Source organism: Cupriavidus taiwanensis (genome assembly GCF_900249755.1).
GTDB classification, from domain to species: Bacteria; Pseudomonadota; Gammaproteobacteria; order Burkholderiales; family Burkholderiaceae; genus Cupriavidus; species Cupriavidus taiwanensis_D.
Window position 1 is genome coordinate 1503253 of record NZ_LT976853.1, and the last position, 111860, is coordinate 1615112.

102 protein-coding genes, 3 tRNA genes and 2 pseudogenes are annotated in these 111860 nt (G+C 67.2%); 69 read left to right on the plus strand and 38 right to left on the minus strand.

Features of this window, described 5'->3' with window-relative positions; translation table 11 throughout:
- Nucleotides 1–10: 10 nt before the first annotated feature.
- Nucleotides 11–253: a hypothetical protein gene (locus CBM2594_RS26805; protein WP_092313758.1), complete on the minus strand. Its 243-nt coding sequence runs from the start codon at nucleotides 251–253 to the stop codon at nucleotides 11–13.
- A 198-nt stretch (nucleotides 254–451) separates the two neighbouring features.
- A complete protein-coding gene (locus CBM2594_RS06915; RefSeq protein ID WP_198048106.1) occupies nucleotides 452–1657 on the minus strand; it encodes a cupin domain-containing protein in 1206 nt (401 codons plus the stop codon).
- A gap of 11 nt (nucleotides 1658–1668) precedes the next feature.
- On the opposite strand from CBM2594_RS06915, the gene CBM2594_RS06920 reads away from it, so the two are divergent.
- Nucleotides 1669–2196: an FKBP-type peptidyl-prolyl cis-trans isomerase gene (locus tag CBM2594_RS06920; protein WP_112775382.1), complete on the plus strand. Its 528-nt coding sequence runs from the start codon at nucleotides 1669–1671 to the stop codon at nucleotides 2194–2196.
- Between the two features lie 66 nt (nucleotides 2197–2262).
- Here the strand turns inward: CBM2594_RS06920 and CBM2594_RS06925 are convergent, their stop codons facing one another.
- The 6 genes from CBM2594_RS06925 to CBM2594_RS06950 all read right to left on the minus strand — a co-directional run bounded on the left by CBM2594_RS06925 (nucleotide 2263) and on the right by CBM2594_RS06950 (nucleotide 9097).
- Nucleotides 2263–3303, minus strand: coding sequence for a hypothetical protein (locus CBM2594_RS06925; RefSeq protein ID WP_116356190.1), 1041 nt, complete (start codon nucleotides 3301–3303; stop codon nucleotides 2263–2265).
- Complete coding sequence (gene mutS / locus CBM2594_RS06930; RefSeq protein ID WP_232346627.1) at nucleotides 3300–5999, minus strand: DNA mismatch repair protein MutS; 2700 nt, start codon at nucleotides 5997–5999, stop codon at nucleotides 3300–3302. The genes CBM2594_RS06925 and mutS overlap by 4 nt, the downstream gene beginning before the upstream one ends.
- A gap of 230 nt (nucleotides 6000–6229) precedes the next feature.
- Nucleotides 6230–6664: a universal stress protein gene (locus CBM2594_RS06935; protein WP_116356192.1), complete on the minus strand. Its 435-nt coding sequence runs from the start codon at nucleotides 6662–6664 to the stop codon at nucleotides 6230–6232.
- 55 nt (nucleotides 6665–6719) lie between these two features.
- Nucleotides 6720–7829 carry a polyphosphate kinase 2 gene (gene ppk2, locus CBM2594_RS06940; RefSeq protein WP_116356193.1) on the minus strand — a complete coding sequence of 370 codons (1110 nt, stop codon included), beginning with the start codon at nucleotides 7827–7829 and terminating at the stop codon, nucleotides 6720–6722.
- 13 nt (nucleotides 7830–7842) lie between these two features.
- A complete protein-coding gene (locus tag CBM2594_RS06945) occupies nucleotides 7843–8058 on the minus strand; it encodes a YdcH family protein (protein ID WP_116356194.1) in 216 nt (71 codons plus the stop codon).
- A 217-nt stretch (nucleotides 8059–8275) separates the two neighbouring features.
- Nucleotides 8276–9097: an inositol monophosphatase family protein gene (locus CBM2594_RS06950; protein WP_116356195.1), complete on the minus strand. Its 822-nt coding sequence runs from the start codon at nucleotides 9095–9097 to the stop codon at nucleotides 8276–8278.
- Between the two features lie 212 nt (nucleotides 9098–9309).
- Here CBM2594_RS06950 and CBM2594_RS06955 point away from each other — a divergent pair, with 212 nt between their 5' ends.
- Both CBM2594_RS06955 and cysE read left to right on the plus strand, forming a co-directional pair.
- The gene (locus CBM2594_RS06955) at nucleotides 9310–10152 is read left to right on the plus strand and encodes a TrmJ/YjtD family RNA methyltransferase (protein ID WP_116357720.1); all 843 of its coding nucleotides are present in this window, start codon (nucleotides 9310–9312) and stop codon (nucleotides 10150–10152) included.
- A 305-nt stretch (nucleotides 10153–10457) separates the two neighbouring features.
- Entirely contained in the window at nucleotides 10458–11201 is a 744-nt protein-coding gene (gene cysE, locus CBM2594_RS06960) for a serine O-acetyltransferase (protein ID WP_116357721.1), read from the plus strand.
- 25 nt (nucleotides 11202–11226) lie between these two features.
- Here the strand turns inward: cysE and CBM2594_RS06965 are convergent, their stop codons facing one another.
- From CBM2594_RS06965 to CBM2594_RS06980, 4 genes are all read right to left on the minus strand, one after another.
- Nucleotides 11227–12024 (minus strand): UDP-2,3-diacylglucosamine diphosphatase, encoded by a 798-nt coding sequence (locus CBM2594_RS06965; RefSeq protein ID WP_116356196.1) that lies wholly within the window; start codon nucleotides 12022–12024, stop codon nucleotides 11227–11229.
- A gap of 66 nt (nucleotides 12025–12090) precedes the next feature.
- Nucleotides 12091–12591 (minus strand): peptidylprolyl isomerase, encoded by a 501-nt coding sequence (locus CBM2594_RS06970; RefSeq protein ID WP_116356197.1) that lies wholly within the window; start codon nucleotides 12589–12591, stop codon nucleotides 12091–12093.
- A 22-nt stretch (nucleotides 12592–12613) separates the two neighbouring features.
- Nucleotides 12614–13198: a peptidylprolyl isomerase gene (locus CBM2594_RS06975; RefSeq protein WP_116356198.1), complete on the minus strand. Its 585-nt coding sequence runs from the start codon at nucleotides 13196–13198 to the stop codon at nucleotides 12614–12616.
- A gap of 72 nt (nucleotides 13199–13270) precedes the next feature.
- Nucleotides 13271–14026 (minus strand): tetratricopeptide repeat protein, encoded by a 756-nt coding sequence (locus CBM2594_RS06980; RefSeq protein WP_232346574.1) that lies wholly within the window; start codon nucleotides 14024–14026, stop codon nucleotides 13271–13273.
- 282 nt (nucleotides 14027–14308) lie between these two features.
- On the opposite strand from CBM2594_RS06980, the gene cysS reads away from it, so the two are divergent.
- From cysS to CBM2594_RS07015, 7 genes are all read left to right on the plus strand, one after another.
- Nucleotides 14309–15694, plus strand: coding sequence for a cysteine--tRNA ligase (gene cysS / locus CBM2594_RS06985; protein ID WP_116356199.1), 1386 nt, complete (start codon nucleotides 14309–14311; stop codon nucleotides 15692–15694).
- Nucleotides 15691–16554: a DNA-3-methyladenine glycosylase family protein gene (locus CBM2594_RS06990; RefSeq protein WP_198048107.1), complete on the plus strand. Its 864-nt coding sequence runs from the start codon at nucleotides 15691–15693 to the stop codon at nucleotides 16552–16554. The genes cysS and CBM2594_RS06990 overlap by 4 nt, the downstream gene beginning before the upstream one ends.
- Nucleotides 16555–16669: 115 nt before the next feature.
- A complete protein-coding gene (locus CBM2594_RS06995; RefSeq protein WP_025582220.1) occupies nucleotides 16670–17641 on the plus strand; it encodes an acetyl-CoA carboxylase carboxyltransferase subunit alpha in 972 nt (323 codons plus the stop codon).
- Complete coding sequence (gene tilS, locus CBM2594_RS07000) at nucleotides 17607–19052, plus strand: tRNA lysidine(34) synthetase TilS (protein WP_373457569.1); 1446 nt, start codon at nucleotides 17607–17609, stop codon at nucleotides 19050–19052. Before CBM2594_RS06995 ends, tilS begins: the two co-directional genes overlap by 35 nt.
- A 144-nt stretch (nucleotides 19053–19196) precedes the next feature.
- Nucleotides 19197–20450 carry an aspartate kinase gene (locus CBM2594_RS07005; RefSeq protein ID WP_092313717.1) on the plus strand — a complete coding sequence of 418 codons (1254 nt, stop codon included), beginning with the start codon at nucleotides 19197–19199 and terminating at the stop codon, nucleotides 20448–20450.
- 129 nt (nucleotides 20451–20579) lie between these two features.
- Nucleotides 20580–20673, plus strand: a tRNA-Ser gene (locus CBM2594_RS07010).
- A gap of 110 nt (nucleotides 20674–20783) precedes the next feature.
- Nucleotides 20784–21989, plus strand: a complete 1206-nt coding sequence (locus CBM2594_RS07015; RefSeq protein WP_147310413.1) for a DUF6538 domain-containing protein — start codon at nucleotides 20784–20786, stop codon at nucleotides 21987–21989.
- A gap of 76 nt (nucleotides 21990–22065) precedes the next feature.
- Here CBM2594_RS07015 and CBM2594_RS07020 read toward each other — a convergent pair whose 3' ends face one another.
- Nucleotides 22066–24285: an AAA family ATPase gene (locus CBM2594_RS07020; protein ID WP_116356202.1), complete on the minus strand. Its 2220-nt coding sequence runs from the start codon at nucleotides 24283–24285 to the stop codon at nucleotides 22066–22068.
- A gap of 557 nt (nucleotides 24286–24842) precedes the next feature.
- Between CBM2594_RS07020 and CBM2594_RS07025 the strand changes: the two genes are divergently transcribed.
- The 4 genes from CBM2594_RS07025 (at nucleotide 24843) to CBM2594_RS07040 (ending at nucleotide 29133) form a co-directional block, all read left to right on the plus strand.
- A complete protein-coding gene (locus CBM2594_RS07025) occupies nucleotides 24843–25472 on the plus strand; it encodes a recombinase family protein (protein WP_116356203.1) in 630 nt (209 codons plus the stop codon).
- A 561-nt stretch (nucleotides 25473–26033) separates the two neighbouring features.
- Nucleotides 26034–26498: a hypothetical protein gene (locus CBM2594_RS07030; RefSeq protein WP_116356204.1), complete on the plus strand. Its 465-nt coding sequence runs from the start codon at nucleotides 26034–26036 to the stop codon at nucleotides 26496–26498.
- Nucleotides 26499–26586: 88 nt separating this feature from the next.
- Nucleotides 26587–27288 (plus strand): hypothetical protein, encoded by a 702-nt coding sequence (locus CBM2594_RS07035; protein ID WP_116356205.1) that lies wholly within the window; start codon nucleotides 26587–26589, stop codon nucleotides 27286–27288.
- Nucleotides 27289–27429: 141 nt separating this feature from the next.
- Nucleotides 27430–29133 (plus strand): hypothetical protein, encoded by a 1704-nt coding sequence (locus CBM2594_RS07040; protein ID WP_147310414.1) that lies wholly within the window; start codon nucleotides 27430–27432, stop codon nucleotides 29131–29133.
- A 62-nt stretch (nucleotides 29134–29195) separates the two neighbouring features.
- On the opposite strand, the gene CBM2594_RS07045 is transcribed toward CBM2594_RS07040, so the two are convergent.
- Nucleotides 29196–29642, minus strand: a complete 447-nt coding sequence (locus CBM2594_RS07045; protein WP_147310415.1) for a hypothetical protein — start codon at nucleotides 29640–29642, stop codon at nucleotides 29196–29198.
- A gap of 62 nt (nucleotides 29643–29704) precedes the next feature.
- Nucleotides 29705–30856, minus strand: coding sequence for an RNA-binding domain-containing protein (locus CBM2594_RS07050; protein WP_116356208.1), 1152 nt, complete (start codon nucleotides 30854–30856; stop codon nucleotides 29705–29707).
- Between the two features lie 433 nt (nucleotides 30857–31289).
- On the opposite strand from CBM2594_RS07050, the pseudogene CBM2594_RS26985 reads away from it, so the two are divergent.
- Nucleotides 31290–31868: pseudogene (locus tag CBM2594_RS26985) on the plus strand (restriction endonuclease); the annotation flags it as partial.
- A gap of 45 nt (nucleotides 31869–31913) precedes the next feature.
- Nucleotides 31914–32063, plus strand: a complete 150-nt coding sequence (locus CBM2594_RS26990) for a topoisomerase DNA-binding C4 zinc finger domain-containing protein (protein ID WP_290367796.1) — start codon at nucleotides 31914–31916, stop codon at nucleotides 32061–32063.
- Nucleotides 32064–32071: 8 nt separating this feature from the next.
- Here the strand turns inward: CBM2594_RS26990 and CBM2594_RS07060 are convergent, their stop codons facing one another.
- Complete coding sequence (locus CBM2594_RS07060) at nucleotides 32072–33136, minus strand: integrase (RefSeq protein ID WP_198048108.1); 1065 nt, start codon at nucleotides 33134–33136, stop codon at nucleotides 32072–32074.
- A 719-nt stretch (nucleotides 33137–33855) separates the two neighbouring features.
- Here CBM2594_RS07060 and CBM2594_RS07065 point away from each other — a divergent pair.
- From CBM2594_RS07065 to CBM2594_RS07075, 3 genes are all read left to right on the plus strand, one after another.
- Nucleotides 33856–37359 carry a pyruvate carboxylase gene (locus CBM2594_RS07065; protein WP_116356210.1) on the plus strand — a complete coding sequence of 1168 codons (3504 nt, stop codon included), beginning with the start codon at nucleotides 33856–33858 and terminating at the stop codon, nucleotides 37357–37359.
- A gap of 168 nt (nucleotides 37360–37527) precedes the next feature.
- Nucleotides 37528–38103 (plus strand): acyloxyacyl hydrolase, encoded by a 576-nt coding sequence (locus CBM2594_RS07070; protein WP_116356211.1) that lies wholly within the window; start codon nucleotides 37528–37530, stop codon nucleotides 38101–38103.
- Between the two features lie 156 nt (nucleotides 38104–38259).
- Nucleotides 38260–39135, plus strand: a complete 876-nt coding sequence (locus tag CBM2594_RS07075) for a pirin family protein (RefSeq protein WP_116356212.1) — start codon at nucleotides 38260–38262, stop codon at nucleotides 39133–39135.
- A 61-nt stretch (nucleotides 39136–39196) separates the two neighbouring features.
- Here CBM2594_RS07075 and CBM2594_RS07080 read toward each other — a convergent pair whose 3' ends face one another.
- On the minus strand, nucleotides 39197–39595 hold the full coding sequence (locus CBM2594_RS07080; RefSeq protein ID WP_116356213.1) for a Zn-ribbon domain-containing OB-fold protein: 399 nt from the start codon (nucleotides 39593–39595) through the stop codon (nucleotides 39197–39199).
- Between the two features lie 17 nt (nucleotides 39596–39612).
- On the minus strand, nucleotides 39613–40779 hold the full coding sequence (locus CBM2594_RS07085; protein ID WP_116356214.1) for a thiolase domain-containing protein: 1167 nt from the start codon (nucleotides 40777–40779) through the stop codon (nucleotides 39613–39615).
- Nucleotides 40780–41022: 243 nt separating this feature from the next.
- On the opposite strand from CBM2594_RS07085, the gene CBM2594_RS07090 reads away from it, so the two are divergent.
- The 8 genes and pseudogenes from CBM2594_RS07090 (at nucleotide 41023) to CBM2594_RS07125 (ending at nucleotide 49633) form a co-directional block, all read left to right on the plus strand.
- Nucleotides 41023–41781, plus strand: a complete 759-nt coding sequence (locus CBM2594_RS07090) for an IclR family transcriptional regulator (protein ID WP_116356215.1) — start codon at nucleotides 41023–41025, stop codon at nucleotides 41779–41781.
- 184 nt (nucleotides 41782–41965) lie between these two features.
- Nucleotides 41966–43593: pseudogene (locus tag CBM2594_RS07095) on the plus strand (ABC transporter substrate-binding protein).
- Between the two features lie 45 nt (nucleotides 43594–43638).
- Nucleotides 43639–44610 (plus strand): ABC transporter permease, encoded by a 972-nt coding sequence (locus tag CBM2594_RS07100; RefSeq protein WP_116356216.1) that lies wholly within the window; start codon nucleotides 43639–43641, stop codon nucleotides 44608–44610.
- A gap of 78 nt (nucleotides 44611–44688) precedes the next feature.
- Nucleotides 44689–45636, plus strand: a complete 948-nt coding sequence (locus tag CBM2594_RS07105) for an ABC transporter permease (RefSeq protein WP_116356217.1) — start codon at nucleotides 44689–44691, stop codon at nucleotides 45634–45636.
- A 10-nt stretch (nucleotides 45637–45646) separates the two neighbouring features.
- Nucleotides 45647–46609 carry an ABC transporter ATP-binding protein gene (locus CBM2594_RS07110; protein WP_116356218.1) on the plus strand — a complete coding sequence of 321 codons (963 nt, stop codon included), beginning with the start codon at nucleotides 45647–45649 and terminating at the stop codon, nucleotides 46607–46609.
- Entirely contained in the window at nucleotides 46606–47565 is a 960-nt protein-coding gene (locus tag CBM2594_RS07115; protein ID WP_116356219.1) for an ABC transporter ATP-binding protein, read from the plus strand. Before CBM2594_RS07110 ends, CBM2594_RS07115 begins: the two co-directional genes overlap by 4 nt.
- A gap of 164 nt (nucleotides 47566–47729) precedes the next feature.
- Nucleotides 47730–48767, plus strand: a complete 1038-nt coding sequence (locus CBM2594_RS07120; RefSeq protein ID WP_116356220.1) for a porin — start codon at nucleotides 47730–47732, stop codon at nucleotides 48765–48767.
- A 2-nt stretch (nucleotides 48768–48769) separates the two neighbouring features.
- Nucleotides 48770–49633 (plus strand): N-formylglutamate amidohydrolase, encoded by an 864-nt coding sequence (locus CBM2594_RS07125; RefSeq protein WP_116356221.1) that lies wholly within the window; start codon nucleotides 48770–48772, stop codon nucleotides 49631–49633.
- 13 nt (nucleotides 49634–49646) lie between these two features.
- Here the strand turns inward: CBM2594_RS07125 and CBM2594_RS07130 are convergent, their stop codons facing one another.
- Genes CBM2594_RS07130 through wrbA form a run of 3 tightly spaced genes read right to left on the minus strand, consistent with a single transcriptional unit; the run spans nucleotide 49647 to nucleotide 52091 of the window.
- Nucleotides 49647–51065: an FAD-binding oxidoreductase gene (locus tag CBM2594_RS07130; protein ID WP_116356222.1), complete on the minus strand. Its 1419-nt coding sequence runs from the start codon at nucleotides 51063–51065 to the stop codon at nucleotides 49647–49649.
- Between the two features lie 19 nt (nucleotides 51066–51084).
- On the minus strand, nucleotides 51085–51492 hold the full coding sequence (locus CBM2594_RS07135) for a DUF2069 domain-containing protein (RefSeq protein ID WP_116356223.1): 408 nt from the start codon (nucleotides 51490–51492) through the stop codon (nucleotides 51085–51087).
- Entirely contained in the window at nucleotides 51489–52091 is a 603-nt protein-coding gene (gene wrbA, locus CBM2594_RS07140) for an NAD(P)H:quinone oxidoreductase (protein WP_116356224.1), read from the minus strand. The genes CBM2594_RS07135 and wrbA overlap by 4 nt, the downstream gene beginning before the upstream one ends.
- 172 nt (nucleotides 52092–52263) lie before the next feature.
- Here wrbA and CBM2594_RS07145 point away from each other — a divergent pair, with 172 nt between their 5' ends.
- Nucleotides 52264–53604: a YihY family inner membrane protein gene (locus CBM2594_RS07145; protein WP_116356225.1), complete on the plus strand. Its 1341-nt coding sequence runs from the start codon at nucleotides 52264–52266 to the stop codon at nucleotides 53602–53604.
- Between the two features lie 192 nt (nucleotides 53605–53796).
- On the opposite strand, the gene CBM2594_RS07150 is transcribed toward CBM2594_RS07145, so the two are convergent.
- From CBM2594_RS07150 to CBM2594_RS07160, 3 genes are all read right to left on the minus strand, one after another.
- Nucleotides 53797–54114, minus strand: coding sequence for an Mpo1-like protein (locus tag CBM2594_RS07150; protein ID WP_116356226.1), 318 nt, complete (start codon nucleotides 54112–54114; stop codon nucleotides 53797–53799).
- A gap of 99 nt (nucleotides 54115–54213) precedes the next feature.
- Nucleotides 54214–55038: an alpha/beta fold hydrolase gene (locus CBM2594_RS07155; protein WP_116356227.1), complete on the minus strand. Its 825-nt coding sequence runs from the start codon at nucleotides 55036–55038 to the stop codon at nucleotides 54214–54216.
- Nucleotides 55038–56348, minus strand: coding sequence for an O-acetylhomoserine aminocarboxypropyltransferase (locus tag CBM2594_RS07160; protein ID WP_116356228.1), 1311 nt, complete (start codon nucleotides 56346–56348; stop codon nucleotides 55038–55040). Before CBM2594_RS07160 ends, CBM2594_RS07155 begins: the two co-directional genes overlap by 1 nt.
- Before the next feature lie 245 nt (nucleotides 56349–56593).
- Here CBM2594_RS07160 and CBM2594_RS07165 point away from each other — a divergent pair, with 245 nt between their 5' ends.
- From CBM2594_RS07165 to CBM2594_RS07185, 5 genes are all read left to right on the plus strand, one after another.
- Nucleotides 56594–57040, plus strand: a complete 447-nt coding sequence (locus CBM2594_RS07165) for a CBS domain-containing protein (protein ID WP_012352517.1) — start codon at nucleotides 56594–56596, stop codon at nucleotides 57038–57040.
- A gap of 152 nt (nucleotides 57041–57192) precedes the next feature.
- Nucleotides 57193–59091: an MFS transporter gene (locus tag CBM2594_RS07170; protein WP_116356229.1), complete on the plus strand. Its 1899-nt coding sequence runs from the start codon at nucleotides 57193–57195 to the stop codon at nucleotides 59089–59091.
- A gap of 33 nt (nucleotides 59092–59124) precedes the next feature.
- Nucleotides 59125–59859 (plus strand): glutathione S-transferase C-terminal domain-containing protein, encoded by a 735-nt coding sequence (locus tag CBM2594_RS07175; RefSeq protein ID WP_116356230.1) that lies wholly within the window; start codon nucleotides 59125–59127, stop codon nucleotides 59857–59859.
- 85 nt (nucleotides 59860–59944) lie between these two features.
- Nucleotides 59945–61054: a chorismate synthase gene (aroC, locus tag CBM2594_RS07180; RefSeq protein ID WP_116356231.1), complete on the plus strand. Its 1110-nt coding sequence runs from the start codon at nucleotides 59945–59947 to the stop codon at nucleotides 61052–61054.
- 1 nt (nucleotide 61055) lies between these two features.
- On the plus strand, nucleotides 61056–62252 hold the full coding sequence (locus CBM2594_RS07185) for an MFS transporter (RefSeq protein WP_116356232.1): 1197 nt from the start codon (nucleotides 61056–61058) through the stop codon (nucleotides 62250–62252).
- 12 nt (nucleotides 62253–62264) lie between these two features.
- On the opposite strand, the gene CBM2594_RS07190 is transcribed toward CBM2594_RS07185, so the two are convergent.
- Nucleotides 62265–63311: a porin gene (locus tag CBM2594_RS07190; protein WP_116356233.1), complete on the minus strand. Its 1047-nt coding sequence runs from the start codon at nucleotides 63309–63311 to the stop codon at nucleotides 62265–62267.
- 85 nt (nucleotides 63312–63396) lie between these two features.
- The gene (locus CBM2594_RS07195; protein ID WP_116356234.1) at nucleotides 63397–64830 is read right to left on the minus strand and encodes an aldehyde dehydrogenase family protein; all 1434 of its coding nucleotides are present in this window, start codon (nucleotides 64828–64830) and stop codon (nucleotides 63397–63399) included.
- Nucleotides 64831–64902: 72 nt separating this feature from the next.
- On the opposite strand from CBM2594_RS07195, the gene CBM2594_RS07200 reads away from it, so the two are divergent.
- The 7 genes from CBM2594_RS07200 to CBM2594_RS07230 all read left to right on the plus strand — a co-directional run bounded on the left by CBM2594_RS07200 (nucleotide 64903) and on the right by CBM2594_RS07230 (nucleotide 72107).
- Complete coding sequence (locus tag CBM2594_RS07200) at nucleotides 64903–65559, plus strand: GntR family transcriptional regulator (protein WP_116356235.1); 657 nt, start codon at nucleotides 64903–64905, stop codon at nucleotides 65557–65559.
- Nucleotides 65560–65620: 61 nt separating this feature from the next.
- Nucleotides 65621–66607, plus strand: coding sequence for a tripartite tricarboxylate transporter substrate binding protein (locus CBM2594_RS07205; RefSeq protein ID WP_116356236.1), 987 nt, complete (start codon nucleotides 65621–65623; stop codon nucleotides 66605–66607).
- A gap of 12 nt (nucleotides 66608–66619) precedes the next feature.
- The gene (locus tag CBM2594_RS07210; protein ID WP_116356237.1) at nucleotides 66620–67807 is read left to right on the plus strand and encodes a mandelate racemase/muconate lactonizing enzyme family protein; all 1188 of its coding nucleotides are present in this window, start codon (nucleotides 66620–66622) and stop codon (nucleotides 67805–67807) included.
- Nucleotides 67808–67822: 15 nt separating this feature from the next.
- Entirely contained in the window at nucleotides 67823–68548 is a 726-nt protein-coding gene (locus CBM2594_RS07215; RefSeq protein WP_116356238.1) for a ribonuclease activity regulator RraA, read from the plus strand.
- Nucleotides 68541–69362 (plus strand): NAD-dependent epimerase/dehydratase family protein, encoded by an 822-nt coding sequence (locus tag CBM2594_RS07220; RefSeq protein WP_174076933.1) that lies wholly within the window; start codon nucleotides 68541–68543, stop codon nucleotides 69360–69362. Before CBM2594_RS07215 ends, CBM2594_RS07220 begins: the two co-directional genes overlap by 8 nt.
- Complete coding sequence (locus CBM2594_RS07225) at nucleotides 69331–70257, plus strand: SMP-30/gluconolactonase/LRE family protein (RefSeq protein ID WP_198048109.1); 927 nt, start codon at nucleotides 69331–69333, stop codon at nucleotides 70255–70257. Before CBM2594_RS07220 ends, CBM2594_RS07225 begins: the two co-directional genes overlap by 32 nt.
- Nucleotides 70258–70367: 110 nt before the next feature.
- Nucleotides 70368–72107: a hypothetical protein gene (locus tag CBM2594_RS07230; protein ID WP_116356241.1), complete on the plus strand. Its 1740-nt coding sequence runs from the start codon at nucleotides 70368–70370 to the stop codon at nucleotides 72105–72107.
- An 85-nt stretch (nucleotides 72108–72192) separates the two neighbouring features.
- Here CBM2594_RS07230 and CBM2594_RS07235 read toward each other — a convergent pair whose 3' ends face one another.
- Entirely contained in the window at nucleotides 72193–73299 is a 1107-nt protein-coding gene (locus CBM2594_RS07235; RefSeq protein WP_116357724.1) for an NAD(P)/FAD-dependent oxidoreductase, read from the minus strand.
- A gap of 37 nt (nucleotides 73300–73336) precedes the next feature.
- Complete coding sequence (locus CBM2594_RS07240) at nucleotides 73337–74053, minus strand: FadR/GntR family transcriptional regulator (protein WP_116356242.1); 717 nt, start codon at nucleotides 74051–74053, stop codon at nucleotides 73337–73339.
- Between the two features lie 243 nt (nucleotides 74054–74296).
- On the opposite strand from CBM2594_RS07240, the gene CBM2594_RS07245 reads away from it, so the two are divergent.
- The 3 genes from CBM2594_RS07245 (at nucleotide 74297) to CBM2594_RS07255 (ending at nucleotide 77470) form a co-directional block, all read left to right on the plus strand.
- Complete coding sequence (locus CBM2594_RS07245) at nucleotides 74297–75220, plus strand: flagellar brake domain-containing protein (protein WP_116356243.1); 924 nt, start codon at nucleotides 74297–74299, stop codon at nucleotides 75218–75220.
- 125 nt (nucleotides 75221–75345) lie between these two features.
- Nucleotides 75346–76437 carry an esterase/lipase family protein gene (locus CBM2594_RS07250; protein ID WP_232346575.1) on the plus strand — a complete coding sequence of 364 codons (1092 nt, stop codon included), beginning with the start codon at nucleotides 75346–75348 and terminating at the stop codon, nucleotides 76435–76437.
- Entirely contained in the window at nucleotides 76424–77470 is a 1047-nt protein-coding gene (locus CBM2594_RS07255) for a lipase secretion chaperone (RefSeq protein ID WP_116356245.1), read from the plus strand. Before CBM2594_RS07250 ends, CBM2594_RS07255 begins: the two co-directional genes overlap by 14 nt.
- Before the next feature lie 74 nt (nucleotides 77471–77544).
- Here the strand turns inward: CBM2594_RS07255 and CBM2594_RS07260 are convergent, their stop codons facing one another.
- Nucleotides 77545–79233, minus strand: a complete 1689-nt coding sequence (locus CBM2594_RS07260; protein ID WP_116356246.1) for an electron transfer flavoprotein-ubiquinone oxidoreductase — start codon at nucleotides 79231–79233, stop codon at nucleotides 77545–77547.
- A 368-nt stretch (nucleotides 79234–79601) separates the two neighbouring features.
- Here CBM2594_RS07260 and CBM2594_RS07265 point away from each other — a divergent pair, with 368 nt between their 5' ends.
- The 5 genes from CBM2594_RS07265 (at nucleotide 79602) to CBM2594_RS07285 (ending at nucleotide 84106) form a co-directional block, all read left to right on the plus strand.
- Nucleotides 79602–80387, plus strand: coding sequence for an SDR family oxidoreductase (locus CBM2594_RS07265; RefSeq protein WP_018006823.1), 786 nt, complete (start codon nucleotides 79602–79604; stop codon nucleotides 80385–80387).
- A 269-nt stretch (nucleotides 80388–80656) separates the two neighbouring features.
- Nucleotides 80657–81259, plus strand: coding sequence for a TRAP transporter small permease (locus tag CBM2594_RS07270; RefSeq protein WP_116356247.1), 603 nt, complete (start codon nucleotides 80657–80659; stop codon nucleotides 81257–81259).
- A complete protein-coding gene (locus CBM2594_RS07275) occupies nucleotides 81256–82560 on the plus strand; it encodes a TRAP transporter large permease (RefSeq protein ID WP_198048110.1) in 1305 nt (434 codons plus the stop codon). Before CBM2594_RS07270 ends, CBM2594_RS07275 begins: the two co-directional genes overlap by 4 nt.
- 63 nt (nucleotides 82561–82623) lie before the next feature.
- Nucleotides 82624–83652, plus strand: coding sequence for a DctP family TRAP transporter solute-binding subunit (locus CBM2594_RS07280; RefSeq protein WP_116356248.1), 1029 nt, complete (start codon nucleotides 82624–82626; stop codon nucleotides 83650–83652).
- A 52-nt stretch (nucleotides 83653–83704) separates the two neighbouring features.
- Nucleotides 83705–84106: an acyl-CoA thioesterase gene (locus CBM2594_RS07285; RefSeq protein ID WP_115662429.1), complete on the plus strand. Its 402-nt coding sequence runs from the start codon at nucleotides 83705–83707 to the stop codon at nucleotides 84104–84106.
- Nucleotides 84107–84359: 253 nt separating this feature from the next.
- Here CBM2594_RS07285 and CBM2594_RS07290 read toward each other — a convergent pair whose 3' ends face one another.
- On the minus strand, nucleotides 84360–84905 hold the full coding sequence (locus tag CBM2594_RS07290; RefSeq protein ID WP_116356249.1) for a PAS and helix-turn-helix domain-containing protein: 546 nt from the start codon (nucleotides 84903–84905) through the stop codon (nucleotides 84360–84362).
- Between the two features lie 181 nt (nucleotides 84906–85086).
- Here CBM2594_RS07290 and CBM2594_RS07295 point away from each other — a divergent pair, with 181 nt between their 5' ends.
- From CBM2594_RS07295 to CBM2594_RS07305, 3 genes are all read left to right on the plus strand, one after another.
- Nucleotides 85087–85788, plus strand: coding sequence for a CoA transferase subunit A (locus CBM2594_RS07295; RefSeq protein WP_116356250.1), 702 nt, complete (start codon nucleotides 85087–85089; stop codon nucleotides 85786–85788).
- Nucleotides 85789–85799: 11 nt separating this feature from the next.
- Nucleotides 85800–86438, plus strand: a complete 639-nt coding sequence (locus CBM2594_RS07300) for a CoA transferase subunit B (protein ID WP_116356251.1) — start codon at nucleotides 85800–85802, stop codon at nucleotides 86436–86438.
- Between the two features lie 203 nt (nucleotides 86439–86641).
- Nucleotides 86642–87022, plus strand: a complete 381-nt coding sequence (locus CBM2594_RS07305; protein ID WP_116356252.1) for a putative zinc-binding protein — start codon at nucleotides 86642–86644, stop codon at nucleotides 87020–87022.
- 42 nt (nucleotides 87023–87064) lie between these two features.
- Here the strand turns inward: CBM2594_RS07305 and CBM2594_RS07310 are convergent, their stop codons facing one another.
- Both CBM2594_RS07310 and CBM2594_RS07315 read right to left on the minus strand, forming a co-directional pair.
- Nucleotides 87065–87556, minus strand: coding sequence for a DUF411 domain-containing protein (locus tag CBM2594_RS07310; RefSeq protein WP_116356253.1), 492 nt, complete (start codon nucleotides 87554–87556; stop codon nucleotides 87065–87067).
- 34 nt (nucleotides 87557–87590) lie between these two features.
- Complete coding sequence (locus tag CBM2594_RS07315; protein ID WP_116356254.1) at nucleotides 87591–88367, minus strand: 3-hydroxybutyrate dehydrogenase; 777 nt, start codon at nucleotides 88365–88367, stop codon at nucleotides 87591–87593.
- A gap of 204 nt (nucleotides 88368–88571) precedes the next feature.
- Here CBM2594_RS07315 and CBM2594_RS07320 point away from each other — a divergent pair, with 204 nt between their 5' ends.
- The 14 genes from CBM2594_RS07320 (at nucleotide 88572) to CBM2594_RS07385 (ending at nucleotide 101099) form a co-directional block, all read left to right on the plus strand.
- Nucleotides 88572–89453, plus strand: a complete 882-nt coding sequence (locus CBM2594_RS07320) for an alpha/beta fold hydrolase (RefSeq protein ID WP_116356255.1) — start codon at nucleotides 88572–88574, stop codon at nucleotides 89451–89453.
- 39 nt (nucleotides 89454–89492) lie between these two features.
- The gene (locus CBM2594_RS07325) at nucleotides 89493–89855 is read left to right on the plus strand and encodes a RidA family protein (RefSeq protein ID WP_012352549.1); all 363 of its coding nucleotides are present in this window, start codon (nucleotides 89493–89495) and stop codon (nucleotides 89853–89855) included.
- 15 nt (nucleotides 89856–89870) lie between these two features.
- Nucleotides 89871–92099: a RelA/SpoT family protein gene (locus tag CBM2594_RS07330; RefSeq protein ID WP_116356256.1), complete on the plus strand. Its 2229-nt coding sequence runs from the start codon at nucleotides 89871–89873 to the stop codon at nucleotides 92097–92099.
- A gap of 21 nt (nucleotides 92100–92120) precedes the next feature.
- Nucleotides 92121–92197, plus strand: a tRNA-Val gene (locus tag CBM2594_RS07335).
- A gap of 372 nt (nucleotides 92198–92569) precedes the next feature.
- A complete protein-coding gene (thrS, locus tag CBM2594_RS07340; protein WP_116356257.1) occupies nucleotides 92570–94477 on the plus strand; it encodes a threonine--tRNA ligase in 1908 nt (635 codons plus the stop codon).
- A gap of 47 nt (nucleotides 94478–94524) precedes the next feature.
- Nucleotides 94525–95046 carry a translation initiation factor IF-3 gene (gene infC / locus CBM2594_RS07345; protein WP_081479471.1) on the plus strand — a complete coding sequence of 174 codons (522 nt, stop codon included), beginning with the start codon at nucleotides 94525–94527 and terminating at the stop codon, nucleotides 95044–95046.
- 167 nt (nucleotides 95047–95213) lie between these two features.
- Nucleotides 95214–95411: a 50S ribosomal protein L35 gene (rpmI, locus tag CBM2594_RS07350; RefSeq protein ID WP_006575466.1), complete on the plus strand. Its 198-nt coding sequence runs from the start codon at nucleotides 95214–95216 to the stop codon at nucleotides 95409–95411.
- Between the two features lie 28 nt (nucleotides 95412–95439).
- On the plus strand, nucleotides 95440–95796 hold the full coding sequence (rplT, locus tag CBM2594_RS07355; RefSeq protein WP_008650487.1) for a 50S ribosomal protein L20: 357 nt from the start codon (nucleotides 95440–95442) through the stop codon (nucleotides 95794–95796).
- 251 nt (nucleotides 95797–96047) lie between these two features.
- Nucleotides 96048–97091, plus strand: a complete 1044-nt coding sequence (gene pheS, locus CBM2594_RS07360; RefSeq protein ID WP_116356258.1) for a phenylalanine--tRNA ligase subunit alpha — start codon at nucleotides 96048–96050, stop codon at nucleotides 97089–97091.
- A gap of 59 nt (nucleotides 97092–97150) precedes the next feature.
- Nucleotides 97151–99598 carry a phenylalanine--tRNA ligase subunit beta gene (pheT, locus tag CBM2594_RS07365; protein ID WP_116356259.1) on the plus strand — a complete coding sequence of 816 codons (2448 nt, stop codon included), beginning with the start codon at nucleotides 97151–97153 and terminating at the stop codon, nucleotides 99596–99598.
- Nucleotides 99599–99686: 88 nt separating this feature from the next.
- A complete protein-coding gene (locus tag CBM2594_RS07370; protein ID WP_116356260.1) occupies nucleotides 99687–100097 on the plus strand; it encodes an integration host factor subunit alpha in 411 nt (136 codons plus the stop codon).
- Nucleotides 100098–100213: 116 nt separating this feature from the next.
- Nucleotides 100214–100639 (plus strand): MerR family transcriptional regulator, encoded by a 426-nt coding sequence (locus tag CBM2594_RS07375; protein ID WP_116356261.1) that lies wholly within the window; start codon nucleotides 100214–100216, stop codon nucleotides 100637–100639.
- Between the two features lie 55 nt (nucleotides 100640–100694).
- Nucleotides 100695–100771: transfer RNA gene (locus CBM2594_RS07380), tRNA-Pro, on the plus strand.
- A 187-nt stretch (nucleotides 100772–100958) separates the two neighbouring features.
- Nucleotides 100959–101099: a hypothetical protein gene (locus CBM2594_RS07385; protein WP_174076916.1), complete on the plus strand. Its 141-nt coding sequence runs from the start codon at nucleotides 100959–100961 to the stop codon at nucleotides 101097–101099.
- 15 nt (nucleotides 101100–101114) lie between these two features.
- Here the strand turns inward: CBM2594_RS07385 and CBM2594_RS07390 are convergent, their stop codons facing one another.
- The 3 genes from CBM2594_RS07390 to CBM2594_RS07400 all read right to left on the minus strand — a co-directional run bounded on the left by CBM2594_RS07390 (nucleotide 101115) and on the right by CBM2594_RS07400 (nucleotide 102421).
- A complete protein-coding gene (locus CBM2594_RS07390; protein WP_092313567.1) occupies nucleotides 101115–101339 on the minus strand; it encodes a DUF2188 domain-containing protein in 225 nt (74 codons plus the stop codon).
- Nucleotides 101340–101611: 272 nt separating this feature from the next.
- A complete protein-coding gene (locus CBM2594_RS07395; protein WP_116356262.1) occupies nucleotides 101612–102118 on the minus strand; it encodes a cupin domain-containing protein in 507 nt (168 codons plus the stop codon).
- A gap of 42 nt (nucleotides 102119–102160) precedes the next feature.
- A complete protein-coding gene (locus CBM2594_RS07400) occupies nucleotides 102161–102421 on the minus strand; it encodes a hypothetical protein (RefSeq protein ID WP_116356263.1) in 261 nt (86 codons plus the stop codon).
- A 178-nt stretch (nucleotides 102422–102599) separates the two neighbouring features.
- On the opposite strand from CBM2594_RS07400, the gene CBM2594_RS07405 reads away from it, so the two are divergent.
- From CBM2594_RS07405 to CBM2594_RS07415, 3 genes are all read left to right on the plus strand, one after another.
- A complete protein-coding gene (locus tag CBM2594_RS07405; RefSeq protein ID WP_116356264.1) occupies nucleotides 102600–102995 on the plus strand; it encodes a hypothetical protein in 396 nt (131 codons plus the stop codon).
- Between the two features lie 118 nt (nucleotides 102996–103113).
- Nucleotides 103114–103410, plus strand: a complete 297-nt coding sequence (locus CBM2594_RS07410; RefSeq protein ID WP_116356265.1) for a hypothetical protein — start codon at nucleotides 103114–103116, stop codon at nucleotides 103408–103410.
- Nucleotides 103411–103516: 106 nt separating this feature from the next.
- A complete protein-coding gene (locus tag CBM2594_RS07415; RefSeq protein WP_116356266.1) occupies nucleotides 103517–103870 on the plus strand; it encodes a hypothetical protein in 354 nt (117 codons plus the stop codon).
- Nucleotides 103871–103896: 26 nt separating this feature from the next.
- Here CBM2594_RS07415 and CBM2594_RS07420 read toward each other — a convergent pair whose 3' ends face one another.
- Nucleotides 103897–108750: an NAD-glutamate dehydrogenase gene (locus CBM2594_RS07420; protein WP_116356267.1), complete on the minus strand. Its 4854-nt coding sequence runs from the start codon at nucleotides 108748–108750 to the stop codon at nucleotides 103897–103899.
- A gap of 167 nt (nucleotides 108751–108917) precedes the next feature.
- On the minus strand, nucleotides 108918–109469 hold the full coding sequence (locus tag CBM2594_RS07425; RefSeq protein WP_116356268.1) for a MarR family transcriptional regulator: 552 nt from the start codon (nucleotides 109467–109469) through the stop codon (nucleotides 108918–108920).
- 394 nt (nucleotides 109470–109863) lie between these two features.
- Here CBM2594_RS07425 and CBM2594_RS07430 point away from each other — a divergent pair, with 394 nt between their 5' ends.
- Nucleotides 109864–111381 (plus strand): acetyl-CoA hydrolase/transferase family protein, encoded by a 1518-nt coding sequence (locus CBM2594_RS07430; RefSeq protein WP_116356269.1) that lies wholly within the window; start codon nucleotides 109864–109866, stop codon nucleotides 111379–111381.
- Nucleotides 111382–111448: 67 nt separating this feature from the next.
- Here CBM2594_RS07430 and CBM2594_RS07435 read toward each other — a convergent pair whose 3' ends face one another.
- Entirely contained in the window at nucleotides 111449–111808 is a 360-nt protein-coding gene (locus CBM2594_RS07435; protein ID WP_116356270.1) for a hypothetical protein, read from the minus strand.
- Nucleotides 111809–111860: the final 52 nt, after the last annotated feature.

Genomic DNA, 111860 nt, shown 5'->3' on the forward strand with positions numbered 1-111860 from the left:
GAAGAACCGATTACTGCTTGGCGGCCGGAGCCGAAGCGTCAGCAGCCGGAGCCGAGGCGTCAGCAGCCGGGGCCGAAGCGTCAGCAGCCGGAGCGACCGGGGCTTCAGCAGCCGGAGCCGAAGCTTCAGCAGCAGGAGCGGTGGCAGCCGGAGCAGCCGTGTCAGCGGCCGGAGCGGCAGCTTCTTCCTTCTTGCCGCAAGCAGCGAGAGCAACAGCGGCCAGCAGCGATGCGATCAGGAGAGACTTCTTCATTGTTCGTCCTTTAACTTGTAATAACGAAAAACAGGCGATGAATAATTACCGGTAATTATCGCTCTTGAACTGCAAAATTAGGCCCTCCCGGGTGCCGACATATGCAGTGGTCCACAGTACTAGCCAGCCAACGATTATATCCGCGTTTTCCCGGCTTGTGTAGCGCCGAAATTTGCTGATTCGCAATGTTACGCATTATTACAGCCGCGGCCCCAATTGCAACCATCCTTCCAGGGTCCAGTGATGGAAGGTTTCCATCAGATCGGGCAGATCGGCACAGGTCTCGACCTCCTGCGCGCTAAGCTGCCGATTATCGGCCAACTTCTTCAGCCACGGCATCAATTCAGCCGGCGGCTCGTAGGCTTCTCCATTCAGGAAGAAATTGGCCCGGTCGTAAAGCGCAATCGATGCCGGGGCCAGTACCACCCCATGCCGGGACGCCAGTGTCGCATAACGGCGCAACGGCATGTCAGCGATCTCTGCAAATTCAACGCCAGGCTTGGGTTCGGACAGATGGCTGCCCAGGAATTCCGACACCATCTGGCTGTTCCATTGCAATGCCTTGAGCCGTTCCGCCACCGCCTTGGCCATGCCGGCCGGCAATTGCGCGGGACGCGTCGCGGCGCGCTCGCCGGCATCGGCATAACGGCCGCCGAGTTCTTCGTTGTCCTCCACCGTTTCCGACAGCCACGCCAGGAAGTGCCCGGCCAATTCACGATAGGCGGGCGCACGGAAACCGATCGAGCAGGTCATGCATTCGCCCTCGGCAATACCATCGTGCGCATATTGCGGCGGCAGGTACAGCATGTCGCCCGGTTCCAGCACCCATTCCTGTTCGGCGCTGAAGTCGGCAAGAATCTTCAGCGGCATGTCGGGAATCAGTTCGAGGCTGGTCTGCGACGAAATGCGCCAGCGGCGCCGGCCCGAGACTTGCAGCAGGAATACGTCATAGGAATCGAAGTGCGGGCCCACGCCGCCGCCGTCGGTGGCGTAGCTGATCATCACGTCGTCGAGGCGGGCATCGGGCACGAAGCGGAAGCGGCCCATCAGTTCCGCCGCGGCGGCATCGTGCAGGTTGACGCCCTGCACCAGCAGGGTCCACTGGCGGGTCTTGACGCCGGGCAGGTTTTCGCGCGCAAATGGACCGTGCGCGAGCTTCCAGCGGTTGCGGAAGTGCGTCACCAGGCGCGATTCGACATCGTCGCGATCGGCGAGATCGAAAAGCGCATCGCGCGACACCGGCGGCACAATTCCCGGCACCGCCTGTCGAATGAGCAAGGGCTTGCGATGCCAGACATCCCGCATGAATGCAGCAGGCGTCATGCCACCAAGCAGGTCGAGCGGAGTGTCTGGATCGACGGGGCCAGGGGGCAGGGCCTGCGCGTATAATGCGGAATCGTTCATGGAGTCAAGAATTGAAAATCGCTAAGAACACGGTGGTGTCCGTGATGTACAAGCTATCGGACGCGCAAGGCAATCTGATCGAGGAGTCAGATGAAGCCATGGTCTATTTGCACGGCGGGTATGATGGCACGTTCCCCAAGATCGAGGAAGCGCTCGACGGCCATGACACCGGCTTCGAGACCCAGCTGCAGCTGGAGCCGGAAGACGCGTTCGGCGACTACGATGCCGACCTGGTGAAGGTGGAGCCGCGCAACCGCTTCCCCGAGCCGCTCGAAGTCGGCATGCAGTTCGAAGGCATGCCCGAGGACGGCGACGAAGAAGACTCCATTATCTACACCGTGACCGACGTGGCCGAAGACAAGGTCGTGCTGGACGGCAACCATCCGCTGGCCGGCATGGCGCTGCGCTTCTGGCTGAAGGTGTCGGAAGTGCGCGAAGCCACCGCCGAGGAAGTCGAGCATGGCCACGCCCACGGCGCCTCGGGCGTTGAAGTGGTGGACGAGGACGAGGACGACGATACCCCGCGCACGCTGCACTGAGCTTGCGCTTGCAGTGGTGTCACCAGGAAGCCGGCCGTTGCCGGCTTCTTTGCTTTGGGTGCGCGGTCAGTTCGGCGCCGGGGCGTCCTTCAGTACCACCGCGAACGGCGACGCCGCGGCCGGCGTGATCACCAGCTCGGCCCATTGCGAGACCGTGCTGGTCGGCAGCGACACGCGCGTGAAGTTCTGCATCACCTTGCCGGCCGTATCGCGCAGCGGCTTGTCGATGCCGAAGCCGGCGTCGGCGCCGCTGCCGGCCGCGTGCACCAGCAGAACCTGGCCGTTGAAACGCGCGCTCAGGTCGCGCAGCTGCCGCTTGAATTCCAGATAGCCATCCCGCGTGCGATGGCGCATGAAGCCATCGAGCAGCGTGGGCCGTCCCTTCTTCTCCCAGCCGTTGGCGAAATGCGGGTCGGCGTGCGCCACCACGACGATGCCATTCAGGTCGCGCTGGCGCGCCACCGAGAACGCCCGCGCCAGCCACTGCCGGTTGGCTTCGCGCCGGTCCTCGAATTCGCCGTTGCGGCCGCCCTCGTCGCGGTAGTGGTTGTTGTCGCCCGGCACGTTCAGGCCGACGATCAGCACGTCGCCGATGCTGATGCGCATGTTCTCGCGGAAGCTGCGGAACAGCGCCTGGTCCGATTGCCGCACCAGCGGCCGCGGCTGGCGTCCGAGCGTGGCGTCTTCCGGAAAGAACAGTTCGCGCAGCCGGTTCAGCCGCTCGACCGGGTCGAAGCTGCCGTTGACCGGCAGCCGGCACTCGGACCAGTCGGTTTCGCCCGGCACATAGACCAGCGGCAGCGGCGACTGGTTCAGCAACTGCTGGCGGCTGCCGAGCACGGCGTCGCTGCACGATTCGGTATCGCCCTTGATGCCGCCGGCATGGATGACGAGGTTCAGCTTGCGCTCGGCGAAGTGGTCGAGCAGCGCCGTCATATTGGCCTCGGCGGCGGGCCATTGCGGCAGGTCTGCGATCAGCGCGACGCGCACCACCTGCGGCTTGGCCGGTGCCCGCGCCGCCAGCGCCTGCGGCGCGGCAGCCGCGATGGCAGCCAGGCACAGCCAGGGCAGCAGCAGGGTCGGCAGGGCCCGGCGCAGCGCGTTCATACCCTATCGACCGCCTCGCCCGCCAGCGCCTTGAGCCGGTACAGCGCCTCCAGTGCCGCGCGCGGCGTCAGGGCGTCCGGGTCCAGGTTGTCCAGCGCGTCGATCACGGCAGCCTGCTCCGGCGCCAGCGCGGCGGGGAGGGTATCGGCAGCCGTGCTGGCGTCGCCATCGTCGTAAGGATCGTCGTCGTCGGGCGTCGGCGGCGCGGCGAACAGGTCCAGCTGCGGCGTCGGCGTGGCGTCGGCGGATTGCTGCTCCAGCCAGGCCAGGTGCTTGCGCGCGGCGCGGATCACCGGCTGCGGCACGCCGGCCAGTTGCGCCACCTGCAGGCCGTAGCTCTGGCTGGCCGGGCCATCCTGCACCGCATGCAGGAACACGATGCCGTCGCCATGCTCGACCGCCGACAGGTGCACGTTGGCCGCCTGCGGGAACTCCTGCGGCAGCTGCGTCAGTTCGAAGTAATGCGTGGCGAACAGGGTATGGCTGCGGTTGTGCGACAGCAGGTGGCGCGCGATCGCCCAGGCCAGCGCCAGGCCGTCGAAGGTCGAGGTGCCGCGGCCGATCTCGTCCATCAGCACCAGCGATGCCGGGGTGGCGTGGTGCAGGATGCCGGCGGCCTCGGTCATCTCGACCATGAAGGTCGAGCGTCCGCCAGCCAGGTCATCGGCGGCGCCGATGCGGGTGAAGATGCGGTCGATCGGCCCGATCACTGCGCGCCGCGCCGGCACATAGGCGCCGACGCAGGCCAGCAGCACGATCAGCGCGGTCTGGCGCATGAAGGTCGATTTACCGCCCATGTTGGGGCCGGTGATCAGCAACAGCTTGCGCGCCTCGTTGAGCTGGCAGTCGTTGGCGATAAACGCGACCGACTCCGCCGCGAGCTGGCCCTCGACCACCGGGTGCCGCCCCTGCACGATATCGACCACGTTCTCGGCAACGCGCTCCGGCGCCGACCAGTCCAGCGTCTGCGCGCGCTCGGCCAGCGCGGCCAGCACGTCCAGCCGCGCCAGCGCGCCGGCGACGCGCTGCAGCTCGCCGATATGCGGCAGCAGCGCCTGCAGCAGGCCGTCGTAGAGCTGCTTCTCGCGCGCCAGCGCGCGGTCCTGCGCCGACAGCGCCTTGTCTTCGAAGGCCTTCAGCTCGGGCGTGATGTAGCGCTCGGCGTTCTTCAGGGTCTGGCGGCGGCGGTAGTCGTCGGGCACCTTGTCGGCCTGGCCGTTGGTGACCTCGATATAGAAGCCATGCACGCGGTTGAACTCGACGCGCAGGTTGGCAATGCCGGTGCGGGCGCGCTCGCGCGCTTCCAGGTCGATCAGGAACTGGCCGCAGTTTTCGGAGATATCGCGCAGCTCGTCGAGCTCGGCATCGAAGCCGCGCGCGATCACGCCGCCGTCGCGCACCACGGTCGCCGGCTCTTCGGCCACGGCGCGCACCAGCAGGTCCAGGCAGTCCTGCGGCACGGCCAGGTCCTGCACGGTCTGCGCCAGCAGCACGCTGCCCTGGTCGTCGCGCAGGCAGGCCTGCACCTCGGGCAGCGCGCGCAGCGTGTCGCGCAGCGACGACAGGTCGCGCGGGCGCGCGTTGAGCAGCGCCAGCCGCGAGGTGATGCGCTCGACGTCGGCGAGCCGGCGCAGCGCCGCGCGCAGCGCGTCGGTGCCCTGGTCGATCAGCACGCCGATGGCCTGCTGGCGCGCCTGCGGCACCGCCGGGTCGTGCAGCGGGTGGTGCAGCCAGTGGCGCAGCGCGCGGCTGCCCATCGCGGTGCAGCAGGTGTCCAGCAGCGAGAACAGCGTCGGCGACTCGCCGCCGCGCAGCGTTTCGGTCAGTTCCAGGTTGCGCCGCGTGGCGGAATCCAGCCCGACGTACTCCGATTCGCGCTCGACCTTGACGCCCTGCACATGGCGCAGCGACTGGCCCTGCGTGGTGGCGGCGTAGTTCAGCAGCGCGCCGGCCGCGCCCAGCGCGGCGCCCAGCCCGGCACAGCCGAACGGGTCCAGGCTGGCCACGCCCAGCTGCTCGCGCAGGCGGCGCGTGCCGGCGTCCTGGTCGAAATGCCATTCCGGCAGGCGCGTGCGCGCGCACGCCAGCGCCGGCAGTTCGATGCCATCGGCATACAGCAGCTCGGCCGGGCGGATGCGCTCCAGCTCGCGGCCCAGCAGCGCCGCTTCGCATTCCATCAGGCGCAGCTCGCCGCTGGCCAGGTTCAGCCACGCCAGGCCGGTCTTGCTGACGCCGCGGCGCGTGGTCTGCTGGTGCACGGCCATCAGGAACGTGTCGGCCTTGTCGGGCAGCAGCGCGGCGTCGGTCAGCGTGCCGGGGGTGACGATGCGCACCACCTTGCGCTCCACCGGGCCCTTGCTGGTGGCGGGGTCGCCGATCTGCTCGCAGATCGCCACCGACTCGCCCAGCTTCACCAGCCGCGCCAGGTACTGGTCCGCCGAATGGAAGGGGATGCCGGCCATGCGGATCGGCACGCCATTCGACGCGCCGCGCGCGGTCAGCGTGATGTCGAGCAGGCGCGCGGCCTTCTCGGCGTCGTCATGAAAGAGTTCGTAGAAGTCACCCATGCGGTAGAACAGCAGGGTGTCGGGGTGGTCCGCCTTGATGCGCAGGTATTGCTGCATCATGGGCGTGTGGCGGCTGCCTGCGGCGTCTGCCTGTGCCTGTTCAGGGTCGGTTTTCTTCTGCAATCCCATTGCCATTTAGCCTGTCTGGCGGTGGGCCTGCGTCGTGCCGCCCGAACCGCGCCGAGCGCACCTTGCATGCCGCGGAAAAGCGCGTCCGCGGGGGCGGGCCGGGCGCTGCTCCGGCGGCCTGTGGCCGCGGCACGAAGGGGCGTTTTCGAGTATGGGCGATATGGTACAGCACGGTGGTGCCGCCGAAGGGGCGGCGCTGTGTCGGATCGATGCGCCGGATCGATGCCGGATCAGCGGAATACCAGCACCGGGATGTCGCTATGGGACAGCACCTTCTGCGTCTCGCTGCCGAGCAGCAGCCCGCTGAGTCCGCGGCGGCCGTGCGAGGCCATGAAGATGACATCGCAGCCCAGGTCCGTGGCGGCATGGATGATGCCTTGATACGGTGCCGAAGCGCTGGAGACGTGGCCGCTGCATGGCACGCCGGCCAGCGCGGCCGCGGCCTCGACCCGGGCCAGTTCCCGGCGTGCCTCCGCTTCCACGCGCTGCTGGTAGGCGTCGCGCTTTTCGTGCGAGCTGTCGCTGGTCAGCACATAGGGATAGCTCTCGACGCACATGTACGGCGTGAGCCGTGCCGCCGCGGTGCGGGCGAACTGGATGGCGGCGGAGACGGCCTGGTGCGACAGCTCCGAGCCGTCGACGGGGAGCAGGATGTGCTTGAACATGCGGTCCTTTTTCTGTTGTGCGAGGCGAATGGCGTGCGGCGTTGCCGCGCCACGCTCAGTTGGCCAGCGCGCGGCCGACGATCAGCGGGTCCGGCTGGCCGATGGCGGTGGTGTCGCGGTTGGCATAGGGAAAGCGCGACAGGATGTAGCGCAGCGCATTGAGCCGCGCGCGCTTCTTGCAATCCGAGCGGATCACGGTCCAGGGCGCATCGGCGGTATCGGTATGCGCGAACATGGCTTCCTTGGCGCGGGTGTAGTCGTCCCATTTGTCGAGCGAGGCGACGTCGACCGGGCTGAGCTTCCATTGCTTGAGCGGATGGATCTCGCGCTCGCGGAAGCGCCGGCGCTGCTCGTTCTGGCTGACCGAGAACCAGAACTTGAACAGGTGGATGCCGCTGCGCACCAGGTGCCGCTCGAAATCCGGCGCCTGCTGCAGGAAGTCCTGGTATTCGCGCGTCGAGCAAAAGCCCATCACGTGCTCGACGCCGGCGCGGTTGTACCAGGAACGGTCGAACAGCACGATCTCGCCCGCGGACGGCAGGTGTTGCACGTAGCGCTGGAAGTACCATTGCCCGCGTTCGGCTTCAGTGGGTTTTTCCAGTGCCACCACGCGGGCGCCGCGCGGGTTCATGTGTTCCATGAAGCGTTTGATGGTGCCGCCCTTGCCGGCGGCGTCGCGGCCTTCGAACAGGATCACCACGCGCTCGCCGCTCTCGCGCACCCAGGCCTGGAACTTGAGCAGTTCGACCTGCAGGCGGTACTTCTGTTTCTCGTAGTTGCGGCGCGACATCAGGTTCTGGTACGGGTAGGCGCCTTCGCGCCAGCCCGCGGACAGCTCGTCGTCCGGGTGGCGCTGGCGACCGGCCTGCCAGGCGGCCGGGTCGCCCTCGAGGATCAGGCTGCGCAGTTGCGCGGCCTCGTCCGGCGCCAGGCCGTCGAGCAGCGTGCGGAGGGCGCCCAGCATGCCGGTGCCGTCGCCGGCCTTGCTGGCCAGGATGTCCCGCATGCCGCTGGCCGCCACTTGCACCGCGGCTTCGATGGAGTTGTCGACCTCATTGCGCTGGGCCGACAGCGCCGAACGGGTGGGCAGCACATCGCCGCGGGAGGTGGCGCGGGGCCGGGCTGCGGTGGGGATGCGGGGCGGCTCGATGTCGTGATCGGTCATCTGCGCGCCTCCGTCAGGCGGTGGTGTGGCGCAGGATTTCGTAGAGCTGGTCCTTGAGCAGCAGCTTTTCTTTCTTCAGCCGCTCGATCTCGAAGTGGGACGCCGGTACCAGGCCCGCTTCCATGTTGTGGATTTCCTGGTCGAGCGAATTGTGCCGGTGGAACAGCCGCGCAAAGCGGGCGTCGTGCGTCTTGAGGGCGGTGATCTGGTCGCGGTACTCGGGAAACATGCTGGCTCTCCTGTGGCTGGATCCGTGCGCACGTTGCGTGGCGCATGGATTCATTCTGGTGAGCGCAGGGCGGCGCGGCCTTGACCAGGATCATGGCTCGCCGGGGAATGAGACGAGGCCCCGAACGCGGGGCGCACCGGCGGCGATCCCATAAAAACAAACGCCCGCCGGAATGCGGCGGGCGTGCTGGCATGGCCGCTCAGGCCATCTGCCGCGGTCAGGCGGCGCTGGGCTTGACGTTATCCAGCGAGTACGGCGACAGCAGGCGCACCATCTGCGCGAACGCCTTGGGGTTGCCGGCCAGCACTTCGCCCTGTTCCATCTGGCGCGGCTCGCCGGCGTAGTTGCCGACCAGGCCGCCCGATTCGGTGATCAGCAGCATGCCGGCGGCCATGTCCCACGGCTGCAGCCCGCGCTCGAAGAAGCCGTCGAGGCGGCCGCAGGCGACGTAGGCCAGGTCCAGCGCCGCGGCGCCGGGGCGGCGCAGGCCGGCGCAGCTGCGCGTCATCAGCGAGAAGATCTCCAGGTACTCGTCCACGCCTTCCAGGTCGCGGTACGGGAAGCCCGTGCCGATCAGGCAGTCGGCCAGCTTGTCGCGGCGGGTGACGCGGATGCGGCGGTTGTTGAGGAAGGCGCCGGCACCCTTGGTGGCGGTGAACAGTTCGTCGCGGGTGGGATCGTAGACTACCGCCTGCACCGGCGTGCCGCGGTGCAGCTGGGCGATCGAGACCGCGTACTGCGGGAAGCCGTGGATGAAGTTGGTGGTGCCGTCGAGCGGGTCGATGACCCAGGTGTATTCGTGGCTGTCTTCGCCCTCGGCCCAGGACTGGCCGGACTCTTCCGCTAGAATGCCGTGTTCCGGGTAGGCCGTGCGCAGGACCTCGATGATCGCGGCTTCGGCGGCGCGGTCCACCTCGGTAACGAAATCGTTGTGTTGCTTGCGCGAGACGCGCACCAGATCGACGTCGAGCGACGCGCGGTTGATGATGGATCCCGCCTTGCGGGCCGCCTTGATGGCGATATTGAGCATCGGATGCATGAATCTCTCCAGGCCGGCCACGACCGCGCGGCGGGGCGCCAAAGCGCCGCACGCCCGCTCATGGGCAGCTGACAACACAACGGATTGTAGAAGAACGTGGGGCGTCGCCTGGCCGATTGGCCTTGCTGCAAGACGCTTCGCAAAAGTGTCGCGAACGTCTCGCGGGCATGCATAAACCTGGCGCCGCGCCAAAGAAGAACCCCGAATTGTATATGAACCCGGCAATTGATACGAGCCAGCCCGCCATCCCCGGCTCCGGCTCCGGCGCCGACGCTGACGCAGACGCCTTCGGCCGCGTGCGCTTCGTGCTGGTGGAAACCAGCCATCCCGGCAACGTCGGCTCGGTGGCGCGGGCGATCAAGACCATGGGCTTCGGCAGCCTGGTGCTGGTCTCGCCGCGCGAACCCGACGTGCTGCGGCACCCCGATGCGGTGGCCATGGCCAGCGGCGCCGACGACGTGCTCGCCGCCGCGGTGATCGTCGACCAGGTCGACGCCGCGCTGGCCGGGTCCGCGCTGACCGTGGCCATGACCGCGCGCCAGCGCGAGTTCGGCCCGCCGCGGCTGCTGCCGCGCGCCGCCGCCGCGCGTGCGCGCCAGACGCTGGGCGGCAGCGCCGAGGTCGCCTTCGTATTCGGCAACGAGCGCTATGGCCTGCCCAACGAGGTGGTGGAGCGCTGCAACGCCGTGACCCATATCCCCGCCAATCCCGCCTACGCCTCGCTGAACCTGGCGCAGGCGGTGCAGCTGATCGCCTACGAAATGCGGCTGGCGCTGCTGGAGGCGGCCCCGGACGCGGGCGCCAATATCGGCTATGCTGGCGAGCCGGCCACGGCCGAGCAGGTCGAGGCCATGTTCGGCCACCTGCAGACCGGGCTGGAGGCAATCGGATTCCTCGATCCGGCCCATCCCCGCAAGCTGATGACCCGGCTGCGCCGGCTGCTGGCGCGCAGCGGCCTCGAGCGCGAGGAAGTGAACATCCTGCGCGGCATCGCCAAGCACATGCTGATCGCCGCGCAGAACCAGAACCAGCCTGGTCCGCAAGCGGACCGGTGACAGGAGCAAAGGACTGTGGCAGCAACCCGTGCTGATGCGATCAGGAACCAGGCCAGCGCATGCCGATGCGGCGCGGCCGGGTGTCCTGCCGCCGCGGGTGGACGCATGCCCGGTCGATGTTGATCGCAGCATCCAAGCAATGTCCCTGGCGGATCAGGGGCCAAACGCCGGCGCCGCAAGGCGGGCCGGTAAATCACTTACACTCCTGATCCTGTCTTCACCGGCCCCCGACCGCGCCGGCGACCCCGCCCCGGGCCCTGGCCCGCGTGGCGCGGCGCACCGCGCGGCACCACGACACGACCAAGATGTTCTCTCGCCTGAAGGAAGATATCGACACGATCATGCTGCGCGATCCCGCCGCGCGCAGCCGCCTGGAAGTGCTGACCTGCTATCCGGGCCTGCACGCCGTGCTGCTGCACCGGCTCGCGCACACGTGCTGGCGCGCGGGCTGGCACTGGCTGGGCCGCTGGATTTCGCACTGGTCGCGCTTTTTCACCGGCATCGAGATCCATCCGGCGGCGACGCTGGGCCGGCGCGTGTTCATCGACCACGGCATGGGCGTGGTGATCGGCGAGACCGCGCAGATCGGCGACGATTGCACCATCTACCAGGGCGTGACGCTGGGCGGCACGTCGCTGTACAAGGGCCAGAAGCGGCATCCGACGCTCGGCGTCGGCGTGGTGGTCAGCGCCGGCGCCAAGGTGCTGGGCGGATTCGTGGTAGGCGACGGTGCGCGCGTGGGCTCCAACGCGGTGGTGCTCAAGCCGGTGCCGCCGGGCGCGACCGCGGTCGGCATTCCGGCCCGCATCATCCTGCCGGATGCGCCGTCGGTGCAGCAGGGCGCCAGGCAGGAGTTCTCGGCCTATGGCATCACGCCCAACGCGGATGACCCGGTGTCCTTGGCGCTGAAGAGCCTGATCGACAATGCCGCGCTCCAGCATGACCGCATCGAGGCGGTGCTGGCGGCGCTCGACCGGCTGGGCGAACACCTGGAAAACACGCCGAACGACCCGTTCGATGCCAGCGAGCTGCGCAAGCTGATGAAGTAAGGGCGCGAGCGACGGCTGGAGGCGTTCAGTCGGTCTGCGGCAGCAGCCGGAAGCCGTCGCGGTCCAGTTGCAGCAACGCGGCGCGCGGATGCGCGCCATCCAGGTCCCAGTCGGTCAGTACCCAGCGCACGCCCGCGGCGTCTTCATGGCGGGCAGGGCGATGGGTATGGCCATGGACCAGCAGCCGCGAGCCGGCAGCACCGAGCAACTCGGCCGCCGCGGCGGGCGCGACATCCCCATAGACCATCGGTACCGCCGTGCCGGCACTGCGTTGCCTGGCGCGGTTGCCTTCGCTGTCCGCGCGCAGCTTGCGCGCGACCGCCAGGCGCGCGCGCAGCGGCAGCGCCAGGAACACGCGCTGCACCCAGCGCTTGCGGGTCCAGCGGCGAAAGCGGTTGTAGCGTTCGTCGTCGATGCACAGCATGTCGCCGTGGCTCAGCACCACGCGCTCGCCGGCGCAATCGATCACGGTGGGGTCGGGCAGCAGCGTGGCGCCGGCGGCGCCGGCAAAGCGCGTGCCCAGCAGGAAGTCGCGGTTGCCGTGCATCAGGTACACCGCCACGCCGCGCGCGGCGAGCGCGCGCAGCGCGAGCGCCACGCGTTGCGCGAACGGCGTATCGGTTTCTTCGTCGCCGACCCAGAATTCAAAGAAGTCGCCCAGGATGAAAAGCGTGCGCGCGTGCGCGGCGGCGCGCTCGAGCGTGCGCTCGAAGGCCGCCAGCGTGCGCGGCATGCCGGGCGTCAGATGCAGGTCTGAAATGAACCACGCCGGCGCCTGTACCTCGAGGGGACCGGCCACCGGCGTGTGGGAGATTGCGGTCATGCGTGGTGTCGGGAGGGAAAGGCCGGCACGCGGGCGCGCACGGCACCGCAATCGGCAGGCACAGGCTTATTCGACGACGACGGCTTTCTCGATCACCACGTCTTCGAGCGGCACGTCCTGGTGGAAGCCCGAGCTGCCGGTGCGCACGCCCTTGATCTGCTCGACCACGTCGGTGCCGTCGACGACCTTGCCGAACACGGCATAGCCGAAGCCCTGCGGGGTCGGCGACGAGAAGTTGAGGAAGTCGTTGTCGACCACGTTGATGAAGAACTGCGCGGTGGCCGAGTGCGGCGCATTGGTGCGCGCCATCGCCACGGTGTAGCGGTCGTTCTTCAGGCCGTTGCCGGCTTCGTTCTCGATCGGGGCATCGGTGTCCTTTTGCTTCATGCCGGGCTCGAAGCCGCCGCCCTGGATCATGAAGTTCTTGATCACGCGGTGGAAAACGGTGTTGTCGTAGTGGCCCTTGCGGACATACGACAGGAAGTTCTCAACCGTTTTCGGGGCCTTCTCGGCGTCGAGTTCCAGGGTGATCACACCCTTGTTGGTCTGGAGCTGTACCTTGGACATGGCGGTTTCCTCTGTTCGGTAATTATTTGACGACGGTGGCCGACTCGATCACGATCGGCGCGGCCGGCACGTTGCGCATCGGGCCGTAGGCGGTGGTCGGCACGGTCTTGATCTTGTCGATCGTGTCCATGCCTTCCACCACCTTGCCGAACACGGCATAGCCGTTACCGTCCGGCTGCGGGTAGTCGAGATTCGGATTATCCACCACATTGACGAAGAACTGCGCGGTGGCCGAATCCGGGTTGCTGGTGCGCGCCATGGCAACCGTGCCGGCCTTGTTCTTCAGGCCGCTGCGGGCTTCCAGCGGGATCGGCGCGCGCGTGGGCTTTTCCTTCATGTCGCGGTCGAAGCCGCCGCCCTGCACCATGAAGCCGTTGATCACGCGGTGGAAGATGGTGCCACTGTAGAAGCCGCTCTTCACATATTCCAGGAAGTTCGCGACGGTCTTGGGCGCGGCCTCGGGATAGAGCTCGACCGTGAACTTGCCGGCACTGGTGACGAACTGGACGCGCTCGGCGGCCTTCTGCTGGGCCAGCGCGCTGAACGAAGACAGCGCCAGCGCGCCGGCGGCCACGCCGGCCAGGAGGATGCGACGGGAACGGATCATGGATGGAACTCCGGTAAGTCGGGATGGACAGGGCCCGGCGCTTAGGCGCCGGACCGTTGCGGATGGATGCTGTCAGTTCGCAGCGGGCGCGCTGGCGGGAGCCTGGCGCCCGGCCGGCGCCGGCTTGCGGCCGGTGGCCGCGGCTGGCTTCGGCGGCACGGTCACGGCGGAGGCCGGGGCCAGCTGGCGCAGCGCGGCACTGGCGCGGGCATCGCCCGGATTGCGGCGCAGGGCCTCGGTGTAGGCCTGCTCGGCCAGGCGGCGGTAGACGTCGCCCAGGTTGGTGTAGCCCACGGCGAAGTTGGGCTTGGCCTCGGTGGCCAGCAGCAGCTCGGCTTCGGCGCGCTTGAGGTCGCCGCGCTTGGCATAGAGCAGCGCCAGGTTGTTGTGCGGCTCGGGCAGCTCGGGAAAGTCCTGAGCCATCTCGCTGAAGGCCTGGATCGCTTCATCCTCGCGGCCGGCCTGGGCCAGCGCCCAGGCGCGCTGGAAGCGGGCCTGCGCATTGCGCGGGTTGGCGGCCAGCACGCGGTCGAAACCCTTGATGGCGTCTTCATAGCGGCGCGCGTTGGCGGCCTGCTGGGCCTCGCCCATGCCCGGGTCGGTCGACTGGACGCCGCCCACCGGCGAGGTCGGCACCGCCAGCGACAGCGGGCCGTTCTGCGCGGACGCGGGGCCTGCCAGCGCCGCGGCCAGGGCCAGCAGCGGCAGGACGGTGCGGGATCCGCGCCGGCGCGCGCGTGCAGCGCAGGCGGCGGAGGCAGCGGGGGCAGCGGAGGCAGCGGAGGCAGCGGAGGCAGCGGAAAGCGGGGAGGGCAGCGGCAGGCTCATTGAGGACGGGTCCGTTATACTCCGCGGCATTCTAGCAAAGCGGCAAGTGCGGCACGAAGGCGCGGCACGAAGGCGATGCCGCGGCCGCCACGGTGCGGCGTCCATGCGCGGCTTTGCGCGCGCGCAAGCTGGCCGGGCCGCGTGCCCGACTCGCGCACCGCCTTCCGGTAAGATATGGGGCGCGACGGCATTGCGCCAGTGGCGGCGCTTGCGCCCGCGGCCGCGGCCCGCGCTGCCTGCCGTGCCAACCCGGCAGACTCCTCTCACCACTCACTTCGTTTCATGCAGCCCCTGAACATCTACAACACGCTCGCGCGTGAGAAACAGCCATTCGTGCCAATCGAACCCGGCAAGGTCCGCATGTATGTGTGCGGCATGACCGTGTACGACTATTGCCACGTCGGCCACGCGCGCGTGATGGTGGTGTTCGACATGGTGCACCGGTGGCTGCGCGCCGCCGGCTACGAGGTGACGTATGTGCAGAACATCACCGACATCGACGACAAGATCATCCGCCGCGCGGTCGAGAACGGCGAGACCATCGGCGAGCTGACCACGCGCTTCATCCAGTACATGCACGAGGATGCCGCGGCGCTGGGCGTGATCCGTCCCGACCACGAGCCGCGCGCCACCGACTACGTGCCGCAGATGCTCGACATGATCGGCAAGCTCGAGGCCAAGGGGCTGGCCTACCAGGCCAGCGACGGCGACGTGAACTACTCGGTGCGCAAGTTCGGCGGCTACGGCAAGCTGTCGGGCAAGTCGCTGGAAGACCTGCGCGCGGGCGAGCGCGTCAGCGCCAACGATGCCAAGCAGGATCCGCTCGACTTCGTGCTGTGGAAGTCCGCCAAGGCCAGCGAACCGCCCGAGAGCAAGTGGGACTCGAAGTGGGGCGCCGGCCGTCCGGGCTGGCACATTGAATGCTCTGCGATGAGCTGCGCGCTGCTGGGCGAGCATTTCGACATCCATGGCGGCGGGGCCGACCTGCAGTTCCCGCACCACGAGAACGAGATCGCGCAGTCCGAGGGCGCCAGCGGCAAGCCCTTCGTCAACCTGTGGATGCACAACGGCTTCGTGCGCATCAACGACGAGAAAATGTCCAAGTCGCTTGGCAATTTTTTCACCATCCGCGAGGTGCTGAAGGCGTACGACGCCGAGGTCGTGCGCTTCTTCATCCTGCGCGCGCACTACCGCAGCCCGCTGAACTACAGCGACGCGCACCTGGATGACGCGCGCCACGCGCTGACGCGCCTGTACACGGCGCTCAAGGACAGCCAGCCCGGCGGCTGCGCGGTGGACTGGGACGAGCCCCACGCGAAGCGCTTTGCCGAAGCCATGGGCGACGACTTCAACACGCCGATCGCGATGTCGGTGCTGTTCGACCTGGCCAGCGAAATCAACCGCACCGGCTCTACCGCGGCCGCGCGCCAGCTCAAGGGGCTGGCCGGCACGCTGGGCCTGCTCGAGCGCGATCCGCATACCTTCCTGCAGGGCAGGCCCGACCACGGCCCGGCGCCTGACGAGATCGAGAAGCAGATCGCGGCGCGCAAGGCCGCCAAGGCCGAGCGCAACTTTGCCGAGGCGGACCGCATCCGCGCCCAGCTGCTGGAAGCGGGCATCGTGCTGGAAGACAAGCCGGGCGGTGCCACCGAGTGGAGGCGTGCTTGAACGCTGCCGCGCGCAAGCCCGCCACCGCCGCGCCGCCCGCCACCGCGGGCCGGGTGAAGGCGGCCGGCCCGCGCCCGGGCAAGGCCGGTGCCAAAGAGGCGCCGCTGCCGGACGGCAAGGACACCAGCAAGGACGCAGGCAAGGAGCCTTCGCGCCCTGCGGGCAAGACCGCGCGCAACGCCAGGGCCGTGCTGCCCGAGGCGCAGGCGGTGCCGCTGCCGGTCGAGACCGTGGTCGACGCAGTGCGCCCCGCCTACTGGGACGAGGCCTGCGCCGACCTGATGAAGCGCGACCGCATCCTGCGCAAGATGATCCCGACCTACGGCCCCGCGCACCTGGTGTCGCGCGGCGACCCGTTCGTCACGCTGGCGCGCGCGGTGGTGGGCCAGCAGATCTCGGTCAAGGCGGCGCAGTCGGTGTGGGAGCGCCTGCACGCGGTCTGCCCCAGGCTGGCGCCGGCGCAATTCCTGCGCGCCGGTCCCGAGAAGCTGGCCGGCTGCGGCGTGTCCAAGCGCAAGGCCGAATACCTGATCGACCTGGCCGAGCACTTCAAGGCCGGCACCGTGCACGTCGCGCAGTGGGCGCAGATGGACGACGAGGCGGTCATCGCCGAACTGACGCAGATCCGCGGCATCGGCCGCTGGACCGCCGAGATGTTCCTGATGTTCAACCTGATGCGGCCCAACGTGCTGCCGCTCGACGATGTCGGCCTGATCAACGCGATCTCGGCCAATTACTTCAGCGGCGAACCGGTCACGCGCAGCGAGGCGCGCGAGGTCGCCGCCAACTGGGAACCCTGGCGCACCGTGGCGACGTGGTATATGTGGCGCAGCCTCGACCCGTTGCCTGTGACGTATTGAGCATCACAACCACAAAATTTAACGGCGGGTGCATTGCGCGCTATCCGGCAGGCGCTAAGATAGCGGCCAAATTCCGGTAGAATGCGCCCCTTCACAGACAGGTACGTGTGATTTTATGAAAACCACCTTCCTGGATTTTGAGCAGCCCATTGCCGAACTCGAGGCAAAGATCGAAGAACTGCGTTTTGTGCAGGACGATTCGGCTGTCGATATTTCCGAAGAGATTTCGCGGTTGGCCGGCAAGAGCCAGCAACTGACCAAGGACATCTATGCCAACCTGACCCCGTGGCAGGTTGCGCAAATCGCCCGCCACCCCCAGCGCCCCTATACGCTGGACTACGTGCGCGAGATCTTTACCGATTTCCACGAACTGCACGGCGACCGCACCTTTGCCGACGATCTTTCGATCATCGGCGGCCTGGCGCGCTTCAACGGCCAGTCGTGCATGGTGATCGGGCACCAGAAGGGCCGCGACACGAAAGAGCGCGCCATGCGCAATTTCGGCATGCCCAAGCCCGAGGGCTACCGCAAGGCCAAGCGCCTGATGGAGCTGGCCGACAAGTTCGGGCTGCCGATCTTCACCTTCGTCGATACCCCGGGCGCATTCCCCGGCATCGATGCCGAAGAGCGCGGCCAGTCCGAGGCCATCGGCCACAACCTGTACGTGATGGCCGGCCTGAAGGTGCCGCTGATCGCCACCATCATCGGTGAAGGCGGTTCAGGCGGCGCGCTGGCGATTGCCGTGGGCGACGTGGTGCAGATGCTGCAGTTCGCCACCTACGCGGTGATCTCGCCGGAAGGCTGCGCCTCGATCCTGTGGAAGACCGCCGAGAAGGCGCCCGAAGCCGCCGAGGCGCTGGGCCTGACCGCGCACCGGCTGAAGGCGCTGGGCCTGATCGACAAGATCGTGAGCGAGCCGCTGGGCGGCGCGCACCGCGACTACAAGGGCATGGCGGCGCTGCTCAAGCGCTCGCTGGCCGAATCGCTGCGCCAGTTCCAGGGCATGAGCGTGAAGGAGTTGCAGGCGCGCCGCTACGAGCGCCTGCTGGCCTATGGCAAGTTCAAGGAAACCGGCGCCCAGGACTGACCCGTCCGCCCGGCTGACCGACAAGGTCGCACAGGCCCTGCAGGCCGGTGCGGCCTTTGTTGTTTCTGGCGGCGCCACGGCGGCGCCGACGGTCGCGGTGGCGTTGTCGGGCGGGCGCGACTCGGTCGCGCTGCTGCACGCGGTGCGCGCGGCGCTTGCACGTGCGGGCGAAGGCGCGCGCGTGGTGGCGCTGCACGTCCACCACGGCCTGCAAGCCGAGGCCGATGGCTGGGACCGCTTCTGCGCCGCGCTGTGCGCGCAGTGGCAGGTGGGTTATTTCGTGCGGCGCGTGTCGGTGCAGCCGGCGGCGGGCGAGGGCGTTGAAGCCGCCGCCCGGCGCGCGCGCTATGCCGCGCTGGCGGCGATGTGCGCCGACAGCGGCGCGCGCCTGCTGCTGTTTGCCCACCACCAGGACGACCAGGTCGAGACCGTGCTGCTGCGGCTGTTCCGCGGCGCCGGCGTCGCCGGCATGGCGGGCATGCCGGCGCTGCGCCCGCTGGATCACGGCAGCGGCGTGATGCTGCTGCGCCCGTGGCTGGACGTGCCGCGCGCCGAGATCGAGGCCTACTGCGCGGCCAACGCGCTGCAGTGGGTCGATGACCCCTCCAACGCCGACGGCCGCTATGCGCGCAACGCGTTGCGCGCGCAACTGCCGGCACTGCAGGCGGCGTTTCCGGCGCTGGCGGTGAATGTGGTGCAGGCAGCCGCGCATTTTGCCCAGGCCGGCGCGCTGATCGACCAGCTGGCCGCCACCGCGCTGGCCAGCGTGGCGCGCGCCGGCCGCGACGCCGACACGCTGTCCGAGCTCGACCTGCCCGGCCTGCGCGCGTTGCCCGCGGCGCAGGCCGATGCGGTGCTGCGCCTGTGGCTGCGCGACCTCGGCGTGCGCGCCCCGTCCACCGCGCGGCTGGCGGCGATGCGCGAGCAACTGGTCGCGCACGCCGGCGGCGAGCCCGCCATTGCGCACGAGGGCCTGGTGCTGCGCCGCTTCCGCGACCGCGTACTGGCCTGCGTGCCGCCGCCGGCGGCGGCGCCGGAACCCGTGACGCTCGACTGGCGCGGCGAAGCCCGCATTGTCGTGCCCGCGTGGCGCGGCGAACTCCATTTCTTCCGCGACGACACTTTCGGCGTGCCCGAAGCCGTGCTGCGGCAGCCGTTGCGGCTGGCCGCGCGCCGCGGCGGCGAGCGCATCGTGCTGCGCCCCGGCGGCCCCGCCCGGGCGCTCAAGCAGGCCTGCCAGGAAGCCGGCATCCCGGCCTGGCGCCGGGCCTGGCTGCCGCTGCTGTGGGCGGGCGATACGCTGGTGCTGGCCGCCGGCCTGGGCATGCATCGCCGCTGGCCCGACGCCGCGCCGGCGCCGCGATGGCGCGTGGCATGGCACCCGCAGGCGCCGGCGCTGCCGCCGCGCTGACCTTGCCGAAGCACGGTCCAAGGCCGTGCGATAGCCGCCGGCATCACATCCGATCTGCCATCCTCGGGCCCCATGTGCCTTGCCTGACCGGGCCGGTTCGTGTATTTTCAAAGGCTTTGCACAATCGCTGGCGTCGACAAGAAGATGGCTCTCATCGTTCACAAATACGGCGGCACTTCGATGGGTTCCACGGAACGCATCAAGAATGTCGCCAAGCGCGTGGCCAAGTGGCACCGCGCCGGTCACCGCGTAGTCGTGGTGCCTTCGGCCATGTCGGGCGAGACCAATCGCCTGCTGGGACTCGCCAAGGAAATTTCGCCCCAGCCCAATCCGCGTGAACTGGACATGCTCGCCTCCACCGGCGAACAGGCCAGCGTGGCGCTGCTGGCGATCGCGCTGCACGGCGAGGACATCGACGCCGTCAGCTACACCGGCTGGCAGGTCCCGGTGAAGACCGATTCGTCCTACACCAAGGCGCGCATCGAGTCGATCGACGACGAGCGCATCCTGGCCGACCTCGACGCCGGCCGCGTGGTCGTGATCACCGGCTTCCAGGGCATCGACGACGACGGCAACATCACCACGCTGGGCCGCGGCGGCTCGGACACCTCGGCCGTGGCCATCGCCGCCGCGATCGAGGCCGACGAGTGCCTGATCTACACCGACGTCGACGGCGTCTACACCACCGACCCGCGCGTGGTCGAGGACGCCCGCCGCCTGGACCAGATCACCTTCGAGGAAATGCTGGAAATGGCCAGCCTCGGTTCCAAGGTGCTGCAGATCCGCTCGGTGGAGTTCGCCGGCAAGTACCGCGTCAAGACCCGCGTGCTGTCGTCGCTGACCGACCCGCTTATGCCGCTCGAGCAGGAAATGCACTCGGGCACGCTGATCACTTTTGAGGAAGAAGACTCCACCATGGAAGCCGCTGTCATCTCAGGCATCGCCTTTGCCCGCGACGAAGCCAAGATCACCGTCCTGGGCGTGCCGGACAAGCCCGGCATCGCCTACCAGATCCTGGGCCCGGTCGCCGACGCCAATATCGACGTCGACATGATCATCCAGAACCAGTCCGTCGACGGCAAGACCGACTTCACCTTCACCGTGCCGCGCGGCGAGTACCAGCGCGCGCTGGCCATCCTGAACGATGGCGTGAAGGCGCATATCGGCGCCGGCAGCGTGTCGGGCGACCCGAAGGTGTCGAAGGTGTCGGTGGTGGGCGTGGGCATGCGCTCGCACGTGGGCATCGCCAGCAAGATGTTCCGCACGCTGTCGGAAGAGGGCATCAACATCCAGATGATCTCCACCTCGGAGATCAAGATCTCGGTGCTGATCGACGAGAAGTACATGGAACTGGCCGTGCGCGCGCTGCACAAGGCCTTCGAACTGGAACAGGCGTGATCCGTTCGTAAGCTTTTCTGGCGACGCCGCAAATTTTGTGTTGAGTCATAGATTTTTCATTGACCAACTTCCGCGGCATCGCTAGAATACGCGCTTCGTTGTGTGGCTCCCTCACACAACGCAAGTTTGGGAGACGTGGCCGAGAGGTCGAAGGCACTCCCCTGCTAAGGGAGCATCCGGGCCAAAACCTGGATCGAGGGTTCGAATCCCTCCGTCTCCGCCAGTCATGGCGAGTGTGGACCCAAGCCCTTGCGGGGGCTTGGGATTCCGCCAAAGAGACACCTTACACCGCTGCACCTTCCGCGTGTCACTTACACCGAGGGAGAAACAGCGATGCACATCACCCGCCGAAACGGCGTCTACTACTTCCGTAAAAAAATCCCTGTTGACCTCGTTGCCGCCTACGGCAAGCGGGAGATCATCTACAGCCTCCGTACTAAAGAACGAGCTACTGCGGCACGCCTCGCATTGCGCGCTGCTGTACACCTTGATGATGAGTTTTGCCTGAAGCGGGGCATACCAACCTTCGAGCATCCGGCAGTACCCTTGCCGCAGCCCGCCGCATCAGCGAGCGCGGAAAGCTCCACATTCGGATCGGCCCCCACGAACCGCAGTGGCGCGAAACTATCTACCCTCATTCCGGTCTGGCGACGAGACAGGCAACCCACGGCAAAAACCGTGGACGCTGTGACTCGCGCTGTGCGAGAGGCCAACGACCCTGACATCCACGCCATTACTCGGCAGAGCATTGTCGCCTTGCGTGACGGCTGGATAGAGGCCGGCAACAGCATTGCCACCACGAACAAGAAGCTGGGCTTCATTCGGCTACTGCTGGGCATTGCCAAGGGGCGGGGCATGATCGAGAGCAATCCTGCCGAGGGTGCAGAGCTACCGCCGCCGAAGCGTGCCGTTGAACTGCGTAAGCCTTACACGACGGGGCAGGCGCAAACCGTGCTGGATGCTACGGCGGGAATGCGCGAAAGCGACCCCGCGATGTACTGGCTGCCCAGGTTAGCGAAGTGGACAGGGGCGAGACTAAATGAACTCCACCAGCTTCGCCGATGCGACCTGATAGAGCGCGACGGCGTGCAGGGCATCCGAATCACGGACGAAGGCGAGCACGCACCCGGCATTCCTATGACCCTGAAGAACGCAGGCAGTCGCCGATGGGTACCGCTGCATCAGGAGCTATCGCACTTCTGGTCATGGGCGCAGGCGCTACCAGAAGGGCCGCTGCTGCCAGTGAAGGCCGATAAGTATGGCAACGTATCGGCAGCTTTCAGCAAGCGATACGGGAAGCTGTTGCGCAACGTCTGCAAGATCAAGGATAAAGATGTTGCGTTCCACTCATGGCGGCATTTGTTTGCGGACAAGTGCCGTGCTGCGGCAGTCGCCGCCGATGTGCGCATGGCCTTGATGGGGCATAGCGAGGGCGGGACCGCTGGTGCGTATGGGGCCGGCGATGGGTTGGCGGCACGCTTGCTGTCCGACGCAGTTAATAGGCTATCGAGTGTAGACCCGATGGGGGAGAAAAGCTGATGTGCTGACTGCAGCGGGCAGGGTGTTCAACCTTAAGCCGAACGAGTATGGCGTCGTTACGGTGGCAAATCCCCGCCTATGCGGGCGCCTGCGCCTCTGGAGGTTCCTCCCCCATCATGGTGGCATAGTGATCGGTGTATTGAGTCCGCTCAAATACCGTCTTGAACTTCGCCAAGTAATAGGCCCCATCATAACCACCGTGATCAAACAGGTTGATCGGATCGGCGTGAGACTTGCGATCCAAATACCTCGCTAGGGGCGTGAATGTATAGTCTTCCGCTTCTAGGGACTTAAGCGCATCTTTGAACTTTTCTTCCTGCTGCGTGAATGCAAAGAAATACTCGAAAATACAACGCATCGCATTGGGCACAGACACTTCGTTGCCATGCCCGTCTCTGACGTCTTTGAGCACCTGCCAGAATGCGCTGTATTCGTTTTTGATAGCCCCCTTGTCCATCGGAAGGACTGCGGTAGTACCATTCTTGAGTACGCGGAAAAACTGACAGTTTTTGGCAGTACCGAGGAGCTTTAATAATTCGTGATAGAAAAATAGGCTGTGTGTAAGGATGAATACTTGCTTCAGCGATTTACTACCTACTGTCCCACCGATGATCTCGTTGACGACAATCGAAGCTATGTCGTAGACATAGTTGTGTGAGAGGCTGGAGATGGGGTCGTCAACAACAACGATTTTCCTGTCGTGAACAACTGGATTCTCCACGTCTAACGCCCCATTGACGTGGGCCAAGAAGTAAAAAAATGAGATTAATGTCTTCTCTCCTTCGCTTAGCGACCGGTATTCGTCCACCCCTTCGCCAGGGCGTTCTAGACAATAGAGGTTGCCGGCCCCTTCTTTCTTCTTGATCTGGAATGCCAATACGCCCAAGCTCCGCAATCGCTTGTTGATTGCCTCTACAGCATGGTCCGTGTTCACATTTTTTTTTCTCAACTCAGCCAGGCGATCCTGAAGGGCAACCATGCGGAGCCTGTGCTCCTCCGACTGGCGGTCAATCTCCCCAACATCGGTATTAATGGCCGCCTGGATAGACGAGTAGGTGTCAATCGCCGGCGCGTAGTCGTGTCGCATGCGTTTCCAGAAGTCGGTATGGACCTTCTTTCTTTCAGTGGCGCGATTTCTAATGCGATCATTGTATGTTTGGATGCGAGCATTGACATCGGTAAGCGCCTGAGAAAGCAACTTCACGGCGTCGCTTGACAACTTGATAGCTACGACCTCGCCCGGACGTTCCTGCTTGGTTCGCATCGTGGCAAGATTGGTGAGTAGCTGCAGTTTGAGTTCTGCCCACCGCTGCTGAAACATCTGGTGCTCCAGTGCGAATGACTCCTCACGTAAGATGGTTTCTACGGCAGTCTGGACCGCTTCAATCGCAGCGGAATAATCCCGTACCAAATCACCGATGCTCTCCACCTGCTTTCGGTATACGCCATCGATCAACACGGAGAGTTCATCCGTAAAGTTGTGGGGTAGCCCCTGCTGGCAGAACGGACACACGTCTTTGGAGAGGTACTTGCGGCCCTGACCGATCCAGTCGATGTTCCCCAATTCGTGGATCAATGCTGACAGAGAACTTTCGGATGATCCAACAACCGCAGTGCCCCACAGCAAGTCGCCTTCTACGCTCGCAAGTTGGGAGAAATCTATCGATCGTTTTTCTTTCGCCTCCGGTTGATTGCCTTCTAAGTCCTTCAAGCGCGCCGACATGTCTTCGATAGTGGCCGGCACTTCGCCTTCAGTCAGTTTCACCCCAGCCAACTGGTCGAACAGTTTTTGCTTTGAGTTCCCATAGCCTGTTGTGCAAGCCTTGAGAGGGCCATCACTATAATTTTGGTAGATGCCCCAGGTTGCGTTGCTGGCGGTTTGTAGCGCCCTTTTACCATCATCCGTACGGCGCGCCCTTTGCTCTTTCAGAGTTTCACGAAGGCGAGCAAGTTCGTCGTATTCTTTTTGTTTTTCCTCTTCCTCCTGTAGGGCACTGGCATCTTTTTCGCCAATGGTAAAGATTCCGGGAAACTCCGCCTTGCCACGGAAGTTCCGATCCACAAACTCGTCGTTGTATACCAAATAGCAGTAGGGCCCTTGACCTGTTACCTCTAGTGCGCAGTCAGCGTATGGTTCTCGGTTGTTTCCATTGCGATGAATAACTTCCCCAATGGTGGATTTTCCGGCACCATTAATCCCATAGAACAATGCCACGCGCTTGTTATCAATCGTGATCGTATGCGGTTCATCCTTCGGAAAGCTCTTGACGCCCTGAATAGAGATGGTTTTGATCATACAATCCTTACCTTGACCCAAGTTGTAGTGGTCGGCCCGCCTCCGTGCACCTTGGGCAAGAAAGCCCCTGGGTCTACGAGGACCGTTGAAATCTCTTCATTTATAAGCAGACAAGTACAGCTATTTATAAACCGATTTTCCGATCTGCGCCAGTATCAAAAGCGCCTTTAGTGCATGCGAGCAATACCCTGTGGAGGCGCCAACCAAAATTTGCATTGCCTATTTGCGGGCAGTCACGCCGTGCACGCGAGGTCGATTCCCCCCGTATGCACCCTCCCGAACGTGCCCGCAAATCGACGCGAGCACGCGCATGAAACGCGTAGCACCCCCCCGCGCCCCACATGAAACGCGTAGCGCGCCTAGCCGTAGTGGCTGGCCCGGCGATACGCCCACCAACACGCCAGAGCGGCTGGAGCGGGTAGTGGTCTGTTCTGGCTCAATACGGTGTACCGCAACGAGCTAGACAGACGCGGCTTGCGGCATGGATTAATAGGGTTGACCGTATTTGAGCTAGTTCGTACTATTGAGCCAGCAACCCATTGAGCCAAGGAGCCAGCATGAGCCACAGCAACTCACGTCGCCTGTACTACGGGCGCGTCTCCACCATCGACGGCCAGAGCAGCGCAAGCCAGTACGCCGACGCAGCAGCGCATGGTGTAGCCTCAGACGACGTGTTCATAGACGAGGGGGTGTCGGGCTATCACATAGCGCCGGCTGACAGGCCGCAGTGGCAGCACGTTGAGCGGGACTTGCGCAAGGGCGGGGTACTGGTGGTGCGCTGGCTGGACCGTATCTCGCGTCGGTATGACGAGTTGCACGCCACGATGCGCCGCCTCATGGACAAGGGGGTGCGGGTGGAATGTACGCTGAACGGGATGGTGTTCGACGGCGGCGCCACGGACGCAATTGCCAAGGCCACGCGGGACGCGGTGCTGGCATTCATGGCTGCCCAGGGCGAGGCGGATTACCTGAACCGGCGAGAGATGCAGCGCCGGGGGATCGAGGAGGCCAAGCGTACCAGCCCGGACAAGTACAAGGGCAGGGCACGGGCCGCCGACGCCGCCACGGTTGCCTCATGGCGTGCCGAGCACGGCGCGAGCATCGCCGCCACGGCGGAGCACTTCGGGATAGGCGCGGCCACGGTCAAACGGTACTGTGCGGAAGCGCAGGGATCGCGCCCGGACTGACGGCGCATGTAATCGGGAGCGGGTGCGCGCACGGCTGCGCCCCTCCCGTACAGATTGTTGTAAACCCGCGACTCCACGTCCTGTTACAAAAAAGTGCGGCAGTGAACACAATGGTGGATGCGCACGGGCGGCCCACCTGAGATTGTCCCTCACTTCACCTACCCGGAAACCCGCGTGGTTGAGCCATTTCCTTCATTTTCCCTGAATACATACAACGTCGGTCCGACAGGAAATCTCGGTGTCACCTGCCTTGCAGTGTGCCCGCCGTGGGTACATCGATTGCCCTTGATGGGGGTGATGAGGGGCGCCTAGGATGCGGACCTCGCGTAGACAAACGCGAACGGGCTTGGCCGCTCGGGATCAATAGGCGCACTGCCGCCATGCGCGGCATTATCATTTGTGCGTTGCCTCCGCACGCCCTTTCAATGGCGGGCCGGGGCGGGGACACCTTCGGGTGTGCCGGTTTCCTATTGACCGGTCGGCCAACCCCGCCTTCGGTCCGCCGCCCGTATCTTGGCCGATGCACGGCGGACCTCCACTCATTCAATAGGAGGCCGCACCATGCGCCGCGCAGTTCCCCATACCGCCCAGCAAATCCCCGCCAACGCTTACAGCCAGGACGAGCACGACGCTGCCTATGGCCTCGGCCAGTTCGGCGCCGAGCACTGGCTCGCAGCACGCAAGGCCATGCCTGCCGGTGCCGTCCTGGCGGATTGGCGCAATCAGTGCGCGAGGGATTTCCTCAGCAGTATGAGTCCGGAGGGGCAGGGGTTGCTTCCGTCAATGCTGGCCGGATTCGATGCCGAGGCAGAGGAGCGTTACCCGTTGGGAGAGTTCGGCGCGGCGCAGCGTACTGCTGCCGCTGGGGACATGGTGCTGTGCATTGACGCGGAGGACGCCGACGAATGGCTCACGCTTGGGAAGGCGTACCGTGTCCATGCGGTAGTTGGCAGCGCGCTGGTCATTACGGACGACAGCGGCGACACGGCAGGGCGGCACCACGCATCGCACTTCGTGATTGCGTGAGGGGGCGGGTCGAGATGAGGCATTGTGCGGGCGGGGCGGCGACCCCATGTACCCCAGCACTGGCGGAGTATCTGCCGATGGAGCAGAAATGAACGAGAAGAAGGGCACGAAGGACGCGCACGCAGCCCCGCGCCGCGGACGGCCAGCGGGCAGCCTTGGACTGCCGCCGCATCTGCGGCATTACCAGAAGTTCGGGCAGCACATAGGGGCTGCACGCCTCACGAGGGTTCTTTGGGAGGCTGTCCATAACGACGCCGCCGTGATGCGGTACATCGCAGCCAAGTGCAAGGACGCCGAGCGATTCGCGGCTTGGGAGCGCGGTCAGCGACGATACACGGTCGAGTGTCGATGCGCCAAGGTATTCGCCCACCCGGTGTGGGGAGAGCAGCAATGCGGCAGCCAAACCCGCCTCGTGCGGGACGGAAGCTGCGCGGCCTGCGCTGAGAGGCGAAGCCCTGCCAAATGGACGGCGGATGGCCAGCTGGACAGGTTGGCGATGATGCAGGACAGGGCGGCGGCGGGCCTGCCACAACATCGTAGCCGGGACTACTGGCTCGGCCAAAAGGATGCCGAACGGGCGGAGCGTGCCGGCGAGTTCCGCGAGGTGCAGCACGGCAAGTACACAGCCCGGATTTACCCGACGGGGCGGCTTGAAGTGCGGGATGACTGTGGCTGGCGCACGGACGACCTTGCCAAGTTGGCCCGCGAGCAGGGGGATGCGTTCTTCCGCTTTGCCCAGGGCGAGCCTGACCTAGTAGCCGTCATGGCGGATGCCGGGTGGTCTGTATGAATAGGCGAACGCGCCAGTTCACGGGCGCGCCCCTACCATACGGCAGATAAAATACCGCTCGTTAGAGTTTTGCAGTTGTCCTTATAGTCCTTATAGGAGACTTGCAAAAGTATTGGAAAAAGCACTTTTATTATGAGCCACATGAAGCCCATGTTCTTCGTGGATGCGGCGGTTGGTTCCGGTAAAACGCGGGCCATGATCGCCAGCATTGTTCAGGACGACAGCCAACGAAACTACCTTATCGCGTCCCGAACCATCCAGCTTCTCAAGCAGACGGCTGGTGACTTGCGAGCCGCGCTTGCTCAGGCGGGCAGCACTCGCAGTGTCGTGGAAGTCCACACGGGAAACACGTCCTCCGGCGAGGGAGGCGTTCGTGCAGCTGCACTGTCCGCCGTCAATACCCGCACCGGGCGGCAGGGCGTAATCGTGCTAGTCACCACGGCGACGTGCCTGGAGCTGGTGCCCAACATCAAATCCAAGTGCAATTGGGCATTGGTGATGGACGAGGCATTCGAGCCGGTGGAGTTTAGCAAGTACACACCCGGCGACAATCCTGAGCGGCGGCGCGTCGAGGCGGACTATCTGGCCTCCGTGTTCGACATTGACGAGAGCACCGGAACACTTACGGTGCGGGCCGGCATGCTAGAGCAAGTCGAACGGATTGCAGCAGGCAGTGCCGGCGACTACTTGCTCGGATTGAAAGCCGTTGCGGCGCTGGTGCGCCGGCCCTCCAGTCGCGTTTCTGTGGTGGCACCGAGTGACATTCAAGCCCTGAAAGACAACGCTAGTTCGCTGTCGAGGGAAATCGGCTTGGCAGCCGTTACGCCGCCTGACGAGTTCCGCGACTTTGACGAGGTGATCTTCCTTGCGGCGTTGTTCGAGGACACCATGCTCGCCATCCTGTGGACGCGAGTGTACTGCGTGGACTTCCAGCGGCACGAGGGGATCGTCTCTAAGCTGAACCCCGACCGGAACACTCACGTCACGCAGGCCCGCAACCTGTACTTTGGCTACCTCCTTCACCCGGAGGATCGGGCAACGCGGACGAACTTGGAGAAGCATTTCGAAACCGGCGAGGACAGTGCGGCGCCGGGCTATCGGGTTATCGACTGGTGTGTCCGCGCAGTCGAGAAGTTCTTCGAGGACATTCAAGTTGGTCGCGGCACCAGAGACGAGCCTTGGTTGCTTCAGATGAACGGCAGGTACACCGACAAGCATTCGCCCGAGGGCGCACCTTGGCGATTGATTCCGGCTGTTGCGCACGGTCTGAACTCCTTTCAAGACTCGCACGACATTGCGGCACTGGCCGTGACGAACTTGAGCACGCCACAGTTGCGATGGCTGCGCGACCTGATCCCCGGACTCGGAAGCGATGACGCAATGCGGGCGCAGCGAATGCCTACCATCTACCAAGCCGTAGGTCGCTGTTCACTGCGTGACATGACCTCGGACGAGGCGAACTTCGTGGTCGTGTTGGGCAAGGACGATGCCGAGTACCTGCATCGGACATTCGCGGGGTCAACCTTGCTGGGCCAGATCAACGGCGCGGATGGCAAGCCGCTGCGAAGGCTGACGGTGCCGCCACGACAGTCCAAACCAGCTTGGGTGTCGGCCCGTGTTCAGGAGTTCTTCGCGGGGTTGCCGGCGAGCACAGTGAGTGTGCAGAAGCGGGAGCTTAACGCGCACCTTAAGGCCTGCGAAGCGGAAGATAGGGCGAGCGTGACGCCGCAACTTGCCAGTCCGCTGACGAGTTCGGACATTTCGCGGGGCATTGCCGCCGCTCTGTCGTTGGGGGTTGGGTGGCATCAGCCAGGAGGAAGGGCCTACCGCTATGAACGCTGCTGATTGCCGCGCTGACAAACACGAAGGCCGGCAAGTCTCCGGGCCGGTAACCGGGCCGGCTCCGCTCACTCGGTAGCAGGCGCAAGAGCCTTCAGCGCCATCAGCGCGTCCACCAGCTTCTCGGCGTCCTGCCGCTCGTCCACGTACACTTGTGCCAGTGTCCGGCCTTGAGCCGACCTCGGCTCGACCACGTACCAATGCCCCTTCATCGACACGCGGTTCAGCAGCTTCGCCTCGGCCATTGACCTGTAGTACACCCGCGTGACGTCCTTGCGGTAGCTAGAGACGGTCCCAACGCCCGTGTCGAAGGACGAGCCGCTGACACCCTCACCGAATTCGACGTAGGCATCCGTGACTCGCACGTAGTCTGGGCGTTTGCTTTCAGGCTGTTCGTAAAGGACGCGCTCAACAATCTTCTTTGGGTCGCCATTGACGAGGCCGGCTTTGTAGTCGGCTGGCACGTAGGCGCATGCCGCAAGCATCAGAGCGGGGATTAAGGCAATGACTCTCATTTCATTTTCGTGTTGTGGGTGGTCTTCTGCCAGCAGCGTCCTGTGTGTAGCCGGCTTTCTAGTTACCTTGCTATCCAGTTACCTTGCTCATCATAGAGTGGGCAGCGATACACGTCGAAGCATTGCCAGAGTGTATCTAGCAGCGGGCGCGCCACGGTGTCGATGTCAGCGGTGACCGCATCTATTGAGTCCGCCCAAACCTCCGGAACTTCCAGATCGTCCCTGTCGGCGCGGGTTGAATGGTAGTTGGTGGTGGGGAATTCATAGTCGCCCACAGATAGCCAGGTCACAGCGACGGCGATTGGGCCGGAAACGCCCAATGACAAGAGGACCGGCAACTGTGCCGCCAGTGCTGCTCGGAACTCCTCGGCCAAAAGCGTAGAAGGGAGGATTTTCCGGTTGTCGATTAGGGCGCCTGCGAACCCGACAGACTCGATTGCGCCATTTCGGAATGCTTGAACGTACTTGTGATCGTGCTCGGCGTCGAGGTGAGAGGCCCAAACAAGCCCGTCGAGGTTGTGGTAGCAGGACAGAGACGACAAGCGACCATAGAGAAGGTGTCTGTTCTCCGTGGAAAGTCGGGAGAGTTCCACCTTAGTTGACTGCGCGAAAGATACGAGGGGAAGAATGTGAATGGCGTACTGCGCGCCAGCCTTCAATCGGCGCGGAGTTCGTCCAGATTTAATGCGTGCCAATCGGTCCGCCCGGAATGCTCGTACCCTATCCTCGGCGAGTGTTCTAAGGTTGAATGCCTCACGGAGTTGAGGGTAGGAGAATTCGGTCACATGGCGCTGCGCCCTCAAATAGAAAGCGCTCTTGCCGTTCAAGGTAACGCGATGAGGGCCGGAAAAACTCCGCTCGACACACACGGCCAAGACAAAGCCTCCAGCGGTGATCGGTACGGCGGAAAACTTGACGCCAGAGAGCCGAGGCTCAATGCTGGCGTCCAAGGATTGGCCCAACCTCAGTATTTCCGCATCTGCTGAGGCAGATGTTATCGGCACAAGGGCACCCGCTGTACCGTCTTCATCGGAGATTCCATAGACGATGGTGCCCCCGTTGACGTTCGCCATCGCGGCAACATCCTTTAGGAACTCGTGCTTTCCCCTATCATCGCGCCCCGGCAAGGCGCTCTTGAACTCCAAAGTCTCTGATTCTTCTACCTCGTTGGCTACCCATTCATTTAGCGTGGACTCATCGAGCTTCAAGGACATGTTGTTTCCCGGACATTCCTCTTGAGAGGGACGTAACTAGATTGTAGCGGGGAGAGGATGTGTTCCATGCCCGTTGCGGGGCGTGGGGCTTTTGGAGAGCAATTCTATGTCGCCCTTCTTCGGCGGGGTGTTGGTGCGGCGCAACGCGAGTCGCAGCTTTCTCGCGTAGATTTGCTGTAGGCGCGGCTCCCTCAGCGCCTGCTGCACTATCGCGCCGTCAGCAGAGCAAGAATAGGTTGGGACAATGGGTCGAAAGAGAAATGAGCCGTCGCTAAGCGACGTATTGCTGGATGCCCCGTGGTGGGTCTCCGTTGCCCTGGCGGTGGGAGCCTACATTGTGTTCGGTGGGGTCGTGCCCGCTGCGTTCGCGTCGAATTCGTTCCTCACCGGCATTGCGATGATGATCCAGTCGTTGGCCTGGGTTCCAACAGCGATGTTCGGATTCCTAGGCTTGCTGTCATACATCCGTGAGCGGCGGCAGCGGGGAGGGAGTAGCACGCAGCAGGAACCCTCGCTCAGGGCACAACGATCCCGCTCTAGCCGGCCACCGTCACCGCCTCGGTCAGCCTTCCCAGATGCTAGCGGACAAGCCGGTGCGCATGCTGAATCAAAGGAAGTCAGCACGCCGGTACGGACAGCGGCGACATCCGAGAAGCCGGAAATCAATAGCTGGAGTCTTGAGGCGCTCAAGCTCTTAGAGTGGAAGCGATTCGAGCTGCTTTGCGTTTCGTACTACGAAGCGATGGGATTCACTGTCAAGACTGTCCCACACGGGCCGGATGGCGGGATCGACGCCACTCTGTATAAGGCCGGCCTGGATGTCCCCGTGGCAGTCGTCCAGTGCAAAGCGTGGCACAAGCCGGTGAAGGTGGAGTAGGTACGGGCACTCGGCGGTGTCATGCACGAACGCAAAGTGCGGCGGGGCGTCTTCTGGTCACTGTCTGGCTATGTCGGGCGGCCAGTGCAGGAGTCGGCGGAGCGGGCCGGCATTCAGTTGCTTGACGGTGCGGCCATAGTCGAACGGATTCGTGCACTCGATCAGTACAAGCAGGCGACATTGCTGGCCCAGGCATTCAAGGGCGATTACCGGACGCCGACATGTACCGCCTGCGGGGTGAAGTTAGTTGAGCGCGAAGGGAAGGGCGGGCCGTTTTGGGGGTGCAGGAAGTACCCCCGCTGTAAAGTCACGCTGCCTCGCGCCGCATAACCGCTGAATCAGTCCAGCTTTGCTGCTAAGTCTTTGACTTGCAGGTGCGTGTACCGGGCCAGCATTCGAGGGTCCTTGTGGCCCGTGATAGTTGACACTTCCATCTGAGACAAGCCCTTCTCGAATAGGCGGGAAGTGGCTTCGTGCCGCAGGTCATGGAACCTGAAGTTCTCCAACCCGGCGCGCTGCACCATGCGCGTGAAGGCCAGTTTGAAGGCGTTGACAGTAAGGCCGGGGAACACGGGGCCGGAAGTTACCGCGCACTCATGGCCGAGTTCGCGGGCAGCGATCTGCTGCAAGGCCCGCAGTATCTCCATCGCCCTGCGTGATAGGGGCACGCCCCTTGGTGTCCCGTTCTTCGCCGTGATGAGTTGGATTGACCGCCGCTCGAAGCTGATGCGCTCCCACTCCAGTCCGAGTATTTCGCTTCGGCGCATGGCAGTCTCCAGCGCCAAGTCGAAGATCGAAAGGACATACGGGTTTCGCGTCTCCTCTCCCGCCCGGCGCAGAGCAGCCTCCTCCTGCCGCGATAGCCTGCGGACTCGTCCTGGCGGATTCGGTGGCCGCTTCACCGAGGTAAGGACGCTCTTGCACAGTGCGATGTCCCATTCACTAGCGGCGTGCTTGAACACAGCGCTGAGGATGTTCAATTCCCGATTGACCGTGCTGGGCGCGACGTGCTGGCTTCGCTTATCCCGCCATTCCCTGACGTCCCGCTGGGTCAGGTTCTCAAGGTGAATGCGTGTGAGCGGGTACTTCAGAATGCTGCGCGTGTGGTTGACTTCTGCCTCCGCGCCCTTCTTGAAGGGGGTTACTTCGCAGAGGTTCCTATGCAACAGGTCAGCCACTATGCGCGGCCTGTCGCGGAACTCTCGAACTTGCTTTGCTACGGCCTGTTCCCGAGCGGCAGTGCGAGAGCGCGCCCGCATCTCAGGCTCTACAGCGGCGATCCACGCCTCTGCGTCCGCCCGGCTGTCGAATACCTTGGAGATGATCGGCGTGCCCGCGAGACGAATCTTTGCCTGAAACTTGACTTCACCGCGCTTCGTGCGCCGTTCGATGATGGTGCCCATGTACGTCATCCTCATAAGTGGGATGCACGGTACTTGGTGCTTTGCGCCCCGTTCCTCGGTGCCGTTGGAAAGCCCTGCCATCAGCAGCGGGCTGCCTAATTGTGCCCCGCTGAAAGCCCACACTGGAATAAGGGGAACTGCTACACTAAAGCCTTCCACGCGGACTGCGTGGTGTAATAGTGAATCAAGAGACGTGGCCGAGGGCGCGGCGAGCACGGCGAGCCGCAAAGCCTTGCGCAGCAAGGCATACAGGTCGAAGGCACTCCCCTGCTAAGGGAGCATCCGGGCCAAAACCTGGATCGAGGGTTCGAATCCCTCCGTCTCCGCCAATGACAACCGTCCTTGGCGGCGGAACCCCGGAAGATCGCGGTCTTCCGGGGTTTTGTTTTTTCTGGCCCCGCCAGTGCGCATCGCGCCATCGCCCGGGCGGCCATCGTGGCCATGCGCCGGGGTCGTTCAGCTTCCCATCTTCTCTCTTCCCGCGCAGCGGGCTGCCGGTCGCCGCGTCGCCGGATGAAATCCGCGCATTTTCAGTTCTGCATTTCATCCAGGCGTTCGGCGGCCGGAATTCCCTTGTAAATCAGCAAGCAGGTCCGTGGCGCATTTCTTGCGCCCACCCCCGGAATGGGCGCATGCTGGATCGCGCCCGCACGCCGCCATTCCCGCTCACCTGACCTTCCGCCGGGCCACCGCGCACGGCGGGACATTTTCCTGCCGCCATGGACTATCGCCCGATCCAATCCCTGCTGATTGCCAACCGCTCCGAGATCGCGATCCGCGTGATGCGCGCGGCCGCCGAAATGAACGTCCGCACGGTGGCGATCTATTCGAAGGAGGACCGCCTCGCGCTGCATCGCTTCAAGGCCGACGAGAGCTACCTGGTCGGCGAGGGCAAGAAGCCGCTGGCGGCTTATCTCGATATCGACGATATCCTGCGCATCGCGCGCCAGGCAAAGGTCGACGCGGTCCATCCGGGCTATGGCTTCCTGTCGGAGAACCCCGAGTTCGCGCAGGCGGTGATCGACGCGGGCATCCGCTGGATCGGCCCTTTGCCGAAGGTGATGCGCAAGCTCGGCAACAAGGTGGCGGCGCGCAATGCGGCCGTCGCGGCGGGCGTGCCGGTGATGCCGGCGACCGAGCCTTTGCCTGATGACCTGGAGGCGTGCAAGCGCCTGGCCGCCGGCATCGGCTATCCGCTGATGCTCAAGGCCAGCTGGGGCGGTGGCGGGCGCGGCATGCGCGTGCTGGAGGGCGAGCAGGACCTGGAAGGCGCGCTCGCCGCGGCGCGGCGCGAGGCGCTGGCGGCGTTCGGCAACGACGAGGTCTATGTCGAGAAGCTGGTGCGCAACGCGCGCCATGTCGAAGTGCAGGTGCTGGGCGATACCCACGGCAACCTGGTGCATCTGTTCGAGCGCGACTGCACGGTGCAGCGGCGCAACCAGAAGGTGGTCGAGCGCGCGCCCGCGCCGTACCTGGACGATGCCGGCCGAGCCGCGCTGTGCGAGTCGGCGCTGCGGCTGATGCGCGCGGTCGGCTACACCCATGCCGGCACGGTCGAGTTCCTGATGGACGCCGACTCGGGCCAGTTCTATTTCATCGAAGTCAATCCGCGCATCCAGGTCGAGCACACGGTCACCGAGATGGTCACCGGCATCGATATCGTCAAGGCGCAGATCCGCATCACCGAGGGCGGCCATATCGGCATGACCGAGAACACGCGCGATGCCGACGGCAGGATCGTGGTGCGCGCCGCGGGTGTGCCGGTGCAGCACGACATCGCGCTGAACGGCCATGCGCTGCAGTGCCGGATCACCACCGAAGACCCGGAGAACGGCTTCCTGCCGGACTACGGCCGCCTGACCGCGTATCGCAGCGCCGCGGGCTTCGGCGTGCGGCTCGATGCGGGCACCGCCTACGGCGGCGCGGTGATCACCCCGTACTACGACTCGCTGCTGGTCAAGGTCACCACCTGGGCGCCGACCGCGCCGGAATCGATGCGGCGCATGGACCGGGCGCTGCGCGAGTTCCGCATCCGCGGCGTCGCGTCCAACCTGCAATTCCTCGAGAACGTCATCAACCATCCCGCGTTCCGCGCGGGCGATGTCACCACGCGCTTCATCGACCAGACCCCGGAGCTGCTGGCCTTCGCCAAACGCCAGGACCGCGCCACCAGGCTGCTGCGCTACCTGGGCGAAGTCAGCGTCAACGGGCACCCGGAGATGAGCGGCCGCGCGCTGCCGTCGCTGCCGCTGCCGGCGCCGGTGCTGCCGGCGATCGACACCGGCGCCGCGCTGCCTTACGGCACGCGCGACCGGCTGCGCGAGCTGGGCGCGGAGAAGTTTTCGCGCTGGATGCTCGAGCACAAGCCGGTGCTGCTGACCGACACCACCATGCGCGACGCGCACCAGTCGCTGTTCGCCACGCGCATGCGCACCGCCGACATGCTGCCGATCGCGCCGTTCTATGCGCGCGAGCTGTCGCAGCTGTTTTCGCTGGAGTGCTGGGGCGGCGCCACCTTCGACGTGGCGCTGCGCTTCCTCAAGGAAGACCCGTGGCAGCGCCTGGAGCAACTGCGCGAGCGCGTGCCCAACGTGCTGTTCCAGATGCTGCTGCGCGGCTCCAACGCGGTCGGCTATACCAACTATGCCGACAACGTGGTGCGCTTCTTCGTGCGCCAGGCGGCCGGCGCCGGCGTCGACCTGTTCCGCGTGTTCGATTCGCTCAACTGGGTGCGCAATATGCGCGTGGCGATCGATGCCGTCGGCGAGAGCGGCGCGCTGTGCGAGGGCGCGATCTGCTATACCGGCGACCTGTTCGACCCCAGGCGTTCCAAGTACGACCTGAAGTACTACGTCGGCATCGCGCGCGAGCTGCAGCGGGCCGGCGTGCATGTGCTGGGGATCAAGGACATGGCCGGCATCTGCCGGCCGCAGGCGGCCGCGGCGCTGGTCAGGGCGCTCAAGGAAGAGACCGGGCTGCCGGTGCATTTCCACACGCACGACACCAGCGGCATCTCGGCCGCGTCGGCCCTGGCCGCGATCGAGGCCGGCTGCGATGCGGTCGACGGCGCGCTCGACGCGATGAGCGGGCTGACCTCGCAGCCCAACCTGTCGAGCATTGCCGCCGCGCTGGCCGGCAGCGAACGCGACCCGGGCCTGAACCTGGAGCGGCTGCACGAGGCGTCGATGTACTGGGAAGGGGTGCGCCGCTACTACGCGCCGTTCGAATCCGAGATCCGCGCCGGCACCGCCGACGTGTACCGCCACGAGATGCCGGGCGGGCAGTACACCAACCTGCGCGAGCAGGCGCGCTCGCTCGGCATCGAGCACCGCTGGACCGAGGTGTCGCGCGCCTATGCCGAGGTCAACCAGATGTTCGGCGATATCGTCAAGGTGACGCCGACCTCCAAGGTGGTCGGCGACCTGGCGCTAATGATGGTGGCCAACGACCTGAGCGCCGCCGACGTATGCGATCCGGCCAGGGAGATTGCCTTCCCGGAATCAGTGGTGTCGCTGTTCAGGGGCGAGCTGGGCTTCCCGCCCGATGGCTTCCCCGCGGCGCTGTCGCGCAAGGTGCTGCGTGGCGACCCGCCCGCGCCGTACCGCCCCGGCGACCGGATCGCGCCGGTCGATCTCGATGCGGCCCGCGCCGCCGGCGCGGCGGCGTGCGAGCAGCCGCTCGATGACCGCCAGCTGGCCTCGTACCTGATGTATCCCAAGCAGGCGGCCGAGTACCACGCGCATGTGCGCCAGTACAGCGACACCTCGGTGGTGCCGACGCCGGCTTACCTGTACGGCCTGCAGCCGCAGGAAGAAGTGGCGATCGATATCGAGCCCGGCAAGACGCTGCTGGTCTCGCTGCAGGGCACCCACCCCGATGCCGGCGAAGGCAAGATCAAGGTCCAGTTCGAGCTGAACGGGCAGTCGCGCACCACGCTGGTCGAGCAGCGCAGCACCGCGCAGGCCGCGGCCGCGCGCCAGGGCCGGCCGGTGGCAGAGCCGGACAATCCGCTGCATGTGGCCGCGCCGATGCCGGGTTCGATCGTGACGGTGGCGGTGCAGCCCGGCCAGCGCGTCGCCGCGGGCACCACGCTGCTGGCGCTGGAGGCGATGAAGATGGAGACCCATATCGCCGCCGACCGCGATTGCGAGATTGCTGCGGTGCATGTGAAAGCGGGGGACCGGGTGGCGGCGAAGGACCTGCTGGTCGAGTTGAAGGGCTGACTTCACGGCCGTCTCCCTGGCGCGCATCGCCGCATTGTTCCTGCATTGGAACACTGTGTTTGCCTGGCGCAGGCTTCTGCAAAGCCGAAGCGCTGCTATCTTCTTGAGCCGTGATCAAAACCATGCGGTGGCGCCTCCAGTTCCACAGGCGCTGCCCGACAAACACGGATGTCAGTGAAGAAAAGCACTTTGTCAGGGGGGCTGCCGCGCGCGGCCATGGTCTCGTTTGCGGCTTGCCTGCTGGCGCTGCCGTCCGCCGCCGGCGCGGCGGCATTCTCGATGCAGGCGGGCTATGGGCGCGACAACCGGCACGGCGTAGAGAAGTACGAAGTCTCGGCGCGCTGGGACGAGATCGTGCAGTGGCAGCTGTCGGACCGGCTGGCGCTGGCGCTGGACGGCGAGGTCAATGTCGCGAACTGGCGCGCGCTGTCGTCGCGGCCGTCGAGCCAGCTGACCGAGTTCGGCGTGTCGCCGATCTTCCGGCTCAGCTATGCGGGCGAACATGTCACGCCGTTCGTCGAGGCCTCGGTGGGCCTGCGCGTGCTCAGCCACACCGAGATCGCCGGCGGCCACCGGATGGGCTCGGCGTTCCAGTTTTCGGACATGGTCGGCGTGGGCGTCGCCTTCGGCAAGGCGCAGCGGCTAACCATCGGCTACCGCTTCCAGCACCTGTCCAATGCCGGGATCCAGGACCCCAATCCCGGCACCAACTTCAGCATGGGCTACGTGCGCTACCGCTTCTGACGCTTCTGACGCTTCTGACGCGGGGGCTGGCGGCATCGTTCCAGCCGCAGGACGCTGCATCGCAATCCCGCCGCCTACCGCGCGCGGGACGCGGCACCTATCATCGCTTTATGGATCATTGCCCGCCACGCCTGGCAGGCATTCTCGGAGATCGACATGAAGCGCATTCTGGGTGTCTACAGCGCACCGCGTCCGCACTGGGTCGGAGATGGTTTCCCGGTGCGCTCGATGTTTTCGTACACCAGCCACGGCAAGCAGCTCAGCCCGTTTCTGCTTTTGGACTACGCCGGCCCGGCCGACTTCACGCCGACGCAGCGTCCGCGCGGGGTGGGCCAGCATCCGCACCGCGGCTTCGAGACCGTGACCATCGTCTACAAGGGCGAGGTCGCGCATCGCGACTCGACCGGCCAGGGCGGGGTCATCGGTCCGGGCGACGTGCAATGGATGACGGCGGGCGCCGGCATCCTGCATGAAGAATTCCACTCGCCCGCGTTTTCGCAGAGCGGCGGCGCGCTGGAGATGGTGCAGCTGTGGGTCAACCTGCCGGCGCGCGACAAGATGGCCGCGCCGGGCTACCAGGCCATCGTCGACCGCGATATCCCGGCGGTGCCGATGCCAGGCGGCGCCGGCACGGTGCGCGTGATCGCCGGCGAATACGAAGGCAAGCGCGGCCCGGCGCGCACCTTTACGCCGATGCACGTATGGGACATGCGCCTGAACCAGGGCGCCGCCACGCGGCTGGCGCTGCCCGAAGGCTGGCATACCGCGCTGGTGGTGCTGCGCGGCAAGGTCACGGTCAACGCCGAGGCCACCGTGCGCGATGCCGAGATGGTGGTGCTGGATGGTGCCGGCGATGCGGTCAGCATCGAGGCCGGCACCGATGCGGTGGTGCTGCTGCTCAGCGGCGAGCCGATCGACGAGCCCATCGTCGGCCATGGCCCGTTCGTGATGAACACCGAGGCGCAGATCGCCGAGGCGTTCCGCGACTTCAACAGCGGCAGGTTCGGCAGCATGGCCGCCGGCCGGCAGTAAGCAGCCGGCAGTACGTCCCAGGCAGGCAGCCGGCGCAGCGCCGGCTGCCTGCCGCGCCGCCTCAGGCGAGCGTGAAGGTCGGCACCGGCGCGCCGCCGTCGCTGGGCGAGAATTTGACCTGTACCTTCTGGCCGATGCGCACCGTGTCGAGATCGCAGTCGACGATCTGGGTCATCATGGTCACGCCTTCATCCAGCTTCACGTAGGCGATGCAGAACGGGTTGGGACCCGCGCGGCGCGTCACGCTAAAGGTGTAGATGGTGCCGCGGCCGCTGGCCTGCTTCCACGAGGTGGTGCCCATGCAGAACGGGCACAGCACGCGCGGGTACCAGTGCGGCTTGCCGCAGTCGTCGCAGACCTTGACCAGCAGCTGGCCTTCGCGCGCGGCCTGCCAGAACGGCAGGTTGTCAGGCTGTTCGTCGGGTGCCTTGTAGACGGCGGGGATGTGTGGGGTCGTCATGTCAGTGCTCCCGCGCTTTATTCACGTTCCAGGATCAGGGTGGCGCTGCCGTGGCGCGAGCCCAGGTAGCCGCCGGTGCCTTGCGCCAGCGCGAGGTCGCAGTTGGCGGCCTGCACCGCGGGGTGGGCCTCGCCGCGCAGCTGGCGCACCGCTTCGATGACCTTGGTGATGCCGCCGCGGTTGGCCGGGTGGTTGTTGCACAGGCCGCCGCCATCGGTATTGAACGGCAGCTTGCCGACGCCGGCGATCAGGTTGCCGTCGGCGACGAACTTGCCGCCTTCGCCCTTCTTGCAGAAGCCCAGGTCTTCCAGCTGCATCAGCACGGTGATGGTGAAGCTGTCGTAGATCGACGCGTACTTGATATCGGCCGGGGTCACGCCCGCTTCGGCAAATGCCGTCGCGCCCGAGAAGCGCGCGCCGGACCAGCTCAGGTCGACTTCGCCGCCGAGCTGGCCCTTGATGTATTCGCCGGCGCCGCGGATCTTGACCTTGGGCCGCTTCAGCGTCGCGGCGATTTCCGGGCGCGCCACGATCAGCGCGCCGCCGCCGTCCGAGACCACGCAGCAATCCAGCTTGTGCAGCGGGTCCGAGATCATCGGCGAGTTCAGCACGTCTTCCACGGTGACCACGTCGCGCAGCATGGCGTGGGGGTTGTGCTGCGCGTGGTGCGACGCCGCCACCTTGACCCAGGCCAGCTGTTCGGCGGTGGTGCCGTACTCGTGCATATGGCGCATCGCCACCATCGCGTACAGGTTGACCGTGACCGGGCTGAACGGGCTTTCGAACGGCATGTCGGGCAGGTTGGCGCCCCAGTTGCGCGCCTGCGTGCCGGTCGAGCCTTCCGAACGCGGCCGGCCCGCCAGCGTGATCAGCGCGACATTGCACTTGCCGGCGGCGATCGCCTGCGCGGCGTGCGACACATGGACCAGGTAGGCCGAACCGCCGGTGTCGGTGGAATCGACATGGCGCACCTTCAGGCCGAGGTAGTCGACCATGTTGGTCGCGCCCAGCCCGGGCGCGTCGCCGGCGCAGAAGTAGCCGTCGACGTCGGCCAGCGTCAGGCCGGCGTCCTGCAGCGCGCCCTTGGCGCTCTCGGCGTGCAGCTGCGCCACGGTCTTGTCGGGTGCCTTGCGGGTCGGGTGCTCGTAGGCCCCGACGATATAGGCCTTGCCGTTGATGCTCATCTGTTCTCCTTCGGTGCGTCAGGTGGTGCCAGCGCGGAGGCGGGGAGGGCGCGATGCTGGCACGGCGATCCCCAGAGTATTGCGTAGCTTGCCCGCTGCGTTGAATTCGGAAGTGCCGAAGGCTGTATTCGGTGAAGGCGGGGGCTGCCGTCGAAGCCGGGCGCGCGGCACTTGCGGCGCGAACGATTGCGGCGACCGCTACAATCTGCGCTGGACATTTCTGAATCTAGACGAAAAGGATCGATGACCTACATCGTTGAAGCGGTGGATGAGGCCCTGGGCCTGCTGATGCTGGTGGCCGAGCACCCATCGCTGGGCGTGACCGAACTGGCACGGCGCGCCGGACTGACCAAGGCGCGCGCGTTCCGCCTGCTGGCCACGCTGGAGCACCGCGGGCTGATCGCGCGCGAGTCGCCGGCGGCGGTCTACAAGCTCAGCTACAACGCGCTGCTGGTGGGCAATGCCGCGCGCGAACAGTTCGACCTGGTCAAGCTGGTGGGGCCGCGGCTGGCGGCGATCGGCGCGGCCTGCGGCGAGAACGTGATCGTGCGCGTGCGCGACGGGCTCGAGTCGGTCTGCGTGGCGCGGCACGAGTCTACGCAATCGGTGCGGGTGCATACCGAGATCGGCAACCGCCGGCCGCTGCATGTCGGGGCCTCCGGCAAGCTGCTGCTGGCCTACGCCGCACCGGAGGTGGTGGAGGCGGTGCTGGCGCAACAGCTGGAACGCTTCACCGGCCGCACCATCGTCGAGCCGCAGGCGCTGCGCGAGGAACTGGCGGCAATCCGTGCCGCCGGCTATGCGGTGTCGGTGGGCGAGCGCGATGCCGACGCCGTCTCCGCCGCGGCACCGCTGCGCGACCACAGCGGCGCGGCGGTGGCGTCGCTGAGCATCGCCAGCCCGGCCAGCCGCACCACGCAGCAGGCGCTGGACCAGCATGTGGCGATGGTGGTGGCGGAGGCCGCCAACCTGTCCCGGGCGCTCGGCTTTACGGGCGGCTGAGCCCTTACCCGCGCGGCACGTCCCGCACTTTCCGTCCCAGACGGCGCTTCGGCGCCGTTTTTTTTTCGCCCGGATATACGCCTCAGGGGTAAACCCGGCTTAACGGAAGGGGTCTCAATGTCTTATTCTTCGATACACGGTATCACTGAGTAAAACAATGTTTCGGGAAACGAACCACCCCACCATGCCCGGCACGACCAACCATCTGGCGTCGCGCGTTGTCGCCGCCTTGCTCGCCGCCGCGGCGCTGTGCGTGGGCGGAAACGCCGCGCGCGCCGCCGACCTGCGCATCGGCTACAAGGCCGAGATCAGCGCCGCCGATCCCCACGTGCTGGACGCCGCCGGACGCAACCTGTGGGGCCATGTGTACGAGACCCTGGTCGGCCTGGACAACGCGCTGCGCCCGGTGCCGCAGCTGGCCACCGCTGGCGCCAGCTGGACGACCGCACCTGGGAATTCCAGCTGCGTCCCGGCGTGCGCTTCAGCAATGGCGAGCCGTTTACCGCCGAGGACGCGCGCTACTCGATCGAGCGCGCCATGACGCTGCCCGGCGCGCGCACCTTCCGCACCTACCTGAAGTCGGTCAAGGCGGTAGAGGTCACCGGCCCGCTGGCCTTGCGGGTGCGCACCCGCTCGCCCAACCCGGTGCTGCCGCAGAACCTGGGCATGGTGGCGATGCTGCCGCGCTCGCTCGGCGCGGGTGTGCGCGAGGCCGATTTCGCCCATGGCAGCGCCGCCATCGGCACCGGCCCGTACCGGCTGGTGGCGTGGGAGCATGGCCAGCAGCTCACGCTGGCGCGCAATCCGGACTACTGGGGCGGGCCGCAGCCGTGGCAGCGGGTGGTGTTCCAGTTCATCCCGAAGGAGCCGGCGCGGGCCTCGGCGCTGTTGTCCGGGCTGGTCGACGTGATCGACGCCTCGTCGGCCAGCATTGCCGAAGCCTTTGCGCGCACCAACGGCCGCATCCGCACCGTCTCCGCCACCTCATACATGCTGAATTACCTGCAGCTGGACCAGGCCCGCGCAGTGTCGCCCTATGTGCAGGACCACGCGGGCCAGCCGCTGGCGGCCAACCCGTTGCGCGACGTGCGCGTGCGGCAGGCGATCAGCCTGGCGATCGACCGCGACCTGATCGCGGCGCGCGTGACCAAGGGCGATTCCGTGCCGGCCGGGCAGATGGTGCCGCAGGGCTTCTTCGGCTTCGCCCCGGCGGTGCCGGCGCCGCGCGCCGATGTTGAGCGGGCGCGCTGGCTGCTGGCGCAGGCCGGCTATCCGCAGGGCTTCCGCCTGACGCTGCATTGCCCCAACGACCGCTACCTGAACGACGCCAAGACCTGCGAGGCGGTCGGCCAGATGCTGACCCGCGCCGGCATCCGCACGGAAGTGCGCACGCTGCCGTACTCGGTCTATATCACCCGCGCCACCTCGGGCGGCGCCGGCGGCAAGCCGGAGTTCAGCGCCTTCATGCTCGGCATCGGCGCGGTCAGCGGCGATTCGCTCGAGCCGCTGGTGGCGGTGGCGCATGCGCAGGACAAGGCCGCCGGCCTCGGCGCCAACAACCGCAGCGGCTATGCCAACGCCGCCGTCGATGCGCTGATCGAGCAGGCCATGCACACCATGGCGCCGGCACCGCGCGAGCTGGCGCAGCAGGACGCGGCGCAGCGGCTGGCGGCCGACGCCGGCATCGTGCCGCTGCATCACCTGCGCGCCGCCTGGGCCTATCGCGACGGGCTCGCGGTGCAGCCGCGCAGCGACGGCTTCACCTATGCCGGCAACATCCGCCCGGCACCGCCTGCGGTGCCGCAACGCTGATCTCCACCACGCTGACCATGCCATCCCATTCCGGGCCTACCTCTTATGCTTGAAACCCTACTCAAACGGCTGCTGCAGAGCATTGCGGTCCTGTGGATCATGTCGGTGCTGACGTTCTGCGCGGTCAACCTGATCGGCGACCCGGTGCACCTGCTGGTCAGTCCCACCGCCACCGAGCAGGAGATCACCGAGGCGCGCCACGCGCTCGGGCTGGACCTGCCGGTGCCGCAGCAGTACCTGCGCTTTCTCGCGGGCGCGCTGCACGGCGACCTTGGCGAATCCTTCGTCTACAACCGGCCCGCGATCGAGCTGATCGTCAGCCGCGTGCCGGCCACGCTGGAGCTGGCGGTGACGGCGCTGCTGCTGTCGCTGGGCATCGGCATCCCGATGGGCGTCTACGCCGGCCTGAAGCCGCACAGCCGGCTGGCGCGGATGCTGATGGCGGCTTCGCTGGGCGGCGTGATCATGCCGACCTTCTGGATCGGCATGATCGGCATCCTGGTGTTCTCGGTGAACCTGGGCTGGCTGCCGTCGGGCGGGCGCGGGCCGGTCAGCACGGTGCTGGGCGTGCCGCTGTCGGTGACCAGCTGGGAGGGCATCCGCTTCCTGCTGCTGCCGGCGCTGACGCTGTCGCTGTTCAAGATCTCGCTGGTGGCGCGGCTGACCGAGGCCGGCACGCGCGAGGTGGCGGGGCAGGAGTACATCAAGTTTGCCCGCGCCAAGGGCGTGGGCGGCGCGCGGCTGGTGCTGCGCCACGTGGTGCCCAATGTGCTGATCCCGATCGTGACCGTGGTCGGGCTGGAGTTCGGCCACCTGATCGCGTTCTCGGTGGTGACCGAGTCGGTGTTCTCGTGGCCCGGCATGGGCAAGCTGATCATCGATTCCGTGCTGGCGCTGGACCGCCCGGTGGTGGTGGCGTACCTGCTGGTCACGCTGCTGCTGTTCGTGGTGCTGAACCTGGTGGTCGACCTGCTGTACGTGGTGCTCGACCCGCGCCTGCGGCACAAGGCGGCCTAGCCGCGCCGACGCACCCCTTGCCCGCAAGCGAAGACAGAAATCCGAAAACCGAAAGAACCGAACAACGAGACCGAACCGATGTCCCTGCCACTATCCGAAACCGATGATGCCGCTCCCGCGCTGTCCGCGGTCCCGCCGGCGCCGGCCGCCGCGCCGCCGGCGCGGCCTTCGCTGCTGCGGCGCTTCTGCGCCAATCGCGTGTCCGCCGCCGCGCTGGCCCTGCTGCTGGCGCTGCTGCTGGTGGCCGTGCTGGCCCATGCGATCAGCCCGCAGAACCCCTATGACCTCGCCACGGTGTCGGTGATCGACTCCGAGTTGCCGCCGGGCAGCACGGGCTATGAAGGCCAGGCGCGCTACTGGCTCGGCACCGACGGCGCCGGGCGCGATTTGCTCAGCGCCATCTTCTACGGCATCCGCATCAGCGTGGGCGTGGGCGTGATCAGCGCGGTGGTCGCGCTGATGGTGGGCAGCGCGGTGGGGCTGGCCGCGGCCTATTTCGGCGGCGTGGTCGATGCCGCCATCATGCGCGTGGTCGACCTGCAGCTGAGCCTGCCGGCGGTGCTGGTGGCGCTGATCCTGCTGGCGGTGCTGGGGCAGGGCGTCGACAAGACGCTGCTGGCGCTGGTGATCGTGCAGTGGGCCTACTTTGCCCGCACCGTGCGCGGCGCGGCGCAGGTGGAGCGGCGCAAGGAGTATGTCGAGGCCGCGCTCGGCCAGGGGCTGCCGGCGCTGCGCGTGATGTTCCGCCATATCCTGCCCAACTGCATGGCGCCGCTGGTGGTGACCGGCACGCTGCAGATCGCGCATGCGATCACGCTGGAGGCCACCATGAGCTTCCTCGGCATCGGCCTGCCGCGCACGCAGCCGTCGCTGGGCATGCTGATCGCCAATGGCTTCGAGTACATGCTGTCGAACAAGTACTGGATCAGCGTGTTCCCGGGCGTGGCGCTGGTGCTGCTGATCGGCTCGATCAACCTGGTGGGCGACCGCCTGCGCCGCGTGCTCAACCCGCGGCTGGAAGCGTAAGGAGCCCGCCATGGCACTACTGGAAGTTTCCGGCCTGAGCACCAGCTTCGCGTTCGCGCAGGGGGCGGTGAAGGCGGTCGATGGCGTGTCGTTCACGCTGGAGCCGGGCGAGATCCTGGGGATCGTGGGCGAGTCCGGCTCGGGCAAGTCGGTGACGGCGTTCTCGCTGATGAACCTGCTGGACCCGCCCGGGCGCGTCACCGGCGGCTCGGTGCGCTTCAAGGGGCAGGAGTTGCTGGCGTGCTCGCCGCGCCAGTGGCAGGCGCTGCGCGGCGACCGCATCGCGATGGTGTTCCAGGACCCGATGATGTCGCTCAACCCGGTCATGCGCGTCGGCGAACAGCTCGCCGAGACCGTGCTGGTGCACCACCGCCGCAGCCGCGCGCAGGCGCATGCGCAGGCGGTCGATGCGCTGGCGCGGGTCGGCATTCCGGCGCCGCAGGAACGCATGCGCGCCTATCCGCACGAGCTGTCCGGCGGCATGCGCCAGCGCGTGGCGATTGCCAACGCGCTGATCAACCGGCCCGACCTGATCATCGCCGACGAGCCCACCACCGCGCTCGACGTCACCATCCAGGCGCAGATCCTCTACGAGATGAAGCAGCTGGTGCGCGAGACCGGCGCCGCCGCGATCTGGATCAGCCATGACCTGGCCGTGGTCAAGGACCTGGTCGACCGCGTCTGCGTGATGTACGCGGGCCGGGTGGTGGAGCAGGGCCCGGTGGCCGAGCTGATCGCGCGGCCGCTGCACCCGTACACGCGCGGCCTGCTGGATTCGCTGCCCACGCCCGCCATGCGCGGCGCCACGCTGCGCGCGATCCCCGGCGCGGCGCCGGCACTTGCCGCGCTGCCGCCCGGCTGCGCCTTCGCGCCGCGCTGCCCGCGCGCGCGCCCGGCGTGCGGCCAGGTCCCTGTCGAAACCACTGTGCGCGGCCGTACGCTGCGCTGCTTTTATCCCCTGGAGGCGGCATGACGGTCATGCTCGAAGCGCACAACCTGCAGAAACGCTTTCTGCTCAAGCCCGGGCTGCTCGCGCGCATGGCCGGCAAGACCGCGCAGGCGGTGCATGCCGTCAACGATGTCTCGCTGCAGGTGCGCCAGGGCGAGGTGCTGGGGGTGGTTGGCGAGTCCGGCTGCGGCAAGTCCACGCTGGGGCGCATGCTGGCAGGGCTGCTGCCGCAGAGCGGCGGCGATATCGCCTGGCAGGGCCAGCGCGCGGACATTGCCTCGGCCGCCTATCACCGCGCGGTGCAGATGGTGTTCCAGAACCCCTATGCGTCGCTGAACCCGCGCCTGCGCATCGGCCAGGCCATCACCGAAGGCGCGGTCTACCACGGCCTGGTCAAGCGCTCGCGCGCGGCTTCGGCCGCGGCCGAACTGCTGCAGCAGGTGGGGCTCGACCCGGGCTACGCCGAGCGCTTTCCGCACGAGTTCTCGGGCGGGCAGCGCCAGCGCGTGGCGATCGCGCGCGCGCTGGCGCTGCGCCCGCGGCTGCTGATCTGCGACGAGGCGGTGTCCGCGCTCGACGTCTCGGTGCAGGCGCAGATCATCAACCTGTTCATGCAGCTGCGGCGCGAGCATCAGCTGACCTATGTCTTCATCAGCCACAACCTGGCGGTGGTCGAGCATATGTCGGACCGCGTGGTGATCATGTACCTGGGCCGCATCGTCGAGAGCGGCCCGGCGCGCGAGGTGTTCGCCGCGCCCAATCATCCCTATACGCGCGCGCTGCTGGCCGACGCGCCGCGCCTGGGCGCGAGCCCGCCCGCGCACCAGCCGATCCGCGGCGAACTGCCCAGCCCGCTGGCGCCGCCGAGCGGCTGCGCCTTCCATCCGCGCTGCCCGCACGCGAGCGCGCGCTGCACGACGCAGGTGCCGCTGCTGCGCGATATCGGCGGGCGCCTGTCCGCCTGCCACCTGAATGACTAGATAGCCGCGGCCCCGCGCGGCCCGCTCACGCTCCCGGTCCAACCATGCCATCCCGCCCGCGCGGGATGGGCGGGAGCGTGCGCGCTGCGCGGGCAGGCCACGCGGCAGTTGCACCACAGAGGGGGGATTTTTTGCATGACAAACCACGCAGAGGGAGCAGCAGCATGAACGGTATCCACACCCGGCGCGCACTGGGGCGCGCCTGCATCGGCAGCACGCTGGCGTTGCTGTCGGCCGCGGCCGATGCAACGGTGACGCTATATGGCCGCCTCGACACCGACATCGAGTACCAGAAGGGGCCCGAAGGCAAGGCCGCGCAGATGGCCGACAACGCGTCGCGCTGGGGCCTGCGCGGCAGCGAAGACCTGGGCGGCGGCCTGCGTGCCGCGTTCGGCCTGGAGCAGGGCTTCGGCGCCGACAACGGCGTCGCCACCAACCCGCAGTTCCGCCATGCCTTTGTCGGCCTGCAGGGCGGCTTCGGCGCGATCGCGCTGGGGCGGCTGGATTCGGCGACGATCGTCGGTTCGCCGGTCTATTCGCAGGTAACGCAGAACATCGACTTCGCCATCCACGATGCCGGCGCCACCGCGATCGGCACCAAGGTGCTGAATGCGCGCAACCGCGTGTCGAATGCGCTGGGCTATATGACGCCGACCTTCGGCGGCTTCTCGGTGCGGGCGCGCATGAACCTGGCGGGGCCGGACCCGGCCACCCCCAACGCCCGCTCGCCGGTGCAGGCGGAGGACGATTTCCGCCAGTTCGACGTGGGCCTGAACTACTCCGCCGGCAGTTTTTCGGCGGGCCTGGGCTATTCGCGCGATGCCAAGACCGGCGGCCTGGCGGCCAACGATTTCCGCGACAAGGTGCAGGCGGTGGCTTCGTACGATTTCAGCGTGGTCAACCTCTATGGCATCGTCGGGCGCGACCGCTACGCCGGCACCGCGACCACGCGCACCGACGTGCCGTACTGGCTGGTCGGCTTCACCGTGCCCTACGGCGCGCACAAGCTCACGGTGAACTACATGCAGCGCGCGGTGCAGCGCGACCCGCAGGGGCGGCTCAGCAAGGTGCAGGCCGGCTACGGCTACAGCCTGAGCAAGCGCACCATGCCCTATGTCTTCTTCGACCGCGAGGATCCCAACTCGCACCGGCCCGGCGACACCGTGACCACGGTGGGCATCGGCATTCAACACAAGTTCTGACCATGGCACTTCCTTATTCGCTGACGGAACCCGCCGCAGCGGCGCTGCCGCTGGTGGTGGATTCCCCGCACAGCGGCCTGCTGCATCGCGAAACCCTGCCGCTGGCGGCGCCGCCCGAGGCCTTGCTGTCGGGCTGGGACGCCTATGTCGACCAGCTCTTCGCACACGCGCCGCGGGTGGGCGGCACCTTGCTGTGCGCCAGCTTTCCGCGCTGGCTGGTCGACGTCAACCGCGCCCGCGACGATATCGACCCCGACCTGATCGATGGCGCCATGCCCTATGCCGTGCGGCCCAGCGACAAGTCCGGCCGCGGCATGGGCGTGCTGCGCCGGCTGGCGCTGCCGGGCGTGCCGGTCTATGCCGCGCCGCTGTCGCCCGACATGGCGGAATGCCTGCTGAAGACCTACTACGACCCGTACCATGCCGCGCTGTCCGGCCTGCTGGCGCAGCACCATGCGCGCTCGGGCGCGGTGTGGCATCTCGACTGCCATTCGATGAAGTCGCGCGGCAATGCGATGAACATCGACAACGGCGCGTCGCGGCCGGATTTCGTCGTCAGCAACGGCGACGGCGCCACCTGCTCGCCGGCGTTCGTCGAACTGGTGGCGGAGTGCCTGCGCGGCCTTGGCTACCGGGTCGCCGTCAACTGGCCGTACAAGGGCGCGCAGCTGATCCGCGCGTATGCCGATCCGGCGCAGGGACGGCACAGCCTGCAGATCGAGATCAACCGCGCGCTGTACATGGATGAGGCGACGCTGGCGCAGCACGCGGGTTTCGCCTTGCTGCGCGGCCATCTCGACGAACTGCTGGAGCACGTCGCTGCATATATTCAGACTGAACTGCGCCGTACCGAACTGCGTGGATGAAAGAAGCGCGCGCTCAGATCACCTTGCCCGGGTTCATCAGCCCGAGCGGATCGAGCGCGCCCTTGATCGCCCGCATCATGGCGAGTTCGACCTCGCTCTTGTAGTGCCGGTTTTCCTCGCGCTTGAGCTGGCCGAGGCCGTGCTCGGCGGAGATCGAACCGTTATGCGAGCGCACGCTGTCGTGCACGATGCGGTTGACCTGGTCCTGGTGCGCGAGGAACGCGTCGTGGTCGACGCCCTCGGGCGGCGAGACGTTGTAGTGCAGGTTGCCGTCGCCGAGATGGCCGAAGGTGACCATGCGCGCGCCGGGAAACGCGTTCTGCAGCAGCGCGTCGGTGCACTCGATAAAGTCCGCGACGCGCGAGACCGGCACGGCGATATCGTGCTTGATGTTCTTGCCGTCTTCCACCTGCGCCAGCGGAATGTGCTCGCGCAGGTTCCAGAAGTCGCGCGACTGCTGCACCGACTCGGCCACCACCGCATCGGCGACCACGCCGGCGTCGAAGGCGGCCGACATCATGGTCTCGAAGATGCCGCGCGCATGGGCTTCGCTCTCGCTGTCGGACAGCTCCAGCAGCACCAGCTGCGGATGCATGTCTGCGAACGGATAGCGCAGCTGCGGGAAGTGCCGCGTCACCAGCGTCATGCTGAGCGCCGACATCAGCTCGAAGCCGGTCAGCATGGCGCCCGCGTGCGACTGGGCGATGGCCAGCAGCGCCAGCGCGGCGCGCGGGCTCTGCACCGCGGCCAGCGCGGTGACCGAGGCGCGCGGCAGCGGGAACAGCTTCATTACCGCGGCGGTGATGATGCCCAGCGTGCCCTCCGCACCGATAAACAGGTCGCGCAGGTCATAGCCGGTGTTGTCCTTGCGCAGGCCGCGCAGGCCGTGCCAGGTTTCTCCGGACGGCGTCACCACTTCCAGCCCCAGGCACAGTTCGCGCGTGTTGCCGTAGCGCAGCACCGCGGTGCCGCCGGCATTGGTCGACAGGTTGCCGCCGATGGTGCAGCTGCCCTCGGCCGCCAGGCTCAGCGGGAACAGCCGGCCATGCTCGCGCGCCACCTCCTGCAGCTGCTGCAGCACCACGCCGGCCTCGACCGTGATGGTGTTGTTGAGCGGGTCGACCTGGCGGATGCGGTTGAGCCGCTGCAGCGAAACCACAACCTGCGGCGCACCCGCCACCGGCGTGGCGCCGCCGCACAGGCCGGTGTTGCCGCCCTGCGGCACCATGGCGATCCGGTGCGCATGGCAGGCGTGGGCCACCTCGGCCACTTCCGCGGTGGTGCCCGGGCGCAGCACTGCCAGCGCCTCGCCGCGGTAGCGCTTGCGCCAGTCGGTCAGGTAGGGCGCCTGGTCGGCCGCGTCGGTCAGCACGTGCTGCGGGCCCAGCGCGGCGCGGCACAGTGCGAGGAAGGAATCTTGAGGCGAGGTCATGGGCGATGGCGGACGGGATTCAGGACCTGGGCGCGGCGGACTTGCCTGCGGCGCGCGCGCGGCGCTTATACGGGCGCAGGTAGAGGATGGTGCTGGTGAAGAACACCAGCGTCAGCGCCACCTCCACCCACGCCAGCGTGGACGAGGGCGCGCGGTCGCTGGTGGCGCGCACGATGCCCTCGGTGAAGAACAGCAGGATCAGCATCGACGACCACTGCATGGTGTAGCGGTTGCGCATGAGCAGGCCGCGCAGCGGCAGCAGCAGCGGCAGGAACTTGATGATCAGCCACGAGCCGCCCGGCCGCAGCGGCGCCAGCACCCACTCCCAGGCGATGCACAGCACCAGCAGCGCCAGCAGGCTGCCCACGCTGAGCCGGTACAGCCACGGGCTGTGCAGGGCCTGGTCGGTGTCCGCGGCGGGCGTCATGCCTGCGCTCCGGCCAGGCGCAGCGCGGTCTGCGCCAGCCGCCGGCCCATCGCCAGCGCCAGCGCCGATTCGTCTTCGGTGACGGGGCCGCGGTTGTCGCCGTGGGCATGGTGGCTGGGACCGTAGGGCGTGCCGCCGGAGGCCGTGGTCATCAGGCCCTTCTCGGAATAGGGCAGGCCCAGGATCAGCATGCCGTGGTGCAGCAGCGGCAGCATCATCGACAGCAGCGTGGTCTCCTGGCCGCCGTGCAGGCTGCCGGTGGCGGTGAACACGCAGGCGGGCTTGCCGGCGAGCGCGCCCGACAGCCACTGCGCGACCGTGCCGTCGAGGAAATACTTCATCGGCGCCGCCATGTTGCCGAAGCGGGTGGGGCTGCCCAGCGCCAGCCCGGCGCATTCCTCCAGGTCGCGCAGTTCGGCATAGGGCGGGCCGTCGGCCGGGATCTCCGGCGCGGTGGCCTCGCACACGGTGGAAACGGGGGGCACCGTGCGCAGGCGGGCCTGGGCGCCGGGGACGCTGTCGATGCCGGTGGCGATCAGTTCGGCGAGCTTGCGGGTGCTGCCGTGGCGGCTGTAGTACAGGACGAGGATCTCGGTCATGAGCGGGACGGCCGGCGGTGAAGGGGCGTTGCAGAGAATGCCGGCAACAATGCGCGTATTATAGATGCGCCCCCCGCGCCATCTCCCGATGGCCCCGCGCCGCACGCGCAGCGGGGCAGCCCATCGCTTATACAGACGACCCTACAGACCACATCCAGGAGGTTGCTTGCGCATGATTGGAGCCCGCGTCGCCCGCCTGCGCCGGGAATGGAACCTGCAAAAGGTGCGTGCCCTGGCGCGCTACGCGCTGCGCCGCGCCGGTGAAGACCGGCTGCCGCAGGTCTCGGCCAGCCTGACCTTCACCACCGTGCTGGCGGTGGTGCCGGTGCTGACCGTGGCCTTCGCGCTGCTGGCCGCGTTCCCGGTGTTCCGCGACTTCCGCAACGCCATCGAGGCGTTCCTGTTCCAGAACCTGATTCCCGGCAACGTCAGCGAATCGATCCAGCGCTATCTCGGCATGTTCGCCAAGAGCGCGCGCGGGCTGACCGCGATGGGCCTGGCCGGGCTGATGGTCACCTCGGTGCTGACCATGCTGACGGTGGAAGACGCGCTCAATGCGATCTGGCGCGTCAAGCAGCGCCGCCCGCTGGCGCAGCGGGTGCTGGTGTTCTGGGCGGTGCTGACGTTCGGGCCGGTGCTGATCGGCGCGAGCCTGTCGATCAGTTCGTACCTGATCTCGATCTCGGCGGGCTATGTCGGCACCATGCCGGTGGGGCTGGGGCTGCTGGTGGGCGCGACGCCGGTGCTGCTGTCGGCGCTGGCCTTCGCCTTCCTGTACACGGCGGTGCCCAACGCCTATGTCGAATGGCGCGATGCCATCGTCGCCGGGCTGGTCGCGGCGGTGGCGTTCGAGTTCGCCAAGCGCGGCTTCGGCTATTTCATCACCGAGATCCCGGCCTACACCGCGGTCTACGGCACCTTCGCCGCGCTGCCGCTGTTTCTGCTGTGGATCTACCTGAGCTGGCTGGTGACGCTGCTGGGCGCGACCATCGCCGCCAACCTGCCGGTGATCCGGCAGGGCTACTGGCGCCGCCGCAGCTTCGCCGGCAGCGAGTTCTTCGATGCGCTGGGCGTGCTGCTGCTGCTCTACCGCGCCCGCGATGAAGTGCCGCGCAGCGTCGGCGAACTGGACCTGAGCCGCAAGCTGCGGGTCGAGGCCGACTACCTTTCCAGCCTGCTGGACAAGCTCAAGGCCATGCACCTGGTCGGACGCCTGCAGCAGGAGCGCGGCCAGGCCCACTGGGCGCTGCTGTGCGATCCGTCGCAGGTGACGCTGCGGACCTTGCATGACCGGCTGGTACTGAACCTGCCGCGGCTGCCGCGCACGGCGCTGGCGCAGCATTTGCGGGGGGCGGATGCATTGAAGTCGATCCTGGACAATCCGCAGCTCGATCAGACGCTGGAGGCGGTGTTCCGGCAGCAGCCGGCGGATCTGCCGCCGGCGCAGGGAGAGGGTTCGGGGCAGCGGCGGACGCTGGAGGTGGTGCCGCCGGGGTGGCATGGGCAGGTGTGAGCGGGGTGAGGCATGGCTGATCAAGCTGGCCGTCTGCCGGTTTGCTCCCCTCTCCCGCCTGCGGGAGAGGGGCAGGGGGTGAGGGCAGGCGGTGGCATGCCGCAGGCTTGACTTCGTTGCGACTCCCGCCCTCACCCCAACCCTCTCCCGCAAGCGGGAGAGGGAGCACACAATCGCGCAGGGGATAACGCCTCAGAACGGAATCCGCCCCCGCCAAATATCGAAATACATCACCCAATCCCCCATCAGGCTATAAACCGGATGCCGGAACGTAGCCGGCCGGTTCTTCTCGAACCCGAAGTGCCCGACCCAGGCAAACGCATATCCCGCCACCACCGCGGCGAGCAGCCACCAGGCATTGCCGGTCATGACCAAAGCCAGCAGGCACAGCAGCGCTACCGTCGAGCCGGCGAAATGCAGCCGCCGGCAGGTACGGTTCTGGTGTTCGCTCAGGTAGTAGGGATAGAAGGCCGCGAAGTTCTCGAATTCGCGTGTGCGGGCATGGGCCATGGCTGTCTCCGGCAGGTCTTGTTTGCTGCAGTGTAGACCTTCCGGGAAGCGATGTAGCAGCGGACGGCCGCCGGCGTGGCCGGCCGTCCGGGGCCGGCGTCAGCCGCCCGCCGCCACCTTGCGTGCAAACGCCGCCAGCGCGTCCAGCACTTCATCCGGGCGCTCGCCCATCAGCGCATGGCCGCACGGCACCGTCACCACGCTGGCGCTGCGCATCTTGCCGGCGAGTGCCTGGGCTGCCTTGGGCGAGGTCATCATGTCCTTGTTGCCGGTGATGAACAGCGCCGGGCAGGCCGCCGCCGCGGCGGCTTCCTCGCCATGGGCGTAGGCGTTGCAGGCCGAGAAATCATTGTGGAACACATGCGCCTGCGGGTTGTTGCGCGATACGCGCTCCATCAGCCGCTGGCTGCCGCCGTGCATCCACGCGCCCGGCCCGGGCGAAGACGGCTTGTTGGCGAGGCTCGAATGCGACCAGGTGTTGACCATGGCGATGGCGTCGCCCTCGCGGTTGAGCGAGGCGTCCAGCAGCGCGTCGGATACCTTCATCGGATACGCCGTGGCCAGCAGCGCGATGCCGCGCACCGCCTGCGGATGCCGCGCCGCGCATTCCAGCGCGATCAGCGAGCCCATGCTGTGGCCGAACACGAAGGCCGGCGCGGCGACGCCGGCGGCGGCCACCAGCGCCATGACCCAGTCGGCCATGGCCTCGACCGTGGCCAGCGGCGCGCCCTTGCTGCGGTTGTGGCCGAGCAGGTCCACCGCCAGCACCGAGAAGCCGTGGTTGGCGAACCAGCGCGTCTGCAGCGCCCACACGCTGTGGTCGTTCTGCGCGCCGTGGACAAAGACGGCGCAGGGCAGGGCGGGGTCGAAGGGTTTGCCGCCGGTATAGGCGTAGGCCGGCTGGCCTGCAATGGTCAGTTCCATCAGGCTTGTCCTCCCTTGCCGCTCATGGCTTTCTCGGCCGCCTTCAGGCCACGCTTGAGATCGTCGATCAGGTCGTCCGGGTCTTCCAGCCCGACCGACAGCCGGATCGTGCCTTCGGTGATGCCCGCCGACTGCAGCGCGGCCGCGTCCATGCGGAAGTGCGTAGTCGACGCCGGATGGATCACCAGCGAGCGCGCGTCGCCCACGTTGGCCAGGTGCGAGAACAGCGACAGGCTTTCGATAAAGCGCTGGCCGGCGGCCCGGTTGCCCTTCAGGTTGAAGCTGAACACCGCGCCGCAGCCGCGCGGCAGCAGGCGCTTGGCCAGTTCGTAGTCGGGGTGGGATTCCAGTTCCGGGTACGACACCGACTCCACCATCGGGTGCGATACCAGGAACTGCACCACCTTGCGGGTGTTGTCGACATGGCGGCTCATGCGCAGCGGCAGCGTCTCGACGCCCTGCAGCAGCTGCCAGGCGGCCATCGGGTTCATGCACGCGCCGAAATCGCGCAAGCCTTCGCGGCGCGCGCGCAGCAGGAACGGCGCCACCGTGCTTTCCTCGGTGAACACCATGTTGTGGAAGCCCTCGTACGGCTCGGACAGCTCCGGGAAGCGCCCCGAGGCTTCGAAGTCGAAGGTGCCGCCTTCCACCAGCACGCCGCCGATGGTGGTGCCGTGGCCGCCCAGGAACTTGGTGGCCGAGTGGTAGAGCAGGCCGGCGCCGTGGTCGAACGGGCGCAGCAGGTAGGGCGTGGTGAAGGTGGAATCCACCAGCAGCGGGATGCCATGGTCCTGGCCCAGTTGCGCCAATGTCGGGATGTCGAGCACGTCGAGCCCCGGGTTGCCCAGCGTCTCGCCGAACAGCAGCCGGGTATTGGGGCGGATGGCGGCGCGCCAGGCGTCGAGGTCGCGCGCCTTGACGAAGGTGGTCTCGATGCCGAAGCGGCGCAGCGTGTAGTGCAGCAGGTTGTGCGAACCGCCGTACAGCGCCGACGACGCCACGATATGCGAGCCCGCGCCCATCAGCGTGGCCACCGCCAGGTGCAGCGCGGCCTGGCCCGAGGCCGTGGCGATGGCGCCGGCGCCGTTCTCGAGCGCGGCGATGCGCTCCTCGAGCACGGCCACGGTGGGATTGGAAATGCGGGAATAGACGTGCCCCGCGCGCTCCATGTTGAACAGCGACGCGGCGTGCTCGCTGTCGCGGAACACGAAGGACGTGGTCAGGTGGATGGGGGTGGCGCGGGCCCCGGTGGCGGGGTCGGGCGCGGCGCCGGCGTGCAGCGCCAGCGTGTCGAATCGGGTTCCGGACATGGTCGGTCGGCCTTGAGTTGTCTCCGGCCAGCATCGTAGCATCGCGCGCCCGCCCACGCTCGCCGGCGGCCCGCAAACCGGCCTCCCGCTTTACTTTGGCGGCGGGTTTGGGCTAGCATCGGCCAACGGGCAAGGCGCCCGCACACCCCTATACAGACAACAATGTGACCGGCATCGCCGCCGCCAGCGGCCACGGCGATGCCCTCAGTTTCAGCTCGGACAGAGCGCAGGCAGCGGAGACCACCATGAAAGTCAGCGACATCCTCCAGATCAAGGGCAATACGCTCTACACCGTGACGCCTGACACCTCCTTGCTGGTCGCCGTGCACACCATGGCCGAGCACGATATCGGCTCGCTGGTGGTGATGGAATACGGCGACCTGGTCGGCATGCTGACCTTCCGCGAGATCATCGAGACGCTGGCGCGCAACAACGGCAACGTCGGCACCAGCAGCATCCGCAAGGTGATGGACGATGCGCCGCTGACCTGCACCATGGAAACCGACGTCAACGAGGTGCGCCGGATGATGCTGGAGCGTCACACCCGCTACCTGCCCGTGCTCGACAACCGCACGCTGATGGGCGTGATCTCGTTCTACGACGTGGCCAAGGCCGTGGTCGAGGACCAGAGCTTCGAGAACAAGATGCTCAAGGCCTATATCCGCGACTGGCCGGAAGAGCGCGCCGAATGATGGCGCCGGGCCGCGCCGGCTGAAGCCGCCTGCGGAAATACCCTCGGTGGGGCGCCACGGGACCGTGGCGAGGTGGCGGCAAGGCCGCGGCTGCGGCACACTAGCCGGCGTTCCCATTTCCGTTGGCGGTCGCCCGACCGACCGGCCCATCCATGAGCCAACACAGCCAGTTCCGACTGCTCGGCCTGCGCCGCTTCGCCCCGTTTTTCTGGACCCAGTTCCTGGGGGCGATGAACGACAACGTGTTCAAGGTTGCCTTCACCTCGCTGGTGACCTACCACACGGCGCTGTTCGAGGGCGTCGACGCGCGCAGCGCGGCGTTCCTGATCTCGGCCATCTTTATCGCGCCGTTCGTGCTGTTCTCGGCCACCAGCGGGCAGATCGCCGACAAGCTGGAGAAGTCGCGGCTGATCCGGCTGGTCAAGTCGCTGGAAATCGCCATCATGGTGCTGGGGCTGGCCGGCTTTGCCTGGCACAGCGCGCCGCTGCTGTACGCCGGCACCTTCCTGATGGGGCTGCATTCCACGCTGTTCGGGCCGGTCAAGTTTGCCTACCTGCCGCAGCACCTCGATGAGAGCGAGCTGGTCGGCGGCAACGGGCTGGTCGAGATGGGCACCTTCGTCGCGATCCTGATCGGCACGCTGATCGGCGGCGAGCTGGCGGGGCTGCAGCAGGGCGGCGCGATCGTCGGGCCGCTGTACGTGGGCGCGGCGTGCGTGGCGATTGCCATCGCCGGGCGGCTGGTGTCGGGCCGCATCCCGGCGTCGCCGGCGCCGCAGCCGGACCTGCGCATCAACTGGAACCCGGTTTCCGAGACCTGGCGCAACCTGGTGCTGGCGCGCGGCAACCGTACCGTGTTCCTGAGCCTGCTCGGCATTTCGTGGCTGTGGTTTCTCGGCGCCACCTTCCTGACCTCGTTCTTCAGCTATGCCAAGGATGTGCTGGGCGGCGACCAGAACGTGGTGACGCTGCTGCTGGCGGTGTTCTCGCTCGGCATCGGCACCGGTTCGCTGCTGTGCGAGCGCCTGTCGGGGCGCCATGTCGAGATCGGCCTGGTGCCGTTCGGCTCGATCGGCATGACCGTGTTCGCGGTCGACCTGTACTTTGCCAGCCAGGGGCAGGCGCCCGCGGCGTTGAGCGGCATCGGCGGCTTCCTGGCCGAGCCGCGCCACTGGCGCGTGCTGGCCGACCTGTTCCTGCTGGCCATGTTCGGCGGCTTCTACAGCGTGCCGCTGTACGCGCTGATCCAGAGCCGCAGCGCGCCCACGCACCGCGCCCGCATCATCGCCGCCAACAACATCCTGAACAGCTTCTTCATGATCGCCGCGTCGCTGCTCGGCGTGGCGATGACGCAGGCGGGCTACACCATCCCGCAGCTGTTCCTGGTGGTGGGGCTGCTCAATGCGGTGGTGGCGGTCTATATCTACTCGCTGGTGCCGGAATTCCTGTTGCGCTTTATCGCGTGGATCCTGGTCCATACGCTCTACCGGCTGCGCCGCATCAACGCCGAGCGCATCCCCGCCGAAGGTCCGGCGGTGCTGGTCTGCAACCACGTCAGCTTTGCCGACGCGGTGGTGCTGATGGCGTGCAGCCCGCGCCCGGTGCGTTTCCTGATGGACCACAATATCTTCAAGGTGCCGCTGCTGTCGTGGTTCTTCCGCCAGGCCCGCGCGATCCCGATCGCGCCGGCGCACCAGGACCCCGAGATGCTCCGGCGCGCCTACGACAGCGTGGCGCAGGCGCTCGGCGACGGCGACCTGGTCTGCATCTTCCCCGAAGGCAAGATCACCGCCACCGGCGATATCAATCCGTTCAGGCAGGGCGTGCAGCAGATCATCCGGCGCACGCCGGTGCCGGTGGTGCCGATGGCGCTGCGCGGGCTGTGGGGCAGCTTTTTCTCGCGCAAGGGTGCGCCGGCGATGTCGCGGCCGTTCCGGCGCGGCATCCTGAACCGGCTGGAACTGGTGGTGGGCGAGCCGGTGCCGCCCGAGTCCGCCACCCCGGAAGGGCTGCAGCAGATGGTGCAGGCCCTGCGCGGCGACTGGCGCTGAACTGATGTGCTTCCACGCGGAACCCGACCGACGATGATCACGCTCTATACCTTTGGCCCCGCCTTCGGGCTGCCCGATGCCAGCCCGTTCGTCACCAAGGCCGAGATGCTGCTCAAGCTGGCCGGCCTGCCGTACCACGCGCGCCGGGGCAGCCTGCGTCGTGCGCCCAAGGGCAAGCTGCCGTACCTGGACGACATGGGCCGGATCGTGGCCGATTCCACCATGATCCGCTGGCATATCGAGAAGACCTACCACATCGATTTCGATGCAGGCCTGAGCGCGGCCGAGCGCGGCATTGCCTGGGCCGCCGAGAAACTGATGGAAGACCACCTGTACTGGGCGGTGGCGCGGGTGCGCTGGCTGGACCAGGCCAATTTCGACAAGGGCCCGGCGCAGTTCTTCCGCAGCGTGCCGGCGCCGGTGCGCGGGCTGGCCGAGCGGCTGGTGCGCTACAAGGTGCGCAAGACGCTGTGGGGGCAGGGCCTGGGCCGGCATAGCGAGGAAGACCTGGTGGCGCTGGCCAGCAAGGGCGTGACCTCGATCGCCGACATCCTGGGCGACAAGCGCTACCTGATGGGCGACCAGCCGTGCGGGGCCGACGCCACGCTGTTCGCCTTTGCCGGCAGCCTGCTGTGCCCCGTATTCGACACCCCGATCCGCACCGCGGCCGAGGGGCATGCCAACCTGGTGGCCTATATGGCGCGGATGCGCGCCGAGTTCTACCCCGAACTCGCCGCCGCGCCGGTGCCGCAGGGCGCCGCCGCCTGAGTTCGACTGCGCTGCCCGGGGCCGCCCGAGCCGGGTCATTGGCCTTACAATGGAGGCCGTCCCCAATTCCTGTGCGGTTTCCATCATGTCCGGCAACACCCTTGGCCTGCTTTTCACTGTCACCACCTTCGGCGAATCGCACGGGCCGGCCATCGGCGCGGTGGTGGACGGCTGCCCGCCGGGACTGGCGCTGACCGAGGCCGATATCCAGGGCGACCTGGACCGCCGCAAGCCCGGCACCTCGCGCCACGTGACCCAGCGCAAGGAGCCCGACCAGGTCGAGATCCTGTCCGGCGTGTTCGAGGGCAAGACCACCGGCACCCCGATCTGCCTGCTGATCCGCAACACCGACCAGCGCAGCAAGGACTACGGCAATATCGTCGAGACCTTCCGTCCGGGCCATGCCGACTACACCTACTGGCAAAAGTACGGCATCCGCGACCATCGCGGCGGCGGCCGTTCGTCGGCGCGCCTGACCGCGCCGGTGGTGGCGGCCGGCGCGGTCGCCAAGAAGTGGCTGCGCGAGCAGTACGGCACCGAGATCCGGGGCTATATGTCGCAGCTGGGCGAGATCGCGGTGCCGTTCACCGACTGGTCGCATGTGCCGGAGAACCCGTTCTTCGCCGCCAACGCCGACATCATCCCCGAGCTGGAAACCTATATGGACGCGCTGCGCCGCGACGGCGACTCGGTCGGCGCGCGCATCGAGGTGGTGGCCAGCAACGTGCCGGTGGGTTTGGGCGAGCCGCTGTTCGACAAGCTCGACGCCGATATCGCGCACGCGATGATGGGCATCAACGCGGTCAAGGGCGTCGAGATCGGCGCCGGCTTCGACAGCGTCGCGCAGCGCGGCAGCGTCCACGGCGACGAGCTGACCGCCGCGGGCTTCCGCACCAACAACTCCGGCGGCGTGCTGGGCGGCATCTCCACCGGCCAGGACGTCACCGTGTCGCTGGCGATCAAGCCGACCTCTTCGATCCGCACCCCGCGCGAATCGATCGACAAGGCCGGCAATGCCGCCACCGTCGAAACCTTCGGCCGCCACGACCCGTGCGTGGGCATCCGCGCCACGCCGATCGCCGAGGCCATGCTGGCGCTGGTGCTGATCGACCACGCGCTGCGCCACCGCGCACAGTGCGGCGACGTCCGCGTCGAAACGCCGCGCATCCCCGCGCAGGCCGGCCCGACCCGCTGACTTGACGCCGCACCGCGCGGGCGGCGCCGGGGCCGGCGGCGGCCCCGACCATGCCCGCTTCGGGCTGTTCTACCTGGGCTATTACGGCTACGTCGGCCTGATCTCGCCCTACGTCAGCCTGTACTTCGCCGACCGCGGCTTCGACCCGGTGCAGATCGGCGTGCTGATGGCGAGCTTCCAGGTCAGCCGCATCGTCGGTCCTTACCTGTGGGGCTGGCTCTCCGACGTGATGCACACGCGCGTGCGCATCCTGCGCGTGAGCGCGTTCACATCGCTGCTGGCGTTCCTGATGCTGCCGGGCGTCGGCAGCTACGGCGGCATGATGGCGATGATGCTGACGCTGAGCCTCTTGACCAGCGCGATGTCGCCGCTGGGCGATGCGCTGACCATTTCCACGCTGCGCCGCTACGGCGCCTTCGACCACAGCTACGGCCGCATCCGCATGTTCGGCTCGGTCGGCTTTATCGGCGCGGTGCTGGCCGGCGGCGCGCTGTTCGAGGCGGTCGGCATGCGCGCCTTCCCGTGGGTGGCGAGCGCGCTGCTGGCGATCCTGGCCGGGGTGGTGCTGACCATGCGCGACGCCGCCGACGACGGCCCGCGCATGCCTCCGCCGCGCGCCTTGCCGCTGCTGCGCCGGCCGGACGTGGCCTGGTTCCTGGCGTCGGCCTTCCTGATGATGTTCGCGCACGCCGCGCTCTACGTCTTTTACTCGCTGTGGCTGGAGACGCTGGGCTACAGCAAGTTCGCCATCGGCGTGATGTGGACCATCGGCGTGGTCGCCGAGATCGTGTTCTTCTACTACCAGGGCCTGCTGTTCGCGCGCTTCGCGCTGCGCACCATCCTGGCCGGCACCTTCGTGCTGGCGGCGCTGCGCTTCGGCCTGACCGGCTACCTGGCGCAGTTCGCCTGGCTGATGGCGCTGGTGCAGGTGCTGCACGCGGCCACCTTCGCCGCGCACCACAGCGCCAGCCTGAAGCGCCTGCAGGCCTGGTTTGCCGGGCCGCTGCAGGGACGCGGGCAGGCGCTGTACACCGGCATCTCGTACGGCGTCGGCGGCACGCTGGGCGGGCTGGCGATGGGCTGGACCTGGAACGCGCTGGCGCCGGCGCACGCCTTCGGCCTCGCCGCCGTGGCCGCGGCGGCGGGGGCGGTCTGCGCGGTGATGAGCTTTCGCGCGGAAGTCCGCCCCGCCGGCTGACCGCTCCGGCGCCTAGAACTTGTGGCGCAGGCCGGTGGTCACGCCGATGCGGTTGCCGTGGCCGAAGAAGGGCGTGACGAAGTTGGGGCTTGACGCAAGCGTGCGCCAGGTTCCCGTCAGCGCGGTGTAGTCGGCTTCGACATAGACGTCGGTGCGCTTGCTGAGGTTGTAGTCCAGCATCATCGCCGCCGTATAGCGGTTGCCGCCATTGCCGTTGATCTTCATGCGGTCGTAGGTGCCGGTGAGATAGAACGTCCACGCGTCGCTGAACGCATGCTTGAGCCCGGCGTAGTAGGCGTTGTCGCGATAGCCGGCCTTGTCGTAGGTGCTGCGCGTAAAGCCCGCGTTGAACAGGGTGTTGCCCCACCGGTACGTGCCGCCCACCGACCATACCTGCTGGTCGCTCGTCGGCACGGCGGTGCCGAAGTACGTCGCGGTGTCGCGCATGATCTGGTAGCCGCCGGCCAGCTTGATCGCGCCGCTGTTGTAGGTGACGCTGGCGCCGGTCGACGACGACGCCGGGAAGCTGCCCGCCACTTCGCCGAACGCATGCTGCGCCGCCACCGTGACCGGCCCGAATACGCCCGAATACTTGAGCATGTTGTCCTGGCGCACGCCGCCGGTGTAGTTGCCGCTCTGGAAGGCGACCAGCCCCAGGTTGGGCAGCGCCATGGTGTCGTAGCTGGCAATGACCTCGTGGATCACGGTGAAGTCCCGCCCCAGCTTGACGCTGCCGAAATCCCCGCCCAGGCCGACGAAGGCCTTGCGCCCGAACAGCCGTCCGCCCTGCGAAGCCATCCCCGTATCCGGCAGGAAGCCATTCTCCAGCACGAAGAAGGCGCGATAGCCGTTGCCCAGCGTTTCGGTGCCTTGCATGCCGAAGCGCGTGCCGGTGAGCACGCCGTCGCCCATCTGCACCTTGCCGCTGCCCGCGGCGTTCTCGTGGGTGGTGTAGCGGATCGTGGTATCGACGAGGCCGTACAGCGACACGCTGCTCTGGGCCAGGGCCGGGGCTGCGAATCCGCTGGCCAGGCACAGCGGCAGGATGATCTTCTTCATGTTGTCTCCGTCCATGGATATAGGAATGGATATGGGAATGCCAGGGCGGCAGCCGCCCCGGCAGGTACTGCGAAAGGGAAGGGCGTCAGGCCCGGATGTAGCTGGTCTTGCCGGCGGTAAAGAACTCGCGTGCGGCCCAGCCTTGTTCGTGCGGGCCGTATGACGATGCCTTGGTGCCGCCGAACGGGACGTGATAGTCGACGCCGGCGGTGGCCGTATTGACCATCACCATGCCGGCGCGCAGGTGCCGGCGGAAGCGGCGCGCCTGCGCCAGCGAGCGCGTGCAGACGCCCGCCGACAGCCCGAACGGGGTGTCGTTGGCGAGTTCGAGCGCATGGTCGTTGTCGCGCGCGCGCAGCACGGTCGCCACCGGCCCGAAGATTTCGTGCTGGGCGACCTGCATGCCGCTCTCGCATTCCAGGAACAGCGCCGGCGCCAGGTAGAAGCCGTCGCTGGCGCACTGCACGCGCTCGCCGCCGCACGCCAGCACGGCGCCTTCCTCGCGGCCGATGTCGATGTAGCGCAGGTTCTTGTCGAGCTGGCTGGCGTCGACCACGGGACCGATGTCGGTGGCATCGTCCAGCGCGTTGCCGACGCGCAGCCGCTGCGTGGCTTCCAGCAGGGCCTGTGCGAAGCGGTCGTGGATGTCGGCGGTGACGATGATCCGCGACGACGCCGTGCAGCGCTGGCCCGTGGAGTAGAACGCGCCTTGCACGGCAGCGTCGACGGCCACGGCGAGATCCGCATCGCCCAGCACCACCAGCGGGTTCTTGCCGCCCATTTCCAGTTGCAGCCGCTTGCCGGTGCCGCCGAGCGCCTGCGCAATGCGGCGGCCGGTGGCCTCCGATCCGGTGAACGACACCGCGGCGACCTCAGCGGCAGTGGTCAGCACCGGGCCAAGCTCCGCGCCATGGCCAAGGACCATGTTGAAGACGCCGTCGGGCAGTCCGCTGCGCGACAGGATCTCGGCAAGCGCCCAGGCCGAGCCCGGCACCAGCTCGGCCGGCTTGAACACCACGCAGTTGCCGAACGCCAGCGCCGGCGCGATCTTCCATGCCGGGATGGCGATGGGGAAGTTCCACGGCGTGATGATCGAGACCACGCCGACCGGTTCGGCCGTGACCTCCACGTCGATGCCCGGCCGCACCGACGGCAGCCATTGCCCGTGCGGGCGCAGCGCTTCCTGCGCGAAGTACTTGAAGATCTGTCCCGCGCGCATGACTTCGCCGATGGCCTCGCGCAGGGTCTTGCCTTCCTCGCGCGCCAGCAGCCGTCCGAGTTCGTCCTTGCGGGCAACGATTTCCTGCCCGACGCGTTCGAGGATATCGGCGCGCATCTGCACGGAACTCTCCGACCACGCGCCAAAGGCGGCGCTGGCCGCCGCGATGGCTTCCTGCGCCAGCGCGGGGGAGGCAAGGGCGGCTTCGCCGATGTGGTCGGACAAGTCAGAGGGATTGCGGTTGAGGTCGTGCCGCTCGCTGTCGACCCAACGGCCGTTGATGTAGTTCTGGTATCGCATTGGATTTTGGATTTTGGAAAATCCAGTGTATAGTAAGCTCGTGCTTTACCAAACGCAACCGGATTTCCGACCATGCAACGCATCAACACTCCTACCTACGTCCGCCTGCGCGAGCAGATCCGCGCCGACATTGCCGCGGGCATCTGGCCGCTCGGCGCGCACATCACGCTGGCGCAGATGGTGGAGCGGTACGAGGTCAGCCTGAACCCGGTGCGCGAGGCGCTGCTGCACCTGCAGGGCGAGGGGATCATCGACATGCAGATGCATCGGGGCGCCGTGATTCCCACGGTCGATGCGACCTACATCGCCAACATCTACGACATGCGCGGCGCGATCGAGCAGATGCTGGCCGCCAAGGTCGCGGCGCTGGCCACGCCCGCGGACATCGAGCGCATCGACGCGGCACGCCTGCACTACGAGGACGTCGTCAGCGGCGACGACACCGGCGCCAGCGTGGCGGCGAACCGCGAATTCCACCGGGTCTTCAACCAGGTGGCCGGCAACCAGCCCGCGGTGGACGTGCTCGGCTCGCGCTCCAGCCTGGTCGATGCGCTGCGCCGCTCGCTCGGCTACGGGCCGCAGCGCAAGGACGCGGTGATCGCCCAGCACCGCAAGCTGGTGGCGGCGGTGCGCAAGGGCGACAGCGCACTGGCCGCGCGCATCGCGCTGGACCACGCCGAATCGGCCCGCGACGACTTGCTGCGCATGATCGAAATCCCGCCGCATTAAGCCGTGGCGCCCAGCGCGGCGCCACGAATCTGTTCCAAACCTGAACCAGGAGACAGCCGACATGAAGTTCGGTAAGGGCGCCGTGCGCCTAGCGTTTTCATTCACCGCCGCCCTCGGGCTGGTCCACGCGGCTTGCGCCGCCCCCGCGCCGTATCCGTCCAGGCCGATCCAGCTGATCGTCGGCTTTGCGCCCGGCGGCGCGGCAGACACCATGGCGCGCGCCGTCGCCGAGGAAATGTCCAGGAGCCTGGGCCAGCCGGTGGTGGTCGACAACCGCAGCGGCGCCTCGGGCAACATCGCCACCCAGGCCGCGCTGGCCGCGGCGCCGGACGGCTATGCCGTGATCTTCGCGGCGATCCATCTCGCCACCAATCCGTCGATGATCGGTGTGCCGTACAACCCGCGCACCGATCTGGCGATGGTGGGCCAGATGACCAGCGTTCCGGTCTTCATGCTGGCGGCGGCGTCGTCCCCGTACCGGACCGCGGCCGATGTCATCGCGGCGTCGCGCAAGCTGGAGGGCGGGGTCAAGGTCGGCAGCGGCGGCATCGGCACGTCGTCGCACCTGGCGCTGGAACTGGTCAAGCGCGCCGAGAACATGCCGGCGCTGCATATTCCCTACCGCGGCGGCACGCCCGCGCTGCAGGGCCTGATGTCGGGCGAGGTCGACGTGATGTTCGACCTGGGCTCCGGCACGCTCAAGTCCTACATTGATTCGGGCAAGGTGCGCCCGCTGGCGGTGATGCAGGCCAATGCGGCCAGCGGCGTCAAGGCGCCGCCGGCGCCCGCCGCGGGCCTGCCCAAGGAAACCTATATCCGCAGCTGGCAAGGCCTGGCGGTGAAGGCCGGGACGCCGCCCGCCATCATCGACAAGCTGCATGGCGCGCTCAACGCGGCCATGCGCCAGCCCGCGGTGCAGGCGCGGGCCCAGGCCATGGGCATGGAGCCCACGGTCAGCGCGACGCCCGCCGAATTCCAGAAGCTCTACCTGGACGAACTGGCGCGCTGGAGTGCCTTCATCAAGTCAGCGAACATCAAGCCGCAATAACTTCCGTACACGATGAAAATCACGCAGGTCAAAGTTCACCTGATGCAGGCCGGCGCCCCGAGCCACACGGCATGGGGCGGCGCGGGCAAGAGTGCCCTGGCGACGGGACGCAACTGGTTGTTCGTTGAAATCGCCACCGACGCAGGCCTGGTCGGCACCGGCGAAGGTTCCGGCTGGCCGCGCGTGGTCGCGGCCGGCTTGCCGGACCTGGCGCCGCTGCTGGCCGGCGAGGATCCGTTCCATACCGAGCGCCTGCACCAGAAGCTGCGCGTGGCGCTGATGGGCCACGGCCACACCGGCGTGGTCGGCGCCGGGGCGCTGGCGGCGCTGGACACGGCGCTGTGGGACATCAAGGCGCAGGCGCTGGGTTGCCCGCTGCATGCGTTGCTCGGCGGGGCGCTGCGCGAGCGCGTCTCGTACTACGCGCACGTCAAGGATGCTGACACCGCGCGCGCCGCGGTGGCGCGCGGCGTGCGCGCGGTCAAGGTCGGCGGCACGCAGCAGATCGTCGAGCGCGCCTGGGCGGTGCGCGAAGCGATCGGGCCGGATGTCGACCTGATCGTCGATCTGCACGGCCCGGCGTGGCTGACCGGCGCCGATGCCGTGGCGGTGGGGCGCGCGCTGGAAGGCGCGCACCTGCTGTTCCTGGAAGAGCCGGTCGGCCCCGACGATGAACTGGGCTGGCGCCGCGTGCGCGACAGCGTCGCGCTGCCGCTTGCCGCCGGCGAACGGCTGGGCACGCTGGCGGAGTTCGACCGCCTGATGGCGAGCGGCCTGGTGGACGTGGTCCAGCCCGACACCGGACGCACGGGCGGGCCGACCCAGCTCAAGAAGATTGCCGCGCTGGCCGAGGCGCGTTCGCTGCTGCTGGCGCCGCATTCCGGCTCGCTCGGCCCGGTCGCGGAATTCGCCGCGGTGCACTGGATCGCCACCTCGCCGACCGGCCTGATCCTGGAGCGCCTCGAGCCCGACTGGCCCGGCAAGGCGCAGGCCGTCACCCGCACGCTGCAGGCCGATGGCGGCCAGATCCTGGTGCCGGACGGCCCCGGCCTAGGCACCGGCCTGGACCATGCCTTTGTCGCGGCGCATCCGAGCGAGCGCAACGTCGCCTTGCCGGCCGGCGGCTGGGAGCCCGGCACGTCGCAGGAAACCCCATACCTCCAGGCGCGGCGCACCCGCGCGCGCCTGACGCAATCGTAAGAAGGAGAACATGCCATGACTCTGTCCGATGCCTCGCGCGACATCCTGTTGCGCGTATCGACCGCCACGCTGACCACCATCCTGTTCAAGCGCGGCTTCCGCAATGTGTTCCTGCAGGGGCTCAAGCCCCTGAACCCGTCGGCGTGCCGCTTCGTCGGCCCCGCGTTCACGCTGCGCTATATCCCGGCGCGCGAGGACCTCGACCCGATCACCGCCTTCGAGGATCCGCGCCATCCGCAGCGCGTCGCCATCGAGGAATGCCCGGCCGGCCACGTGCTGGTCATGGACAGCCGCGGCGACGCCACCGCGGCATCGTCGGGCAACCTGCTGATTACCCGGCTGTGGCTGCGCGGCGGCGCCGGCGTGGTCACCGACGGCGGCTTCCGCGACAGCCCCGAGATCGCCGAGATGAACTTCCCCGCCTGGCACACCCGGCCCTCGGCGCCGACCAACCTGATCCGGCACCATGCGGTCGACCTGCAGCTGCCGATTGCCTGCGCCGGCGTCAGCGTCTATCCGGGCGACATCATGGTGGCCGACGCGGAAGGCATTGTCTGCATCCCTCGGCACCTGGCCGAAGACGTCGCGCAGGAAGCGGTGCAACAGACCATGTACGAGGACTGGGTCAACCAGAAGATCCTTGCCGGCGCGAGCCTGCCTGGCCTGTATCCGCTGCTGGACCCGGCGCTGCAGCAGGAATATGCGCAATGGAAGGCGCAGGAGGGCCACCGCTATGCCTGAGCCGCGCCTGCCCATCGTGGTGCTGACCGGCGCGGCGGGGCGCCTGGCCCAGCACGTGCGGCCGATGCTGGCGTCCGCGTGCCGCGAGGTGCGGCTTTGCGACGTGCGGCCGGTCACGCCGCAGGCAGCCAACGAGACCGCGTTCCAGTGCGCGCTCGATGACGCCAGCCAGCTGCCCGCGCTGCTGGACGGTGCCGACATGGTGGTCCACTTCGCCGGCTATCCGCGCGAAGCGGCATGGGACGTGATCCTGCCGGCCAACGTCGCCAGCGTGGCCAACCTGTGGGAGGCGGCGCGCGCGGCGCGCGTGCAGCGCATGATCTACGCCAGTTCCAACCATGCGATGGGCCTGTATCCCCGCGCCGTCACAGTTGGCGCCGAGGACCTGCCGCGGCCGGATTCGCGCTACGGCGTGTCCAAGGTGTTCATGGAAGCGGTGGCGGGGCTGTACGCGCAGAAGTTCGGCCTGAAGGGCTTTGGCATGCGCATCGGCCACTGCTCTGCCGAACCGCTCGACGCGCGCATGCTGGCGCACTGGATCAGCCCGCGCGACCTGGCGCAGCTGGTGCGGGTCGGCATGGAGGCCGACTACGACGAAGCCATCGTCTATGGCGCTTCCGACAACAGCCAGACCTGGTGGGACAACTCGCGTGCCCATGCGCTGGGCTACCGGCCGCAGGACTCGGCCGACCGCTACCGCGACGCTTTGCAGCACAAGGTCAGCCATGATCCGCTGGCCGAACATTTCCAGGGCGGCGACTTTGCCGCAGCGGAGTTCAATCGTGATCGTTCCCCATTCGACGTCGACCGTTGAGACCCTGGCGGGCCGCACGGAGCAGGGACTGGCGTTGCGCCAGTTCCGGGTCGGCAACCGCGTCGGCGAGTGCCCGATCTGGTCCGATGCGCGCCTGACCTGGATCGATGTGCGCGCGCCCGCCTTCCACGCACTCGATCCGGCATCGGGCAGCCTGTCCACCTGGACGCTGCCCAAGCCGGTCGGCACGCATGCGCTGTGCGCCGACGGCAGCATCCTGCTCGCGCTGCGCGATGAACTGGCGCTGCTCGATACCGAACACGGGTGCTTGCGCACCGTGGTGTCGCCGGAGCCTGACCGTCCGCACAACCGGCTCAATGAAGGCAGGGTGTCGCCCTGCGGCGCCTGGTTCGTGTTCGGTTCGATGGACGACTCGGGCGCGGGCCGGCCGACCGGCCAGCTCCACGCCTGGCATCCGCAACATGGCAGCCGCGTGCTGCTGGACGGCCTGCATATCGCGAACGGCTTTGCCTGGTCGGTGGACGGGCAAACGTTCTGCTTCTCGGACAGCAAGGCAGGGGTGGTATATCGCGCGCGCTGGCAGCCGCAAACCGGAACGCTCGCCGACATCGTTCCGTGGGTTACCGCCGACGAGCACGCCGGGCGCCCGGATGGCGCCTTCATCGACGCCGACGACAACTACTGGTCGGCCGGCGTGTCGGCCGGCTGCATCAACGTCTATGCGCCCACCGGCGCGCGCATCCGCAAGCTGCCGCTGCCATGCCAGGCCCCCAGCATGGTGTGCCCCGGCCCGCGCGGCTCGGTCTTCGTCACGTCGCTGGTCCGGCCGCATTGGGCGCCGCAGGATATCCGGCCCGAGGATGGCCAGCTGTTCCAGTTGCTGGACGTGCTGGCATCAGAGCCACCGGCCCCGGTCCGCCTTCGGCTGACGTAGCAGGCCACCAACCGTTTCTTCGTGTCGCCGTGGGTTGCGATCCGGTACCGCTGCAGAGGCGCCGGAGGACGGCACGCGGCGGTACTACTACAACCAGAAAGAGGAGCAGCATGAAGATTCGCAACTATGTCAGACTGGCCGGCGCAGTGAGCCTGGCTTTCGCGCTTGCCGCCTGTGGCGGCGATGACCCGGCCGATGCCGGGTCGCCACCGGCGGCCGGGCCGTCCGCGCCGGGTGCGCAGCCCGGACCCGACAAGCCCGCCCCCGACAAGCCCGCGCCCAATCCCTCCGTCAGCGCCGCGACGCGCGCCATCCTTGACGCCGATCCGGCCAGCTATGCCGCGCTCGCGCCCGTCGCCGAGCCCGGCTATACGCTGCTCGGCCGCATCAAGCCGCGCACCACGGTGGAACTGAAGGCGCAGGGCCTGACCAGCCACCTGATGATCGGCGGCGAGACCACCGACCGCAACTTCAGCGTGTTCTCGAACTGGCGCGAATACCTCAATCCGCTCGGCACCACAAAGGTCCGCATCCAGTCCGGCTGGAACGACATCGAGCAGACCATTACCACGCCGGCGACGTACAACTTCGCCAAGCTCGACGAGATCATCGACGGCGCGATCGAGCAGAAGCACGAGCCCATGGTGTTCCTCGGCTACGGCAACGTCCGCCCGGGCTGCACCGACTGCGGCGGTGCCGGTCTTGGCGGCAGCTTCCCGACCGGAGCGGGCAAGGAGCGCTTTCTGAACTTCGTCGCGGCCACGGTGACGCGGTACAAAGACAAGGTGACCGACTGGCAAATCTGGAACGAGCCCACCAAGGACCTCGAAACCTACAAGACGCTGATCGTGGAGACGGCCAAGCTGATCAAGCAGATCCAGCCCAACGCGAAGCTGACCATCGGCTCCTGGTACACCGTGCATTACGTGCTTTCCTGCATGGAGAACTGCAATGACTCGGCCGACAACCAGGACGCCAGGAACTACATCCTGACGTCGCTCAAGTACTTCAACGACAACAAGGGGCCGACCGTGCCGGCTGAGGACGTCTACGTGGCGTTCCATCCGTACACCACGAGTGTCGACTACGACCAGAACCCGTGGGACGCACGCAGCATGGACAACTTCCTGGCGCTGGTGCGCGGCTACGGCTTCAAGCCGCGCATGGACGAGAACGGCGCGCCGTCGACGCCGTGCATGACTTACGCGATGTGCGACGGCGGCACCAAGGCGTGGACCGAGAAGAACCAGGCCAAGTACAACCTGCGCCGCGTCCTTGGCGACCTTGCGCGCGGCATCGAGACCAGCATGTTCACGATCTCGGACCTGCACTACAACGATGCCAAGAACACCAAGGGGCTGCTGACCACCGGCGTGTGGGACCCGAACCTCGATACCCCGTTCCTGAACGGCGACCAGCGCATCGCCGGCAAGAAGATCGCCTATGGCGCGTTCCAGAACGTGACGGCGCTGTTCGACAGCCGCATGGAGCCGGTGACCGCGCACGGCTGCACCGCGCCTGCCGGCTATACCGCGCACGCGTGGCGGCAGCGCAAGGACGGCGTGGAGGCAACGGTGATCGGCGTCTGGAAAATGACCCGGCTGCCCGTGCCCGACACGGCGGAGCCGCGCGCCGTGGTGCAGGTGTCGTGCAACGGCATCGGCTTCGGCGGCCTGGCCGCGACCGGCGCCGCGCCGCGCTATGTCGACATGATGGATGGACGCGTCTATGACATGCCCGCCGGCACCATCTCGGCAAACGCGCCCGGCGCGGTGACGATGTCCGTGCCGGTGGCAGACTGGCCGGCGCTGGTGGTCGATGCGCGCGTCCTGGAGGGGGCGCTGCGCTAGCCAGCGAGCGCGGGTCGCGGCGGTTTGCCGCGGCCCGTGCCCCGCCGGGATGGACGTACGTTGCAGCCCGAAGGTGTGGTGCGCTTCAGTCCAGCGCCGCGCAGACCCGCTCGGCGATCGCCAGCGACGAGGTCAGCCCCGGCGATTCGATGCCGAAAAGGTGGACCAGCCCCGGCACGCCGTGCACCGCGGGGCCGTCGATGCGGAAGTCCGCCGCGGCTTCGTGCGGGCCGCTGATCTTGGGGCGGATGCCGGCATAGCCGGGCTGCAGCGCGCCGTCGGCCAGGCCCGGCCAGTAGCGGCGCACCTCGTCATAGAAGGCGTCGGCGTCGGCCGGGTCCACGCCGTATTCGATCTCGTCGATCCAGCGCACATTGGGGCCGAAGCGCGCCTGGCCGCCCAGGTCGATGGTCAGGTGCACGCCCAGCCCGGCGGCCTCGGGCACGGGATAGATCAGCCGCGAGAACGGCGCGCGGCCGGCCAGCGTGAAATAGCAGCCCTTGGCGTAGTACTGCGGCGGGATATGGGCTTCAGGCATGCCGTCGATGCGGCGCGCCAGCTCCGGTGCCGTCAGTCCGGCCGCGTTCACCACGGTGCGCGCCAGCAGCGTGGTGGCGCTGCCATCCTCCGCGCCGATTTCCAGCCGGATGCCGTCCGCCGTGACCGCGCCGCCCAGCACCGGCGACTGCACCGCCAGCATCGCACCCGCGTTTTCGGCATCGCCCAGCAGCGCCGTCATCAGGCCGTGGCTGTCGACGATGCCGGTCGACGGCGACAGCAGCGCCGCATGGCACTGCAGCTGCGGCTCCAGCGCCTGCGCTTCGGCACGGCTGATCAGGCGCAGGTCATCGACGCCATTGGCGGCCGCCTTGGCGCGGATGCCTTCGAGCGTGGCCACCTGGGCCTCGCTGGTGGCGACGATCAGCTTGCCGCAGCGCTGGTGCGCGACGTGGCGGCTGGCGCAGTAGTCGTACAGCATGGCCTTGCCGCGCACGCACAGCTGCGCCTTGAGCGAGCCCGCCGGATAGTAGATGCCGGCATGGATGACCTCGCTGTTGCGCGCGCTGGTGATGGTGCCGAAGGCGTTCTCGGCTTCCAGGATGATCACTTCGCGGCCTTGCAGCGCCAGTGCGCGCGCGACCGCCAGTCCCACCACGCCGGCGCCGATGACGACGCAGTCCACTGTTTCCATGGTTGTTCCTTGCTTCAGGGTCTCGATGTATTCGGGTTCAGGCCGGCAGCCCCAGGCGCGCGGCGGCGGCGGCCAGGTGTTGCTGCGCGGCGTTGCGCGCGGCCGCGGCATCGCCGGCGGCAATGGCCGCGGCCAGCGCGGCATGCTCCTGGTCGGCGGCGCGCGGCGCGCCGGTGGCGGTGCCCAGCCGCGCGGTGTTCTCCCACGCGCGCTGGCGCGCGGCCAGCATCTGCTGGCTGACGAAATCGGTCAGGCCGGTAAAGCAGGGGTTGTGCGCGGCCTCGGCAATGGCGTGGTGGAAGGCCATGTCGGCTGCGGCGGCGCTGGCCATGTCGCCGCGCGCGTCGGCCTGCGCCTGCATCGCTGCCAGTGCGGCGTGGATGGCCGCGAGGTCGGCCTCGGTGCGCCGCTGCGCCGCCATTTCGGCGCAGGCGGTTTCCACCACCCGGCGCAATTCGAACAGCTGTGCCAGCGTCGGGCCGCCGTCGGGCGCGCTGGCCACGCGCCAGGCCTGGCCGCCCGGGGTCTCGGACACATAGGCGCCGGAGCCCTTGCGCGTGACCAGCACGCCGTCGGCCTTCAACTGGGCAATGGCCTCGCGCACGATCGGGCGGCTGACGCCGAAGGCGTCGGCCAGCGCGGATTCGGCCGGCAGGCGCGCGCCGGCGCCGTAGCGGCCGGCAAGGATGTCGTCATGCAGGGTCTGCGCGATACGGCTGGCCAGCGAAGCGGGGCGGGGGAGAAGTGTGCTCATGGACTCGATGTGTCAGGCTGTCTGACAGCTTTCCGCGATTCTGGCCGCATCCTTGCGGCACGTCAAGCCTGCATTAAGTATCGAATGCTACACATGCCGGCTCGATATCGACTACCCGGCACTAAACTTCGCCCCGCGGGCGCCGATAGCATCCCAATACAGGCGGCGGGAGTTCGTGCGTCGGTTCCGCCCAGGGCTCGTCGCGTCCCGGCACGCCCACGCCGGGGCCAACTGCAAACAGCCATGATCCAGCTCACCCCTAACGATCTACCCGTCGGCCACCCGCTGCCCTGGTCATTGCTCGATGGCGACGGCAACCTGGTGCTCGGCAGCGGCAACATCATTCCCGATGCGCGCGACCTGGCGCTGGTGTTCCGCCACGGCATGGTCTGCCGCGACGATGGCGGCGACGACGCTGCCGACGAACAGCGCCCGGCCGCCGGGCCGCTCGGCCTGCAGGTCGGCACGCTGCTGCATGTCAAGCTCGACGGCGAGGCCGCGCGCCCGGCCGCGAGCCGTCTGATCGGCTTTATCGAGCAGGGCCTCTTTATCACCTGGCCGCAACTGGGCGGGCGCGACCAGCCGCTGCAGGCCGGCGATGGCGTGGTGCTGCGCGGCTTCTCGGGGCAGGCCATCCACAGCTTCACGTCGACCATCACCGCGGTGTGCCGCAGCCCGTTCCGCTACCTGGTGCTGTCCGCGCCGGTGCAGCAGCACGCGACGCCGGTGCGCAAGGCGGCGCGCGTGCCGACCCGCCTGGCCGCGTACCTGACCGAACCGGGCGATGAGGATGGCAGCGGCGGCAGCGGCGGCAGCGCCGCGCGCCTGTCGCTGCTGTCGGACCTCAGCACCGGCGGTGCGCTGGTGCAGACCACCTCGCCGGCGCCCGCGCCGGGCAGCCGCGTGCGGCTGCGCTTCAACCTGCGCACCGCGTCGCTGGACAGCGAGGTGGTGATCGATGGCTGGGTCCGCGTGGCGCCAGCCGGCGCAGCCGGCGGCAAGGGCGAGGAGGGCGAAGGGGGCGAAGCGGGCGACTTCCCCGCGTTCGGCGTCGCCTTCGATGTGCTGGCCGAGCGCGAGCTGACGCTGCTGCAGTGCTACATCTACGAACAGCTGCTGTCCAGCACCCGCATGCCGGTGCAGCCGGCTGCTGTAGCAGCCGTTTAGAGGGAATCCGCTAATGTTTTGATTGTCTCCTCGCACCGGGCCGTCTTTACTGCTTCCAACATAAAAAGACCCACCACCGAGGAGACCAGATGGAGCACGGCGAACAACACGCGTGCGGGCAACGCATGCCCGCACCACGCGCGCAGCAGTCGCGCAATCCCCTGCGCAGGCTGGCAGGCTGCGCCGCGGCGCTGGCCACCGCGGCCATGCTGGCGCAACCGGCGCCCGCGGCCGCCTTCACAGCCGACAACCCCAACGGCGACTATGCCAGGACGCGCTACCCGATCGTGCTGGTCCACGGGCTGACCGGCGCGGCGAAGATGGCCGGCGTGGTCGACTACTGGTATGGCATTCCCGAAGTGCTGCGCGCGCACGGCGCGCAGGTCTACGTGGCCACGGTGCCGTCGTTCAACAGCGACGCCGAGCGCGCGCTGGCGCTGCAGGCCTATGTGCGCGCGGTCAAGCTGGAGAGCGGCGCCGACAAGGTCAACCTGATCGGCCACAGCCAGGGCGGGCCCACCGCGCGCACGCTGGCGGCGATGTCGCCGCAGGACGTGGCCTCGGTCACCACCATCGGCAGCCCGCATCGCGGCAGCGAAGTGGCCGACACCGTGCTCGACCTGATCAACGGCATCGGCGCGATCCCGATCGCCGGGCCGGTGCTGGTCGGCATCATCCAGGGGGTGTTCGATACGGTCGGCTGGTTCAACGGCATCAGCAACGGGCAGGCGCTCGACCAGGATGCGCTGGCCTCGCTCAAGAGCCTGACCACGCGCGGCGCCGCCGAACAGAACGCGCGGCTCGATGCCACCCTGGTGCCGGGCACGAAGTCCGCGCTGGGCGCGGACTGCGATAGCGCCGGCGCCGTGTCCGAGCAGCGCCAGGCGCGCGACCCCGCGGGCCATCTCGTCACCCATACCCAGGCTGCGTATTCGTGGACCGGGCAGGGCGGGCCGCTCAGCCTGCTGCGCTCCAACCTGCTCGATCCCTCGACAGCGATGATGTCCACCTCCGCCGGGCTGATGGCGCTGAAGGGCGCCGGCGCCAACGATGGCCTGGTCTCGGTCTGCAGCAGCAAGTGGGGCCGGGTGCTGGCCACCGGCTACTACTGGAACCATCTCGACGAGGTCAACCAGATGGCCGGCCTGTACCAGGATGCCGATCCGCGCACGGTCATCCTCAACCACGCCAACCGGCTGCGCAATGACCAGCTCTGAGCGCGTGCCGCGGCTCTGGCTGGCGTTGCTGCCGGCCGCCGCCGCGGTGGCCGCGGTGTACTGGCTGACCACGCCGCCGGCTCCGGCGCTGGTGCCGCAGCGGCTTGCAGCGGCCGTCGCCGCGGCTCCTGCCGCGCCGGAGACCGATCCGGTGCCCGCCGGCGTGGCGGCGTGGCCATCGCTGTCCGGCGTAGAGATGCCGGCCGGGCCGGAAACCGATGCCGCGGGCAACCTGCGGCTGACGCGCGCGCTGCGCACCTACTTCGATTATTTCCTGAGCGCGCGCCACGACGCCGGCGGCATCGATAGGCTCGGCCCGCTGGTGCATGACGACATCCGCCGCCGCGTGCCGCAGCCCGCGGCGGGGCAGGCGTGGCAGCTGTGGCAGCGCTACGTGGCCTGCCTGGCCGAGATCGAGCCCCAGGCCGCGCGCAAGCCGCTGGCGGAGGCGGGCGGCACGCTGGATGCGGCGCAGGTGCAGCAGCTGCGCGCGCTGCTGGCGCAGCGCAATGCGGCGCGGCAGCGCTGGCTGCCCGAGGTCGCGCAGGTCTGGTTCGGCGACGAGCAGGCCTATGACGAGGCCATGCTGGCGCGGCTGGAGATCGCGGCGCAGGCCGGCCTGGATGATGCGCAGCGGCGGCAGCGGCTGGCCGAACTCGACGCCACGCTGCCCGAGCCGCTGCGCGCGGCGCGAGAGGCCAGCGCGCGCCCGCAGGCGATCAGCGCCACCATCGCCGCCCTGCAGGCGGCCGGCCGCAGCGCGCAGGATATCGGCGCGGCGCTGGCGCAGGCCTACGGCGCTGAGGTGGCGCAGCGCTACCAGCAGCAGGCGCAGATCGAACAATCATGGCAGCAGCGCTACGACGACTATGCCGCGCGGCGAGCGCAGATCGAAACGTTTGCGGGGTTGTCGGAGCAGGATCGGCGGCAGCAGCTGGAGGCGCTGCGGCGCGAGGCGTTCAGCAATCCGAGCGAGGCGCTGCAGGCGGAAGTGGTTGACAGGGCGATGGCCGCAAGAAAAACGGCACCCTGAATCGGGTGCCGTCATTCCAGCTGATTGTGTGCTCCCTCTCCCGCAAGCGGGAGAGGGGAGCAAACCGGCAGCGCTTACATCCCCACGTAATTCGGCCCGCCACCACCCTCCGGCGTCACCCACACGATATTCTGCGTCGGGTCCTTGATGTCGCAGGTCTTGCAGTGCACGCAGTTCTGCGCATTGATCTGCAGGCGTTCCTTGCCCGAGGTCTCGTCCTGCACGAACTCATACACGCCCGCCGGGCAGTAGCGCGACTCGGGGCCGGCGTACTTGTCCCAGTTGATGTCGACCGGCACGCTGGCGTCCTTGAGCGTCAGGTGCGCCGGCTGGTTTTCCTCATGGTTGGTGTTGCTGATGAACACCGAGCTGAGGCGGTCGAAGGTCAGCTTGCCGTCCGGCTTCGGGTAATCGATTCTCTGGCACTCGGCGGCCGGCTTCAGGTAGACATGGTCCGGCTTCACGCGGTGGATGGTCCACGGCGGGTTGCGGATGCCCAGCTTGGGCAGCAGCCATTGCTCGATGCCCGTCATCAGCGTCGCGGTGGTGCGGCCCTTCTTGAACCACTGCTTGAAGTTCTTGGCCTGCAGCAGTTCCTTGTACAGCCAGCTCTGCTCGAACGCGGCCGGGTAGGCGCTCAGTTCGTCGTGCTGGCGGCCGGCCTGCAGCGCGTCATAGGCGGCCTCGGCGGCGAGCATGCCGGTCTTGATCGCGGCGTGGCTGCCCTTGATGCGCGAGGCGTTCAGGTAGCCGGCGTCGCAGCCGACCAGCGCGCCGCCCGGGAACACGGTCTTGGGCAGCGACAGCAGGCCGCCGGCGGTGATGGCGCGCGCGCCGTACGACAGGCGCTTGCCGCCTTCGAAGTACTGGCGGATTTCCGGATGCGTCTTGAAGCGCTGGAATTCCTCGAACGGCGACAGCCACGGGTTGGTGTAGTCCAGGCCGACGACAAAGCCGACCGCGACCTTGTTGTCTTCCATGTGGTACAGGAACGAGCCGCCGTAGGTGGCCGGGTCCAGCGGCCAGCCGGCGGTGTGCACCACCAGGCCCGGCTTGTGCTTGGAAGGATCGATCTCCCACAGCTCCTTCAGGCCAATGCCGTAGCTCTGCGGATCCTTGCCGGTGTCGAGACCGAATTTCTCGATCAGCTGCTTGCCCAGGTGACCGCGCGCGCCTTCGGCGAAGATCGTGTACTTGGCATGCAGCTCCATGCCCAGCTGGAAGTTGTCGGTGGGCTCGCCTTCCTTGTTGATGCCCATGTTGCCGGTGGCCACGCCCTTGACCGAGCCGTCTTCGTTGTACAGCACCTCGGCGGCGGGGAAGCCCGGGAAGATCTCGACGCCCAGCGCCTCGGCCTGCTGGCCCAGCCAGCGCACGAAGTTCGACAGGCTGACGATGTAGTTGCCTTCGTTGTGGAAGCACTCGGGCAGCAGCGCCGGCGGCGTGCCCTTGGAGCCGGTCTCGTTCAGGAACAGGAACTTGTCCTCGGTCACGGCCTGGTTCAGCGGCGCGCCCAGTTCCTTCCAGTTGGGGATCAGCTCGTTGAGGGCGCGCGGGTCCATGATGGCGCCCGACAGGATGTGCGCGCCGGGCTCGGAGCCCTTTTCCAGCACGCACACGTTGACGTCGGCGCCTTTCTCCTGCGCCAGTTGCTTCAGGCGGATGGCCGTGGCCAGGCCGGCGGGGCCGCCGCCGACGATGACCACGTCGTATTCCATCGCTTCGCGCGGGCCGAACTGCTCCAGGAGCTGTTGCTGATCCATTGTCTCTAACCCTCTGTTTCTGTGCTGCTAGCTTGCAATTGTGGGAAATGCGGTGATCGTTGTGCTGAGAACCGGGCCCCGGGGCGAGGCGCGGGGGGCGCCAGGGGAGCCGTGCGAGATCGACGGCCTGATCCGGGCGGACCTGGGCGGCAACGTTTGGCTGCCGAACGGCGCAGGAACGGCGTGCGAACAGCGCCGGATCGCGCGTTTTCCCTCTTTCCCTTTGCGGGCCAAGTTCTTAGAATCTCCGGCATTGTCCGGGACTCGCCACCCACAGGCAAGGATTTTTTTGGAACGGTCGTTCTTTTTTTGATATGCTGCCTTCTGCTCCTGATTAGGCCGGAGGGGCTCCCGCACAAGAGGTAATCATGGGTTTGTCGATCAATCTGGAAGGGAAGGTGGCGCTGGTGACCGGCGCCTCGAGCGGGCTGGGCTCGCGTTTCGCCACGGTGCTCGCCGCCGCCGGCGCCAAGGTGGTGCTGGCGTCGCGCCGCACCGAGCGGCTCAAGGAGCTGCGCGCCGCGATCGAGGCCGAGGGCGGCAGCGCCCATGTGGTGCGCCTGGACGTGACCGACCCCGACAGCATCCGCGCCGCGGTGGCGCACGCCGAGACCGAAGCCGGCGCCATCGATATCCTGGTCAACAATTCCGGCGTGTCGACCACGCAGAAGCTGACCGAGGTGGCCCCGGAAGACTTCGATTTCGTCTTCGACACCAATACCCGCGGCGCCTTCTTCGTCGCGCAGGAAGTGGCCAAGCGCATGATCGCGCGCGCCAAGGGCGCCGAGCGCAACGGCAGCCCGCTGCCGCAGGCGCGCATCGTCAATATCGCTTCGGTGGCGGGGCTGAAGGTGCTGTCGCAGATCGGCGTCTATTGCATGAGCAAGGCGGCGGTGGTGCACATGACCAAGGCCATGGCGCTGGAATGGGCGCGCCACGGCATCAATTCCAACGCGATCTGCCCGGGCTATATCGATACCGATATCAACCACCACCACTGGGATTCCGACGCCGGGCAGAAGCTGATCCAGATGCTGCCGCGCAAGCGGCTGGGCAAGCCGGAAGACCTCGACGGGCTGTTGCTGCTGCTGGCCTCGGACCAGTCCCAGTTCATCAACGGCGCGGTCATCACCGCCGACGACGGCATGGTCTGAGCGCCTGCGCGCTGACGCAGGGAGCGCAAGCGCTCCCGCCTTCCCGCCCACGCGCCAAAAGCGCCGCGGGATACCCGTCCGCCAGCCCTGGGCTTATCCGGTCCCCTTGGGCGCGCCGTCGTCAGCAAGCGTCAATCTTCAGAAATTTCGTGCGTGGCAGGCCAGTCTTGGCATAATCCGCCATGTCTGCAGATTAAGTCTTTACATACAAAGCGAGAACGCCGCGGTGGCCGCATGGCCCCAGCGGCCCTGGACCGGAGGCCGGGGAGATGGAGCAACAACAAGAGGCACGGCGCAACGCCGTGCCGCAACACGTCGTCGATTCCGCGGTCATCCCGCAGGCCGCCGACGAAGCGCAGGACGCTGAATTCCGGGTATCGCCCCGCCTCGAGGACTGGATCGGCGTGATCGTGATGGTGCTGCTGGTCGGCATCACCTTCGCCAACGTGGTGGTCCGCTATTTCACCGACGAGTCGTTCGCCTGGACCGAGGAGTTCTCGGTTTTCCTGATGATCGTGCTGGCGCTGGTGGCCGGCAGCGCCGCGGTGGCGCGCGACCGCAATATCCGCATCGAGTTCTTCTTCGAACGCGGCAGTGCCGCGCGGCAGCGGCGCCTGGCGATCCTGTCGGCGCTGGCCGTGGCGGTGATGTTCATCGCGCTGGCGGTGCTGGGCGCGCGCATTACGTGGGATGAATACACCTTTGGCGAAACCTCGCCCGGCATCGGCGTGCCGAGCTGGTGGTACTCGGTCTGGCTGCCGGTGCTGTCGGCGGGCATCGCGCTGCGCGCGCTGGCGCTGATGGTGCGCAACGTGCGCGCGCTCAAGGCGCTGCATGACGAGAACAAGCCGGCGACGGAGCGTGCCCCATGACGCTGGTTGCCATCATCCTGTTCGTGGTCTTTATCGGCCTGATGCTGCTGGGCGTGCCGATCGGCGTGTCGCTGGGCCTGGGCGGCCTGGTCGCGATCGGCCTGTCCAATCTCGATACGCAGATGTTCGGCCTGCTGGCGGTGCCGCAGAACTTCTATGCGGGGCTGGCCAAGTATCCCTTGCTGGCGATTCCGATGTTCGTGCTGGTGGGCTCGATCTTCGACCGCTCCGGCGTGGCGCAGCGGCTGGTGACCTTTGCCATCGCCGTGGTCGGGCGCGGCCCGGGCATGCTGCCGCTGGTGGCGATCCTGGTGGCGATGTTCCTCGGCGGCATTTCGGGTTCGGGCCCGGCCAACGCGGCCGCGGTGGGCGGCGTGATGATCGCGGCGATGTCGCGCGCGGGCTACCCCGGCTCGTACAGCGCGGCGGTGGTCGGCGCGGCCGCGGCCACCGACATCCTGATCCCGCCGTCGGTGGCGTTCATCATCTACAGCGTGCTGGTGCCCGGCGCCTCGGTGCCGGCGCTGTTCGCCGCCGGCCTGATTCCCGGAGTACTTGCCGGCATCGCGCTGATCGTGCCGGCGGTGTGGCTGGCGCGCAAGCACAACATGGGCGCTGCCGAGGCCGCGCTGCCGCGGCCGCCGTTCTGGAAGAGCCTGCGCGAGGCCGCGTGGGGCCTGGTGGCGCCGTTCCTGATCCTGGGCGGCATGCGCGCCGGCTGGTTCACGCCGACCGAGGCCGCGGTGGTGGCGGTGGTGTACGGGCTCTTCGTCGGCATGGTGGTGTACCGCAGCATCGGCCTGCGCGACCTGTTCACGATCTTCCAGGAAGCGGCCGAAACCTCGGCGGTGATCCTGCTGGTGGTGGCGCTGGCCGGCATCTTCGCCTATGCGCTGTCGACGCTGGGCGTGATCGATCCGCTGGCGCAGGCGATCGCCACTTCCGGGCTGGGCGAGTACGGCGTGCTGGCGCTGATCGTGCTGCTGCTGATGACGGTGGGCATGTTCCTCGACGGCATCTCGATCTTCCTGATCTTCGTGCCGCTGCTGCTGCCGATCGCCAATGCCTTCCAATGGAACCCGGTGTGGTTCGGCGTGGTGCTGACGCTGAAGGTGGCGCTGGGCCAGTTCACGCCGCCGCTGGCCGTGAACCTGATGGTGTCGTGCCGGATCGCGCGCGTGCGCATGGAGGAAACCGTGCCGTGGGTGATCTGGATGCTGCTGGCGATGTTTATCGCCATGCTGATGGTGCTGGCCTACCCGCCGCTGGCGACCTGGCTGCCGGATTACCTCGGCTATTGACCGCTGTTGTCCGTTTTTGCATTCACCAACAAGAACCTGACGCTTTTCCCCTGAGGAGATGAAATGAAACGTCGTGCCCTGATGCTCGCAACGGCCGCCGCCATTGCCGCTTCCGCCTTCGCCCCCGCCGGCGCGATGGCCCAGACCTACAAGTCCGAGTACAAGATGTCGCTGGTGCTCGGCCCGGCCTTCCCGTGGGGCAAGGGCGGCGAGATCTGGGCCGACCTGGTCAAGCAGCGCACCAACGGCCGCATCAACATCAAGCTGTATCCGGGCACCTCGCTGGTGGCCGGCGACCAGACCCGCGAATTCTCCGCGATCCGCCAGGGCGTGATCGACATGGCGGTGGGCTCGACCATCAACTGGTCGCCGCAGGTCAAGGAACTGAACCTGTTCTCGCTGCCGTTCCTGATGCCCGACTACAAGGCGCTCGACGCGCTGACGCAGGGTGAGGTCGGCAAGTCGATCTTCGCCACGCTGGAGAAGGCCGGCGTGGTGCCGCTGGCGTGGGGCGAGAACGGCTTCCGAGAAGTGTCGAACTCCAAGCGCGAAATCCGCAAGCCGGAAGACCTCAAGGGCCTGAAGCTGCGCGTGGTGGGCTCGCCGCTGTACATCGAGACCTTCAACGCGCTGGGCGCCAACCCGACCCAGATGAGCTGGGCGGATGCGCAGCCGGCGATGGCCTCGGGCGCGGTCGACGGCCAGGAGAACCCGCAGTCGGTGTTCGCCGCCGCCAAGCTGTACACCGTCGGCCAGAAGTACGTCACCACCTGGGGCTATGTGGCCGACCCGCTGATCTTCGTCGTCAACAAGCAGATCTGGGAAAGCTGGACCCCGGCCGACCGCGAGATCGTGAAGCAGGCCGCCATCGACGCCGGCAAGCAGGAAATCGCGCTGGCCCGCAAGGGCCTGGCCGAGGCTGGCGCCCCGGCGTGGAAGGACATGGAGTCGCACGGCGTCAAGGTCACGCACCTGACCCCGGCCGAGCACGACGCCTTCCGCAAGGCCACCGCCAAGGTCTACGACAAGTGGAAGAAGCAGATCGGCGCCGACCTTGTCACCAAGGCCGAAGGCGCGATCGCCAAGCGCTAAGTCATCGAGCAGGCCCGCCGGAATTGGCGGGCCTGTTGCATTGGAGGCTGAGATGAAGCACGTCTATACGGTGGTCATGCCGATCCGCTGGGGCGACATGGACGCCATGGGCCATGTCAACAACACCGTCTATTTCCAGTACCTGGAACAGGCGCGCATCGAGTGGTTCGCGTCGCTCGGGCGCGGCGGCAAGGATGCGAACGGGCAGGGGCCGGTCATCATCAACGCGCATATGACCTTCCTGAAGCAGCTGCGCTATCCGGGCCAGATCGAATGCCGGGTGTATGCGGGGCAACTGGGGCGCACCAGCTTCGAGACGCGCATGGAAATCCGCCGCACCGACCTGCCTGACGTGGTGTGGGCCGAGGGCGGGGCCAAGGTGGTGTGGTGCGATTATGCGGCGGAGAAATCGGTGCCGGTGCCGGCGGAGATCCGGGCGATCATCGAAGGGTGATGCGTAGCGCCTCCCGCCGGTTTGCTCCCCTCTCCCGCATGCGGGAGAGGGGCCGGGGGTGAGGGCAGGCGTGTCAAAGCCTGAGGCCCGTGGGTTAACACCGTTGGCCTTGCTTGATGTGGTTCCTTGCTAGCCCGCCCCTCACCCCGGCCCTCTCCCCGTGAGGGGAGAGGGAGAACACCTTGCTTGGGCGAGTTCGGGCGGCTTGGGCGCACCCAACACCGATCTCCCTTTTTCGCGTCTGCGGCTTTGGTCAGTGGTTCACCAACCGCTGCACCAGATCCACCGACGTACTCGCCCCATATTTCTTCATCAGCCGCGCCCGGTAGATATCGACGGTGCGCGGGCTGATCGCCAGCAGCTTGCCGATCTGCTTGCTGGTCTTGCCCTCCACCAGCTGCGCCGCGATCTCGCGTTCGCGTGCGGTCAGCTCGGCGGTGACCTGGCGCTTCTGCGACAAGTCCTCGAAGGTCCAGATGCCGGCGCCGAGCGGCTGGGCCCGGTCCAGCGCGCGGCCGGTGACGTGGCACCAGAACAATTCCCCGCCGGCGCGCTTCATGATGCGCTCGTCCGAATACATGCCGCGCTTGCCCATGATCGGCGCGATGCGCGCGCCGGTGCGCTCGAACTCGTCGGCGGTGGGGTAGAGCACCTGGAACGACTGGCCCAGCAGCGCCTCGCGCGTGGTGCCGAAGATGCGGCAGACCTCTTCGTTGCAGTCCTCGATCACGCGCTCGCGTGACAGCACCAGGCCCACGGGGGCGAGCTGGAAGGCGGTCTGGTAGTCGATGGCGGGCATCTGCTTATGTATTTTTACGTAATGGCGTAGCCGGCTGTGCTTGCGTATGCTGTCGGTCGGACGCGTGACGGCGACGGCCGACCGCCTGTTGCCGATTGTACCGTTACAATTTCCCTGCGTCGCCCGCCGCACCACCCGCCGGCGGGGAGATCGACAGGGACTACCGAGGAAGGAGCGAAGCATGAACAAGGTCTACGCCAGCGCCGCAGAAGCGCTTGCAGGCGTCGTCCGCGACGGCCAGACGATCGCTGTGGGCGGTTTCGGCCTGTGCGGCATCCCCGAGGCGCTGATCGCCGCGCTGCGCGACAGCGGCGCCAAGCAGCTGACCTGCATCTCCAACAACGCCGGCGTCGACGGCTTCGGCCTGGGCCTGCTGCTGGCCACGCGCCAGATCAAGAAGATGGTCTCGTCGTATGTGGGCGAGAACAAGGAGTTCGAGCGCCAGTACCTGGCCGGCGAGCTGGAGCTGGAATTCACCCCGCAGGGCACGCTGGCCGAAAAGCTGCGCGCCGGCGGCTCGGGCATCCCGGCGTTCTTTACCAAGACCGGCGTCGGCACCATCGTTGCCGAAGGCAAGGAGATCCGCGAATTCGACGGCGAACAGTACGTGATGGAACGTTCGCTGACCGCCGACGTGGCGCTGGTCAAGGCCTGGAAGGCCGACAAGGCCGGCAACCTGGTGTTCCGCCGCACCGCGCGCAACTTCAACCCGATGTGCGCGATGGCGGGCAAGGTCACCGTGGCCGAGGTCGAGCAGATCGTCGAGACCGGCGAACTCGATCCCGACGAGGTTCACCTGGCCGGCATCTTCGTGCAGCGCCTGGTGCTCAACGCCAATCCCGAGAAACGCATCGAGCAGCGCACCGTGCGCGCGGCCAGCTAAGGAGACTGATCATGGCATGGACACGTGACGAAATGGCCGCGCGCGCCGCGGCCGAGCTGCAGGACGGTTTCTACGTCAACCTGGGCATCGGGCTGCCGACGCTGGTCGCCAACTGGGTGCCGCAAGGCATGGAAGTCTGGCTGCAATCCGAGAACGGCCTGCTCGGCATCGGCCCGTTCCCGACCGAGGAAGAGGTCGACGCCGACATGATCAACGCCGGCAAGCAGACCGTGACCACGCTGCCGGGTTCGTCGATCTTCTCGTCGGCCGACTCGTTCGCGATGATCCGCGGCGGCCACATCAACCTGGCCATCCTGGGCGCGATGCAGGTCAGCGAGAAGGGCGATCTGGCCAACTGGATGATCCCCGGCAAGATGGTCAAGGGCATGGGCGGCGCGATGGACCTGGTCGCCGGCGTCGGCCGCGTGGTGGTGCTGATGGAACACACCGCCAAGAAGAAGGACGGCACCGAGGACATCAAGATCCTGAAGCAGTGCAACCTGCCGCTGACAGGCGTGGGCGTGGTCAACCGCATCATCACCGACCTGGGCGTGATCGACGTGACCGCCGACGGCCTCAAGCTGGTGGAGACCGCGCCGGGCGTCAGCCGCGAGGAAATCCAGGCGAAGACGGGGGCGCCGCTGCTGTAAGCCAGGCTTCGGCCCTTGCCTGACGAGCCCTGTGGCGCACTGCGCTGCAGGGCTCTTTTCATTTGGTGCCCGCTAGCCGACTACGTCGACCGGCCGGGCAAGCTAGCTCTATCGGCGAATGGCCTGGCCCCGTGCGAGTCACTATGCTGGCCGCTTCCCGGCAGTCGTGTTGCTGCCCATACCACGCTTTCGCAAGGTGCGCGATGCCCGCTACCCCCGCCCAATCCCTGCCCCTGGTCTACGCCTGCTCCGGCTGCTCCAGCGTGGCGCAACTGGCCAATGCCTGCGCGGTGCGGCTGGACCGCGGCGGGCGCGCGGAGATGTCGTGCATCAGCGGCGTGGGCGGGGGCGTGCCGGCGCTGACGCGGGTGGCGCGATCGGGCCGGCCGATCCTGGCGCTGGACGGATGCCCGCTGGCTTGCGTGCGGGCCTGCCTGGCCAACGCCGGCGTGGTGCCGGACCGGCACCTGGTGCTTAACCGGCTGGGCGCGGTCAAGCGCCAGCACGGTGAATGTACCGAGGGCGAGACCGAGGCGGTGTGGCGGGAAGTCGAAGCGGCCCTGGAGAGCCTTGCAAAGGCGTAGGGCATGGCCGGATGCGCCGCGGCGCATCCGGCGGGCGGCACGTCAGGCCGCCGGCTTGTTGTAGCGGCTGAACACCGAGGCCGCGCCGTCGGCCCTGACCAGCAGCACGTCGAACGGATCCTTGCGCGAGCCCTGTTCCATGCCGGGCGAGCCGACCGGCATGCCCGGCACCGCCAGCCCCACTGCCTTGGGTCTGGCGGCCACCAGCTTGCGGATATCGGCGGCCGGCACGTGGCCCTCGATCGCATAGCCGGCGATATGGCCGGTATGGCAGGAGCCGAAGCGCTCCGGCATGCCGAAGCGCTTGCGGTATTCGCCGGTATCCTCGACGTCATGCACGGTCACGGTGAAGCCGTTGGCGCGCAGGTGCCTGACCCAGTCCTCGCAGCAGCCGCACAGCGGGCTTTTGTAGACATCGATGGCGAGCGGCTTCGCTTGCGCGAAGGCATCGGCCGCGGGGCCCAGCACGCCAGCGGCGAGCGTGCCGAGCGCGAGCGCGCCCAGGGTGCCGAGAAAACGTCGTCGTTGCATCATTGCTGCTTGCTCCTTGATTCCTTGCCGTGGCGCCTTACTGTGCCACCCAGCCGCCATCCATGTTCCAGATCGCGCCGCGCACCTGGCGGGCTGCTTCGGACGACAGGAACACGGCCAGCGCGCCCAGCTCATCGGGCGTGACGAACTGGCCCGAGGGCTGCTTTTCGAGCACCAGTTCGCGCTTGGCCTGCTCGACCGGGATGCCTTCCTTCTGCGCGCGGGCTTCGACCTGCTTCTGCACCAGCGGCGTCAGCACCCAGCCCGGGCAGATCGCGTTGGCGGTCACGCCGGTCTGCGCGGTTTCCAGCGCGGTCACCTTGGTGAAGCCGACGATGCCGTGCTTGGCCGCCACATAGGCGGACTTCTGCGCCGACGCCACCAGGCCGTGGGTGGACGCGACATTGATGATGCGCCCCCAGTTCTTCTGCTTCATGCCGGGCAGCGCCAGCCGCGTGGTGTGGAAGGCCGAGGTCAGGTTGATGGCGATGATCGCGTCCCAGCGCTCGGGCGGGAAATCCTCGATGGCGGCGACGTGCTGGATGCCGGCGTTGTTGACCAGGATGTCGGCGCCGCCGAAATCGGACTGCGCGTAGCGCATCATGTCTTCGATCTCGGACGCCTTGCTCATGTCGGCACCGTGGTACCCGACGCGGATCCCCTGGCCGGCCTGCGCGATCTCGTTCTTTGCGGCGTCCGCGTCACCAAAGCCATTGACGATGATGTTTGCGCCCTGCGCCGCCAGCGCCTTTGCGATGCCGAGCCCGATGCCGCTGGTCGAGCCAGTCACCAGTGCGGTCTTGCCGTTGAGCATGTAAGCCTCCGTCGAGAGAAAGGGATGCCACGGCAATGCAGCCACAGGTCCGGCGGCGTGCGCCGTGGCGGTGCGAGGGCCGCGCGCAGGGCGCGGACACGGTGCTGTGGCATTGTACCCGCTGCGGCGTACAATCCAGCTTTGCTCAACTTCCGGCGGCAGCGCCTTTTGGCGCGCTATGGTCCGGTTTGCCAGGGAGTCCAGATGTCTGCCAGTCCGCGTCTCGGTTTCGTCCAGTGCATCAGTCCGGCGGGCCTGCACCGCATGGCCTACCACGAGTGGGGCGACCCCGCCAATCCGCGCGTGCTGGTGTGCGCGCATGGCCTGACGCGCACCGGGCGCGACTTCGACGCCGTGGCGCGCGCGCTGTGCGGCGACTACCGCGTGGTGTGCCCCGACGTGGTCGGCCGCGGCCGTTCGGAGTGGCTGGCCGATGCCAACGGCTACGTGGTGCCGCAGTATGTGGCCGACATGGTCACGCTGATCGCGCGCCTGAACGTCGAGAAGGTGGACTGGTTCGGCACCTCGATGGGCGGCCTGATCGGCATGGGCCTGGCCGGGCTGCCGAAGTCGCCGGTGCGCAAGCTGCTGCTCAATGACGTCGGTCCCCGGATCGCGCCGTCGGCGGTCGAGCGCATCGGCGCCTATCTTGGCCTGCCGGTGCGCTTCAAGACCTTCGAGGAAGGGCTGGCCTACCTGCAGACCATCAGCGCCTCGTTCGGGCGCCATACCGCCGAGCAGTGGCGCGAGCTCAACGCCGCCATCCTGAAGCCGGTGCAGGGCACTGACGGCCTGGAATGGGGCTTGCATTACGATCCGCAGCTGGCCGTCCCGTTCCGCAAGTCCACGCCCGAGGCCATCGCCGCCGGCGAAGCCGCGCTGTGGCGCAGCTTCGAAGCCATCGAGGCGCCGGTGCTGGTGGTGCGCGGCGCGCAGTCCGACCTGCTGCTGCGCGAGACCGTCGCCGAGATGGTGGCGCGCGGCCAGCATGTCAGCTCGGTGGAAGTGCCCGACGTGGGCCACGCCCCGACCTTTGTCGACCCGGCGCAGATTGCGATCGTGCGCCAGTTCTTTACCGGCGCCTGATGCCGTGTTCCGGCGCTTTTTATTGATTTGCGCATTGCCATGAGTCTTCCTGAACTGAAGCGCGCCCACGTGGGCAAGCGCCTGTCCGAATACGCGGTCTACAACGGCGTGGTGTATCTCGCCGGCCAGGTGCCCGAGGTCGATCCCAAGGCCGATATCCGCGGCCAGACGCGCGAGGTGCTGGGCCATATCGACCGCCTGCTGGCCGAGGCCGGCAGCGACAAGACCCGCATCCTGTCGTGCCAGATCTTCCTGACCAACATCGATCTGATCGGCGAGATGAACGAGGTCTGGGACGCCTGGGTGCCGCAAGGCAACACGCCGCCGCGCGCCACCGTCGAGGCGCGCCTGGCCAATCCCGATTACCTGATCGAAGTGGTGGTGACCGCTGCGCTCAACTGATGCAGGCGCTGTGACATGGTGACGTCGACCGACCTGGCTGGCCGGGTCGCAGGCATTCCGGATACCGAGCTGGTCGAGCGCGCGCTGGCCTACGTGCGCGAGCACGGCGCCGGCGTCGCGCTGCCCACCGGCGAGACCGTGCCGTCGCACGCGGAGGGGATGCTGCGCATCCTCGACGGCCTGCGCGTGGACGATTCCGCGCGCGCGGCCGCGTGCCTGTTCGGGCTGGCGGCATTCGTGCCCGAGACCGAGGCCGAGATCGAGCCCCGCTTCGGCGAGGAAGTGGCGCGGCTGGTCAACGGCGTGCGCCAGCTGCTGCGCATCGGCGCCATCGCCGGCAATCGCCCCGAGGCGGAGTCGGCCGCGCCGTCGAAGAACGAAGCCCAGGCGCGCCACGAGCAGGTCGAGGCGCTGCGCAAGATGCTGCTGGCGTTTGCGCAGGACATCCGCGTGGTGCTGGTGCGCCTGGCCTCGCGGCTGCAGACGCTGCGCTGGCTGGCCGAGACCAAGCAGGCGCCGCTGCCCGGCGTCGCGCGCGAAACGCTCGATATCTACGCGCCGCTGGCCAATCGGCTGGGCATCTGGCAGATGAAGTGGGAGCTTGAGGACCTGGCGTTCCGCTTCGAGCAGCCCGATACCTACAAGCGCATCGCCAGGCTGCTGGATGAAAAGCGCATCGAGCGCGAAGGCTATATCGCCGGCGCGATCGCGCGGCTGCAATCCGAACTGGCCACTGCGGGCATCCGCGCCGAGGTGAGCGGGCGCCCCAAGCATATCTACAGCATCTGGAAGAAGATGCGTGGCAAGGAACTGGATTTTGCCGACCTGTACGATGTGCGCGCGTTCCGCGTGATCGTCGACGATATCAAGGACTGCTATACGGTGCTCGGCATCGTCCACCATATCTGGCAGCCGATCCCGCGCGAGTTCGACGACTACATCTCGCGGCCCAAGGCCAACGGCTACAAGTCATTGCACACGGTGGTGATCGGCGATGACGGGCGCGCTTTCGAGGTGCAGATCCGCACCCACGAGATGCACCACTTCGCCGAATACGGCGTGGCCGCGCACTGGCGCTACAAGGAGGCGGGCAGCCGCGGCTACGCCGGGCAATTCTCCGCCAGCGAGCGCTACGACGAGAAGATCGCCTGGCTGCGCCAGCTGCTGGCGTGGAAGGACGATGCCGACCACAGCGTCGCGCACGACGAATCGTGGGAGCAGATCAAGCACGCCGCGATCGACGACCACATCTACGTGCTGACGCCGCAGGCGCGCGTGGTGGCGCTGCCGCAGGGCGCGACCGCGGTGGACTTCGCCTACTACCTGCACAGCGACCTCGGCCACCGCTGCCGCGGCGCGCGCGTGGACGGCACCATGGTGCCGCTGAACACGCCGCTGAAGAACGGCCAGACCGTCGAGATCATCGCGGTCAAGCAGGGCGGGCCGTCGCGCGACTGGCTCAATGCCGACCTGGGCTACCTGGCCAGCAGCCGCGCGCGCGCCAAGGTACGCGCGTGGTTCAACGCGATGGACTCGCAGGAAACCATCGCCCAGGGCCGCGCGCTGATCGACAAGACGCTGCAGCGCGAAGGCAAGACCGCGGTCAAGCTCGAAGACCTGGCGACGCGGCTGGGCTTCAAGACGCCCGACGAGCTGTTCGCGGCGGTGGCCAAGGACGAGTTCAGCCTGCGCCATGTCGAGCACGCGCTGCGCCATCCGGAGGGCGAAGTCCAGGCGCCGGTGAATGAGGAAGACGCCGTCACCAAGAAGAGCCGCGCCACCAGCGTGGCGCGCGGCGCCAAGAGCGGCGTGCTGGTGGTGGGCGTGGATTCGCTGATGACGCAGATGTCGCGCTGCTGCAAGCCGGCGCCGCCGGACGACATCGTCGGCTTTGTCACGCGCGGACGCGGCGTGTCGATCCATCGCCGCAACTGCCACACCTTCCAGCAGCTGTCGGCGCGCGCGCCGGAGCGCGTGATCCAGACCGAGTGGGGCAAGAAGAGCCATGCCGCGGTCTATCCGGTCGACATCCATGTCGAGGCCATCGACCGGCAGGGCTTGCTGCGCGATATCTCCGAAGTGCTGTCGCGCGAGAAGATCAACGTCACCGGGGTCAAGACGCTGTCCAGCAAGGGCGTGGCGCGCATGCAGTTCACCGCCGAGGTCTCCGAGGCCACGCAGCTGCAGCGGGCGCTGCTGCTGATCGAGGAAGTCCAGGGGGTGTTGCAGGCGAAAAGAAAGTGATGCTATACTTGCGGCTTCGCTAGGCTCGTAGCTCAGCTGGTTAGAGCACCACCTTGACATGGTGGGGGTCGTTGGTTCGAGTCCAATCGAGCCTACCAACGAATTGCAGTAAAGCAGCATAAGCAGTGCAGTACAAAGCAGTGCGGCAAGTCCGATTCAACCCCATACGGAACGGAAGGGCATCATGGTTATGACACCGCGAACTACTACCGCTGGCAAGCGACAGTAGTCGAGGTGCGCCTTCGACCCGGTTGGATCGGGTTTGACAAAGAGAAACGCGGCCTTGGCCGCGTTTTTTTTCGTCTGTCGCCTGCCGGCACCCTGCTAAGCTGCCCGCTTTCCCATGCGGCAAGGCGGGGCGGCAAAGAACCAATCGCCAGCGCGCAGGCATGCGGGCCGGTGCCACAAGATGCAGTTTGATCCGCTCAGGCAAGGCGCAAGACGCCGCCGGCGGAACCTGGAGAGTCGAAATGATCGCAATCACGCTGCCGGACGGGTCCCGCCGCGAGTTTCCCGGCCCGGTAACGGTTGCCGAAGTGGCGCAGAGCATCGGCGCCGGCCTGGCCAAGGCCGCGCTGGCCGGCAAGGTCGACGGGCAACTGGTCGACACGAGCTACAAGATCGAGCGCGATGCCGAGCTGGCCATCGTCACGGACAAGGATGCCGACGGCGTCGATGTGATCCGCCACTCCACGGCCCACTTGCTGGCCTATGCCGTCAAGGAACTGTATCCGGAAGCACAGGTGACAATCGGCCCGGTGATCGAGAACGGCTTCTACTACGACTTCGCCTACAAGCGCCCCTTCACGCCCGAAGACCTGGCCGCCATCGAGAAGAAGATGACGGAGCTGGCGCGCAAGGACGAAAAAGTCACGCGCGAAGTGTGGAACCGCGATGAGGCGGTGGCGCTGTTCGAGTCGATGGGCGAGAAGTACAAGGCCGAAATCATCGGCTCGATCCCGGCCGACCAGGAAATCGGCCTGTACCGCGAAGGCAATTTCGTCGACCTGTGCCGCGGCCCGCACGTGCCGTCGACGGGCAAGCTCAAGGTCTTCAAGCTGATGAAGGTGGCCGGCGCCTACTGGCGCGGCGACGCCAACAACGAGATGCTCCAGCGCATCTACGGCACGGCGTGGGCAAAGAAGGAAGACCAGGACGCCTACCTGCACATGCTGGAAGAGGCCGAGAAGCGCGACCACCGCAAGCTGGGCAAGACGCTGGACCTGTTCCACCTGCAGGAAGAGGCGCCCGGCATGGTGTTCTGGCACCCGAAGGGCTGGCAGGTGTGGCAGGCCGTCGAGCAATACATGCGCGGCCGGCTGACGGATGCGGGTTACGACGAGGTGCGCACGCCGCAGGTGATGGACCGTTCGCTGTGGGAGAAGTCGGGCCACTGGGAGAACTACAAGGAGAACATGTTCGTCACGGAGTCGGAGAAGCGCGACTACGCGATCAAGCCGATGAACTGCCCGGGTCATGTGCAGATCTTCAACCACGGCCTGCGCTCCTACCGCGACCTGCCGCTGCGCCTGGCCGAGTTCGGCGCCTGCCATCGCAACGAGCCGTCCGGCGCGCTGCACGGACTGATGCGCGTGCGCGGCTTTGTGCAGGACGATGCGCACATCTTCTGCACGGAAGAGCAGATCGTCGCCGAGGCCAAGGCCTTCAACGAACTGGCGTTCTCGGTCTACGACGACTTCGGCTTCAAGGATGTCAAGGTCAAGCTGTCGCTGCGCCCGGCCCAGCGCGCCGGCTCGGACGAGGTCTGGGACCATGCCGAAGAGGGCCTGCGCCTGGCGCTGCGCGCCTGCGGCGTGGAGTGGGAAGAGCTGCCGGGCGAGGGCGCCTTCTATGGCCCGAAGGTGGAATACCACATCAAGGACGCGATCGGCCGCTCGTGGCAGTGCGGCACGCTGCAGCTGGACCTGGTGCTGCCGGAGCGCCTGGGTGCCGAATACGTCTCGGAGGACAATTCGCGCAAGCGCCCGGTGATGCTCCATCGCGCCATCCTGGGCTCGTTCGAGCGCTTCCTGGGCATCCTGCTGGAAAACCATGCCGGCGCGCTGCCGGCCTGGCTGGCCCCGGAGCAGGTCGTGGTCATGAATATTGCGGATTCTCAGGCAGAGTACGCCGAAAGCGTCGTGCAATTGCTGCAAAAACAAGGGTTTAGGGCTAAGGCGGATTTGCGTAACGAGAAAATTACGTATAAAATCCGCGAGCATTCGCTTCAAAAGCTCCCCTACCTGCTGGTAGTGGGCGACAAGGAGCGGGATGCCAATCAAGTGGCCGTGCGTGCCCGTGGCAACGTGGATCTGGGTGTGATGCCCGTCTCCGCGTTTGTTGAGCGTCTGCAACACGACGTCGCCAGCAAAGCCTGAGGGTGGTGAGCACGGCTTGTTTTTTTGTCTTCTTGAGGTAACGCAACATCGCTACGGACAAAGGTCATCGCATCAACCGGGAAATCAGCGCGCCTGAACTGCGCCTGGTAGGGGTTGATAACGAGCAGCTCGGCATCGTCAAGTTCATGGACGCACTGCGGCTGGCTGAGGACAAGGACTTGGACCTGGTGGAGATCGCCCCGAACGCGACTCCGCCCGTCGCCCGGATCATGGATTACGGGAAGTTCAAGTACGAGGAAGCCAAGCGCGCCCACGAGGCCAAGCTGAAGCAGAAAATCATCCAGGTCAAGGAAGTCAAGTTCCGGCCGGGTACGGATGATGGCGACTACAACGTCAAGCTGCGCAACCTGAAGCGCTTCCTGGAAGATGGCGACAAGACCAAGATCACGCTGCGGTTCCGTGGTCGCGAGATGGCCCACCAGGAAATCGGCGCGCGCATGCTCGAACGCCTGAAGGCGGACCTGGAAGAGATCGGCCAGGTCGAGCAGATGCCGAAGATGGAAGGGCGCCAGATGGTGATGGTGCTCGCCCCCAAGAAGAAGAAGTAATTCCTGTGCGCTGCGGCGGCCGGGATGCCAGTCATCCCGGCGTTGCTGCGCGCGGAAGTCGCGCGGGGTCCGCCAGGACCAACGCGCAACAACAAGTGGATGCGGGTCTTGCAAGCGTCGGCGTGAGCCGTCCACCTGCATGCATGTCATATGAGCTGGAGTTTTTCATGCCGAAGATGAAGACGAAGAAAAGCGCCTCCAAGCGCTTTACTGCCCGTCCGAACGGTTCGTTCAAGCGTGGCCAGGCCTTCAAGCGTCACATCCTGACCAAGAAGACCACCAAGAACAAGCGTCAACTGCGCGGTACCCAGGACGTCCATGAGACGAACCTGAAGTCGGTGCGCGCGATGATGCCTTACGCATAACCCCTGACGACAACGAAAGGAGAATTACATGCCTCGAGTAAAGCGTGGGGTCACTGCACGGGCCCGTCACAAGAAAGTCATCGACGCTGCCAAGGGTTACCGCGGCCGTCGCAATAATGTCTATCGCATCGCCAAGCAGGCGGTCATGCGTGCTGGCCAGTACGCGTACCGCGATCGCCGCAACAAGAAGCGCGTGTTCCGCGCGCTGTGGATTGCGCGTATCAATGCTGCGACGCGTGAGCATGGCATGACCTACAGCGTGTTCATGAACGGTCTGAAGAAGGCCTCGATTGAACTGGACCGCAAGGTGCTGTCGGACATGGCTATTCACGACAAGCCTGCCTTTGCCGCCATCGTCAACCAGGTGAAAGCCACCGTTGCCTGATGCCGGCTCCGGCAGCGCGCAAGCGCTGCCGGGCAAGCACCGACCGCATGGTCGACCGCTGACCGCAAGGTCTGCTGAAACGGGGCTCCTCACCGAGCCCCGTTTTTATTTGCGGTTCCGGATACCGTCTTGCGTTTGCTGACGAGACCGCATCCGGAAACGCATACCGCACGAAGTGCCAACCCATGTCGGGCCGGGCCCTGTCGAATGACAGGGCCCGGCCGACGCCAGAACACTCCACGACCGCCGCCATGTCTCAGGATCTGGACCAAATCGTCGCCGACGCCCAGGCCGCTTTCGCCGCCGCCAACGACAACGCCACGCTGGAAAACGAAAAGGCCCGCTTCCTGGGCAAGACCGGCGCGCTGACCGAACTGCTCAAGGGCCTCGGCAAGCTCGACCCGGAGACCCGCAAGAGCGAGGGCGCGCGCATCAACCAGGTCAAGCAGCAGGTCGAAGCCGCGCTGCAGGCGCGCCGCCAGGCGCTCGCCGATGCGCTGATGAACGCGCGCCTGGCCGCCGAGGCCATCGACGTCACGCTGCCCGGCCGCGCGGTGGCCCGCGGCAGCCTGCATCCGGTGATGCGCACCTGGGAGCGTGTCGAGCAGATCTTCGGCTCGATCGGCTTCGACGTGGCGGACGGCCCCGAGATCGAAACCGACTGGATGAACTTCACCGCGCTGAACAACCCGGACAACCATCCGGCGCGTTCGATGCAGGACACCTTCTACGTCGATGGCCGCGACAGCGACGACAAGCTGTTGCTGCTGCGCACGCACACCAGCCCGATGCAGGTGCGCTACGCGAAGATGCACGTCGAGAAGCATGCCGGCAAGGCGATGCCGCCGATCAAGGTGATCTGCCCGGGCCGCACCTATCGCGTCGACAGCGACGCCACGCATTCGCCGATGTTCAACCAGGTCGAAGGCCTGTGGATCGGCGAGGACGTCAGCTTTGCCGACCTGAAGGGCGTGTACACCGATTTCCTGCGCAAGTTCTTCGAGCGCGACGATATCCAGGTGCGCTTCCGCCCGTCGTACTTCCCGTTCACCGAGCCGTCGGCGGAAATCGACATGGCCTTCGAGGATGGGAAAAATGCGGGGAAATGGCTGGAAATCTCCGGTTCGGGCCAGGTGCATCCGAACGTGCTGCGCAACATGGGCCTCGATCCCGAGCGTTATATCGGTTTCGCGTTCGGCTCCGGCCTCGAGCGCCTGACCATGCTGCGCTATGGCATCAACGACCTGCGCCTGTTCTTCGAGGGTGACGTGCGTTTCCTGCGCCAGTTCGCCTGAGCGGCGCACCGCCAAACTCGTCACCGACTACACAGAATACTTACCGGATCAGAAGCGCCATGCAATTCTCGGAATCCTGGCTTCGCACCTTCGCCAACCCTGAAAAGATCTCCACCGACGCGTTGTCGCACAGCCTGACCATGGCGGGCCTGGAAGTGGAAGAGGTGGGCCCGGTCGCGCCGCCGTTCGACAAGGTGGTGGTCGCGCACGTGCTGTCGACCGAGCGCCATCCCAACGCCGACCGCCTCAACGTGTGCCAGGTCGATGCCGGCACCGGCGAGACCCTGCAGATCGTCTGCGGCGCGCCCAACGTCAAGCCCGGCATCAAGGTGCCGTGCGCGCTGGTGGGTGCGGTGCTGCCGCCGGCGGAAGACGGCGGCAAGCCGTTCGAGATCAAGGTCGGCAAGCTGCGCGGCGTCGACAGCTACGGCATGCTGTGCTCGGCGCGCGAACTGAAGCTGTCCGAAGACCACGGCGGCCTGATGGTGCTGCCCGAAGACGCGCCGGTGGGCCAGAACATCCGCCAGTACCTGGACCTCGACGACCAGGTCTTCGTCATCAAGCTGACGCCGAACAAGGCCGACTGCCTGTCGATCCACGGCGTGGCGCGCGAAGTGTCGGCACTGACCGGCGCCGCGCTGAACCTGCCCGAGATGAAGCCGGTGCCGGTGACCATCCAGGACAAGCTGCCGGTCAAGGTATCGGCGCCCGACCTGTGCGGCCGTTTCTCCGGCCGCATTATCCGCGGCGTCAACGCGCGTGCCGCCACGCCGCTGTGGATGGTGCAGCGGCTGGAGCGCTCGGGCCAGCGCAGCGTCTCGGCACTGGTCGACATTTCCAACTACGTGATGCTCGAGCTGGGCCGTCCGTCGCACGTGTTCGACCTGCACAAGATCCACGGCGGCCTCGACGTGCGCTGGGGCCGCAAGGGCGAGCAGATCAAGCTGCTGAACGGCAACACCATCGAGGTCGACGAGCAGGTCGGCGTGATTGCCGACGAGAAAGAGATCGAAAGCCTGGCCGGCATCATGGGCGGCGACAGCACCGCCGTGACGCTGGACACCACCGACATCTATCTCGAGGCCGCCTTCTGGTGGCCGGCCGCGATCCAGGGCCGCAGCCGCCGCTACAACTTCTCGACCGACGCCGGACACCGCTTCGAGCGCGGCGTGGACTACGCCACCACGGTCGAGCATATCGAGCGCATCACCGCGCTGATCCTGCAGATCTGCGGCGGCCAGGCCGGCCCGGTGGACGACCACGTGGTCAACCTGCCGGTGCGCAAGCCGGTCAGCCTGCGCGTGGCGCGCGCCGAGCGCGTGCTCGGCATCGAGCTGTCGCCGGCGGCAATCGCCGACGTGTTCCAGCGCCTGCAATTGCCGTTCACGCGCGCGCAGGACGCCGACGGCGAAGTGTTCGAGGTCACGCCGCCGAGCTACCGCTTCGATATCGAGATCGAGGAAGACCTGATCGAGGAAGTCGCGCGTATCTACGGCTTCGAGCGTATCCCGGCGCGCCCGCCGGTCGCCGAAAGCGAAATGCGCCCGACCAACGAAGCCAGCCGCTCCACCCACGTGGTGCGCCATGCGGTGGCCGCGCGCGACTACCAGGAAGTGATCAACTTCGCCTTCGTCGAAGAAAAGTGGGAGCGCGACTTCGCCGCCAACGAGCAGCCGATCCGCCTGCTGAACCCGATCGCCAGCCAGCTGGCGGTGATGCGCTCGACGCTGATCGGCGGGCTGGTCGACAAGGTGCGCTACAACCTGAACCGCAAGGCCGCGCGCGTGCGTCTGTTCGAGGTGGGCCGCGTGTTCCATCGCGACGCCGAGGTCAAGGACGGCGGCCTGACCGTGGCCGGGTATGAGCAGCCGATGATGGCCGCGGGCATCGCCTACGGCCCGGCGTTCGAAGAGCAGTGGGGCATCGCCACGCGCAACGTCGACTTCTTCGACATCAAGGGCGATGTCGAGGCGCTGTTCTATCCGCGCGTGCCGCGCTTCGAGCCGGTATCGCACCCGGCGCTGCACCCGGGCCGCGCCGCGCGCGTGCTGCTCGACGGCAAGCCGGTGGGCGTGGTTGGCGAACTGCATCCGCGCTGGCTGCAGGAGTATGAGCTGGCCCACGCGCCGGTGCTGTTCGAACTGCAGCTTGATGCGCTGCGCGCGACCGGCCTGCCGTCGTACGCCGAGATCTCCAGGTTCCCCGCCGCCGTGCGCGACCTGGCCGTGGTCGTGAAGCAATCCGTACGCGTGCAGGACCTGCTCGACACCATGCGCGCGGCCCTGGAAAAACAGGGTTATGGCCGCTTCTGCCAGGGCCTGGTGCTGTTCGACGAGTTCCGTCCCAAGGGCGCTTCGACGGCCATCGGCGCGGACGAGAAAAGCCTTGCGTTCCGGGTGACCTTGCAAGATACTGGGTCGACCCTCCAGGACGAAACCGTCGACAGCGCGGTGCGCTGCATGGTCGACGCGCTGGCCGCAGCCTTCCAGGCGCGGCTGCGCGGCTGATCCGCCGCCAGTACCGACGGATCACGATAAAAAAGGGCGCCCGGGCTTGCCCCGGGCGGATCGCCAGACAGACACTCGAGCGATCGACATGAATGATCGAGACGCGAATTCCATGACCGCTGCAGCATTGGGTGAGATGAGCGACCGGCACGCATCCTCCCTTGAGGATGCCATGCCGGACGTCCGCGCGACCGAAGTTCCCACGCTGACCAAGGCCGAGCTTGCCGAGATGCTGTTCGACCAGGTGGGCCTGAACAAGCGTGAATCGAAGGACATGGTCGAGGCCTTCTTCGACGTCATCCGCGAAGCGCTGGAGCAGGGCGACAGCGTCAAGCTTTCCGGCTTCGGCAACTTCCAGTTGCGCGACAAGCCGCAGCGGCCCGGCCGCAATCCCAAGACCGGCGAAGTCATCCCGATCACCGCGCGCCGCGTGGTGACGTTCCACGCCAGCCAGAAGCTCAAGGGCCTGGTCGAAGAACGCGCCGGCATCGCCGGCTGACGCGTCACCCGAACGGCGGATTGCTTCCCGGGGCCGGCATCGGTATCCTTCTGGGCGCGCGCGTGACGCGCGCCAACCTCCTGGCCGGCATGGCCTGACGCTCGTCTACACACTGCATGTCGGACAAACCCAGCGAACGCATCGCGTTGCCGCCGATCCCGGCCAAGCGCTACTTCACCATCGGTGAGGTGAGCGAGCTTTGCGCCGTCAAGCCGCATGTGCTGCGCTACTGGGAACAGGAGTTCACGCAGCTCAAGCCGGTCAAGCGCCGCGGCAACCGCCGCTACTACCAGCATCATGAAGTCCTGCTGATCCGCCGCATCCGCGAGCTGCTTTACGAGCAGGGCTTCACCATCAACGGCGCACGCAACCGCCTCGACGAAGGCCGCCATCACAGTGCGGCGACGGCAGCGCAGGAATCGATGGAAGCCGCCGCGGAAAAAGCGCCGGCGCTATCGGTCGACATCGCCGGCTTGCGCGACGCACTGGTCGACGTGCAGCACCTGCTGGCACAGCTGCGCGAGATCGCGAAGCACGGATAATTTGCAGGTCAGGATCTAGTCATACGAGAAATGCTTCTGTTATAATCTTTTGCTTCGGGGCGTAGCGCAGCCTGGTAGCGTACCTGCATGGGGTGCAGGTGGTCGGAGGTTCAAATCCTCTCGCCCCGACCAGACAAGAAACCCGCTTGGTTAATCGCCAAGCGGGTTTTTTATTTCGCGTGCTGGTGGTGCACGCGCGTGTTACTTCGCACTTGGAACAGGCGTGGTCACTGCGTGAGCGAAGCCATGGCCGTTTTTCGATTGCGCCCGTTGCACCTATAGTGGTGGCACAGTGGACTTCATCGCGACGGAGGCTGCAATGACCGACAAGGACAACGGGATCGCCGGCACCACATGCATCGCCCTGGCCATAGCGGGCCTGGCACTGACCGCATCGCTGGTGCTTGCCTATTACGCGACGCGCGCGCGTGTGGAAGGGCTGCGCGCCAGCGGTGGCTGACGCGCCGGCGTCGGGTCAGCCCTGGATATCGCGGGGATCGTTGCCGAAGCTGTTGCGCATCCGGATCCGGCCGTCGCGGCCGTGGACGAGCAGTTCTGCATGGAGCTGCCGGGCTTTTTCGGTGCCCGCCGCGATCGCGTCTTCCTGCGTCGCGTAGAGCTGGCGCCCGCCAGCGCCGTCTTCGGATTCAATGGCCCAGCCGTTGTCGAGCGGTACGACGTGGATGTTTTTGGCCGGCATGGCGCACCTCCGTAGTGGAAGATGCTCCAGTCTCCACGCTGCTTCCTGCGGCCGGTATCGGTGACCGTCTGACAACCCTGTGTCTTTTTAGGCGCAGTTTTCGCGAGGCCCGCGTATCGATAATGTGTCCGCGCGGGCTCGAAAGCGGAAAAGGCGCCGGGATACCAGGGTGCTCAGGGCATGGCCGCAATGCGGGGGCACGTAGACTGGGCCAGCTGTACTGACCAGCCCGCCCGCACCCCGCCGCGGCGGGCTGTTTTTTTTGCGCGGCGCTAGCGGAGCAGCCGCTGCAACAGCGTGTCATGTCCGCGCACGAGCCCGGCAAGTGTCGCCGCGCTGGCCAGTTCGAACTCGCTGAACTGGAAGGCGGGGGCGACGGTGCAGCCGACCAGCGCAAAGTCCGCGGGGTCGCCGGCGTCCGCGCGTTCGGCGGCAAACCACTGGCCGGCCGGCACCAGCGCCTGGAAGGCCGCGCCGGGATGCCGCAGCGGGTCGCCCAGGCGCTGGGTGACGATGGTGCCGTCGACGATGCGATGCACGTTCACCGGTGAGCCGGCGTGGTAGTGCCACAGCTCGTCTGAGCGGATGCGGTGCCAGGCGGAATAGTCGTTGCCGCAAAGCATGTAGAGGATGGCGGTGCAGGCTTCGCGTGTGCGTCCGTCCTGGCAGGCGACGCGTTCCGTGCTGCGATAGGTTTCCCGGTAGTAGCCCCCTTCCGGATGCGGCTGCAGGCCGAGTGCGTCGATCAGTTGGCGGGCAGTCGGGCTTAGGTCTGGCATGGGAGCATGGCGCGCGGCGCATTGGAAGCGGAAAGGCGTAGCTTAAAGCAGGGCGAAGCGCGCCTGTGCGGGGCCGACCAACGCGGGACGGCTCACCGGATAGCGGTGGCGCATGCCCTGCGCCTCGAACGACAGGAAGTCAGGCGTCCAGCGCAATGATTGCAGCTGGCGCGGCTCGATGCCGTCGACCACGATGGCGCCGGCGTTCACGCAAACGCTGCCGCAGCGCAGGCGTACGGATTCGGTGTCGTCGCCGAAGTAATAGGCTTCAAGCAGGATGGAATCGGACTGGTACAAGGGCATGGCAGTGTCCTGATACTGTATGGATGTACAGTATAGCCGCGGCATGCCGTTCGGTCATCCTCCCGATTCTCAATTCGGGCATCCGTACGCCGGTACGACATTGCTGCCTGGTATAACCTGAAACCGATGACGGGGCGCACGGCGCTGTCTTGAACGCCGGGTCGACACAGGAGATCCCATGGCTGGGTGCGGAAGCAAGGCCTGCTGGTTCGGCCTGGGCGTGCTGCTTGGCGCGGCGGCCGGTGGCGCGCTGGCGTGGTCCGCGCGCACGGCTGCCGGCCAGTCCGAACCGCGCCAACCTCGCCAACCCGATGCGCCGCTGCTGCCCGCCGATGTCACCGCGGACCAGGCGCTCACCGATGCCGCCACCGACGTGGTGGAGTACCGCGGCTTCGTCATCCATGTGTTCTGCCATGCCCTGGGCATGGGGCGCTTCAAGGCCGTGTGCGATATCTGGGAATCGGGCGCCGTGGTGCTGGAAGGCGGGGCGCCGCCGACCACGCATGCCACGCCGGAAGAGGCGCGGTCCGCCGCGATTGCGTGGGCGCAGCAATGGGTGCAGCGCAATGGCTGAAGGGCGGGGCCGTGCTGGCCAGGATGCGGAATCTGCGGTAAATCGACCCGCTGGCCGGCGCCAGGCCTGATAATCGCGCGTGCCAGGAGACGCCTGGCACCATCCTCCAGGAGAATTCATGTTTGTTTGTGGGAACCAGGCTTGCGGCGCGCGCTGGGAGCAGGACGAAGTGCAGATCCGCGATGAAGGTCAGGGACTCGTGTTCCGCTGCCCGCAGTGTGGGGCACGCAACCACGTCGAGGCTCGCACGGCGGCGGATGGCAGCACGACGTATCGCCAGGTGCCCGCCAAGGCAGCCGAAAAGGCACCGGCGAAGCAGCCCGTGAAATCGCAGGCGAAGGTGCCAGCGAAGGTGCCAGGCAAAGCTCCGGCCCGGGGCCGCGCGAAGCACGGCGCCAAGCCCGTACCGCGCTAAGCGGCACGGGCGCCCCAGGCGGCAGGCCATGTTACCCCACCTATGTGGGGTCAAATTCACATCGTTGGCGGCTTAAGCTAGTTTAGGCAGGACCGTTAAACACAACATGGACTTTGCCGACCTTCCCCACGACCCCGCTTCCAATGCCGAACGCATGGGCTGGGCCAACGCTTCGCCTGAAGTCATCGCGAAGGTGTTGAACTCGGCGCTGGCGGCGCAGGACCTGTCCGGGTTTGCCGCGCTGCTGTCGGATATCGCGCGCGACCGCGGCCTGAAAGGCGAGCGCTCGGCGCACCAGTCGATCTACGACATGCCGTACGCCAGCCTGCTGCCGAGGCAGAAGCACCTGCTGTCCGATGCCTTCGAACTGCTGATCCTGCTCGGCCTCGAGCTGCGTCCGCGCAGCGCCGACGCCGATGCGGACCTCGGCGCCGACACCGACACCGACACCGACGAGTAAGCCAGGCCGCCGGCCTTGCGGCGCGGCTAGCTTCGCTCGAGCATGCCGATCTCGCGCACCGCAACCGACAGCATCGACAATCCCGCGGCACCGGAGGCGCGCTGGTCCGCCAGCATGCGCGTGAAGCGCTCGAGCGCGCCGTGGCGGCTGGCGCGCCAGGCGTCGATCATCGCTTCGGGCGCGGCCTGGCCGTCCGCCTGCGACAGCACGCTGACCGTCAGCGCGCGCTTGAGGCGTCCCAGGTCTTCCAGCGTGGTGGTGCGCGCCAGCAGGTCCCAATGGGTATCCGATGGCAGCGCCAGCGCGCGTTCGCGCAGCCAGCTGAAGCTCAGGTGGCTGTCCAGCGCGAAGTAGACTCCCGCAACCAGGTCCAGGCTGCGCTCGCAGGCCGCCGCCACTTCGGCGATGTCGAGCGCCGCGGCGGAAATCTCGCTGCCGGCCACGCGCATGGCCAGGGTCTCGCCCACGCCCGCGTCGGTCAGCGCGCGGGTGTGTTCGGCCAGCGCCGCGGCATCGGCCTGCGGCAAGAGCTGCGGCAACTGCGGCGCCAGCCACTGTGCCGCCTGCGCAAAGCGCGCCAGGTCTTCGTTGGCGCGGCTGCCGCTGCGCAGATAGCGGATGAACCACAGGCAGGCGCGCTCCAGCAGCAGCGCCACCGCGCCGAACATGCGCGCCTGCTCGGCGTCGGCCACGCGATTGTCGAGCGCGTCGATTTCCTGCCACAGCGCGGTCAGCCCGAACACGTCGCGCGCGATCAGGCAGGCGCGCACGATATCGGCCGGCCGCGCATCGGTTTCTTCCATGATCCGGTGCACGAAGGTGGCGCCGATGCGGTTGACCAGCATATTGGTCAGGTGCGTCGACAGGATCTCGCGCCGCAGCGGATGGCGCTGCATGGCCTCGCCGTAGCGCTGGCGCAGCGGCACCGGGAAGTAATCCGCCAGCAGGCCGGAAACCAGCGCGTCTTCCGGCACGTCCGAGCCCAGCAGTTCGTCGTACAGCCACATCTTGCTGTAGGCCAGCAGCACCGCGCGCTCGGGCGAGGCCAGCCCTTCGCCGGCCAGCTTGCGCTCGGCAATGTCCTCGTCCGACGGCAGGAATTCCAGCGCGCGGTTCAGCCGCCCGGCGCGTTCCAGCCAGCGCACCAGGCGCGCCTCGCCGTCGAGCAGCGCGGCGCTGCTGCGGCCCGCCACCGACAGCGCCTGGGTCTGGTAGTAGTTGTCCTGCAGCACCAGCAGGCCGACTTCGTCGGTCATCTCGGCCAGCAGCTTGTTGCGCTGCTTCTCGGTCATCTCGCCGTCGGCGACCACCAGCCCCAGCAGGATCTTGATATTGACTTCATGGTCGGAGCAGTCCACGCCGGCCGAGTTGTCGATGGCATCGGTGTTGATGCGGCCGCCCTTGCGCGCGAACTCGATGCGGCCCAGCTGGGTGAAGCCGAGGTTGCCACCTTCGCCGACCACCTTGCAGCGCAGCTCGCTGCCATTGACGCGCACGGCGTCGTTGGTGCGGTCGCCGGCCTGCAGGTGGGTTTCCTGGCTGGACTTGACGTAGGTGCCGATGCCGCCGTTGTAGAGCAGGTCCACCGGCGCCATCAGGATGGCGTGGATCAGTTCGGCCGGCGACAGCGTGGTGGCCGTGATGCCGAGCACCGCCTGCACCTGCGCCGACAGCGGGATGGTCTTGGCGGTGCGCGGATAGATGCCGCCGCCGGCGGAAATCAGCGTGGCGTCGTAGTCGGCCCAGCTGGAGCGCGGCAGCCCGAACAGCCGCGCGCGCTCCTGCAGGCTGCGCGCCGGGTCGGGGTCGGGATCGAGGAAGATGTGGCGGTGGTCGAACGCGGCCACCAGCCGGATATGCGGCGACAGCAGCATGCCGTTGCCGAACACGTCGCCCGACATGTCGCCGATGCCGGCCACGGTGAAGTCCGTGGCCTGGATGTCGACGCCCATCTCGCGGAAATGCCGCTTGACCGATTCCCACGCGCCGCGCGCGGTAATGCCCATTTTCTTGTGGTCGTAGCCGACCGAGCCGCCGGAAGCGAAGGCATCGCCCAGCCAGAAGCCGTACTCGGCCGAGATCGCGTTGGCGAAGTCCGAGAACGTTGCCGTGCCCTTGTCCGCGGCCACTACCAGGTAGGGGTCGTTGTCGTCGTGGCGCACCACCTCGGGCGGCGGCACCAGTTCGCCGCCGACGAGGTTGTCGGTCAGGTCGAGCAGCCCGCGCAGGAAGGTCTGGTAGCAGGCAATGCCTTCGCGCAGGAAGGCGTCGCGGTCGGTCGGCGGGGGCGGGCGCTTGACCACGAAGCCGCCCTTGGAGCCGACCGGCACGATCACGGTGTTCTTCACCATCTGCGCCTTCATCAGCCCCAGCACTTCGGTGCGGAAGTCCTCGCGCCGGTCCGACCAGCGCAGGCCGCCGCGCGCCACGCGCCCGCCGCGCAGGTGCACCCCTTCCACGCGCGGCGAGTAGACCCAGATCTCGAACATCGGGCGCGGCTCCGGCAGGCCCGGCACCAGCGCGGGATTGAACTTGAACGACAGGTACGGACGCGGCTGGCCGTCCTCGCCGCGATGGAAATAATTGGTGCGCACGGTGGCGCTGATCACGCCGAGGAACAGCCGCAGGATGCGGTCTTCGTCGAGGTTGGGCACCTTGTCCAGCGCCGTGCCGATTTCGGCCAGCAGCTTGTCGCAGCGCGCCTGGCGCGCGGTGTCGGCGGCGACCTGGCTGAAGGTGTCGAAGCGCGCGACGAACAGCGCCACCAGCAGCGCGGCAATGCCGGCGTTGCCGGTCAGCGCGCGTTCGATATAGGCGTCGCTGAAGGTAGAGCCTACCTGCCGCAGGTAGCGGGCGTAGGCGCGCAGGATGGTCACGTCGCGCGCGGCCAGTTCGGCGCGCAGCACCAGGCGGTTGAGATCGTCGTTCTCGATCTCGCCGTGCCAGGCGCGGGCGAAGGCATCCTCGAACAGCGCCTTGACGCGCGCGATGTCGAACTCCGCCGCGCCGCCGCTGTCGGCGATCTCCAGCCCGAAGTCGTGCACCCACACCGGGGCGCCGCTGTCGGGTTCGATCAGGTAGGGGCGCTCTTCATCGACGCGCACGCCCAGGTGTTCCAGCATCGGCAGGCTCAGCGACAGCGCGATCGGTTCGCCGGCGCGGTACACCTTGAAGCGGAACGCGCCCGGCGCGGCTTCGATCGGGCGGTACAGGTTCATCGCCATGCCGTTGCCGCGCAGCGCGTGCTCCATCAGCTCGATATCGCGCACCGCGGTGCGCGCCGGATAGTCTTCGCGGTAGCCGGCGGGGAACGAGCCGCCATAGCGCTGCAGCAGCCGGTTGCCTTGCTCTTCGCCGTGGCTTTCGTGCAGCGCTTCGGCAAGGTCGTCCTGCCAGCGCCGGCTGGCATGGACGATGCGCGCTTCGAGCTCCTGCGTGTCGACCTTCGGCATGGTCCCGGGCTCGCCGCGCACGGTCAGCTGGATGCGCGCCAGCGGCGACTCCGACAGCAGCGGCGTGAACTCGCAGCTGGTGCCGTGGAATGCCGCGGTCAGCAGCTTCTGGATCTTCTGGCGCAGGTCGGTGTTGTACTTGTCGCGCGGCACGAACACCAGGCAAGAGACAAAGCGGTCGAAGCGGTCGCGCCGCACGAACAGCCGCGTGCGCTGGTGTTCCTGCAGCCGCAGGATGCCGGTGGTGATGTCGAACAGCTCATCCTCGGTCGCCTGGAACAGTTCGTCGCGCGGATACTGCTCCAGGATCGTGACCAGCGACTTGTACAGGTGGCCCTTGGCGAGAAAGCCGGCGCGCGCCAGGATATTGGCGCACTTGCGCCGCACCAGCGGGATGTCGGCGATCGGCGCCATGTACGCGGTCGAGGTGTACAGGCCGACGAAGCGCCGCTCTCCGAACAGCTGCCCGTTTGCGTCGAGCAGCTTGACTCCGACGTAGTCGAGATAGCCGGGGCGGTGCACCGTGGCGCGCGAATTGGCCTTGGTCAGGAAGATCGGCGAGCTGCCTTCGATGATGGCGGTGGCCGCGGCGGGCAGCAGGGTCAGGTCTTCGGCGTCGGGCTCGCGCAAGCTTTCGCGCAGGATGCCGGCGCCGGAGCCGGCCACGCCGCGCAGGAAGTAGCGCCCGTCGCGCGCTACCAGTTGGTAGTCGCGCTGTCCCAGAAATGAAAAATGGTCGTCCATCATCCATTCCAGGAAGGCGCGCGCCTCGACGCTTTCCGCCGAGGCCGCGTCCGGCGCCTGCGCCATGGTGCCGATGGTGGCGCGCGTGATGTCGCACATCTTCGGCCAGTCTTCCACGGCCGCGCGCACGTCGACCAGCACCTGCGAGATGCCGTGGCGCAAGGCGTCGAGGCGGGAGGACTCGCCGGTGCGGTCGATCTCGAAATGGATAAACGATTCCAGGCGCGAATTGTCGCCGGCCTCGCCGGCGCCGGCGGGGGCGATCCGCTCGATGCCGGCGCCGCCGCGCCAGACCCGGAACACCGGATGGATCGCCGAATGCAGCGCCAGGCCCTGGCGGTTGATCTCCATGGTCACGGAGTCGACCAGGAACGGCATGTCGTCGTTGACGATCTCCACCACGGTGTGGTCGGAGTGCCAGCCGTGCTCTTCCAGGTTGGGGTTGTAGACGCGGATGCGCGCGCTGCCGGGGGTGAACTTCTGCGCCGTCTGCCAGTGCGCCATCACGGCGCCGTACAGGTCGGCCACTTCGCGCCGCAGCAGGTCTTCGGCGTCGGCCTGGTCGTAGTAGTGCTGAAGGAAGGGCTCGACCACGCTGAACTTCGCCGCCGGCAGCCGCCCGCGCGCGAAGGCGGCCAGCTGGTCCAGCAGGTGCGCGACCTTGTCTTCGTTCTCCTGCGGCATGTTCCCCTCCTCGCGGTGTCGGTGGGCGCCGCGACATGTGCCGGGGCATGCTCATACTTTAGGAAAAATCCTAGTCCCCGGCGCAACTATGTGGCGGGTACTGGCGAGGGCAAGGGAGGATGGCTGGCCGGTCCCGGCGGCACGCCGCGGGACCGGCCGGGCTTCGGTCAGAAGCGCGTGGCCAGGCTGGGGCAGGAGGCAGGGCGGTGCGCGACCGGCGGCAGGCCGGGGCAGGGCAGCGGCTGGGTGTGCCGTTCCTGCCGGGCGGTCTCGGAGACGGTCCTGACCTGGCGCGCGGTGTGGCCGCTCAGCGTGGATTTCATGCGATCAAGCAGGCTGACCAGCGCGGCGCGCTCCTGGGAATTGAATGCCGCCACCGAGACGCTGTGCAGCGCGCTCAGGGCCTGCGCGGTACGTTGCACCCGCGCCGTGGCGCCTTCGGCGAGGCGCGGGGGCAGCGTCCCGGTGTACTCGATCCAGCCGTCGCGGCGCAGTTCATCGAGCATCATCTCGGATTGCGCGGCATCGATCGGCATCGGACCGGCCAGCGGCGCGCCGCGCTTGAAGGCACCCTGGCGGATGGCCCGCAGCAGCAGCCACTGGGAATAGTTGAGGCCCGAGGCTCGCAAGGTCTGGTCCAACGCACCTTGCCAGGCGGTGACTGCGTCAATCAGGGCAAGGACAACCGGCTCGCTGGGTTCGAGGTGTCTTGGCTGCATGAATGGCGTCTCCTGTTGTGATTTGCCGCCACCGCAATGCACAGGCACCCACCATGGGGTGCAAGGGGCCGGAGCATGGCCGGCCCGGGCGGCACGGTCGCCGCAGCCTCTGTGGCGGGCTGGGTCGACCGAACGGCGAGACTAACAGAAACTTTTGCTTCTTTTGTGACAACTGCGGGAATGTCCTGAGGCGCGGCGCGGCCCTGGTGGCGGCGACTGCGCCTATGGGCCGCACCGGCGTCTATGAAAAAAGCGACTGACATCGATGACTTTAAACCATCGCTGGAATAACTGCGGCTGGCTACACTGCCTGCCGAGACCCCGCCGACAAGCCGCCAGGCCAGTACGGGGCGAACGGCGCAGGCACGGGCCGGCCGTCAGACCGGAGATCAAGATGGACAAGGAACGCATTCGCCTGGCCAGGCTGCATGACAAGGTAGTTTCGGCCGACGAAGCCGCCGCGCTGATCCGCGACGGCATGACGGTAGGCATGAGCGGTTTCACGCGCGCTGGCGACTGCAAGGAAGTGCCGTTCGCGCTGGCGCGGCGCGCGGCAACCGAGCCGCTGCGCATCACCCTGATGACGGGGGCTTCGCTTGGCAACGACATCGACCGGGTGCTGGCGGAGGCCGACGTGATCGCGCGTCGGCTGCCGTTCCAGTCCGATGCCACGCTGCGCCGCAAGATCAATGCGGGCGAAGTGATGTTCATCGACCAGCATCTGTCCGAGACCGTGGAACAGCTGCGCTCGGGCCAGATTGCACCGGTTGACGTGGCGGTGGTGGAAGCGGTGGCGATTACCGAGCAGGGCGGCATCATCCCGAGCACCTCGGTGGGCAATTCGGCCAGCTTTGCCATGCTGGCGCGGCAGGTGATCGTCGAGATCAACCTGAACATGCCGCTGGAGCTGGAAGGGCTGCACGACATCTATTTCCCGGTGCAGCGTCCGTACCGCCAGCCGATCCCGCTGATCGCGCCCGCGCAGCGCATCGGCCTGCCGTATATCCCGATTGATCCCGAGAAGATCGCGGCGATCGTGTTCACCGCCAAGGACGACAGCCCGTCCAACGCGCTGCCGCCGGATGCCGGCACCAGCCAGATCGCCGGCCATCTCAATGAATTCCTGCTGCGCGAGGTCCGCGCCGGGCGCCTGTCGCCGTCGCTGCAGCCGCTGCAGGCGGGCATCGGCACCATTGCCAATGCGGTGCTGCACGGCATGGTCGAGTCGCCGTTCCGCGACCTGCAGATGTACTCCGAAGTGCTGCAGGACAGCACCATCGAGCTGCTCGATGCCGGGCGCCTGTCCTTTGCCTCGGCGTCGTCGGTGACGCTGACGCGCGAGGTGTACCAGCGCTTCCTGTCGAACCTGGACCGCTACCGTTCGCGGCTGCTGCTGCGGCCGCAGGAAATCAGCAACCACCCGGAGATCCTGCGCCGGCTGGGGCTGATCACCATCAACACGGCGCTCGAGTGCGACATCTACGGCAACGTCAACTCGACCCATGTCGGCGGCACGCACATGATGAACGGCATCGGCGGCTCGGGAGACTTTGCCCGCAATGCGCACCTGTCGGTGTTCGTGACCAAGTCAGTGGCCAAGGGTGGCGATATCTCGAGCATCGTGCCGATGGTCGCGCACGTCGACCATACCGAGCACGATGTCGACATCATCGTCACTGAGCACGGCCTCGCCGACCTGCGCGGCCTCGCCCCGCGCGAACGCGCGCGCACGGTGATTGCCAACTGTGCCGACCCGCAATACCGCGACCTGCTGGGCGATTATTTCCGGCGCGCCAGCGTGCAGGGCGGACAGACGCCGCACTTGCTGGAAGAGGCGCTGTCCTGGCATGCCGCCTTCCGCGACCGCGGCACCATGCAGCCGGCGCGGCCGGCACCGGCGCTGGCCGCCTGAACGCCAGCCGATCCCCGAAAACTAAACAGCCCGCGCATGCGGGCTGTCTGGCTGGGCGAGGGCGGCGTTACTGCGCCTTGGTGCCCTGGCTGGCGGGCGCCTTGGCGCCGTCGGTGTAGGGATCGGCCTTGCCGGCCTTGGCGCCGTCGGTGTACGGATCGAACTTGCCGGCCTTGGCGCCATCGGTGTTCGGATCGAACTTCTTGCCCGAGTTGGTCAGCTCCGACTTGGTCGATTGCTTGGCGCCGTCGGTGTACGGGTCGAACTTGCCGGACTTGGCCGCGCCCTGGTTCGGGCTGGCCTTCTTGGTGTGGCTGCCGCTGTAGAGATCGCCGCCGTCGGTGTAGTTCTTCTGCGCATACACCTGGGTCGCGCCGAGCGCGGCCAGTGCTGCAACGATCAGGGTCGGAACGGACTTCTTCAGCATCTTGTTATCCTCGCGAATGTCGGTCGCGCAGCGCCTGCGCGAAACCGGTTTG

Bases quoted from the DNA above. Each gene is read 5' to 3' on its own strand.
- CBM2594_RS26805 (WP_092313758.1), bottom strand. From the start codon at position 253: ATGAAGAAGTCTCTCCTGATCGCATCGCTGCTGGCCGCTGTTGCTCTC.
- CBM2594_RS06915 (WP_198048106.1), bottom strand. From the start codon at position 1,657: ATGAACGATTCCGCATTATACGCGCAGGCCCTGCCCCCTGGCCCCGTC.
- CBM2594_RS06925 (WP_116356190.1), bottom strand. From the start codon at position 3,303: ATGAACGCGCTGCGCCGGGCCCTGCCGACCCTGCTGCTGCCCTGGCTG.
- mutS (WP_232346627.1), bottom strand. From the start codon at position 5,999: ATGGGATTGCAGAAGAAAACCGACCCTGAACAGGCACAGGCAGACGCC.
- CBM2594_RS06935 (WP_116356192.1), bottom strand. From the start codon at position 6,664: ATGTTCAAGCACATCCTGCTCCCCGTCGACGGCTCGGAGCTGTCGCAC.
- ppk2 (WP_116356193.1), bottom strand. From the start codon at position 7,829: ATGACCGATCACGACATCGAGCCGCCCCGCATCCCCACCGCAGCCCGG.
- CBM2594_RS06945 (WP_116356194.1), bottom strand. From the start codon at position 8,058: ATGTTTCCCGAGTACCGCGACCAGATCACCGCCCTCAAGACGCACGAC.
- CBM2594_RS06950 (WP_116356195.1), bottom strand. From the start codon at position 9,097: ATGCATCCGATGCTCAATATCGCCATCAAGGCGGCCCGCAAGGCGGGA.
- CBM2594_RS06955 (WP_116357720.1), top strand. From the start codon at position 9,310: ATGAACCCGGCAATTGATACGAGCCAGCCCGCCATCCCCGGCTCCGGC.
- cysE (WP_116357721.1), top strand. From the start codon at position 10,458: ATGTTCTCTCGCCTGAAGGAAGATATCGACACGATCATGCTGCGCGAT.
- CBM2594_RS06965 (WP_116356196.1), bottom strand. From the start codon at position 12,024: ATGACCGCAATCTCCCACACGCCGGTGGCCGGTCCCCTCGAGGTACAG.
- CBM2594_RS06970 (WP_116356197.1), bottom strand. From the start codon at position 12,591: ATGTCCAAGGTACAGCTCCAGACCAACAAGGGTGTGATCACCCTGGAA.
- CBM2594_RS06975 (WP_116356198.1), bottom strand. From the start codon at position 13,198: ATGATCCGTTCCCGTCGCATCCTCCTGGCCGGCGTGGCCGCCGGCGCG.
- CBM2594_RS06980 (WP_232346574.1), bottom strand. From the start codon at position 14,026: ATGAGCCTGCCGCTGCCCTCCCCGCTTTCCGCTGCCTCCGCTGCCTCC.
- cysS (WP_116356199.1), top strand. From the start codon at position 14,309: ATGCAGCCCCTGAACATCTACAACACGCTCGCGCGTGAGAAACAGCCA.
- CBM2594_RS06995 (WP_025582220.1), top strand. From the start codon at position 16,670: ATGAAAACCACCTTCCTGGATTTTGAGCAGCCCATTGCCGAACTCGAG.
- tilS (WP_373457569.1), top strand. From the start codon at position 17,607: ATGGCAAGTTCAAGGAAACCGGCGCCCAGGACTGACCCGTCCGCCCGG.
- CBM2594_RS07005 (WP_092313717.1), top strand. From the start codon at position 19,197: ATGGCTCTCATCGTTCACAAATACGGCGGCACTTCGATGGGTTCCACG.
- CBM2594_RS07015 (WP_147310413.1), top strand. From the start codon at position 20,784: ATGCACATCACCCGCCGAAACGGCGTCTACTACTTCCGTAAAAAAATC.
- CBM2594_RS07020 (WP_116356202.1), bottom strand. From the start codon at position 24,285: ATGATCAAAACCATCTCTATTCAGGGCGTCAAGAGCTTTCCGAAGGAT.
- CBM2594_RS07025 (WP_116356203.1), top strand. From the start codon at position 24,843: ATGAGCCACAGCAACTCACGTCGCCTGTACTACGGGCGCGTCTCCACC.
- CBM2594_RS07030 (WP_116356204.1), top strand. From the start codon at position 26,034: ATGCGCCGCGCAGTTCCCCATACCGCCCAGCAAATCCCCGCCAACGCT.
- CBM2594_RS07035 (WP_116356205.1), top strand. From the start codon at position 26,587: ATGAACGAGAAGAAGGGCACGAAGGACGCGCACGCAGCCCCGCGCCGC.
- CBM2594_RS07040 (WP_147310414.1), top strand. From the start codon at position 27,430: ATGAAGCCCATGTTCTTCGTGGATGCGGCGGTTGGTTCCGGTAAAACG.
- CBM2594_RS07045 (WP_147310415.1), bottom strand. From the start codon at position 29,642: ATGAGAGTCATTGCCTTAATCCCCGCTCTGATGCTTGCGGCATGCGCC.
- CBM2594_RS07050 (WP_116356208.1), bottom strand. From the start codon at position 30,856: ATGTCCTTGAAGCTCGATGAGTCCACGCTAAATGAATGGGTAGCCAAC.
- CBM2594_RS07060 (WP_198048108.1), bottom strand. From the start codon at position 33,136: ATGGGCACCATCATCGAACGGCGCACGAAGCGCGGTGAAGTCAAGTTT.
- CBM2594_RS07065 (WP_116356210.1), top strand. From the start codon at position 33,856: ATGGACTATCGCCCGATCCAATCCCTGCTGATTGCCAACCGCTCCGAG.
- CBM2594_RS07070 (WP_116356211.1), top strand. From the start codon at position 37,528: ATGTCAGTGAAGAAAAGCACTTTGTCAGGGGGGCTGCCGCGCGCGGCC.
- CBM2594_RS07075 (WP_116356212.1), top strand. From the start codon at position 38,260: ATGAAGCGCATTCTGGGTGTCTACAGCGCACCGCGTCCGCACTGGGTC.
- CBM2594_RS07080 (WP_116356213.1), bottom strand. From the start codon at position 39,595: ATGACGACCCCACACATCCCCGCCGTCTACAAGGCACCCGACGAACAG.
- CBM2594_RS07085 (WP_116356214.1), bottom strand. From the start codon at position 40,779: ATGAGCATCAACGGCAAGGCCTATATCGTCGGGGCCTACGAGCACCCG.
- CBM2594_RS07090 (WP_116356215.1), top strand. From the start codon at position 41,023: ATGACCTACATCGTTGAAGCGGTGGATGAGGCCCTGGGCCTGCTGATG.
- CBM2594_RS07100 (WP_116356216.1), top strand. From the start codon at position 43,639: ATGCTTGAAACCCTACTCAAACGGCTGCTGCAGAGCATTGCGGTCCTG.
- CBM2594_RS07105 (WP_116356217.1), top strand. From the start codon at position 44,689: ATGTCCCTGCCACTATCCGAAACCGATGATGCCGCTCCCGCGCTGTCC.
- CBM2594_RS07110 (WP_116356218.1), top strand. From the start codon at position 45,647: ATGGCACTACTGGAAGTTTCCGGCCTGAGCACCAGCTTCGCGTTCGCG.
- CBM2594_RS07115 (WP_116356219.1), top strand. From the start codon at position 46,606: ATGACGGTCATGCTCGAAGCGCACAACCTGCAGAAACGCTTTCTGCTC.
- CBM2594_RS07120 (WP_116356220.1), top strand. From the start codon at position 47,730: ATGAACGGTATCCACACCCGGCGCGCACTGGGGCGCGCCTGCATCGGC.
- CBM2594_RS07125 (WP_116356221.1), top strand. From the start codon at position 48,770: ATGGCACTTCCTTATTCGCTGACGGAACCCGCCGCAGCGGCGCTGCCG.
- CBM2594_RS07130 (WP_116356222.1), bottom strand. From the start codon at position 51,065: ATGACCTCGCCTCAAGATTCCTTCCTCGCACTGTGCCGCGCCGCGCTG.
- CBM2594_RS07135 (WP_116356223.1), bottom strand. From the start codon at position 51,492: ATGACGCCCGCCGCGGACACCGACCAGGCCCTGCACAGCCCGTGGCTG.
- wrbA (WP_116356224.1), bottom strand. From the start codon at position 52,091: ATGACCGAGATCCTCGTCCTGTACTACAGCCGCCACGGCAGCACCCGC.
- CBM2594_RS07145 (WP_116356225.1), top strand. From the start codon at position 52,264: ATGATTGGAGCCCGCGTCGCCCGCCTGCGCCGGGAATGGAACCTGCAA.
- CBM2594_RS07150 (WP_116356226.1), bottom strand. From the start codon at position 54,114: ATGGCCCATGCCCGCACACGCGAATTCGAGAACTTCGCGGCCTTCTAT.
- CBM2594_RS07155 (WP_116356227.1), bottom strand. From the start codon at position 55,038: ATGGAACTGACCATTGCAGGCCAGCCGGCCTACGCCTATACCGGCGGC.
- CBM2594_RS07160 (WP_116356228.1), bottom strand. From the start codon at position 56,348: ATGTCCGGAACCCGATTCGACACGCTGGCGCTGCACGCCGGCGCCGCG.
- CBM2594_RS07165 (WP_012352517.1), top strand. From the start codon at position 56,594: ATGAAAGTCAGCGACATCCTCCAGATCAAGGGCAATACGCTCTACACC.
- CBM2594_RS07170 (WP_116356229.1), top strand. From the start codon at position 57,193: ATGAGCCAACACAGCCAGTTCCGACTGCTCGGCCTGCGCCGCTTCGCC.
- CBM2594_RS07175 (WP_116356230.1), top strand. From the start codon at position 59,125: ATGATCACGCTCTATACCTTTGGCCCCGCCTTCGGGCTGCCCGATGCC.
- aroC (WP_116356231.1), top strand. From the start codon at position 59,945: ATGTCCGGCAACACCCTTGGCCTGCTTTTCACTGTCACCACCTTCGGC.
- CBM2594_RS07190 (WP_116356233.1), bottom strand. From the start codon at position 63,311: ATGAAGAAGATCATCCTGCCGCTGTGCCTGGCCAGCGGATTCGCAGCC.
- CBM2594_RS07195 (WP_116356234.1), bottom strand. From the start codon at position 64,830: ATGCGATACCAGAACTACATCAACGGCCGTTGGGTCGACAGCGAGCGG.
- CBM2594_RS07200 (WP_116356235.1), top strand. From the start codon at position 64,903: ATGCAACGCATCAACACTCCTACCTACGTCCGCCTGCGCGAGCAGATC.
- CBM2594_RS07205 (WP_116356236.1), top strand. From the start codon at position 65,621: ATGAAGTTCGGTAAGGGCGCCGTGCGCCTAGCGTTTTCATTCACCGCC.
- CBM2594_RS07210 (WP_116356237.1), top strand. From the start codon at position 66,620: ATGAAAATCACGCAGGTCAAAGTTCACCTGATGCAGGCCGGCGCCCCG.
- CBM2594_RS07215 (WP_116356238.1), top strand. From the start codon at position 67,823: ATGACTCTGTCCGATGCCTCGCGCGACATCCTGTTGCGCGTATCGACC.
- CBM2594_RS07220 (WP_174076933.1), top strand. From the start codon at position 68,541: ATGCCTGAGCCGCGCCTGCCCATCGTGGTGCTGACCGGCGCGGCGGGG.
- CBM2594_RS07230 (WP_116356241.1), top strand. From the start codon at position 70,368: ATGAAGATTCGCAACTATGTCAGACTGGCCGGCGCAGTGAGCCTGGCT.
- CBM2594_RS07235 (WP_116357724.1), bottom strand. From the start codon at position 73,299: ATGGAAACAGTGGACTGCGTCGTCATCGGCGCCGGCGTGGTGGGACTG.
- CBM2594_RS07240 (WP_116356242.1), bottom strand. From the start codon at position 74,053: ATGAGCACACTTCTCCCCCGCCCCGCTTCGCTGGCCAGCCGTATCGCG.
- CBM2594_RS07245 (WP_116356243.1), top strand. From the start codon at position 74,297: ATGATCCAGCTCACCCCTAACGATCTACCCGTCGGCCACCCGCTGCCC.
- CBM2594_RS07250 (WP_232346575.1), top strand. From the start codon at position 75,346: ATGCCCGCACCACGCGCGCAGCAGTCGCGCAATCCCCTGCGCAGGCTG.
- CBM2594_RS07255 (WP_116356245.1), top strand. From the start codon at position 76,424: ATGACCAGCTCTGAGCGCGTGCCGCGGCTCTGGCTGGCGTTGCTGCCG.
- CBM2594_RS07260 (WP_116356246.1), bottom strand. From the start codon at position 79,233: ATGGATCAGCAACAGCTCCTGGAGCAGTTCGGCCCGCGCGAAGCGATG.
- CBM2594_RS07265 (WP_018006823.1), top strand. From the start codon at position 79,602: ATGGGTTTGTCGATCAATCTGGAAGGGAAGGTGGCGCTGGTGACCGGC.
- CBM2594_RS07270 (WP_116356247.1), top strand. From the start codon at position 80,657: ATGGAGCAACAACAAGAGGCACGGCGCAACGCCGTGCCGCAACACGTC.
- CBM2594_RS07275 (WP_198048110.1), top strand. From the start codon at position 81,256: ATGACGCTGGTTGCCATCATCCTGTTCGTGGTCTTTATCGGCCTGATG.
- CBM2594_RS07280 (WP_116356248.1), top strand. From the start codon at position 82,624: ATGAAACGTCGTGCCCTGATGCTCGCAACGGCCGCCGCCATTGCCGCT.
- CBM2594_RS07285 (WP_115662429.1), top strand. From the start codon at position 83,705: ATGAAGCACGTCTATACGGTGGTCATGCCGATCCGCTGGGGCGACATG.
- CBM2594_RS07290 (WP_116356249.1), bottom strand. From the start codon at position 84,905: ATGCCCGCCATCGACTACCAGACCGCCTTCCAGCTCGCCCCCGTGGGC.
- CBM2594_RS07295 (WP_116356250.1), top strand. From the start codon at position 85,087: ATGAACAAGGTCTACGCCAGCGCCGCAGAAGCGCTTGCAGGCGTCGTC.
- CBM2594_RS07300 (WP_116356251.1), top strand. From the start codon at position 85,800: ATGGCATGGACACGTGACGAAATGGCCGCGCGCGCCGCGGCCGAGCTG.
- CBM2594_RS07305 (WP_116356252.1), top strand. From the start codon at position 86,642: ATGCCCGCTACCCCCGCCCAATCCCTGCCCCTGGTCTACGCCTGCTCC.
- CBM2594_RS07310 (WP_116356253.1), bottom strand. From the start codon at position 87,556: ATGATGCAACGACGACGTTTTCTCGGCACCCTGGGCGCGCTCGCGCTC.
- CBM2594_RS07315 (WP_116356254.1), bottom strand. From the start codon at position 88,367: ATGCTCAACGGCAAGACCGCACTGGTGACTGGCTCGACCAGCGGCATC.
- CBM2594_RS07320 (WP_116356255.1), top strand. From the start codon at position 88,572: ATGTCTGCCAGTCCGCGTCTCGGTTTCGTCCAGTGCATCAGTCCGGCG.
- CBM2594_RS07325 (WP_012352549.1), top strand. From the start codon at position 89,493: ATGAGTCTTCCTGAACTGAAGCGCGCCCACGTGGGCAAGCGCCTGTCC.
- CBM2594_RS07330 (WP_116356256.1), top strand. From the start codon at position 89,871: ATGGTGACGTCGACCGACCTGGCTGGCCGGGTCGCAGGCATTCCGGAT.
- thrS (WP_116356257.1), top strand. From the start codon at position 92,570: ATGATCGCAATCACGCTGCCGGACGGGTCCCGCCGCGAGTTTCCCGGC.
- rpmI (WP_006575466.1), top strand. From the start codon at position 95,214: ATGCCGAAGATGAAGACGAAGAAAAGCGCCTCCAAGCGCTTTACTGCC.
- rplT (WP_008650487.1), top strand. From the start codon at position 95,440: ATGCCTCGAGTAAAGCGTGGGGTCACTGCACGGGCCCGTCACAAGAAA.
- pheS (WP_116356258.1), top strand. From the start codon at position 96,048: ATGTCTCAGGATCTGGACCAAATCGTCGCCGACGCCCAGGCCGCTTTC.
- pheT (WP_116356259.1), top strand. From the start codon at position 97,151: ATGCAATTCTCGGAATCCTGGCTTCGCACCTTCGCCAACCCTGAAAAG.
- CBM2594_RS07370 (WP_116356260.1), top strand. From the start codon at position 99,687: ATGAATGATCGAGACGCGAATTCCATGACCGCTGCAGCATTGGGTGAG.
- CBM2594_RS07375 (WP_116356261.1), top strand. From the start codon at position 100,214: ATGTCGGACAAACCCAGCGAACGCATCGCGTTGCCGCCGATCCCGGCC.
- CBM2594_RS07385 (WP_174076916.1), top strand. From the start codon at position 100,959: ATGACCGACAAGGACAACGGGATCGCCGGCACCACATGCATCGCCCTG.
- CBM2594_RS07390 (WP_092313567.1), bottom strand. From the start codon at position 101,339: ATGCCGGCCAAAAACATCCACGTCGTACCGCTCGACAACGGCTGGGCC.
- CBM2594_RS07395 (WP_116356262.1), bottom strand. From the start codon at position 102,118: ATGCCAGACCTAAGCCCGACTGCCCGCCAACTGATCGACGCACTCGGC.
- CBM2594_RS07400 (WP_116356263.1), bottom strand. From the start codon at position 102,421: ATGCCCTTGTACCAGTCCGATTCCATCCTGCTTGAAGCCTATTACTTC.
- CBM2594_RS07405 (WP_116356264.1), top strand. From the start codon at position 102,600: ATGGCTGGGTGCGGAAGCAAGGCCTGCTGGTTCGGCCTGGGCGTGCTG.
- CBM2594_RS07410 (WP_116356265.1), top strand. From the start codon at position 103,114: ATGTTTGTTTGTGGGAACCAGGCTTGCGGCGCGCGCTGGGAGCAGGAC.
- CBM2594_RS07415 (WP_116356266.1), top strand. From the start codon at position 103,517: ATGGACTTTGCCGACCTTCCCCACGACCCCGCTTCCAATGCCGAACGC.
- CBM2594_RS07420 (WP_116356267.1), bottom strand. From the start codon at position 108,750: ATGCCGCAGGAGAACGAAGACAAGGTCGCGCACCTGCTGGACCAGCTG.
- CBM2594_RS07425 (WP_116356268.1), bottom strand. From the start codon at position 109,469: ATGCAGCCAAGACACCTCGAACCCAGCGAGCCGGTTGTCCTTGCCCTG.
- CBM2594_RS07430 (WP_116356269.1), top strand. From the start codon at position 109,864: ATGGACAAGGAACGCATTCGCCTGGCCAGGCTGCATGACAAGGTAGTT.
- CBM2594_RS07435 (WP_116356270.1), bottom strand. From the start codon at position 111,808: ATGCTGAAGAAGTCCGTTCCGACCCTGATCGTTGCAGCACTGGCCGCG.